Raw genomic sequence first — 115,343 nt, forward strand, 5'->3', positions numbered from 1 at the left:
GGGCACCGATCAGGTCGTACTGCCGGCCCTCCGTGGTGAGCGTCAGGGACACCGCCCGGGCCAGCACCGAACGGACGTGCTCGGCGCTGCTCGGTACCGGTCCCGGTGCCGGGACGTGGGGAGCGCTCATGGGGAACCTCCAATTAGGTAAGCCTTGCCTAACCTAGTGGAGTCAGTTGTCCCCGTCCAGCCGCCGCACGCGCTCCGCGTCGCACGTCCGGGGGCAGGTCAGGCATGCCTGAGCCGGCTCCAGCTTGTAGTAGAGGCAGCAGCCGAGCCGGGTGCGGGTGGGGTACCGCTGCCCCTTCCGGCCGCTCAGGACGCGGAAGTCGGCGCCGCCCGGGAACGGCGGGAGGCCGGTCGGGAGCAGCTCGGTCGCGGCCCGCACGGCCCACTCCTCCTCGCCGAGCATCCGCCCCAGGTACCAGATGCCGGAGACGAGGTCGTCGGCGACCATGCCCCACAGGGCGCGCGGCCCGCGCCGGACGTACGGGCCGGCGGCGGCCAGCAGGGGGCGTACGTGGTCGGCGACGGCGGACCGCAACTCCGCGCGCAGCGCCTCCTCGTGGCCGAGCACCCGTGCCTCCGGCAGGAGTGCCGCCGGGTCGTCCGGCAGGCAGGCGAAGCCGGACGTGGGGGTCACCTCGAAGGCGCCGGTCGCCGGGTCGAGCCGTACCTCGCGCGGGTGGACGCGCGGGACGCGCCGCTCCAGGTACCAGGCGCCGCTCATCAGCAGGCTGACCGACCAGAGGTAGTCGTGCAGTGCCCGGGAGGCGGCGACGTCCCGGCGGGGGGAGTGCCCGTGGCGGTCCCGGATGCGTGCGTCCTCGGCGTCGACGAAGGCGTCCAGCGCCGCCGGGCTCTCCGCCAGCTCCGCTCCGTCGACTTGCCCTCCGGGGGCCGGGCCCGGGGGTGCGACCCGTACATCGAGCGCCTCACAACAGGCCGCCAGGCGCAGGTAGGTGCTGGTGAGGGCGGCGGCCGTGCTCAGGGGCCGGCCGGGCGCGGCAGTCCCCGGTGCCATGGTCATCGGCGCTCCAGTGTGAAGGGAGGTAGGTAAGCCTAACCTTAACCAGAAGCCGACTGTCGATTGATCACCGGGCCATGTCCCGTGCGGTGGGCGGAAGTTGAACCCTTAGGGTTGCCTAACCTAGGCTGTCGCCGCCGATGTGGCGGAAACCGTCGGCCTCCCCACCTCTTCGACTCGGAAGGGGCCGCCGCCATGCGGTTGTACCTGCTCGCCCTCAACCCCACCGACTCGGTCACCGAAGGCTTCCTGCCGGCAGCGGCCCGGCTCGGCCTCGACGTCACCGTGCTCACCGACCAGCCCGAAGCCCACCGCCGCCGCCATCCCGGCATCGACATACGGGAGTGCGACGTACGCGACTTCCGCGCCGTCATCACCCGCATCGCGACCCACCACACGCCGGACGCGGTCTTCACCAACAGCGACCACCTCCAGACCCAGGCCGCCCTGGCCGCCGAGTACTTCGGGCTGCCGGGAAAGAGCTGGCGGGCCGCGCTGCGTACCAAGGACAAGGCCCACATGCGCCGCCATCTCGCCGCGACCGGCGCCGACACCGTGTGGGCCGCGGAACTTCCCGCGGAACTTCCCGCCGGACTCCCCGCCGGACTCCCCGCCGGACAGGACCTCGCGGCCCTGCTGTCCCGCCTCGACGTGCCCTTCCCGTGCGTGGTCAAACCCCGCGAGGGGGTGGCCAGTGAGGACGTGGTGCTGGTCGACAAGGCCGAGGACCTGCTGCCGCGCTGCCGGGAGATCCGGGCACGGCGGCCGCACGCGGCGCTGGTCGTCGAGGAGTACCTCGCCGGCGAGCTGTACACCCTGGAGACGCTCGGCGACGGCCGTGTCCGCCACGTGCTGGGCGGCTTCCACACCGAACTGTCCCCGCCGCCGTACTTCATCGAGGAACGCCTGACCTTCGTCCCGGCCCACTCCGAGCCGGTCGTCGCGCAGGTCCTCGCCCAGCTCGACGCCCTGGACGTCGGCTTCGGCGCCTGCCACACCGAGTTCGTGGTCCACGAGGGCCGCGCCCGCGTCATCGAGGTCAACTACCGTGCCATCGGCGACCAGTGCGACCTGCTCCTCGCCGAGCTTCTCGGCATCCCGCTCTTCGAGCACATCCTGCGTACGCACCTGGGGCAGCCGCTCCCGGCGGACCTCGGCGCCCGCACCGACGGCGCGGCCCGGCTCGAATACCCCTGCGCCCACAGCGCCGGCACGCTGACGGCCGCCCCCGCCGCGGCGGACGTGACCGTGGACGGCGTGGCCCTCACGTACCGGCCCCTGCGTGAGATCGGCGAGCGGCACGAGCTGTACCACACCAACCGCGACTTCCTCGGCGTGCTGCGGGCCACCGGCACCGACCAGAAGACCGTCGACCGCGTGGCCGCCGACTTCCTCGCCGCGCAGCGATGGGAGATCACCCCGTGAGCACCGCGACATCGTCCGCCGCGACCTCGTCCGACACCGCCGAGCGGGACCTGCTGCTCCGCGTGCTCGGCGCGCTGCTGCGGGAGGACGTCGTCGGCCTGCGCAGCCGCTCCACGCTCGTGGACAAGGAGGACGGCCGGTGGCTGCGGCTGCCCGCACCAGGTGAGGAGCGACTGCTGCTGCCGGTGGAGGAGGACGGGTTCCAGAGCGTGTACGCCGCCCGGCTGCCGCTGCTGGTACGGGAGCCGGACGGCGCCGAACTGACCGGCCACGACCAGGTGCTCGACGCCCTGCGGGCGCTCGCCCACCCGGACGACCGCGGCGGCTTCGACGCCTTCGCCGAGGAGTGCCGGCAGACCCTCGCGACCATGCGGCTGCACGCCCGTACCCACGAGGACGTCACCTGTGCCCTGACCGCCCGCCACGGCGCCGACCCCGCCCACTGGACCGGCCTCGCCGGCGGCCTGGCCCACGACACGCTCGCCGCCCGCCACGACCACTCCGTCTACCCGACCGCGCGGGGGCGCTCCGGGCTGGACGAGGACCAACTGCGCGCGTACGCACCGGAGTTCCACGCGCGCTTCGCGCTGCGCTGGCTCGCCGTGCCGCGCGAGGCCCTCACCGTGCGCGGCCCGCTCCCGGACCGCTGGCCCACGCCCGCGACGCTCGGCCTGCCGCGGCTCGTCCGCAGCCACCTCGCCCTGCCCGTCCACCCCCTCACGCTCGGCGCCCCGCTGCGCGAGGCCCTGCGCGCCACCGGCCTGGAGCGGGACGCGGTCCTCGCCGAGCGCCCGTACCTCGACGCCGTACCGACCCTCTCCATGCGCACGGTGGCACTCACCGCCGACCCCGCCCTCCACCTCAAACTGCCCCTCGCCACCGCCACCCTGGGCCTGCGCAACCGCCGGACCATCAAGCCCGGCACCCTCGTCGACGGCGCCGCCTGCCAGCGCCTGCTGGAGGCCGTGATCGCGCGCGAACCCCGCTTCCGCGACACCGTGCTGCACGCCGACGAGACGGTCCACGCCCACGCCGGGCACGAACTCCTCGCCGTGCTGTGCCGCCGCTTTCCGGCCGGGCTCGACGACACCGTCGTCGTCCCCATGGCGGGCCTGCTGAGCCGGGCGCCCGGAGGCCGCCTGCTGATCGACCACCTCGCCGACCGCTTCTACGGCGGCGACCCGGTCGCGCTGCTCGACGCCTGCCTCACCCTGCTCCTCGACTGGCAGACGACGCTCTTCGGCCACGGCATCGCGCTGGAGTCGCACCAGCAGAACACCTCGCTGGTACTGGACCGCCACGCGGGACGCACCCGGCTGCGCCTGCTGCTGAAGGACAACGACGGCCCGCGCGTCAACACCGCCCGCATGCGCGAGACCCTGGGCCCGGACGCCCCCGGCCCGGCCGCCTTCGACGACGCCCGTATCTTCGGCGACGACGACCGGGCCGTCACCGACCTGTTCACCACGATCACCGTCCACCTGTGCGCCGGTGCCTACGCCTTCGGGCTCGCCCGCCACGGCCGCGCCCCGCTCGGCACGCTGCTCGGGCTCGTACGCGACCGGCTGGCCGAGGCCGTGGAGCGGCTCGGCACCGCGCCGGGGGAGCCGGGCGCGGTGCTCCGCGCGCACGTGCTGGACGCGCCCGAACTGCCCGTCAAGGCCATGGTCACGGCCGGGACCCTGCTCACCAAGGAACGCTCGGGCGCGGCGGACATCAACAAGCACTACACCACCGGCCCCAACTACCTCCGCCCTCCTCGCTCTCTCCGCACTGGAGCCGCTTGATGCCTCCGCTGAACGACCCGCTCGGCACCGCCACCCTCCCCACCGCCGACGAGGCGGTGGCCCACACACTGCTCAACTGCCTTCTGCGCGAGGTGTCCGGCCCCGAGCGCCAGGCCGTCGTCGCCGGCGGCCACCTGCTGGTGCGCCTGCCCCGCCGGGGCGTGCTGCTGCGCGTCGCCCTGCGCCGTACGTCCCTGATCGGCGCACACCGGTTCACCGGGCCCGTGCGGGAACAGCGCGAAGGCGGCTGGGCGGAGGTCGGCTGGCGGCGCCTGGCCGCTTACGTACGGGACGAGCTGTCGCTGCGCACGGGGGTCCGCAACGAGGAGTTCCTGGATCAGATCGGCTCCAGTCACCGGGCCGTCTCCGCCGCCCTCGCGGCACGGTCGGGGCAGGGCCCCGCCCACGGTGGTGACGGGTGCGCCACCTACATCGCCTCCGAGCAGTCCCTGCTGTTCGGCCACCGCTTCCACCCCGCCCCCAAGGCCCGCTCCGGCGACACCGCCTCCTGGCGGTCGTACGCACCCGAGGCCGGGGCCTCCTTCCCGCTGCGCCACCTCGCCGTCCGCGAGCACCTGGTCGCCGAGGAGACCGCCGAGGGCGGCGCCACCGCCCCGCTCGACCGGCTGCGCCCCGACGTCCCCGCCGGCTACCGGCTGCTGCCCGCGCACCCGTGGCAGTACGAGATGCTGCGCGACCACCCCGCACTGCGCGCGGCCCTCCACCGGGGCGACGTCCTCGACCTGGGGCGCGGCGGGCGGCCGTTCGCCGCCACCGCCTCCGTGCGCACGCTCTACGACGGCGAGACGTTCCTGAAGTTCAGCCTCAACGTCCGCATCACCAACTGCCTGCGCAAGAACGCCCGTTACGAACTGTCGGGCGCGGTCGCCCTCACCAGGCTGCTGGAGCCGGTCCTCACCGACCTCGCCACCCGCTTCCCCGGCAGCGCCGTGCTGCGCGAACCGGCCTACCGCGCCCTCGCCCTGCCCGGCCCCGACGGCACCCCGGACCGCGCCCTGCTCGAAGGCTTCGGCGTGATCGTGCGGGAAGGGCTGGCCGCCCGGCTCATGCCCGGCACCACCCCGCTGCTCGCGGGCGCCGTCGCCGACGAGTACGCGACCGGCCCCGCCCACGTCTCCCGCCTCCTGGCCGGGGCGGGCCCGGAGACCGCCCTCGACTGGTGGGCGGCGTACCTCAGACTGCTCGTCCCGCCCGTCCTGGCCGCCTACTTCGACCACGGCCTGGTCCTGGAGCCGCACCTCCAGAACGTCCTCGTCTGCGTGGACGACGACGGCATGCCCGCCCAGGTCCTCTTCCGGGACCTGGAGGGCACCAAGCTCGTCCCGGAGCACCACGCGCGGGCCCTCGCCGCCCTGCCCGCCGAGGTCGCCGGTGCCCTGACGTACGACGCCGGGCGCGGCTGGGACCGCGTCGTGTACTGCCTGCTCGTCAACCACGTCGCCGAGATGCTCGCCGCCCTCGCCGACCTGCACCCGCACACCGAGCACGCCCTGTGGGACCGGGTCCGTGCCACCCTCCGGGCGTGCGCCGACCGGCACGACCGCCCGCCACGGCTCGCCGCCCTGCTCGCCGGCGCGCCGCTGCCCGCCAAGGCCAACCTGCTCACCCGCTGGGAGCGCAAGGCCGACCGCGAGGCCGGTTACGTACGCCTGCCCTCACCGCTCGCGGAGGACGTGCCGTCCACCGCCGACCCCGTCCGGAGCGCCGCCCGATGACCACTCCCACCGCCGCCGTACGCGACCGCGTCCTCGCCCTGTCCTCCGCCGAGCTGCCCGCCTACGTCTACGACCTGGCCGCCCTGCGCGAGCACGCGGCGGCCGTGCGGGCGGCCCTGCCCGGGGGCGTCGAGCTCCACTACGCGGCCAAGGCCAACCCGGAGCCGGAGATCCTGGCCGCGCTCGGCCCGTACGTGGACGGCTACGAGGTCTCCTCGGGCGGTGAGCTCGCGCACGTGGGCAAGGCGGTGCCGGCCCACCCGCTGGCCTTCGGCGGCCCGGGGAAGACCCCGGCCGAGATCGCGGCCGCGCTGGAGCGGGGCGTCGCCCGCTTCCACGTCGAGAGCACGCACGAGCTCCACATGCTGGCCGAGCTGGCGGCGCGCGCCGGACGGGCCGCGCCGGACGCCCGCGTGGCCGTCCTGCTCCGCTTCAACCTGCCCCTGTCGGAAGGCTCGCTGGCGGGCAGTTCGCTGGCGATGGGCGGCCGCCCGACGCCGTTCGGCCTCGACCCGTCCCACGCCGACGCGGCCGTCCGCCTGCTCACCGACGGCACCCACCCCCACCTCGAACTGCGCGGCGTCCACGCCCACCTGGCCAGCGGCCTCGGCGCGCCCGAACAGCTCGCGGTGGCCGAGTCCGTCGTGACCTGGGCCGCCGGCCTGGCCGCACGCCACCGCGTCCGCCTCGCGGAGGTCAACGTCGGCGGCGGCATGACGGTCGACTACGCGGACCCGCACCGCCGGTTCGACTGGACCGCGTACGGCGCGGGCCTCGCCCGCCTCGCCGCCGCGCACCCCGGCCTGACCCTCCGTATCGAGCCGGGCCGCGCCCTGACCGCGTACTGCGGCTGGTACGCCACCGAGGTCCTGGACGTGAAGCACAGCCACGGCGAGGAGTTCGCCGTGGTCCGCGGCGGCACCCACCACCTGCGCACCCCCGCGACCAAGGGGCACGACCAGCCCTGCTCGGTCCTGCCCGTGGACGCCTGGCCCCACCCCTGGCCGCGTCCCTCCGCCCGGCACGACCGGGTCACCCTCACCGGCCAGCTCTGCACCCCCAAGGACGTTCTCGCCCGGAATGTCCCGGCGCCCGGGCTGCGGGCCGGCGACCGGGTGGCGTTCGGCCTCGCGGGAGCCTACGCGTGGAACATCTCGCACCACGACTTCCTCATGCATCCCCGGCCGGGCTTCCACTTCCTGGGCCGCTGATGCCAAAGTTCTCCGGCCGCTGACGCGAAAGCGCCGCCGCGCGGACCGGGTGGTCCACGCGGCGGCGCCGACGTCAACGCTCAGGGGCGGCTGGTGAGGTATCCGCCCATCGCGGTGAAGTAGTCCGTCGCGGGCATCTCCTCGCCGTCCTCCGTGCGTATACGGGTGATGGCGAGGCCGTGGTTGCGGCCGGTCCGGGCGTCGGCCCCGGCGACGATCACCACGCCGTCGCCCTCGCGGTAGAAGATGCGGCCGGGCGTGCCGCCGTAGCGGCCCTCGGAGACGAACGCCGACAGGATCTCCAGGCGCTTGCCCTTGTGGAAGGTGAAGGCGCTCGGATACGGGGCGGACTGGGCGCGGACCAGGCGGTCGAGGTCCTCGGCGGGCCAGTTCCAGTCGATGCGGATGTCCTCGGCGGACCGCTTGTGGAAGAAGCTCGCCTGGGACCGGTCCTGCTTGGTGAAGTCGGTGCGCCCGGACGCGATGAGGTCGAGCGCGCCCGTGGTGACCGGCGCGATGAGGTCGACCGTCTTGTGGAACAGGTCGGTGGCCGTGTCCCTGGGACCGACGGCCACCGCCTTCTGGAGCACGATGTCACCGGCGTCGAGCTCGTCGTCCATCATGTGCGCGGTGACGCCGACTTCGCTCTCGCCGTTGATGAGGGCCCAGATCAGCGGGGAGAAGCCCGCGTACTTGGGCAGCAGCGAGTCGTGGACGTTGAGGGTGCCGTGGCGCGGCAGGTTGAAGATGCGCGGGGGAATCCACGTCCGCCAGTTGTTGGCCACGATGATGTCCGGCTCCGCCTCCTTGAGGAGGGTGAACAGCTCCTCGTCGTCGGGACGGTTCCGGATCACTACGGGCACGCCGTGCTCCGCGGCCAGGTCGGCGACCGAGTCGCTCCAGATCTTCTCGTAGGCGTGCTCGCTCTTGGGGTGCGTCACGACCATCACGACGTCGTGTTCGGAGTCCAGGAGGGCTTGCAGGGTGCGATGCCCCCAGGTCTGATAACCGAACATGACGACCCGCATGGGTTTCCTCCTCAGAGACGTGATGGACCGGGCCAAGTAAAGCAAGCCTTACCTAATGGCGCAACGAGGCCGAATTTTGGGAGGTGTTCGCCTCCATGAGCAATGACTTGTCCGTTTTGCCCCGTCGACAGAGCTCGCAGATCAGGTTAGCTTTACCTAAGTTCCGCTCGGCCGCCGCTCGTCGGTGTGCCCTGCTCCCGTTCCTTAACGCCTGACAAGCGGCCGTCCCGCACGATGGGAGTGACATGTCACAGGCTCTTCCTGACGACGCACCTCTGATCCACGACCTCATAGGAATCGGCTTCGGCCCGTCCAATGTGGCCATGGCGATCGCGCTCAGCGAGCACAACGCAAGCGTCGACAGGCAGGAGGCGGTCACTGCTCACTTCTTCGAGCGGCAACCGCGCTTCGGCTGGCACCGCGGCATGCTGATCGACGACGCCACCATGCAGGTGTCGTTCCTCAAGGACCTCGTGACGCTGCGCAATCCGGCGAGCGAGTACAGCTTCCTCTGCTACCTGAAGAGCAAGGGGCGGCTGATCGACTTCATCAACCACAAGAACCTCTTCCCGCTCCGGGTCGAGTTCCACGACTACTTCGAGTGGGCCGCCGCGAAGGTGGACGACATGGTGTCCTACGGGCACGAGGTCGTCGCCGTGCGGCCGGTCGTCCAGGACGGCGTCATCCAGTACGTGGACGTGACGGCCCGTTCGGGCTCGGAGACGGTCGTCCACCGCGCCCGCAACCTCGTGATCGGCACGGGTCTGCGGCCGCAGATGCCCGAGGGCATCGAGCGCACGGACCGGATCTGGCACAACTCCGACCTGCTGGCACGGGTGGAGGGCCTCAAGGACGCCGACCCGTCCCGCTTCATCGTGGTCGGCGCCGGCCAGAGCGCCGCCGAGAACGTCGCCTACCTGCACCGGCGCTTCCCCAACGCCGAGGTCTGCGCCGTGTTCTCCCGCTACGGCTACAGCCCCGCCGACGACAGCAGCTTCGCCAACCGCATCTTCGACCCGGAGGCGGTCGGTGAGTTCTACACCGCCCCGGAGGAGATCAAGCGCAAGCTGATCGGCTACCACGGCAACACCAACTACTCCGTGGTGGACATCGACCTCATCGACGACCTCTACCGCCAGGAGTACCAGGAGAAGGTCCTCGGTACCGAGCGGCTGCGGTTCCTCAAGGTGTCCCGGCTCACCGACGTCGTCGAGACCCCGGACAAGGTCCGCACCACGGTCGAGTCGCTGGTGACGGGTGAGAAGACCCCGCTGGACGCCGACGTGGTCGTCTACGCCACCGGATACCGGTCGGCCGACCCCCTCGGACTCCTCGGCGAGGTCGAGGCGTACTGCCGCCGCGACGACGAGGGCCGCGTCCGCGTCGAGCGCGACTACCGCATCACGACGGACCCCGAACTCCGCTGCGGCATCTACCTCCAGGGCGGCACCGAGCACACGCACGGCATCACGTCCTCGCTGCTGTCGAACACCGCGGTCCGGGTCGGCGAGATCCTCGACTCGATCCTCGACCGGGGCAAGGAGCCGGTCACCGGAGACCGGCGGGCCGCCGACGAGGTCGGTTCGTCCCTCTGATCAAGCCTCCCCCCACACTTCCGGCCGCCCGGTGGCCGTCTCACGCCGGGCGGCTGTGACGCGCACCGTGAAACCCCCGTGAAAGGAAACACCCGTGTCCATTGGTACACGCCCCGCGCTGGCGAGGATCGCCAGAACCATCCCCCGCGTGGCAGTCGCCGCCGTCGCCGCGCTGGCGCTGACCGCCTGTGGTGGTGGCGCCGGGAAGACCGACGCCAAGCCGTCCGACAAGGCCGCCGCGAAGTCGGCCGCCTTCCCGGTGACGGTCGAGCACAAGTACGGCAGCACGACCATCGAGTCGGAGCCCAAGAAGGTCGTCACCCTCGGCCTGTCCGACCAGGACGCGGTGCTGGCGCTGGGTGTCAAGCCGGTCGGCGCTGTGGACTGGTTCAAGGAGCAGCCGTACGGCAAGTGGCCGTGGACCAAGGAGCTGTGGGGCTCGACGCCGCCGCAGATCGTCGGTGAGCGCGACGAGTACAACATGGAGAAGATCGCGGCGCTCAAGCCCGATCTGATCATCGCCCAGTACTCGGGCATGAAGAAGGAGCAGTACGACACCCTCTCCAAGATCGCCAAGGTGGTCGCCCAGCCCAAGGGCGCCGAGGACTACCAGGCCTCCTGGCAGGTGATGACCCGCCAGATCGGCAAGGCGCTCGGCAAGAACGCCGAGACCGAGAAGCTGATCAGCGGCATCGACGCGCGCTTCAAGGCCGTCCGCGACAAGCACCCCGAGTGGAAGGGCAAGACCGTCGCCGTCGGCGAGCCCTTCGGCGGCAAGTACTCCGCGTTCTCGCCCAAGGACCCCAAGGTCGTCTTCCTGTCCGAGATGGGCTTCACCACCTCCAAGGCCTACCGGGACGCGCTGGGCAAGGAGAACATCGTCGAGCTCAGCTCCGAGCGCCTCGACGTCATGGAGGCCGACCGCACCGTCTGGCTGGGCACGCCGGAGTCGGAGAAGGCCGTGAAGGCCGACCCGCTCTACAAGAAGCTGAAGGTCCACCAGGAGAAGCGGGACGTCTTCCTCCCGTACAACGACCCGGACATCGGCGCGGCGCTCTCCTTCAACACCGTGCTGAGCATTCCCTACGCCATCGACGAGGTCGTGGCGAAGCTCGAGGCCGTCAAGTAGCCGACACGCCTGTCCGCGCCGCGGCCGGACCGTCCGTAGCCGCGCCTGCCCGGTGGTCCCCGCCACCGGGCAGGCGTCGCCGCTGCTGACCACCGACGCCACGCAACGACTCACCACAGACGCACAACCAGGGAAAGGCCATACGAACGATGTTTGACGCCGAGTCGGACCGGACATCCACCGCCGGGATACCCGTCACCGGTGGGCAATCCGGCATCTGGCTTGCCCAGCAGATCGAGCCGGACAGCTCGGCCTACAACATCGCGTTCTTCCTGACCCTGCGGGGCGACCTCGACCTCGACCGCCTGACCGCCTGCGTGCGGCAGGCCGTCGAGGAGGCGGAGTGCCTCCACGTGCGCATCAGCCCCGAGAACGGGCAGCCCCGCCAGACGCCCACGCGCCACCTCGTCGACGTGCCCCTCGTCGACCTGAGGGACGCGGCAGACCCCGACAGCGCCGCCGCCGACTGGGCGGAGGCCGACCGTGACCGGCCGGCCGACCTCGCGGGCGGTCCGCTGTATGCCCAGGCGCTCCTCCGCCTCGCGGACGACCGTGTCCTGTGGTACCAGCGCTACCACCACATCCTCGTCGACGGCATGGGCGTGGCGCTGATCACCCGCCGGGCCGGCGACCTCTACGGCGCCGAGCCGGGTGGCGAGCCCGCCGGTGACCCCGGCTGGTCGCTCGCCCCGCTGGTCGCCGCCGAGCGGGCCTACCGCGAGTCCGCGCGATTCCAGGAGGACCGCGCGTACTGGCTGGACCGGCTGGCCGACCGGCCGGAGCCCGTGCGCCTCGTCGAGCGCGCACCGGCACCCATGACGCGGCGCGTCCGGCGCACCGCCGAGCTGTCGCCCGAGCACACCGCCCGGCTGCGCGCCGCCGCGGCCGGTACGGGCGTGCGTCTTTCGCGCCTGCTCGTGGCGGCCGTCGCCGCCTACCTGCACCGGGTCACCGGCGAGCAGGACCTCGTCCTCGGCCTGCCCGTCACCGCCCGGCAGGACGCCGAGTCGATGGACGTCCCGGCCATGGTGTCCAACGTCCTCCCGCTGCGCGTCCCCGTCCGGGGCAGCATGAGCGGCGCCGAACTCGTGGACGCGGTGCGGCACGCGATCGCCGGGACCGTCGAGCACGGGCGCTACCGCGCCGAGGACCTGGCGCGGGACCTCGGGCTGGTCGACGGCATCGCCGAGCTGGTCGGCCCCACGGTCAACATCCTGCCCGGCGGGGAAGGGATACGTTTCGGCGACCACGAGGCCGACCTCAACCCCGTATGGCTCGGCCCCGTCAGCGACCTGGCGGTCAGCGTCATCGAGACCAGCGCCGGCCAGGCCCTGCGCGTCCACTTCGACGCCGACGCCGAGGTGTGCGACGAGCGGACGCTGCGCGACCACGAGCGCCGCTTCCTCATGCTGCTCGACGCCCTCGCCGAGGGGCTGGACCGCCCCCTCGCCCACATCGAACTGACCTCCGGCGCCGAGCGGGCCCAGCTCCTCGACGAGTTCGGCGTCGCCCCGTGCGAAGCGCCCGAACTGTCCTGGCCCGCCGCCTTCGAACGCCAGGTGCGCCGCTCGCCGGACGCCGTCGCGCTCGTCTGCGAGGAGCGGGAGCTGTCGTACGCGGAGCTCAACGCCGCCGCGAACCGGCTGGCCCGCCTGCTGATCGCGCGGGGCGTGGGCGCCGAGGACGTCGTCGCCGTGGCCGTCCCGCGCTCTCCCGAGCTGGTGGTCTCCCTCCTGGCCGTGATGAAGGCCGGCGCGGCGTACCTGCCACTGGACGCCGACCACCCCCAGGACCGCATCGCCTACATGCTGTCCGACGCCGGCGCGCGGACCGTCGTCACCACCCGCGACCTCGCCGGTGAACTGCCCGAGGCGCCCGGCGTCGCGCACATCCTCCTCGACGACCCGGCCGTCGCCGCCGAGTCCGCCGCGCTGGACGGCTCGGACCCCGGCCTGCCGATCGCGCTGGACCAGGCCGCGTACGTCATCTACACCTCCGGCTCCACCGGTCGCCCCAAGGGCGTGGTGGTCTCCCACGACGGCGTCGGCAGCCTGATCGCCACCGCCACCGAGCGGATCGGCATCGACGCCGGCAGCCGGGTCGTGCAGTTCGCCTCCGTCGGCTTCGACGTGACGGTCTGGGACCTGATCATGTCGCTGTGCGTCGGCGGCCGGATCATCGTCGTGCCCACCGAGCGCCGGGTCGCCGGGCCCGCCCTGACCGACTACATCGCGCGCCACCGCGCCACCCACATGATCCTGCCGCCGTCGCTCGTCTCGGCACTCCCGCAGGAGTGCGAGCTGCCCGACGGCGCGGTGCTCATCGTCGGCACCGAGGCCGTGCCCAGCGAGCTGATCGCCCGCTACGCCGGGCGGCTCCAGGTCGTGGTCGCGTACGGCCTCACCGAGGCGACCGTCAACTCCACCCTGTGGGTCGCCGACGCGGAGCGGCCGGGGCCCGCGCCCATCGGCGAGCCCGACCCCAACACCCGCGCCTACGTGCTCGACGCGGCGCTGCGCCCGGTCCCCGTGGGCGTCGAGGGCGAGCTGTACGTCGGCGGGCGCGGCCTGGCCCGCGGCTACCTCGGCCGGCCGGGGCTCACCTCCGAGCGGTTCGTCGCCGACCCGTTCGGCCCGTCGGGTGCCCGGATGTACCGCACCGGCGACCGGGTGCGCTGGAGCGCCGACGGCAACCTGGAGTTCCTCGGCCGCGCCGACGGCCAGCTCAAGATCCGCGGCCACCGCATCGAACCGGGTGAGATCGAGAGCGCGTTCATGGCCTGCCCGGGCATCTCCCAGGCCGCCGTGCTCCTCCGCGAGGACCACCGGGGCGTCAAGCGCCTCGCCGCCTACCTGGTCACCGACGACGGCGCGGACGCCGACGCCGCGGTGGCGGCGGCGCGTGCCCAGGTCTCGGAGGCCCTGCCCGACTACATGATGCCGTCGGCGCTGGTCCTCCTGGACGGCCCCCTGCCGCTGACGCCCAACGGCAAGCTGAACGCCCGGGCCCTGCCCGAGCCGCAGTGGACGGCCATGACCGGTGACGCCGCCCCGACGACACCCGCCGAGGCCGCTCTCGCCGCGCTGTTCGCCGAGGTCCTCGGCCTGCCCTCGGTGGGCGTCCACGACAGCTTCTTCGAGCTCGGCGGCGACAGCATCGTCGCCATCCAGCTCGTCAGCCGCGCCCGCGCGGCCGGGCTCGCGATCACGCCCCGCGACGTCTTCCGGCGCCGTACCGTCGCCGCGCTCGCGGCACTGGACCGCCCCGCGGGCGACGCGGTGGACGGCCCGCGGGCCGCCGCCGGTGACCTGCCCGCCCCCTTCTCGCTCGCCGGCCTCGGCGACGCCGAGCTGGCAGAGTGCGCGGCGGCCGTCCCCGGCCTCGTCGACGCCGTGCCGGCCACGCCGCTCCAGGAGGGCTTCTTCTTCCACGCCTCCGTCGACGAGGGCGGCGCCGACGGCTACGCGGTACAGGACACCGTCGAACTCTCCGGTGACGTGGACCCGGGCGCCCTTCAGGCCGCCGTCCAGTCCCTCCTGGACCGCCACCCGCTGCTGCGCGCCGCCTTCCACCAACTGCCGGACGGCCGGATCGTGCAGCTCATCGGGGAACGCGTCACCCTTCCCTGGCGCTTCGCCGACCTGTCCCGCGAGGACTCCGGCAGCCGCACGGCGGCCGCGGCGGACATCGCCGCCCAGGAGCGGGCGAAGGGCTTCGACCTCGCCGCCGCCCCGCTGCTGCGGGCCGCGCTGATCCGCCACGGTGCCGACCGGTCCCAGCTCGTGCTGACGCTGCATCACATCATCGTGGACGGCTGGTCGGTGTCGCTCCTCATGCGGGAGCTGCTGAACGGCTACCGGCCCGGAGCCCCGGCCGAGCGTCCCGAAGCCGACCCCGCCTACCGGGCGTACGCGGGCTGGCTCGCCGCCCGTGACCGCGACGGCGCGCTGGAGGCCTGGCGCGGTGCCCTGGCGGGGCTCGACGCGCCCGCCCGGCTCCCCGTGCGCGGCACGGACGCGGACGAGCCCCGCACCGGCACCGTCACCGTGGAGCTGTCCGCCTCGGACACCGCCGCCCTCACCGACCGGGCCCGCCGGCTCGGGCTGACGCTCGGCAGCGTCGCCCAGGGCGCCTTCGGGCTGCTGCTCGGCGATGTCACCGGCTCCCGCGACGTGGTCTTCGGCACCACCGTCTCGGGCCGCCAGGCCGCCGTCGAGGGCGTCGAGACGCTCGTCGGCCTGCTCATCAACACCCTCCCCGCGAGGCTGCGGTGGCGTCCGGAGCAGTCGCTGGCCGATGTCGTCGCCCGCTTCCAGGGCGAGCAGGCCGAGCTGCTCGACCACCAGCACGCCGGCCTCGCCGAGATCCAGCGCGCCATGGGGCGGGGCGAGCTGTTCGAGGCCCTGGTCGTCGTGGAGAACCTGCCCGACGCCGGTGAGCCGTCCGACCCCGCGGGCCTGGTCCGGATCACCGGCTCCCACATCCGCGACGCCGTCCACTACCCGCTGGCACTCACCGTCCTGCCCGGTGAACGGCTCCGGCTGCGCCTCGACCACGACCCGGCCCGGCTGGACCACGCCGCCGCCCGGCGGTTCGCCGGCCGGCTGCGCGCCGTGCTCGACCAGCTCGTCAGCGACCCCCTCCGCCCGGTCGCGCAACTCGCCCTGCGCACCGCCGACGAGGACCGCGCCGCCCTCGACCGGCTGACCGGCGGCGGGCACGCCCTGCCGGACGACACCGTGCACGGAGCCTTCACGCGACAGGCCCGCCGCACCCCGGACGCGACCGCGGTGGCCGACGAGACCGGGCGGACGACCTACGCCGAACTGGACGCGCGCGCCGAGGCACTGGCGCACCGGCTGCGCGCCCACGGCGTGACGCCCGAGTCGGTCGTCGCCGTGGCCGTCCCCCGCTCGGCCGAGACCCTGGTCGCCCTGCTCGGCGTGCTCAAGGCAGGCGCGGCCTACCTGCCGGTCGACGTCGACTACCCGGCCGACCGGGTGCGGTACATGTTCACCGACTCCGGCGCACGCACGGCCGTGGTCACCGAGGAATCCCTGGCCAGGCTGCCCGGGCTCGACGGGGTGACCCCCGTCGTCCTCGGTGCGGACACCACCGCCGCGCCGGACGCCCCCGCCACCGCGCCGGTCCACCCGGACAGCGCCGCGTACGTCATCTACACCTCGGGCTCCACCGGCCGGCCGAAGGGCGTCGTGGTCACCCACCGCGCCGTCACCGGCCAGCTCGCCTGGACCGCCGAGCGGTTCGGCTACGGCCCGGGCGAGCGGGTGCTGCACCAGTACTCGACCAGCTTCGACCCGTCCGTCCTGGAGATCTTCACCCCGCTGCTCACCGGCGGGACCGTCGTGGTCGCCCGGCCGGACGGTCACCGGGACCCGGCCTACCTCATCGAGCTGATCCGCCGCGAGCGGGTCACCAGCATCGACCTCGTGCCCTCCCTGTACGGCGCCCTGCTCGCGGAGGACGGGACGGGGGAGTGGTGGAGCACCCTGCGCCGCGCCTTCAGCGGTGGCGAGGCGCTGCCCGTGCCGCTCGCCCGGCGCTGGCGGGAGCGCACCGGAGTCCCGCTGTTCAACGTGTACGGCCCCACCGAGGCCGTCATCCAGGTCACCAGTTGGGAAGCGGGGTCCGCTCCGGAGGAGGGCGCGACCGTCCCCATCGGCAGCCCGGTGTGGAACACCCGCCTCTACGTCCTCGACCGCTGCCTCCGCCCCGTCGCGGAGGGCGAGCCGGGCGAGCTCTACATCGCGGGCGCGCAACTCGCCCGCGGCTATCACGGACGCACCGCGCTGACCGCCGAGCGGTTCGTCGCGGACCCGTTCGGCGCTCCGGGAGAGCGGATGTACCGCACCGGAGACATGGTCCAGTTCAACGGAGACGGTGTGCTCACCTACCTGGGGCGCACCGACCACCAAGTCAAGATCAGGGGTAACCGGGTGGAACTCGGTGAAATCGAAGCCCGGCTGCGCGAAGAGCCGGCCGTCGGCGACGTCGTGGTCGTGGCCCGCGACGACGAGCGCGGGATCAAGCAGCTCGTGGCGTACCTCGTGCCCGCCGCCGGCGCGGACCTGGACACCGAGGCCGTACGGGACGCCCTGACCGGCTCCCTGCCCGCACCCATGGTGCCCAGCCACTTCGTACGGCTGGAGGCACTGCCCCTCACCCCCGGCGGGAAGGTCGACCACAAGGCCCTCCCCGCCCCCGAGGTCCGCAGGCGGCAGGGCCGTACCACTCGTGAGGGCTACGAGCGGCAGCTCTGCGGCATCTTCGCCGACGTCCTGGGCATCGACGAGGTCGACGCGGACGAGGACTTCTTCGTCCTCGGCGGCGACAGCATCCTGTCCATGTCCGTCTCCAGCCGCGCCCGCCGGGCCGGCCTGGCGATCAGCCCGCGGGACGTCTTCGAGCAGCGCACCCCGGCGGCGCTGGCCGCCACCGTCACCGGCACCGGCGGTCCGGCCCCCGCTGCGGCCGCCGACTCCGACGGCGTCGGCGACGTACCGCTCCTGCCGATCGTCCACCAGCTCCGCGAGGACGGCGGCACGATCGACCGGTTCAACCTCTCGATGCTGCTCCAGGCGCCCGCCGGAGCGGACACCGGCACGCTCACGCGGGTCCTCCAGGCGGTCCTCGACCACCACGACGGCCTGCGGCTCACCCTCACCCGCATGGACCTCGGCCCCGCCATCCCCGCGCTCTGGTCGGCCCGGACGACGGCCGCGGGCTCGGTGGACGCCGCCACCCTGCTCCACCGCGTGGACGTGACCGCCCACGACGACGCCGCTCTGCGTGCGGCCGTCGCCGAGGAGTCCGACGCGGCCGCCGGCCGCCTCGACCCCGGCAACGGGGTGATGCTCCAGGCCGTCTGGTTCGACGCCGGCCCGGACCGGCCCGGCCGCCTGCTGCTGGTCGTCCACCACCTGGTCATCGACGGCGTGTCCTGGCGGGTCCTCCTCGGTGACCTCGCCGCCGCGTGGCAGGCCGTCACGGCCGGCGAGCGGCCCGCCCTGGAGCCGGTCCCCACCTCCCTGCGACGGTTCGCGCGGGACGTCGCCGAGCAGGCCACGTCGCCGCAGCGGCAGGCCGAACTGCCGTACTGGGCCACGACCCTGGCGCCCGGGGCGGAACTGCTGCCCGGCGCCACCCGTACCGGCACCACCGGCGCGGCACGGGAACACACCGTCACCCTGCCCGCCGAGGAGACCCGGGCGCTGCTGACCGCCGTGCCCGCCGCGGCCGGCGCCGACGTCACCGAGGTGCTGCTCACGGCGCTGCGGCTCGCCGTCACCCGCTGGCGCGCCGCACGCGGCGAGGACCCCGCCCCCGACGGTGACCTCCTGGTCGACCTGGAGCGGCACGGCCGTGACGGCACCGACGCCGACCTGTCGCGCACCGTGGGCTGGTTCACCAGCCTCCACCCGGTGCGCCTCCCGGCCGCCGCCGACCCGCTCGACGCGCTGAAGCAGGTCAAGGAATCCGTGCGCTCGGCACCGGACTCCGGCGCCGGATACGGCATGCTGCGCTACCTCAACCCGCAGCTCGCCCCGGTGTTCACCCAACTGTCCACCGCGCAGGTGCTGTTCAACTACTTCGGCCGCCTGCCCGCCGAGCAGACCCGCGACTGGGCGCCCGCCGTCGAGTCCGACGCCCTGCGCGTCGAGCCCGACGCCGACCTCGCCATGCCGTACCCGCTCCAGGTCAACGCCGTGTGCGCGGAGACCCCGCGGGGCCCCGAGCTGCGCGCCAACTGGACCTGGCCGGACGGCAACGCGCTGACCGAGGACGACGTCCACGCCCTCGCCCGCGCCTGGGCCGACGCCCTGCGCGACCTCGTCGCCCGCACCGGCACCCCCGGCGCCCGCCCCTCGCTCACCCCGTCGGACGTGCCGCTGCTCGCCCTCACCCAGGCCGACATCGACCTGATCGAGCGGGTCAGCCCGGCCCCGGTGGCCGACATCTGGCCGCTGTCGCCGCTCCAGGAAGGCATCCACTTCCACGCCAGCTACGACACCTCGGCGCTGGACGTCTACACCGCGCAGGACACCTTCGACTTCGACCACCGTCTCGACGCCGACCGGCTCCGCGCCGCCTGCGCCACGCTCCTGCGCCGCCACCCCAGCCTGTGCGCCGGCATCACCAGCGACGGACTGCCCGAGCCCGTCCAGTTCGTGTGCCCGGCCGGCGAACTGCCGGTGCCCCTCACCGAGGTCGACCTGACCGGGCTGGACGAGCGGGACCGGCAGGACCGGCTCGCCGAGATCTCCGAGAGCGACCGGCGGCGGCGGTTCGACCTGTCCGCGCCCCCGCTGTTCCGGCTCACCCTCATCCGGCTCACCGACACCACCGACCGGCTGATGCTCAGCCACCACCTGGTCGCGTGGGACGGCTGGTCCCAGTCCCTCTTCCTCGGCGAGCTGCTGGAGCTGTACGCGACGGGCGGCGACGACACCGGCCTGCCCGCCCCCGGCAGCTACCGCGACTACCTGGGCTGGCTCGCCGGCCAGGACGTGGACGCGGCCCGGGAGACCTGGCGGCGAGCCCTCGCCGGACTCGACGAGCCGACGCTCGTGGCCCGCGACCCCGGCGACGAGCCGACCATGCCGCGCCGCCGCACCCTCAGCCTCGGCCGCGCCCTCAGCGACCGGCTGCGCACGTCCGCCCGCGAACACGGTCTCACCATCAACGCCGTGCTCTCCGCCGCCTGGGCACTCGTCCTGTCCTCCACGGTGGGACGCGACGACGTGGTGTTCGGCGCGACGGTCGCCGGACGCCCCGCGGACGTGCCGGGCGTCGACACGACGATCGGCATGTTCCTCAACACCGTGCCCCAGCGGATCACCCTCGACCCCGCCGAGCCGGTCGGCGAACTGCTGCGCCGCATCCAGGCGGAGCGCGTCGCCCTCATGGACCACGAGTACCTGGGCCTCGCCGAGCTCCAGCGCGCGGGCGGTCACCCGACCCTCTTCGACACCCTGTACGTCCTCCAGAACTTCGCCGACGAGGGCGGCTTCCGGACGCTGACCGAGCGGCACGGCATCACCGGCGTGGGCAGCGTCGACGCCACCCACTACCCGATGACGCTGATCGTCAACCCGGCCGAGACCGTCCAGGTCAAGCTGGAGTACCGCCCCGACCTGGTCGGTGACGAGCAGGCCGAGGCCACCATCGGCCGCTTCGGCGCCCTCGTGGAACGCCTGATCGGCGACCTCTCCGCCCGCGTCGGCACCCTGGACCTCCTGCTGCCCGGCGAGCGCTCCGCGCTGCTGGCCGAGTGGGCGTCCAGCGACAACCCGGTCCCGAACGAGACCGTCGCCGACATGCTCGCCGCCCAGGTCGCCCGCACCCCCGACGCGGTGGCCCTGGTCTTCGGCGAGCGCGCCCTCACCTACGCGGAGCTCGACGCGCACATCAACCGGCTCGCCCGGCTGCTGCTCGCCCGAGGCGCCGGACCGGAGAAGGTCGTCGCCCTCGCGCTGCCGCGCTCCATCGAGATGGTCGTCGCGCTGTTCGCGGTGCTGCGCACCGGCGCCGCCTACCTGCCGCTCGACCTGGACCACCCCGCCGACCGGCTGCGTCTGATGGTCGAGGACACCGGGCCCCTGTGCCTGCTGTCCACGACCGCCGTCGCCCCGACGCTGCGGGGCCCCTCCGGCCCGCTCGCCACCGAACTCCTGCTGGACGACCCGGCCGTCACCGGGGAGCTCGCCGCCCTCCCGGACGGTGAGATCACCGACGCCGAGCGCCCCGCGTTCGCGCACGACGTGGCCGGCCGGCTGGAGCACCCGGCGTACGTCATCTACACCTCCGGCTCGACCGGCAAGCCCAAGGGCGTTGTCACCCCGTACCGGGGCCTGACGAACATGCAGCTCAACCACCAGAAGGAGATCTTCGACCCGGCCATCGCGTCGGCCGGCGGACGGCGCTTGCGCATCGCGCACACCGTCTCCTTCGCCTTCGACATGTCGTGGGAGGAGCTGCTCTGGCTCGTCGAGGGCCACGAGGTCCACGTCTGCGACGAGGAGCTGCGCCGCGACGCCGAGGCGCTGGTCGCCTACTGCGACCGGCACCGCGTCGACGTGGTCAATGTGACGCCCACGTACGCCCAACTGCTGATCGAGGAGGGCCTGCTCGACCAGGACGAAGCCTCCGGCAAGCACCGGCCCTGCCTGGTCCTGCTCGGTGGTGAGGCCGTCTCGGACACCGTGTGGACGCGCCTGCGCCGCACGGAGGGCTGTTACGGCTACAACCTGTACGGACCGACCGAGTACACGATCAACACCCTCGGCGGCTCCACCGCCGACAGCGCCACCCCCACGGTCGGCATGCCCATCCGCAACACCCGGGCCTACGTCCTCGACGCGATGCTGCGCCCGGTCCCGCCGGGCTGCCCCGGTGAGCTGTACATCGCCGGAACCGGCCTCGCCCGGGGGTACCACGACCGGCCCGGCCTGACCGCCGAGCGGTTCGTCGCCGACCCGTTCGGCGCCCCCGGTGAGCGGATGTACCGCACCGGTGACCTCGTACGGCAGCGTCCGGACGGCCTGATCGACTTCCTCGGCCGTACCGACGACCAGGTCAAGATCCGCGGCTACCGGATCGAACTGGGCGAGATCTCCACGGCCCTGGCCGCACACCCCGAGGTCGCGCACGCCGCGGTCGTCGTGGCGGAGACCGCCGGTACCAAGCGCCTCGTCGGCTACGTCGTACCCGAGGAAGGCGCCGAGCGGGGCGAGACGCTGGTCCAGAGCCTGCGCGAGCACCTGAAGGCCGGCCTGCCGGACTACATGGTCCCGGCCGCGCTGGTCGCGGTGGACACCCTGCCGCTGACCGTCAACGGCAAGCTCGACGTCAAGGCCCTGCCCGCGCCCGACTTCGCCGGGCCGAGCAGCAGCCGCCCGCCCCGCACGCCGCAGGAGGAGACGCTCTGCGCGCTCTTCGCCGAGGTGCTCGGCCTCGCCGAGGGCAGCGTCGGCATCGACAGCGACTTCTTCGAGCTGGGCGGCCACTCACTGCTGGCCACCAGGCTGATCAGCCGCGCCCGCACCGCGCTCAGGGCCGAGCTGGCCATCCGCGACCTCTTCGAGGCCCCGACCGTCGCCGAGCTGGTGGAGCGCGCGGCCGGCACGCACGCCGCCGAGCGTCCGGCGCTGACCGCCGGCGAGCGGCCCGACGAGCTGCCGCTGTCCCACGCCCAGCAGCGGCTGTGGGTCATCCAGCAGATCGAATGCACCTCGGCCGCGTACAACTTCCCGCTCGTGATGCGGCTGCGCGGCACGCTCGACGTGGACGCGTGGCGGGCGGCCCTGGCCGATGTGGCGGCCCGCCACGAGGCGCTGCGCACGGTCTTCACCGGGCGCGAGGGCCAGGCGTTCCAGCGGGTGCTCCCCGCCGAGCAGGCACGGCCCGAGGTGGAGTGCCTCCGCGCCGGTGAGGACGAGCTGGACGGGGTCATCGACGCCGCCGTCAACCGGCCGTTCGACCTCGCCACCGAACTGCCGCTGCGCGCGACCATCGTGGAGGTGGGACCGGAGGACCACGTCGTCGTCCTGCTGCTGCACCACATCACCACCGACGAGTGGTCGGACCGGCCGTTCCTCCGCGACCTGGCCACCGCCTACGCCGCCCGCAAGTCCGGCTCGGCGCCCGAGTGGGAGCCGCTGCCCGTCCAGTACGCCGACTACGCGCTGTGGCAGCAGCGCCTGCTCGGCGACCCGGCCGACGCGCAGAGCCTCGCCGCCCGGCAGTTGGAGTACTGGCGTACGACGCTCCAGGGCGCGCCCGAGGAGATCGAGCTGCCGACGGACCGGCCCCGGCCCGCCCGGCCGGCCTTCACCGGAGCCGAGCTCGACATCGAGTTCGACGCCACGTCCTACCAGGGCCTGAAGCGACTGGCCCGGGAGAGCGGCGCCAGCATGTTCATGGTGGTGCACGCGGCCGTCGCCGCACTGCTCCACCGCATGGGCGCCGGCACGGACATCCCGCTCGGCTCGCCCATCGCCGGGCGCGGCGAAGAGGCGCTGGACGAACTGGTCGGCTTCTTCGTCAACACGCTCGTGCTGCGCACCGACCTCACCGGCGACCCGAGCTTCACCGAGCTCCTGGCCCGGGTCCGCGACACCGACCTGGCCGCGTTCTCCCACGCGGACGTGCCGTTCGAGTCCGTCGTCGAGAAGCTCAACCCGACGCGCTCGCTGGCCCGCAACCCGCTCTTCCAGGTGATGGTCGGCTACCACAACCGCACCGGCGACGAGCTGGAGCTGCCCGGCCTCGGCGTCGAACACGTGCCGTTCCGCATCCGCTCGGCCAAGTTCGACCTCGTGTTCAGCTTCACCGAGCACGTGAACACGGCCGACGGGGACGAAGGCACGCTCGGCTGCCGGCTGGAGTTCGCCACCGAGCTGTTCGACCAGGAGACCGCCGAGCGCCTCGGCGACCGCCTGCGGCAGTTGGTCGCGGCGGTGGCGGCCGACCCCGAGCGGCCGGTGTCCCGCGTGGACGTCCTCGCCGCCGACGAGCGGCAGTTGGTCCTGGAGGGCTTCAACGCCACCGCCCGGGAGGTGGACGAGGCCACGCTGCCCGCCCTGTTCGCCCGGCGGGTCGCCGAGCGGCCCGACGCGGTGGCCGTCGTGGAGCGGTCCAGGTCGGTGACGTACGCCCAGCTCGACGCCAGGGCGGACCGGATCGCCCGGCTGCTGGCCGCGCGCGGGGTCGGCGCCGAGGGCGTGGTCGGCGTGGCCGTGCCCCGGTCGGTCGACATGGTCGCCACGGTGCTCGCCGCCCACAAGCTGGGTGCCGCGTTCCTGCCGCTGGACCTGGTCCACCCGGCCGACCGGCTCACGTACATGATCGAGGACTCCGGGGCCGCGCTCGTCGTCGGCACCGAGCCGGTGGCCGGGAAGATCCCGGACGTCGCGGGCGTCCCCGTGGTGCTGCTCGACGCTCCGGACATCGCGGCCGAACTGGACGGGCTGCCCGAGTCCCCGGTGGACGGATCGCCGGTGAGCCTGGACCAGGCCGCCTACGTGATCTACACCTCCGGCTCGACCGGCCGCCCCAAGGGCGTGGTCGTGCCGCACGAGGGCATCTCCAGCCTGGTCGCCACCGCGGTCGACCGCATGGGCCTGGAACCCGACAGCCGGGTGCTCCAGTTCGCCTCGATCGGCTTCGACGTCTTCGTCTTCGAACTGTCGATGGCGCTGTGCCACGGCGGACGGCTCGTCCTCATACCCGACGAGGCGCGTGTCGCCGGACCGGCGCTCACCGACTTCCTGGCGGACCAGCGGGTCACCCACATGATCCTGCCGCCCTCCCTGGTGTCGGCGCTGCCCGCGGGCTGCGAACTGCCCGAGGGCTCCACGATCCTGGTCGGTACGGAGACGGTGCCGCCGGACCTGTTCGAGCGGTTCGGCGCCACGGCCAACCTGATCTGCGCCTACGGGCTCACCGAGGCGACCGTCAACTCCACGCTGTGGCCCGCCTGGGAGCACGGCGGACGGCCCGGCGGCCGGGTCCCCATCGGCCGGCCCGACCCCAACACGCTCTGCTACGTGCTGGACGAGCGCCTCTGCCCCGTCCCGCCCGGCGTGGTCGGCGAGCTGTACGTGTCCGGACGCGGACTCGCCCGCGGTTACCTCGGCAAGGCCGGGCTGACCTCCGAGCGGTTCGTCGCCGACCCGTTCGGCCCGCCCGGCAGCCGCATGTACCGCACCGGTGACCGCGCCCGCTGGCGCCGGGACGGCAACCTCGACTTCCTCGGCCGGGTCGACACCCAGGTGAAGATCCGCGGCTTCCGCATCGAGCTGGGCGAGATCGAGGCGGCGCTCGCCGGTCACCCCGGGGTCAGCCAGGCCGCCGTGGTGCCGGACCGGGACGGCGACATCGTCCGGCTGGTCGGCTACGCCGTTCCCGAGGCCGGGGAGCTGGACCCGCAGGCGCTGCGCAACCACGTCGCCGGGCTCCTGCCCGAGTACATGGTGCCCGCCCTGGTGGTGCCGCTGGACGGCCCGCTGCCGCTGACCCCCAACGGCAAGCTGGACCGCAAGGCGCTGCCCGCACCCGACTGGTCCGGGATGACCGGCGACGCCCGCCCGGCCACCGAGACGCAGGCCCGCCTGGCGGAGCTGTTCGGCGAGATCCTGAAGCTGGAGAAGGTCGGCATCCACGACAACTTCTTCGCCCTGGGCGGCCACTCGATGGCCTCGATGCGGCTCCTCGGCCGCATCCGCTCCGAGTTCGGGGCCGAGCTGACCATCCGGGACGTCTTCGACGCCCAGACGGTCGCCGGTATCGCGGCCAAGCTCGACGGAGCGGCGGCCGCCCGGCCCGCGCTGCGCCCGGTGGAGCACCGCGAGGACGGTGCCGCGTCGCCGGTCGCCCCCGTACAGCGCTGGCAGTGGTCGTCGTACCGCAGGCACGCGGCCTTCGACCACGCGCTGGTGCTGCGCTCGCCCGGCGGGCTCGACGCCGACGCGCTGTCGGCCGCGCTGGGTGACGTGGTGGCACGGCACGAGCCGCTGCGCACGCTCTTCACCGAGCGGGACGGCGGGGTGTACCAGGAGGCCGCCGGGTTCCCGGCCCTGGAGGTGGAGCGGTGCGCCGACCTGGACGCCCGGCTCGCCGAACTCGCCGCCGGGGCCCCGGACCTGTCCGAGGAGCCGCCCCTGCGGGCGCGGCTGCTCACCGGGGCGGACGGCACCCAGGCGGTGCTGCTGACCATGCACTACCTCGCGGTGGACGAATGGTCCGTGGTGCCCCTGTTCCGCGACCTCACCACGGCGTACGCGGCCCGTACGGAAGGCCGGGCGCCCGAGTGGGAGCCGCTGCCGGTGACGTACGCCGACTACACGCACTGGGCGCACGAGGTCCTCGGCGACCTCGCCGACCCCGGCAGCCTGGGTGGGCGCCAGCTCGCGTACTGGCAGCAGACGCTGAAGGACATCCCGCTTGCACTGGCGCTGCCGACGGACCGGCCGCGTCCCACCGGGGCGGGGCTGCCCGGCCACGCCGGTGACTACGTCGGGTTCGTCCTCGACGAGCGGCTCCACGCGGATGTGGACAAGCTCGCCCAGGCGACCGGTACCAGCATGTTCATGGTGCTGCACTCGGCCCTGTCGGCCCTGCTCACCGCCCACGGCGCCGGCACGGACCTGCCGATCGGCACCATGGTCGCGGGCCGCGGCGACGACCAACTGGCCGATCTGGTCGGCTGCTTCGCCAACACCGTGGTGCTGCGCACCGACACCGCGGGCGACCCGACGTTCGCCGAGCTTCTGACCCGGGTACGGGAGACGACGCTCAGCGCGCTGGACCGCCAGGACGTCCCGTTCGACGAGGTCGTCCGGGCGACCGGGCTGCCCGCGGAGGGGCCGCAGGTCATGGTGATCCACCATGAGCAGGCGGACTTCGGCGCGCTGGAGGGCGGCATGGGTTCCTTCCACGCCGTACCGACCGGCTCGACGCGAGCGGAGCTGACCTTGAGCTTCTACGAGCCGCGCGGTGACGGCCCCGTCCACTGCGAGCTCATTCACGCCACCGACCTGCTCGGCGAGGCCAAGGCACGCCAACTCGCCGACGAACTTCAGGTGCTGCTGCGCAACGTGGCAGCCGACCCGGAACAGCCGCTCTCGGAGCTGTTCACCGTAATGTCCATGAGGAGTGACAACGCATGACGACCAACCCGTTCGAAGACCCGCAGGGCACCTTCCTGGTCCTGGCCAACGACGAGAACCAGCACTCGCTGTGGCCCTCCTTCGCCGAAGTACCGGCGGGGTGGCGGACCGTCTTCGGTGAGGACACCCGGGAAGCCTGCCTCTCCTACGTGGAGGCCAACTGGACCGACCTCCGCCCCGCGAGCCTGATCGCCCAGCAGGCCTGACGCCTCCGCCACACCAGTCGCCGCCCGTGGTGAGCCACCCGCTCACCACGGGCGGCGTCGTGCGTTCACCGCCCCGGTGTCCACCGCTACGGCCCGAGGCAACCCCCACCCCGGCCGGACGCGCCCCGACCGGCCCGTGCACCGGGCCCGGTACGCGCGCCCGCTGGGTCGTGCCCCGGCTGGTCGTTACCCGGCCGGCTGCTGGCCCGGCAGGACCGCGACCCGACCGGCCCGTGCACCGGGCCGGTCCCCGCGCCCGGTCGGCGCGTCCGGCGGCGTGTCGCGGGGGCCATGCCGGTGCCCGGCAGTGCGTGGCCCGCGCGTCCAACGGCGTGTTGCACCGCGCATGTCGGCTCGGCAGGAGCGGCGGCCCGGCGCGGAGGAACGCGTAAGGCCCCTGGGGGATCCCCCAGGGGCCTTACGCGTTGGTGACGGGTGTCAGGACGTGGCGCCGTCCGGCTGGCGGCGGCTGTCGGACCAGGCGGACCACAGGGCGGCGTAGCGGCCGCCCGCGGCCACCAGTTCCTCGTGGGTGCCGGTCTCGACGACGCGGCCCTGGTCGAGGACGACGACGCGGTCGGCGGTGGCGGCCTGGGGGAGGCGGTGGGCGACCATCAGGCCCGTTCGGCCTTCGAGCGCGCGCAGGGCGGCCGTCTCCAGGGTGCGGGCGCCCGCGCTGCCGGCGTCCGCGGTGGCCTCGTCGAGGATCGCGACCGGGGGATCGGCGAGGACGAGCCGGGCCAGGGCCAGTTGCTGGGCCTGGGTCACGGTGAGCCGGTGCCCGCCCTCGCCGACCACGGTGCCGAGGCCGTCGGGCAGCGCCTCCGCCCAGCCCAGGGCGTCGACCCGGGCGAGCGCGGCGCGCAGCTCCTCGTCGGTGGCGTCCGGCCGGGCCAGCCGCAGGTCCTCGGCCAGCGGACCGGCGAACACGTGGACTTCCTGGCTGATCAGCGTCACCGCCCGCCGGATGCCGTCGGGGCCGAGCTCCCGGCTGTCGACGCCGCCCAGGGAGATCGAGCCGCCGGACGGCTGGTGGACGCCCGCGATGAGCTTCGCCAGTGTCGTCTTGCCGGCCCCGCTGGCGCCGACCAGCGCGACCCGCTCCCCGGAGCGCACCTCCAGGTCGACGTCGCTCAGCACCTGGTGCCCGGAGACGTACGCGTGGCTCAGCGCGGTCACCTTCACCGAACCGTCCACCGGTGCGGCCGACCCGTCGGGCTCCCGCTCGGCCGGCAGGCTCGACACGCCGACCAGCCGGGCGAGGCTCGCGCCGGCCGACTGGGCCTCGTCGATCAGGAAGAGCGCGGCGTTGACGGGGTTGAACAGGCTGTGGAAGTACAGCGCCGCCGCGGTCGCCGTGCCGATGCTCACCGAACCGTTGTCGACCAGCAGGAAGCCGGTGACCAGGACTGCCGTCAGGCCGACGAACTCCGCGATGTTGAGCCGCGAGAAGAATCCCGAGTAGAGCCGGATGCCCTTCAGGGCGAGGCCGACGGCTTCCTGCGACCGCTGCTCCAGCAGCCCCGCGTGCCTGCCGTTCAGCCGGAACGCGCGAACGGTCCGTACGCCGCCGACGCTGTCGAGGAGCTGGTGCTGGAGGGCGCCGGTCGCCACCCGGTGCTCGGCGTACACGGGTGTGGAGCGGGGGATGTACCACCGCACGGTGAGCACGTGGATCGGCACGGCCAGCAGGACGGCGAGCAGGAAGCGCCAGTCCAGCACGGCGAGGCCGGTCAGCGTCAGGCCGATGGTGAGCAGGGCGCTGCTGAACTCGGGCAGCGCTTGGCGCACCGCCTTGGTGATCAGCGTGACATCACCGGTCACCCGGGACGTCAGGTCGCCCGAACCGGCCTTCTCGACGCGTTCGAGTGGCAGCCGCAGCGCCCGCTCGATGAACCGCTCGCGGAGGCTCGCGAGGATGCTCTCGCCGAGCCGGGCGACGAGGGAGCTGCCGATCGCGGTGCCCACGCCCCTGCCGATGGCGACGGCGATGAGCAGGACCATCGGCAGCGTCAGCGAGCCGGGGCCGCGCCGGTCGATCACCAGGTCGACGATGCGGCCGAGCAGCGGGGCGGTCAGCATGCCGATGCCGGTGCCGATGAGGAGCACGGTCACGGCCGAGACCGCCAGGAGCCGGTGGCGGCGCAGCAGCTCGCCCACGACGGCGAGGGTCTGGGCGCCGGTGGCGATCGGCAGGAGCTCGCGGTCCGGGCCGGCGGCCCGTGTGCTGGTTCCGCTCATCGGTTCCGGTCCTCCATTGTTCGCACGGTTGCCGTGCACGCCTTCGTCGTTCACTGCCGCGTCCGTGGCCGCCGTCATGCCAGTACCACCGAGCGGTACGCCTCGTCGGCGGCGACGAGGTCCGGATGGCGGCCGTCCGCGCTCACGGTGCCGCCGTCGAGGACCACGACGCGGTCCGTCACGGCGAGCAGGGCGGGACTGGTGGTCACCAGGATCGTGGTGCGGTCCCGGCGCAGCTCCCGCAGGCGGGCCGCGATCCGTGACTCGGTGACCGTGTCGACGGCGGTGGTCGGGTCGTGGACGACCAGGACCGGGGGATCGCCCGCCAGGGCCCGGGCCAGCGCGACGCGCTGGCGCTGTCCGCCGGACAGGGACCGGCCGCGCTCGGTGAGCATGGTGTCCACGCCCTCGGGCAGGGCACGCGCGACGTCGTCCGCCGCGGAGGCGGACAGCGCCGGTTCGATGTCCACCGTGTCGCCGTCCGTCCCGGCCAGGACGTTGTCCCGCAGGCTGCTTTCGAACAGGTCGGCGTCGTGGTGGGCGACCAGGATCGCGCCGCGCACGGCGTCGGGGTCGAGGGAGGCGAGGGATACGCCGTCGAGCTCGATCTCGCCCTCCGCGGGGTCGAGTTCCCGGCCCAGGCACAGCAGCAGGTCGGTCGCGGCGGCCGGGTCCTTGGTGACGACGCCGACGAAGTCGCCGGGCTCGATGTCGAGGTCGACGCCGTGCAGCGCGCCGTGCGTGACCCCGCGCAGCCTGAGCCGCCCGGCGACCGGCTGGGCCGGCGTGGCCGAGCCCGCCGGTACGGCGGAGGGCGACGCGAGGACCTCCGCGATCCGGCCGGCCGAGGCGCGGCCCTGGGCGAACTCGGCGCTCACGTAGGTGAGGAGCTGGAAGGGGCCGAGCAGGAACTGCGCGAGCCCCACGGCCGCCACCAGGTCGCCGACGCTGATGGAGCCGCGGATCGCCAGGTGCGCGCCGACCAGCCCGATGACGGCGATGAAGATGCCGGTCAGACAGAGCACCGCGCCGGCGTGCCAGGCCCGGCTCCGGGCGGCACGCAGCGCCGCCGCCAGCGAGTCCTGACTGGTCTGCCGGTAGCGGGACACGGCTGCCGGTTCGGCGCCGATGCCCTTGAGGACCCGCAGGCCCGCGACGAGGTCGGCGGCGACGCCGGAGGCGTGCGCGGCGTGCTCCTGCTCGACCTCGCTGCGCCGCTCCAGGGGCCGGCTGATCCGGTGGCCCAGCCACAGCAGGGGCGGCACACCGAGCAGGATGAGGAGGCCCAGCGGTACCGAGATCCGCAGCAGGGTCACCGCGCTGATCGCCAGTCCGGCGACCGCCGACACGGCGTACGGCAGCGCGGCCGCGACCGCGCCGACCCGCTTGGCGTCGCCGGTGGCGATGGAGGTCAGCGCGCCGGGCAGCCGGCCCGCGTCCGCTCCGCCGCGCGGGTGGAGCACCCTGGTGCCGAGTTCGAGGCGTATCCGGTGGGCGGCGTGTTCGCTGGCCCCGTCCGTGATCCGGGCCGAGGTCCGGTAGCAGTTGGACAGGACGAAGAAGAGTGCGGCGAGCACCAGCAGCCAGCGCAGGAGCGCGCCGGAGGAACCGGTCGCCACCGCTTCGTCGATGATGACGCCGATGACGACGGGGACCATCGCCTCGCATACTTGGTGCGTCATGCCGAGGAGCGATGCCCCGGCGATGCGGCGACGCTGGCTCCCGATCGCCCTCCGGAGGACGTGGCCCCCCGTCGGTCCTCCTTCGAGCATGCGGTACCTCCGCGAAGATGGTTGGATGGTTAGGTAAGGCTACTCTAATCAGGGGTGGCGCCAAGCTTCCCGTCCGCCCAGTGGGCAGCTCTGCCGCCCGCTCTCGTACTGGCGGAAAACGCACGGCCGTTGACCCTGTGTCGCGGGTTCGGTTAGGCTCGCCTAAGTCAGCCTTTCTTGTGTGTACATAACATTTATGCGCGCTGCGCGATCTGCCGCCGGGGGGTAATTCTTGTTGTCGGTCGAGGACCGGACGGCATCCGAGAGGGGTGCCGACGATCCAGCCGCGCCTTCGACGCGCCGCACCGCGGTGGCGGCGCTGCGGGGCGCGGGGCTCCTCGTGGGCCTGGGCGCGCTGCTCCTGATCGCGTTGCTGAGCGTGTGGGTGGGAACCAGGGACATCCCGTTCACCTCGACGTGGAGCGTGCTGTGGCAGCCCGACGGGTCGGAAGCCTCGGTCATCATCCACGACTACCGGATACCCCGGACCCTGCTGGGCCTCCTGGTCGGCTTGGGGCTGGGCCTCTCGGGCGCCCTCATGCAGGCGCTGACCCGCAACCCCCTCGCCGATCCCGGCCTGCTCGGCGTGAGCCTGGGCGCCTCGACCGGTGTGGTGGTGGCCATGGCGTTCCTCGGCGTGGGCTCGGCACTGGGCTATGTGTGGTTCGCCTTCCTCGGCGCGGCGATCGCGTCCTTCGTGGTCTACCTGCTGGGCTCCTCGGGGCGGACGCTGGCGACCCCCGACCGGCTGGTCGTCGCGGGAGCGGCGGTCACGGCCGTGCTCTACGCCTTCAACTCGGCGGTGATGCTGCTCAATCCGAGGGCCTTCGACCAGTTCCGGTTCTGGACGGTGGGCGCCCTCGCCGGCCGTAACTACGACGTCGTGTACGTCGTCCTGCCCTTCGTCGTCATCGGTCTGGTGATCGCCCTGGCGCTCGCCCCGTCGCTGAACGCCCTCGCCATGGGCGACCAGATGGGCCGCGCCTTGGGCGTCAACGTCGGCCGGACGCGGGTGCTCGGCGCCGTCGCCGTGATGCTGCTGTGCGGCGCCGCCACCGCCGCGGCGGGACCGATCACGTTCGTCGGCCTCGTCGTGCCGCACATGGCCCGGTTCATCGTGGGCCCCGACCAGCGCTGGGTGATGGCGTACTCCATGCTGATCGCGCCGATCCTGCTGGTCGGCGCGGACACCCTCGGCCGGGTGCTCGGCGCGCCCGGCGAGGTCCAGGTCGGCATCGTCACCGCGTTCATCGGCGCACCGCTGTTCATCGCGCTGTGCCGCCGCCGTCAACTGGCGATGCTGTGAACACCGTACGGGAGGCCAGGACCTCCGCGACCCAGGCGACCGACAAGGTGAACGATTCCGTGGACGTCCCCAAGCCCCGCGTGGTGAGCGGCCTCGTCGTCCGTACCCGGACGGGCCGGCTGTCCCTGCGGGTCCAGGGCCGCGCCCTGGCCGTGACGGCGGCACTGCTGGTCGCGCTCATCGCGGTCATGGGCATCACCCTGACCACCGGGGACTTCGAGCTGTCCGTCACGGAGGTGCTCCAGGCGCTGGCCGGCAACGGGTCGGGCGGCGCGGACTTCATCGTCAACACCCTGCGCATGCCACGGCTCGTGACCGCGCTGTGCGTCGGCGCGGCGCTGGCGGTCAGCGGGGCCATCCTCCAGAGCCTGACCCGCAACCCGCTCGGCAGTCCCGACATCATCGGCTTCACCAACGGGTCGGCGACCGGAGCGCTGCTCGTCATCGTCGTGCTCCACGGCAGCATGACGCAGATCGCGATCGGGGCCCTGATCGGCGGGCTGGCCACCGCCGCCCTGGTCTACCTGCTGGTGTTCGGCACCGGAATGCACGGGTTCCGGCTCGTCGTCATGGGCATCGGTGTGAGCGCCCTGCTGCTCGCCGTCAACTCCTACCTCATCACCCGGGCGAGCTGGCAGGAGGCGCTGGAGGCCCAGGCGTGGCTGATCGGCAGTCTGAACAGCCGGGGCTGGGACCACGCCGCCGCCATCGGCATCGCGGTCGCGGTGCTGCTCCCGCTCGCCTTCGGGCTCGCCCGCCGGCTCTCCATGGTGGAGATGGGCGACGACACCGCGATGGCGCTCGGCGTCAACGTGCCGCGCACCCGGATGGCGCTGCTCTTCATCAGCGTCGCACTGGCCTCGTTCGCCACCGCGGTGACCGGCCCGATCTGGTTCGTCGCGCTGGCCGCCCCGCAGCTCGCCCGCAAGCTGATCAGGTCCTCCGGCCCCGGGCTCGTCCCGGCCGCCCTCATGGGCGCCCTGCTGCTGGCCGGGAGCGATCTCGCGGTGCAGCGCACCTTCTCACCCGCTCTCCTTCCGGTGGGCACGGCGACCGGCACCATCGGTGGGTTGTACCTCATCTGGCTGCTGGTCACGGAATCGCGAAGGAGCCGCGCATGACAGCGACGATCCCCCCGACCGCCCGGCTGCGCGCCGAGGACCTGACACTCTGTTACGAGCAGCGGACCGTGGCCACCTCCCTCGGGGTCGTCATCCCGGACCACTCCTTCACGGTGATCATCGGCCCCAACGCGTGCGGCAAGTCCACCCTGCTCAAGGCGCTGGCCCGGATGCTGCGGCCCAAGGCCGGCGAGGTGTACCTCGACGGGGCCGCCATCTCCTCGTACCGCTCCCGCGAAGTCGCGCGCAGGCTCGGTCTGCTCCCGCAGTCGTCGACCGCGCCCGGTGGCATCACCGTGGGGGACCTGGTGGCCCGCGGCCGCTATCCGCACCAGCGGATGCTGAAGCAGTGGTCCGCCGAGGACGAGACCGCCGTCGTCGAGGCGATGCGGCAGACCGGCGTACTGGAACTGGCCGACCGGCCCGTCGACGACCTCTCCGGCGGCCAGCGGCAACGCGTCTGGCTGGCCATGGTGCTGGCGCAGGAGACGCCCATCCTGCTGCTCGACGAACCGACCACCTACCTCGACATCGCCCACCAGATCGAGGTGCTGAACCTGTGCGCCGATCTGCACGAGCGCAAGGGCCACACCATCGTCGCGGTCCTGCACGACCTCAACCAGGCGTGCCGGTACGCCACCCACCTGGTGGTGCTGAAGCCCGGCGGCGTCATCGCCGCCGAGGGCGACCCGGCGACGGTGATGACCGCCGAGCTGGTCGAGGACGTGTTCGGGCTGCCCTGCCGGATCATCGACGACCCCGAGACCGGCACGCCGCTGATGGTGCCCACCGCCCGCAAGCGCCCCGCCATGGCCGGCGACGCCGCCCTGGCGGAAACCCCCTAGGGACGGACCGCCCATGCTCTGCACACGGCTGACGAACGCGAACATCGTCACCATGGACCCCGCCCACCCCGTCGCCCACGACCTGGGCATCTGGCGTGGCCGGATCGTGGGCCTGGACGACGCGGTGACCTCGCTGCCCGCGCGCGAGGTGATCGACCTCCAGGGCGCCACCGTGCTCCCCGGGTTCATCGACAGCCATGTGCACCTGGCCTGGACCGGCCTGAAGGCGAGTACGCCCAGCGTCGCACCCTGCACACGGGTCGAGGACGTACTCGCCGTCGTGGAGGAGGCCGTCGCCCGCAAGAGCTCGCCCGGCGCCTGGGTGGACGTCGCCGGGTACGACCAGCGGGGCCTGGGGCGCCACCTGACCGCCGCCGAGCTCGACAAGGTGAGCCACGGGCACAAGGTGTTCCTGATGCACGATTCCGGACACGGCTGCGTCGTCAACAGCGCCGTGCTGGACCTGCTGCCCGCCGAAGTCCCCCACGAGAACGGCTTCCTCGCCGAGAGCTCCATGACCGCCGCCCGGCGGCTGCGGCTGCCGTACTCCCAGGCCGAACTCGCGGACGCCATCGAGCGGGCCGGCCGGGAATGTCTCAGGGAAGGCGTCACCGCCTGCGCCGAAGCGGGCATCGGGGGCGGCCTGCTGGGCCACAGCCCCGTCGAGCTCGGCGCCTACCAACTCCTCCGCGACCAGGGCCGGCTGCCCCTGCGGGTGCAGCTCATGGCGGCCGGCGACACGCTGGGCCCCGTCGCCGCGCACGAGTCGGACGGCATCCCGCGCGCTCTGGACCTCGGCCTGCGCACCGGGTTCGGCGACGACTGGCTCTCCATGGGCGCGCTCAAGATCTACACCGACGGCGGCATGATGGCCCGTACCGCCGCACTCACCAGGCCGTACCACGGGATGGAGCACACCGGGCAGTTCCAGGACGACCCGGAGCGCATCGCGGACACCATCGTGGACGGCCACCTCGCCGGCTGGCAGCTCGCCGTCCACGCCATCGGCGACCGCGCGGCCGACCTCGCCCTGGACGCCCTGGAGCGGGCGCAGCGCGTCCGGCCGCGTCCGGAGGCCCGGCACCGCGTCGAGCACGCCGGCCTGATCCGGCCCGACCAGCTCCCGCGCTTCGCACGGCTCGGCGTGGCGGCGGTCGTCCAGCCCAACTTCCTGCGCTACTTCGGCGACGACTACGCCGCGATCATGGGCGAGGAGCGGGCCCCCTGGCTGTACCGGGGGAGGGGCTTCCTGGACCACGGCGTCACCCTGGTGGGCAGCTCCGACCGTCCCGTCACGGACGGCTCACCGCTGCGGGCCGTCCAGTTCATGGTCGAGCGGGCCTCCGAGTCGGGGCAGGTGATCGGCCCGGACGAGGGCGTCACCGTCGACGAGGCCCTGCGCGCGTACACCGTCGCCGGCGCCTTCGCCTGCCACTGGGACGACAGCGCGGGCACGCTCGCCCCGGGCAGGCGTGCCGACCTGGTGGTGCTGGGGGACGACCCGCGACGCGTCAGCACGTCACGCATCGGTGACATCGAAGTGGTGTCGACGTTCGTCGACGGCCGGAAGACCGAGGAGTCAGCACGATGAGCCTGATCAGTGTGGAGACCGACGCCATCGAGGACCACGCCGACCTGTGGCGGGCGCCGTCGCTCCCGTACCGCTGGGTCATCTGGAACACCACCGAGGGCCCGACGGTCTTCGACCGGGACATCAACTGCCCCGTGTACGTGGACGACGAGGCCACCCTGCGCGAGGTCGTGCGTCGCATGCGCGCGGCAGGAGTGCCCGAGAGCGACGACTACCCGGGCCGGCCCTGCGCGTAGCGCGCACATGTGCCGGGCGTACTCGCGTCAAAGGCCGGGCCGCGCGTTTGGCAAGTCCGTTAGGTAAGGCTAGCCTTAGTGGCGTCTGGTGTCCCAGGTGCCGCGAGGGCCGGCACTCTTCCCGCGACGCGGTGGGACCGAAGGAAGGGACCCCCTTGATCACGGCCACCCCGCGCCTCGGCACCCTGCCGGCCCGCACCGCCCCGCACACCCCGCTCTCCGTACGATCGGCGCACGCCGGGGACGCCGCCGCTCTGGAGGCCCTGTCGCGGCCGTTCGTCCGCTCCGGCGCCCTGCGGGAGCGGCCCCGCTCCCTCTACGCCGCGGACGCGGCCGACTTCCTGGTCGTGGACGGCCCCGACGGCACCCTCGACGGCTGTCTGGGCCTGCGCGTCCACCGAGCCGACCCGGCCGGCGGCCGGGGGCCCACGGGCGTCCTCTACAACTTCTGCGTCGCACCGCACCGGCAGGGCCGCGGGGTGGGCCAACTGCTCATGCGCGCGGCGCTGGCCAGGGCGACCGCCCAGTCGCTGTACGCGCTGTTCACCGCGACGACCGGTGGCGGCGACCTCTTCCTGCGGCACGGCTTCGCACCCGCCAGCGCGCGCCTCGCACCCGCCGCCTGGGCCAACTCCCTGGACCCCCGCCGCAATTCGTGGGTGCTCGCCCGCGTGCTCTGAACCTGTGGCGCGCCCACACGCGCGAGGGGCCGGCCCGGAAACCGACTTCCGGACCAGCCCCTCTTTTCCGTGACGTACGCTCCGTCCGCTCAGGCTTTTCCGTGACGTACGCTCCGTCCGCTCAGGCGTCGAGAATGCCCGGCAACGCCTCCAGCAGGGCGTCCGCCTCCGCCTCGCCGACCGTCAGCGCCGGCGCCAGCCGCAGTGTCGTGGGGCCCGCGGCGTTGACGAGGAAGCCCGCGTCCTGCGCCGCCTTCTGGACGCTCGGGGCGACCGGTTCGGCGAGGACCACACCGAGCAGCAGGCCGGCGCCCCGCACCTCCCGCACGATCGGATGCTTCAGCTCCTCGATGCCGCGCCGCAACCGCTCGCCCACCCGCGTGACATGGGCGAGCAGCCCCTCCGCCTCGATGGTGTCGAGAACGGCGATACCGGCGGCGCAGGCCACCGGGTTCCCGCCGAAGGTGGAGCCGTGCTGCCCCGGCGTCAGCAGGCCGGCCGCCGCGCCGAACGCCACCGTGGCGCCGATCGGCAGGCCGCCTCCCAGCCCCTTGGCGAGGGCCACCACATCGGGGTCGACGCCCTCCACCGCCTGGTGGGCGAACCAGCGACCGGTGCGGCCGATGCCGGTCTGCACCTCGTCCAGCACCAGCAGCGTGCCGGTGGCCCGGGTGATCTCACGGGCCGCCCGCAAGTACCCCTCGGGCGCCGGGATCACACCGGCCTCCCCCTGCACGGGCTCGATGAAGACGGCCGCGGTCTCCTCCGTGACCGCCGCCCGCAGCGCCGCCACGTCGCCGAAGGGCACGTGGGTCACCTCGCCGGGCAGCGGCAGGAACGGCTCGCGCTTCGCGGGCTGCCCGGTCAGGGCGAGCGCCCCCATCGTCCGGCCGTGGAAACCGCCCTGGGCCGCCACCAGACGGGGCCGTCCGGTCCGACGGGCGATCTTGAACGCGGCCTCGATCGCCTCCGCCCCGGAGTTCGCGAAGAAGACGTGCCCTTGTCTTCCCAGCAGCCGCAGCAGCCGCTCCGCCAGGGCGACCGGAGGCTCGGCGACGTACAGGTTGGAGACATGACCGAGCCGGGCGACCTGCGCGCTCACCGCCGACACCACCGCCGGGTGGGCGTGCCCCAGCGTGTTCACGGCGATCCCGCCGGTGAAGTCGAGGTACGCGCGCCCGGTCTCGTCCCAGACGGTGCTGCCCTCGCCCTTGACGAGAGCCAGCGGGGGAGTGCCGTAGTTGTCCATCATCACGGCACGCCAGCGTTCGGTGAGCCCCTCGCCGCGGTCGGCGGTCATGCGTGGTCCTCCTCGGGGTCCGGCACCACGGTGGTGCCGGAGTGCTCGTCGGCGAAGACGCCCCGTACGACGGAGTGGGGCACCCGGCCGTCCAGGACGTGCGCCATGCGCACACCCGACTGGACGGCCCGCAGGCACCCCTCCATCTTGGGGAGCATCCCGCTCGCCAGTTCCGGCAGCAGCTTCTCCAGCTCACCGGCCGTCAGGTGCTCGATCACCTCGGGACTGTGCGGCCAGTTCGCGTACAGTCCCTCGACGTCGGTCAGCATCACCAGCTTCTCCGCGCCGAGGGCCACCGCCAGCGCGGACGCCGCCAGATCGGCGTTGATGTTGTAGACCTGCCCGTCGGCGCCCCGCGCCACGGGAGACACCACCGGGATGCGCCCCTGGTCCAGCAGGGCCCGCACGGTGTCCGGGTTCACCTCGACGATCTCGCCGACCAGCCCGATGTCCACCGGCTCGCCGTCCACCCAGGCCACCCGCTTCACGGCCGTCATGGTGTGCGCGTCCTCGCCCGTCATCCCCACCGCGAACGGCCCGTGACGGTTGATGAGTCCCACCAGCTCCCGCTGGACCTGACCCGTCAGCACCATCCGGACCACGTCCATGACCTCCGGAGTGGTCACCCGCAGTCCCGCCTCGAAGCGGACCTCCAGATCCAGCCGGTCGAGCAACGCGCTGATCTGCGGTCCGCCGCCGTGCACCACGACCGGGTGCACCCCGGCCCGCCACAGCTCCACCACATCCCGCGCGAACGCCCGCTTCAGGTCCTCGTCGACCATGGCGTTGCCGCCGAACTTGATCACGACCGTGCGGCCCCGGAACTCCTCCAGCCGCGACACCTCCGCGCTCATGAGCTGTACGCGCTGTTCTCGTGGACGTACTCGGCGGTCAGGTCATTGGTCCAGATCACCGCCGACGCGTCACCGGAGCGCAGATCGACCGTGATCCTGATCCGGCGTCCCGACAGATCCACCTTGTCGCGCGACTCGCCCGCCGCGCCGTCCCGGCACACCCAGACGCCGTTGATGGCCACGTCCAGGCGGTCGGGGTCGAACACGGCGTCCGTCGTACCGATCGCCGACAGCACCCTGCCCCAGTTCGGGTCCTCCCCGTGCAGCGCGCACTTGAGCAGGTTGTTCCTGGCCACGGAGCGGCCCACCGTCACGGCGTCCCCCTCCGACGCCGCGCCGACGACCTCCACCTCGATCTCCTTCGAGGCGCCCTCCGCGTCCGCGGTCAACTGCCGTGCCAGGTCCAGGCACACCGTGTGCACCGCCCCGGCGAAGTCGGCCGCGTCCGGCGTCACCCCCGAAGCCCCCGACGCGAGCAGCAGCACCGTGTCGTTCGTGGACATGCAGCCGTCCGAGTCCACCCGGTCGAAGGTCGTACGGACCGCCTGCCGCAGCGTGGCGTCGAGGGCGGGCGCGCTCACGTCCGCGTCCGTCGTCAGCACCACCAGCATGGTGGCCAGTCCGGGCGCGAGCATGCCCGCGCCCTTCGCCATGCCGCCCACCGTCCAGCCGCCGGGGCCGGAGGCCACCGCCGTCTTGTGCACCGAGTCCGTCGTCTTGATCGCGACGGCCGCGTCCTCGCCCCCCTCGGGCGACAGCCGGGCCGCGGCGGCGCCGATGCCCGCCGTGACCTTGTCCATCGGCAGCAGCACACCGATGAGCCCGGTGGAGCACACCGCGGTCTCGTACGGGTCCACTCCCAGCTCCCGCGCCGTACGCTCGGCCATCAGCCGGGCGTCGACGGCGCCCGCCTGGCCCGTACACGCGTTGGCGCCGCCCGAGTTGAGGACGACGGCGGAGATCCGGCCGTCGGCCAGCGCGCGCCGGGACCAGCGGACCGGTGCCGCCTGGACCCGGTTGGAGGTGAACACCCCGGCCGCCGCGCGCGACGGGCCACGGTTCACCACCAGGGCGAGGTCGGGGTCACCGGACTCCTTGATCCCGGCGGCCACACCGCTCGCGAGGAATCCCTGTGCAGCGGTCACGCTCACTGTGCTTCTCCGTTCGCTTCTCCGCCCGCGCAGCGCAGAGGCGCGGGCATCGTCGTCGACTGCAGACCGGCGGCTGCGCGTGCGTCGCTCACGGAGCCACTCCATTCGTGGGCAGGCCCAGCCCTTCCGGCAGGCCCAGGGCGACATTCATGCTCTGCACCGCGCCACCCGCGGTGCCCTTCGTCAGGTTGTCGATCGCGCTCACGGCGATCAGGCGGCCGGCGTGCTCGTCCACCGTCACCTGCACCTGCGCGGTGTTCGCCCCGAGTACGGCGGCGGTCGACGGCCACTGGCCGGGCGGCAGCAGCCGTACGAACGGCTCGTCGGCGTAGGCCGCTTCGTACGCCGCCCGCACCTCGCGCGCACCGGTGGCTCCCGGACGAACGCGCGCCGAGCAGGTGGCGAGGATGCCACGGGCCATCGGCGCCAGGGTGGGCGTGAAGGACACCGTCACCCGCTCGCCCGCCACCCGTGACAGGTTCTGCGCCACCTCGGGCGTGTGCCGGTGGCCGCCGCCGACTCCGTACGGGCTCATCGCGCCCATCACCTCGGAGCCCAGCAGATGCGGCTTGGCCGCACGTCCCGCCCCCGAGGCGCCGCTCGCCGCGACGATCACCGCCTCCGGCTCCACCAGGCCCGCGGCGAAGGCCGGGTACAGCGCCAGGGTCACCGCGGTCGGGTAGCAGCCGGGTACGGCCACCCGGGTCGCGCCCTTCAGCTCCTCACGCGCGCCGGGGAGTTCGGGAAGCCCGTAGGGCCAGGTCCCGGCGTGGGCCGAACCGTAGAAGCGCTCCCAGTCCGCCGCGTCGCGCAGCCGGAAGTCCGCGCCGCAGTCCACGATCAGGGTCTCCGGTGCCAACCGCTCGGCGAGCGCCGCCGACTGCCCGTGCGGCAGGGCCAGGAACACCACGTCGTGCCCGCGCAACGCCGCCGCCGAGGTCTCCACGAGGACCCGGTCCGCGAGGGCGGCCAGGTGCGGCTGCACCTCCCCGAGCGTGCGGCCCGCGCTGCTGTGCGCGGCGACCGCGCCGATCTCCACCTCGGGGTGCGCCACCAGCAGGCGGAGGATCTCCCCGCCGGCATAGCCGCTCGCTCCGGCCACCGCGGCCCGTACCGTCATGTTCGTCGTCTCTCTTCGTGCTTGCCTGCTCGGCCTGATGTGTCGATGTGCCGTCACGCCTGGTGTGTCGACCTGCCGATCAGGAGGTCGCGCAGCAGTCCGTCGGTGGTGCACACCACGCCGCTGCGCGCGGCCCACCGCAGTGCCATCGTGTGTTCCTCGGCGGAGAAGTCGGCCACCGCGTCGGCGACGACGAAGGGTTGTATGTCGTGCATGAAGGCGTCCGCGGCGGTCAGCAGGACGCCGAGGTGCGCGTACACGCCACAGACGATGAGCTGATCCCGGTTCTCGGACCTCAGCAGTCTGCCGAGGTGGCTGCGGAGGAAGGCGTTCTGGCGCACATTGGCCAGCAGATGTTCACCGGGCCGTGGGGTGAGGGGCGCGACGATCTCGGCGGCGTCCGGCTCGTCGCCTATCCCGGGACCCCAGACGTCCGCCAGCAGCCCGCGCCGGCCGGGCTCCTGCCCGGCCGGTTCGGCGCTGAAGACCACCGGCATCCCCAGGGTGCGCGCGAGTTCGCGGAGGGCGGCGATGTTGTCGACGAGCTCCACCACGGGCGAGCGGCCCGCCGGAAACGCCCGGACGAAGTGGTTCTGCATGTCGTGGACCAGCAGCGCGGCCCGTGCCGGGTCGATGGTCCAGGGGACGGAGGAGGGAGGGATCGCGGAGCGATCGGGCATGGGATAGGCCCCGATGACCGGCAAGCCCATGGGTTCTCCTCCCCTGACGAATCCTGAACTTAGCTTAGCCTAACCTTATCGCGATCAGGCCGCGCGCCAGTAACCCAGGGCGTGCAGCCGTTCTTTGGGGACGCCGAGTTGCTTGCGCACGTACGAGGCGAGGGCCCGGGTGGTGGCGGTGTCGCAGGCGATCCAGACGTAGGAGCCGTCGTCCAGGAGGCCGGGGAGGGTGGACCGTACCGTCTCGATCAGCCGGGCGCCGTTGTCGTGGCGCGGTATGAGGTGCACCTCGTGATGTGCGGCGTCGCACCGCAGCGGCAGGTCCGCGTCCGAGGGGTGCGGCACCTCGAACCAGATCGTGGCGGGCGTCAGCGGCATGGAGTCCAGGAGCGAGTTGATGGCGGGCAGCGAGGCCGGGTCGCCCACCACCAGGAGCCGTGACGGCAGCGGGTCGGGCACGGAGAAGCCGGTCCCCTGGACGGTCGCCTCGATCGTGTCACCCGGCCGCGCGGTACGCGCCCAGTCGCTCGCGCGGCCTTCGTGCAGCGCGAACTCCAGGCTGAACGTCCCGCCGGCCGGGTCCGGGTCCACCACCGTGTACGCGCGCTGGTGCGGCTTGCCCGCGTGGTCGAACCAGAGCCGCACCCACATGGTGGGGTGCGTCCCGATCGCGGCGAGCATGCCGCCGTCGGTGAGGCGCAGCCTGCGGTACCGGTCGGCCACTTCCTCGGTGGACCGCACGGTGAACGTGAAGTCCTTGCCGCGCATCAACCTGAGGACCACGCCCTCCCAGCCATGCCCCACGGCGGTCTCCCTCTCCCGAACGAGTCTACGGTTAGGTCAGCCTAACCTAAGCTCCATCGATGTGGTGGCGGGGGCGCCGGTCGGCGGACGTGGTGGTGGGCGTCAGCCGGCGGCGTCGTCCGGGCGGGCGCTGCGGAATGTGCGCCGGTAGGCGTCCGGAGGGACGCCCACCGTGCGGTTGAAGTGGCGGCGCAGGGTCGTGGCGGTGCCCATGCCGGTGGCGGCGGCGATCGCGTCGATGGTGTCGTCGGTGGTTTCGAGCAGCTCCTGGGCCCGCTGGATGCGCTGGGTCAGCAGCCAGCGCAGGGGTGTGGTGCCGGTGATGGCGGTGAAGTGGCGGGCCAGGTTGCGGGAGCTCATGTTCGCCCGGCGGGCCAACTGCTCCACGGTGAGCGGCTGGTCGAGGCGCCGCATGGCCCAGGACAGCAGGTCGGCGAGGGAGTGGTCGCGGGGTTCGGGCAGCGGGGTGGCGACGAACTGGGCCTGGCCGCCGGCCCGGTGCGGCGGCACGACCAGGCGGCGGGCCACCTGGTTGGCGACGGCCGAGCCGTGGTCGAGGCGGACCAGGTGCAGGCACAGGTCCATGGCGGCGGCCTTGCCGGCGGAGGTGAGGACACGGCCGTTGTCGACGTAGAGGACGTCCGCGTCGACCCGCACCCGCGGGTACCTGGCGGCCAGTTGCGCGGCGTGCATCCAGTGCGTGGTGGCCCGCTGCCCGTCCAGCAGCCCGGCCGCGGCCAGCAGGAACGCGCCCGTGCACAGGGACGCCACCCGGGCGCCCGCCTCGTAGGCGGCGCGTACGGCGTCGACCAGCTCGGCGGGCGGGTCCTCGTCGGGGTCGGCGCACGCGGGGACGATCACCGTGTCGGCGCGTACCAGGTGGTCGAGTCCGTGGTCCGGTTCCAGATGGAACCGGTCACCGACCGGCACGCTGGCCGGGCCGCAGACGGTGAACTCGTACCAGGGATCGACGAGGTCGGAGCGGTCGACACCGAACACGTCGCAGGCGGTGGCGAGTTCGAAGTGCGGTACGCCGGCCGTGACGGCCAGTGCGACTGTCCTCATGTCCGAAAGTGTACGAGTGGTGTCATTGCCGCCACTCACGGCCCGCTGCCCGGTGCGAGAACGATGGCCCCAGTGGATCATTCGCGTACGACAAGGGGAATGTGATGGGCTCGACTCGGGCGGTGGCGGTCTTCGGTGCATACGGGCACACCGGGCGCTTCGTGGTGGCGGCGTTGCTGGAGCGGGGCCTGACCCCGATACTCGCCGGGCGCGACAGCGGCAGGCTCCGCTCGCTCGCGGCGTCGTTCCCCGGCCCGGAAGTGCGGGTGGCGTCGGTGGACGACGCGGTGTCGCTCGATCGCGCGCTGGCCGGCGCCGCGGCCGTGATCAACTGCGCCGGTCCCTTCGCCGCGACGACCGCGCCGGTCGTGGAGGCGGCGCTGCGGGCACGGATCCCCTACGTCGATGTCGCGGCGGAGGTGGAAGCGGTGGCCGACACGTTCGCCCACTTCGACGAGCGGGTCCGCGAAGCGGGGCTCCTCGTCGTCCCGGCCGTGGCGTTCTACGGCGGCCTGGGCGACCTGCTGGTCACCGCGGCGATGGGCGCCTGGACGCACGCCGACGAGGTGTTCCTCGCCTATGCGCTGAACAGTTGGCACCCCACGGCCGGTACCCGGAAGTCCAGCCAGGTCTCCCGGGCCCGGCGCGGCAGCCGGCGCCTCGTCTTCGTGGACGGCCGCCTGGAACTCCGTACCGACCAGGCGCCCACCGGCCGGTGGTCCTTCCCCGCACCGGTCGGCGAGCGCGCCGTGCTGGGGGAGTTCATCACCGCGGACAGTGTGACCATCCCGCGCCACCTGAAGACCTCGGCCATCCACTCCTGCATGACGGTCGAGGCCGTCAGGGACGTACTGGCTCCGGACGCCACGCCGCCCGTGCCGGTCGACGAGCGCGGGCGCTCCGCCCAGACCTTCCTCGTCGACGTCGTCGTGCGCTCCGGCGCCGAACAGCGCCGTGCCGTGGCCCGCGGCCAGGACATCTACGCGATCAGCGCCCCCCTCGCCGTCGAAGCGGTCACCCGAATCCTCGACGGACAGGTCGAGGAAACGGGGGTCGTCACAGCGGGAGAGATCTTCGACGCGCCGGACTTCCTGCGCTCGCTCTCCCCGCACCTGTCGTTCGAACCGGGCCCGGCTGAATCACACCGAGCGGGTGACCACGGCCAGCAGGTATGACGACTCGACCTCCACGCCCGACCCCGGGGTCCTGTTCCACTCGGTGAAGAGCGCCGCCAGGTCGTGGTGCAGGGCCTGCCATGCGCCGGACGCCTCCAGGCGGCGCCGTTCGGCCTGGAGGTGACCGGCCGTGCGTACCCAGAACTCGGCCGCCTCGATGGGCGAAGCGAATGCGAGCCGTACGTGGTCGGTGGACGTGGCGATCTCGGTCGCCCCGCCGGCCTCCGGTGCGGCGAACCACTCGCGCACCTTGTCCGCGTCGCCCCAGTGGGTGGGAGGCCCGGCGTCAGGGGGAGGCGGAGGCAGGTACCGGCCCATGGCGCGACTGGCGGCGGCCATGAAGCCGTCCGGCGTCCAGGCGGCCGAGACGATCCGTCCGCCCGGTGCGCAGTGTTCCACCATGGAGGCCGCGGCACGGCGCGGGTCCGGTGCGTACATGGCGCCGAAGACGGACACCACCCGGTCGTGGACGCCGGTGAGCCGGTCGGCGGATGCCTCCTGCCAGGTGACCGGGAGACCTTCCTCGCGGGCCCGCCGGGCCGCGACGGCGAGGAGTTCGGGCGTGGGGTCCGTGCCGGTCGCGACCGCGCCGAGGCGCGCCGCCGCCAGCGCGGCGTTGCCGGTGCCGCAGCCGACGTCCAGCAGGGTCGTCCCCGGCGCGACCCCGGCGGCGGCGATGACGCGGTCGGCCACGGGAACCAGGCGCCGCGCCATGGCGGGATAGTCGCCGGCCGCCCAGGTGGAGGCGGCGCGGGTCGCGGAGCTTGTGGGGCTTGCGGAGGGTACGGAGGTCTCGGACACAGTGGCGCTCTCTCTCGTCGGCGGCTGTCCGACACCAAGGTCCTATGCTCTGAAGGGCTTTCGGCGGTACAAGAACTGGACTGGAGGAGAGCGGTGCGGCGGGGGATCGAGTACTGCCCGGTGACGGCCGGGGTCGAAGCCGTCGGTGACCGGTGGACGCTGCTCGTGCTGCGTGAACTGCTGCTCGGCTCATGCCGGTTCAACGACATCCACCGCGGCCTGCCGGGCATCAGCCGTACCCTGCTCTCCGCGCGGCTGCGCCGCATGGAGTCGCGAGGGCTCCTCACCCGCACGCTCGACGACGACGACCGTCCCGCGTACCGGCTGACCGAGTCCGGGGCACAGCTCGAACCGCTCGTGTGGCAGCTCGGCGACTGGGCACGACGCTGGTGCTTCGGCGACCCGGAGCCCGAACAGCTCGACATCGGCCGGCTGTTGTGGCGCCTGCGCCAGTACGTGCGCCCGGCCAGCCTGCCCGGGCGGCGGGTGGTGGTGGAGTTCGCCCCACGTGGTGAGCCCGGGGAGCGCGCCTGGCTGGTGCTGGCGCGCGGGGATGTCAGCGCATGTCGTCAGCACCCCGGGTACGACGTCGACCTGTGGGTCACCGGTGATCTCGGCGAGATGCACCGGGTCGTGGCCGCGACCACCACCCTCCGGGCCGCCACCCGCGCGGGCCTCATCCGGCTCGACGGGGACCCCGGCATGGTGGCCGCGTTTCCCGACTGGTTCGCGTGGCGAACGCCGTCCGGCCCGGGCGTGTGGTGAAAGTGCGGGGCACAGCCGTACGACGAGGACTGCCCGGCAAACGGCCGGTCAGCGCACCAGCAGATCGATCACGCCCGTCAGGTCCTCCTCGCCGCTGCCCTCGGCCAAGCGGCGGCGCATCAGCTCGAAGTAGGGGTTGAGCAGCTCCGGGCTGACGCCCTGCTGCTCGGCGGTGCTCAGGAAGGTCGGCGTCCCGGCCACCTGCATGGCGAGATTGGAGACGACCCCCTTGGTGTAGTCGCCGCTGCGCAATTGGTCGGCGGTCTGGTGAACCGCCGGGGCCATCGCGACGAGCCAGTCGGCGAGCAGCGGGGCCAGCGACGCGGGGTCGATGTCCTCCTTGCGGATCAGGGCGAAGGCGTGCGCCGCCCCGGCGAACATCCCGTACATGGCGCTCAGCAGGGCCACGTCGTGCAGGGCCGCGAAGCCCGCGTCCTCGCCGACGTAGGTGGTGCCGGCCGGGACGCCCAGCGTCTCCCGGTGCCGCTCGAACAGCTCCCGCGAGCCGCTGTAGAAGACGTAGCCGCCGGCCTCCGGGACACCGATCATCGGAGGGACGGCCATGATCCCGCCGTCCAGGTAGCGGGCGCCGCGCTCGCGGGCCCACTCGGCGCGGGCGCGGGCCTGGGCGGGGGTGCTGGTGGTCAGGTTGACCAGGTCCTTGCCGGCGAGCTCGGTGCCGGCCAGCGCCTCGCCGACCGAGGCGTCGTCCAGGAGACAGACGACGACCAGGGTGCTCGCCGCGACGGCCTCGGCGGCGCTGTCCGCGACCCGCGCGCCCTCGGCGGAGAGCGCCTCGGCGCGGGCGGGGGTGCGGTTCCAGACGGTGAGCGGGTGGCCGGCGGCGAGCCAGGTACGGGCCAGCGCGGTGCCCATCGCGCCGAGGCCCAGCAGCGTGACGGAGGTCTTCTCAACAGTGTTCTGTGCCATGCCGATTAGGCTGGTCGCAGGCCCGGAGGTGATCAAGTACGCACTTCGGAGTGGGTGGTTACCCCGGGGTGAGCGAGCACGTCAGGAGGGCGGGGGCATGACGACGCTGAACCGGCCGGGCACACCGGAGGGACACGTCTGCGGGATCGACACCGCGATGGAGGTGATCGGCGGCAAGTGGAAGGTGCTGATCCTCTGGGCGCTCCACGAGCACCCCCACCGCCGCTTCGGCGAGCTGCGCCGGCTGGTTCCGGGGATCACCGAGAAGGTGCTCGCCTCCCACCTGCGTGAGATGGAAGCGGACGGCGTGGTGCACCGCGTCTCCTACGACGAGGTGCCGCCACGCGTCGAGTACTCGCTGACCGAGGACGGCAGGCGCCTCAACGACGCGCTGGAGCCGCTGGCCGCCTGGGGACGCGAGCGGACGCGGACGGGCTGACCGGCCGTCCGCGCGATCACCGTCACATGTCCTTCGCACCCGCCTTGATCGCTGCGCGGATCCGGGGGTAGGTGCCGCAGCGGCAGATGTTGCGGATGCCGTCGAGGTCGTCCTCGGTCACCTCGCGGCCCTCCTCCGCGAGTCGGTGGACCAGCGCCACGGCGGCCATTATCTGGCCGGGCTGGCAGTAGCCGCACTGGGCCACGTCCTGGTCCAGCCACGCCCGCTGCATCGGGTGCAGCTCCGCGCCCACCGTGGCCGGCAGCCCTTCGATGGTGGTGACCTCGTCGGTGGGCCGCAGGTCCTTGACCGGCACCGCGCAGGGGTTGACGGCCTTGCCGTTGAGGTGGCTCGTACACGCCTTGCAGACGTTGATGCCGCAGCCGTACTTCGGTCCGGTCACGCCCAGGATGTCGCGCAGCACCCACAACAGCCGGACGTCGTCGGCGACGTCCACGGTGACCTGCTCGCCGTTGAGGCGGAAAGTGTGTTCCGGCACGGGATCTCCAAGCTTTCAGCGGACGTGGTCCAGGCCGTCGGTAGGGGACTGGGGGATGGGCGGAACGGTCGGTTTGGGGGCGAAGGACAGCGTGCCGTGGTTGATCGGGTAACTGGTCGGCATGGTTCCCGTGGCGCGGCCGTAGGCGCAGGCGACGGCGGCCATGGACGCGGCGACGCCCAGCTCCCCGGCGCCCCCCGGTTTCCCGGTGGTGGCCGGCATGACGATGACCTCCACCTCGGGCGGTGTGTTCCACTGCCGGGTGTAGAAGTAGTTGTCCCAGCTCGCTTCGAGGAAGTACCCGTCACGCAGGTGGAGACTGGAGGTGAGCGTCAGGGCGATGCCGTCCATGAGGCAGCCCATCATCTGCGCCTCCAGACCGCGCGGGTTGACGGCGAGACCGACGTCCACGGCGACGACGGCCCTGGTGACGCGCGGTCCGGCCACGCCGTCGCGGATGGGGCGGTTGACGGTCCCGGGCCGGCAGTCGATCTCCACCAGCACCGCGCTGACGGCGTGGTACTCGGAGTGGAACGCGATGCCCTGCGCCGTGCCGGCCGGCATCGACCGGCCCCAGTCCCCGGCCTCGGCGGCCTTCTCCAGAACCGCCCTGGCGCGATCGTCGCGGAGGAACTCGCGGCGGAACCGGAAGGGGTCCTTGCCCATCTTCCCGGCCAGCCGGTCGACGATGAGTTCCCGGGCACAGGTGACGTCGGGGGAGTAGACGTTGCGCATGCTGCCCGTGTTGAAGCCCTTGTCGGTCTCGCTCAGGAGCCGGCTGTTGACGCCGAAGTCGTACGGCATCGACTGGGAGAGCTGGAAGAACGTCTGGGAGAAACCGATGTCGCCCACGGGCAGTCGCGCGGCCATGGCGGTGAGGATCTCGCCGAGACCGTGGCCGAGGTCGGTGGAGACGCTGGTGTGCCGCTGCTGGTAGCCGAGGACGGTGTCACCGGCGTAGGCGACGCGTACGCGCGAGGTGGCCATGGGATGGGTACGCCCCTGACGGGAGTCGTCGGCGCGGTGCCACATCAGTTTGACGGGTTTGCCGATCCGCTGGGAGATCTCGGCGGCTTCCAGGGCGGCGTCGAAGAAGAGCTTGCGCCCGAAGGAGCCCCCGCCCTCGGTGACGTGGACGGTGACCGCGCGGGGCGGCAGCCCCAGCTTGGCGGCGATGGTCTGCTGGGCGACGATCGGTGACTTCAGGGACGACCAGATCTCGGCGCGGTCGGGCCGCACGTCGGCTATCGCGCAGTTGGGTTCCAGCGCGCTGTTGCTGCGGAAGTGGAAGGTGAACCTCCCTTCCACGCTCGGCGTCAGCGGCGGTAGACCGAGGGGGAGTTCGGCGGCCCGCAGCTCCTTCAGCACGGACTCGTCGGACTTTCCTTCCGCGGTACCGGGCTTCCACGACACTCGCAGGGCGCGTACGGCGTCGATGCACTGGCCGAACGTTTCCGCGCGGACCGCAACGCCGGTGGAGATCACCGCCACATCGGTGACGCCCGGCATGGCGCGGACCTCGTCGAGGTTGGCCACCGGGCCCACCTTGCCGTTGATGGTCGGCGGACGGCACACCATGGTCGGTTTGGCGCCGGGGACGTCGAGGTCCATGGTGAACTTCTTGCGTCCGGTGACGGCGGCGAGCGCGTCGACGCGGTTGTGCGGCCGCCCGATGACGGTGAACCTCTCGCGCGGTTTGAGCTCCACGGACACCCGTTGCGTCCGGATGCTCGCGGCCTTCTCGGACAGTGCGCCGATGCCGATGCTCCGGCCCGTGGGAGCGGTGATGACTCCGGCTTTCAGGGTGAGGTCGGTGACGGCCGTACCGAGTTCGGCGGCCGCGGCCTGGAGCAGCCGGCCCCGGGCGACGGCGGCGGCGACCCGGATCGGGGTGTAGGTGGAGATGGTGGTGTTCGATCCGCCGGTGAGCTGGTTGAACACCAGCTCCGGTCGAGCGTCGGCCAGCGTGACCCGCACCTGCCGCAACGGTACGTCCATCTCCTCGGCGATGAGCATGGCCGTCGACGTGGTGATGCCCTGGCCGACCTCGGCCCGTGGCAACGCGAACGACACGGTGCCGTCCCTGTTGACCTCGACCGTGATCAGGTGCGAGGTCGGCAGAGCCGCCGCGGTCATCACGTCGTTGAGGTCGACCAGTTCCGTGATCTCCGGTGAGGGAATGGCCGCCCCGGCCCTCGGCGCCGGCCCCAGCTCGGCGGCCGTCACCAGGGTCGGAGCCGCCAGCACGTACCCGAGGAACCGCCGCCTCGCCAGGGGGCGCGCACCGGACCCGGGCCGACCGGACCCGGGCCGACCGGTCTCGGCCCGACCGGACTCGGGCCGACCGGACTCCGGCTGAGGCGCATGTTCAGTACCGGTCATACTTCCCTCTCGGCAGTTCGGTCCGGGGCGTACACGTGCCAGGAGACTCACCAGGACGGTGAGGGTTCAATCGCCGTGAGCCCGGCATCGTTCAGAACGGCCGGTTGGCGTCGGGGATCTCCAGGTCGATGGGCCGTCCTTCCGACAGGAAGAGCAGGACGAACCTGCGGATGGCCTCCTCCACGGTCCAGGCGGCCTCCGGGACCAGCGGCAGGGGGATCAGGCCCTCGCGGAACGCCACCAGCAGCGGCCAGGCGGCGCCGATCAGCGGTTGCCAGAACGGCTCCCGGTCCAGACCGATCAGGTCGCCGATCCGGTCACCCACCGTGTACCTGGAGAACGCGTTGATCAGGGGCCGGGTGAGCCCGGCGTCGAGCTCGGCGACGATGTCGAGGAGTACGTCGGCCAGCTCGGCGCCCTCGGCGGTGTGGCCCAGAGCGGGGTCCAGGACCTGCCTGGACTGGGCGTTGGCCTCGTCCCAGGAGGCGGGGATGTACTCGTCCAGGACGCCGAGCATGTGCGCGGTCACCTGCCACACGTGCAGGAAGCCGTCCGACTCGGCGCGGGAGACCGGGACCTTCCAGTCGAGCAGTTTGCGCATGACGAACGTCGGCAGGCTGTGCCAGGTGACCATCATGTCGGCCTGGCTGATCGGGATCGTCTGGCCGCCGCTGGTCTGCGACCAGCCGGGTGACTTCGGCAGCAGGTGGCGCACGGCCGCGTGCACCAGCCGGGTCTTCACCGCCGTCACGATCATCGAACCCTGCGGCCGGTAGGCGTCCAGGTCACCGACGTCGTACCCGAGCTTGGCCGTCTTGGCGACCCGGTCCTTCATGTCGGCGCCGCCCTTGGAGTAGTAGACGGCGCGCGCCTCCCTGGGGATGGCGGTACTCATCAGGCCGCTGCCCAGCCCGTACAGGGCACCGGTGTAGATGCCCTTCTTCTTGGTGAACGCGGCCGCGGCGTCGAGCTTGCGCTGGTCCGCCCAGGAGGGCAGCCGGCGCGCCCCTTCCATGAAGTCCCGCAGATCCCCCGGCAGTCCGCTCGGCAGCGGCTGGTCGTTGCGGGTCCAGGTCCGCAGCAGTTGATTGACCCTGGGTACGTCGCTCCGGTCGATGACGGCGGCGAGGAGCGGGTCGGCCTCCTCGTCCCACACCCACTCCGGGTCCCTCCCCGCTCCCGAGCCGGCCACCGAGCCGCTCGGCGACCAGGTCCACGGTGACCGTGCCCGGGCCGGCGACGCCATGCCCAGGGCGCCGAGCGCTCCCAGCGCTCCGCCCGCGATCAGCATCTTGCGCCTGCTGAGTTCGTCCATGGTGTGAACTCCTCCGGTGGCGTTCGCTTCAAGAGGGACGGTTGGTGTCGGGGATCTCGATCTGCGTGCCCCGGCCCTTGGTGAGGTAGAACATGATGTACTGGCGGGCCGCCTCGTCGATCGTCCAGGCGAGCGGCGGCACCAGCGGCAGTGGGATCAGCTTCTCCCGGAAGGCCACCAGTTTCGGCCAGGCGGTGGCGATGGCCTTCTCCCAGAACGGCTCGCGGGGGATGCCGTCCCAGTCGGCGACCTGGTCGCCGACCAGGTACCGGGCGAGCGCGTTGACGAGGGGCCGGTCGATGCCGCCGGGGCTCGTCTGCTCGGCGAGCTGGCCCAGCAGGATGTCGGTGAGTTCGACGCCCTCGGGGGTGGGGCCCAGGACCGGGTCCAGGATCTGCTTGGACTGGGCGTCGGCCTCGTCCCAGGTGGCGGGGATGTACTCGTCCCTGATGCCCAGCATGTGCGCGGTCACCTGCCACAGGTGCAGGTAGGCCGCCGAATCGGCGGCGGTGATCGGGACCTTCCAGTCGAGCAGTTGGCGCATGGTGTAGGTGGGCAGGCTGTGCCAGGTGACCATCATGTCCGCCTGGCTGATCGGGATCGTCTGGCCGCCGCTGGTGTGGGACCAGCCGGGTGACTTCGGCAGCAGGTGGCGCACGGCCGCGTGCACCAGCCGCGTCTTGACGGCCTCCACGACGACTTTCCCGTCGGGCCGGTACGCGTTGAGGTCCCCGATGGCGAACCCCAGCCTGCTCGTCTTGGCGACCCGGTCCTCCATGTCGGCGCCGCCCTTGGAGTAGTAGACGGCGCGCGCCTCCCTGGGGATGGCGGTGCTGAGCATGCCGCCGCCCACTCCGTTGAGGAGATTGAGGTAGATGCCCCTCGTCTCGTTGAAATCGGCCGCGATGTCGAGCTTGCGGCGGTCCGCCCAGGGCGGCAGCCGGCGCGCCCTCTCCATGAAGTCCCGCAGGTCGTGCGGCAGACCGTCCGGCAGCGGCTGGTCGTTGCGGGTCCAGGTCCGCAGCAGTTGATTGACCCTGGGTACGTCGCCCCGGTCGATGGCGGCGGCGAGGAGCGGGTCGGCCTCCTCGTCCCAGACCCACTGCGGGTCCCTCCCCGCACCCGAGCCGGCCACCGACCCGCTCGGCGACCAGGTCCACAGTGACCGTGCCTGGGCCGGCGCCGCCGCGCTCAGTGCCCCGAGCGCGCCCAGAGCTCCGCCTGCGAGCAGCATCTTGCGCCTGCTGAGTTCGTCCATCGCTGCGAACTCCTCCCGAATCACGACGTTTCGCGGTTCTGCGGTCTCCGATTTGGTACGGTGAAACGCTCCGCGTATCTGTGTATCCCCAGCGGAGCACAGACGAGACATGAACGCCAGAGGCTTCACAGAATCAGGGAGGCGACCGTGGAATCCCCGTCGCTGCTGGAACTCGCGTTCACCGAGGCCGCCGAAGGCGCCGACCAGGACGACGAGACGACCACGCGTCTGCTCGACGCCGCGTACGAGCAGTTCTGCCGCATGGGCATCAAGCGGTCCACCATGGCGGACGTGGCGCGGCTCGCGGGTGTTTCCCGGATCACCGTCTACCGCCGGTTCACCTCCAAGGACGTGCTGGTCGAGCACGTCGTACGGCGTGAGTTCCGGCGGTACTTCGACCGGTTCATCCTCGACATCCAGGACGCCGAGAGCGTCGCGGACCGGGTCGTCCTGGGCTTCGTGAGCTCGCTCAGGGCCATCCGGCATAACCCTCTGATCGGTGGGCTGATGGCCGTCGAACCGGACGCCGTCGTGCTGTCCATGACCGGCGACGGGGGCCGGACGCTGGCCGCCGTACGGCAGTTCCTCGCGGGCAGGCTCCGCCGGGAGCAGCACGCGGGCACGGTCTCCGCCGACGTGGACGTGGACGTCGTGGCCGAGATGATGGTCCGGGTCTCCGCGTCCTTCCTGGTCGTCCCCAGCCAGGTCATCGACGTCGACGACGAGGAGCAGATGCGCGCGGTGGCCCGGCGGTTCCTCGTCCCTATGCTCGGGCCGCCGCCCCCCGGTCACGCGTAGCCCTCGCCCTTCCGGGCCCTGGCCACCAGCGAAGCGGGCGGCTCGAACCGTTCCCCGTACCGGTCGGCCAGCTCCCTGGCGCGGCCGACGAAGCCGGACGGCCCGCCCGGGTATCCGTTGACGTACTGGAGGACGCCGCCGGTCCACACGGGGAAACCGATGCCCAGGATGGAGCCGACGTTGGCGTCGGGCACCGACCGCAGCACGCCTTCGTCGAGGCAGCGCACCGCGTCGAGCGCCTCCGCGAAGAGCATCCGCTCCTTCATGTCCTCGAACGGGATCTCACGTCCCGCCACCGTGAAGTGCTCGTACAGGCCCGGCCACAGCCCGGTGCGGCTGCCGTCCGCCGCGTACGCGTAGAAGCCGGCGCCCGAGGAGCGACCACGGCGGGCCAAGTCGTCGATCATGCGGTCCATGACCGCCTCCGAACCGTGCGGGCGCCACTGCCCGCCCCCGGCGAGCACCGCCGCCCTGGCCCGCTCACGGATCGAGCGGGGCAGGGTCAGTGTCAGCTCGTCCAGCAGCCGCAGCGGCGGCGCCGGATAGCCGGCCTGGGAACCGGCCTGCTCGACCGATGCGGGGTGCAGGCCCTCGCCGACCATCGCCACCGCCTCGTCCAGGCGCTTGGCGATCACCCGGCTGGTGAAGAAACCCCGGCCGTCGTTGACCACGATGGGCGTCTTGCCGATCTGCCGCGCGATGTCGACCGCCTTCGCCACCGTGTGCGCGCCGGTCCTCTCGCCGGTGACGATCTCCAGCAGCGGCATCCTGTCGACCGGGGAGAAGAAGTGCAGGCCGATGAAGTCCTCCGGGCGCGCCAGGCCTTCGGCCAGCCCCGTGACCGGCAGCGTGGAGGTGCTGGTCCCCAGCACCGCGTCCGCCGCGACGAGGTCCCCGGCCTCGCCGAGGACCCGGTGCTTGAGCGCCGGGTCCTCGAAGACCGCCTCGATCACCAGGTCGCAGCCCGCGAGGCCGGCGCGATCGGCGGTCGGTGTGATCCGCGCGAGGACCCCGTCGGCCTCCTCCCGGGACGTCCGGCCGCGCGCCACGGCATGGGCGAGCAGTTGCGCCGAGTGCCGCTTGCCTCGGGCCGCCACGTCGTACGAGACGTCCTTGAGGACGACCCGCAGGCCGGCCCGGGCGCAGCAGTACGCGATCCCCGCGCCCATCATGCCCGCGCCCAGCACGGCCACCCTCCGCGCGGTGTGGCGGGGGTACCCGGCCGGGCGGCTGCCGCCGGAGCGGATGTGCTGCATGTCGTGGAAGAACGCGCGCATCATGTTCTTCGCGACCTGGCCCGTCATCAGCTCGACGAGGTAACCCGTCTCGATCTTCTGCCCGGCATCGAAGCCGGTCTGCGCGCTCTCGACGGCGGCGGCGAGGACGTTGCGCGGCGCCGGCATGTTCGCGCCCTTCAGCCGCTCGCGGAGGGTGGCCGCGTACACCGGGAGGCGCGCCGCGACCTTCGGGTGCGAGGGGGCGCCGCCGGGCATCCGGTAGCCCTCGGCGTCCCACGGCTGCACGGCCCCCGGGTTGGCCAGGACCCACTCCCGCGCCTTGGCCGTCAACTCCTCCGGACTCCGGGCCAGTTCGTGCACCAGCCCCTTGGCGAGCGCCTCCGCCGGCCGGTACCGCCGGCCCTCCAGCAGTACGTCCGTCAGCGCGCCCTCCAGTCCCAGGAGCCGGACCGTCCGGCTGACCCCGCCGCACCCGGGGAGCAGCCCCAGCGTCACCTCGGGCAGGCCGATGCGGCTGTCCGGGATGTCCAGCGCCACACGGTGGTGGCAGGCGAGCGCGATCTCGTACCCGCCGCCGAGCGCCGTGCCGTTCATCGCGGCGGCCACGGGCCTGCCCAGCGTCTCCAGCCGGCGTAACTGGGACTTCAGGACCGTGCACACCTCGCTCAGCGCGGCGGCGTCCTCCGGCCGCGCCCCGCTCATGAAGCCGACGTCACCGCCGGCGAAGAAGCTCGTCTTGGCGGACGTGAGCACGACACCGGTGATGCCCTCCCGCTCGGCTTCGAGCCGGGCGACGGTGGCCTCCATCGAGTCCACGTACGTCCGGTTCATGGTGTTGACCGGCTGATCCGGGTCGTCCATGGTCAGCACGACGACCCCGTCGGAGCCCTGCTCCCAACGGATCATGTTCTTCTCCGGCATGGGAACCGCCTTCCTTTCCCGGCTGCGGACGCGCTGCCCGTCCACGACGGTCGGGCAGCTATTGGCGGCCTGTCAATAGCGTGGAGGTACCGGCATCTCCCTTGCGCGGTACGGAAGGCAGCCCTGGCTCGGCGTCTGAACAGGCCCTGGCGCACAGCCCATTGACACTCCGACAACAACGGGTCCACGGTGGGACCGCTCGACGAGTCCGGTTCGCCGAACGGTTCGCAAAGCGGTCCGCCGAACGGTCCGCCGAACGGTCCGCGATGGAGGGAGACCGCCGTGGCCACAGCAGAGCAGCCGTACCAGCCCGCCGAAGGGCTGACCATCACCGGGCTGCTGCGCCGCAACGCCCAGCAGTTCGCCGACCGTCCCGCGCTCACCACCGGCATCGGGCCGGACGCGCGGACACTGTCCTGGTCGCGGCTGCGCGCCGAGGTCGCAGCCCTCGCCCGCGGCCTCGCCGCACTCGGGCTGGGCCGGGGTGACCGGATGCTCATCGCGATGTCCAAGCGGGCCGAGCACTGGGTCGCCGACCTGGCCGCGATCCACCTCGGCGCGCTGCCGTGCAGCACGTACGACACGCTGAGCACCGAGCAGATCGGCTTCGTCGCCCGGCACAGCGCGGCCACCGTCCTCGTCCTGGAGGGCGAGGAACAGATGCGCCGCTGGCAGCCCGTCCTGGACGAACTGCCACACCTCCGCGCCGTCGTCGTCCTCGACCCGGGCGCCGCCCCGGCCGGGGACCCGCGCTTCGTCGGCTACGCCGCCCTGTGCGGCGCGGTACCGCCCGACGACACCGCGTTCGAGGCGCTCACGGACGCGGCCACCCCCGACCAGCCGCTGACCGTGGTGTACACCTCGGGAACCACCGGCGACCCCAAGGGCGTGGTGCTCTCCCACCGCAACGTCATCCACGAATCCCTGATGCAGGACCACCTCGTCTCCGTCCCGGAGCATCCGCGCTCGGTGGCGTACCTGCCGATGGCGCACATCGCCGAGCGGGTGCTCGGCATCTACATGCCGGTCTGCAACGCCGGGCACGTCACCATCTGCCCGGACCCCGCGCAGCTCCTGCCCACGCTCCTCGCGGTGCGCCCGCACGGGTTCTTCGGCGTCCCCCGGGTGTGGGAGAAGCTCGCCGCCGGCTTGCGGGCGAGGCTCGCCACGCTTCCCGGGGAGCACGCCGCGGCGGTGGACCAGGCCCGCGGCATCGCGCTCGAAGTGTTCCGTCTGCGCTCCGCCGGCAAGGACGTACCGGCGGACCTCGCCGCACCGCTGGAGCAGCTCGACGAGCAGGTACTGCGGCCCATCCGGGCCGCCGTCGGGCTCGACGACTGCCACCGGGCGTTCAGCGGAGCGGCGCCGATCCCCACCACGGTGCTGGAGTTCCTGGCGAGCGTGGGACTGCCCGTGTACGAGGTGTGGGGCCTGAGCGAGACCACCGGGGCGGCCACGGTCAGCACCCCCGAGGTGTTCGCCCTCGGCGCGGTCGGGCGCCCGGGCCCCGGCGTCGAGGTCAGGGCCGCCGCCGACGGCGAGCTGTTCGTCCGCGGGCCCGTCGTCTTCCCCGGCTACCTCCGCGCCGACGGCGGCATCGAGCCCGCGACCGACCCGGACGGCTGGCTGCCCACGGGCGACATCGGCACCATCGACCAGCGGGGCATCGTCGCCATCACGGACCGCAAGAAGGACATCATCATCACCGACGGGGGCAAGAACATCGCCCCGACGAGGATCGAGTCCCTGCTCCGGGCGCACCCGCTCATCGCCCACGCCGTCGCGATCGGCGACCGCCGCAGGTACGTCACCGCGCTGCTGGTGCTGGACGAGGAGACCGCCCCGATGTGGGCGAAGGCCAACGGAATCGCCACCACCGACCCCGGCGGGCTGTCGCGCCACCCCGAGGTGCTCGCCGCCCTCGACAAGGCGGTCGCGGAGGCGAACGCGGTGCTCTCCCGCGCCGAGCAGGTGAAGAAGTACCGCGTCCTCGCCGGGCCCTGGACCGCCGAGTCAGGGGAACTGACGCCGAAACTGAGCCTGCGGCGCAAGGCCGTCGAAAAGCTGCACGCCGCGACGATCGAGTCGATGTACACCCAGGCGCACACCTAGGTCCGTCATCGGCACCGGAACGACGAGAGGGATGACGGCATGAGTGGCCCGGGCCAGGCAGCACAGCGACGCAGGATGGAACCGGACGCCCGGCGCGCCGAGATCCTCAGCGCCGCCCGCAGGCTCTTCGGGGCGCACGGCTACTCCACGGTGTCCACATCGGACATCGCGGCCGAGGCCGGTGCCGCACGCGCACTGATCAACCACTACTTCGGTGGCAAGCGGCAGCTCTACCTGGAGGTGGTGCGGCAGATGATGGTCGTACCGGCCTCCGTTTCCGAGCGGCTGCCCCCGACCACGCCCGAGGAGCGGCTGTCCATCTGCGTCGACCGGTGGCTCGAAGTCGTGGAACGCAACCGGGAGATGTGGCTGTCCGCGATCGGGCTGGAAGCCCTCGGCAACGACCCGGAGATCGACCGGATCATGCTGGAGGCCGACGAGATCGCGACCGACCGCGTCCTCGAGGCCGCGATGATGGCCGACGTCACCGAGGGGCGGGAGAAGCTGCGGGCGATGATCCGCGCCCACAGCGGCATGCTCAAGGCCGCCTCCAGGGAATGGCTGGTGCGCTCCACGCTCAGCCGCAGCGACCTGCACGTGATGCTGACCCGCACCGTGCTCCACCTCGTGAACACGGTCTTCCCCGCCGTACGGGACGACGTGGACGACGTGGACGACGTACGCGACAACCGCTGACGGGTTCAAGGAGGAACGCACCTCATGCCCCGAGTCCTCAACGACGAACGCCGCGACCTGGTCAAGGCGATAGGCGACTTCTGCCGCCGCGAGTGCGGCACCAAGGAACAGCGGGACAAGCTCACTGCGAACGGCCAGGAGCCGCACAACCAGAGGCTCTACGAGAAGATGGCCGGCCTGGGCTGGCTCGGCATCGCGCTCCCCGAGCAGTACGGCGGCGCGGGCCTGGGCATGACGGACCTGTGCCTGTTCCTGGAGGAGACCTCCTACGGGCTCGCGCCGATCAGCGGTTTCGGGACCACGGTCATCGCGGCGGCGGCGTACCAGAAGTTCGGCACCGAGGAGCAGAAGCGCGTCGTACTCGAAGGCGTGGTCAAGGGCCGGGTCGAGGCCATCTCGATGTCCGAGCCCGGTGCCGGGTCGGACGTCGGCGCGCTGACCTGCCGCGCGGAGCGCGCCGGCGGCGGCTATGTGATCAACGGCCAGAAGACCTGGTGCTCCAACGCGCACTTCGCCGACCACATCCTGCTCATCGCCCGTACGTCGCAGGAGGAGTCGAAGCACCGGGGGCTCACCCAGTTCATGGTGCCCACCGACGCCGGGGGCCTGGAGATCAGGGGCATCGACACGATGGGCGGCCGGGAGGTCAACGACCTGTACTTCACGGACTGCTTCGTGCCGGACTCGGCGGTCGTCGGCACGCCCGGGCAGGCGTGGCCGCAGTTGATGGCCGGGCTGAACCTGGAGCGGATGATCCTCGCCGCGCTGATGCTGGGCATCGCCCGGCGCGCGTTCGACGACACGCTCGCCTACGTACGGCAGCGGGAGCAGTTCGGCCGGCCGATCGGCTCCTTCCAGGCGCTCAAGCACCGTATCGCGGACATGGCCACCGACCTGGAGTGCGCCCGGCTGCTGCTGGACGACGTCGCCGCCGCCATCGACGCCGAGCCCGGCCGGGTGTTCGCCCGCGAGGCCTCCATGGCCAAGCTCAAGTGCACCGAGCTCGCCAAGCACGTGGCGCTGGAGGGCATGCAGATGATGGGCGGCTACGGGTACGCCACGGAGTACGGCATGGAGGCCCTGCTGCGCTCCGCCGTCGTGTCCACGGTGTACGGCGGGACGAGCGAGATCCAGCGGGACATCATCGGCAGGACGTACGGCCTGTAGGCGGGCGGTCGGCCGCGACGCGGCGGGCTCACCGGTCCCGTCATTGACCAGAAGAGGGCGGCCTGATCGAGACGTTGTGGAAATGCGGCCCGTCCCCCAGGATCGGTCCGCATGAGCCGTGTCTACGACGACGAACGCCTGGCCGGTGCCTACGAGCACGGCAACGAGATGCCCGAGCGGTCACTGCGGGCCTGGGTGGGGTTGTTCGCCTCCCACGTGGGCCGCCCGTCACCCTCGATTCTCGAAGTCGGCGCCGGTACGGGCATGTTCTCCGCCGCGATGGCGCGCTGGATCGAAGGGGCCGACGTCCTCGCCGTGGACGCCTCCGAAGCGATGCTGGCCGAAGCCCGTCGCCACCATCCGCACCCCTCGGTGCGGTACGTCTCCGGTACCGCGGACGCCCTGCCCGCACCCACGGACGCCTTCGACCTGGCCCTGCTCTCCCGGGTGATCCACCACCTCCCCGACCGGGCCGCAGCGGCACGCGAACTGGCTCGCGTGCTGCGCGTGGGCGGGAAGGTGATCGTCCGGACCACGTTCAGGGAACGGCTCGACGCCCTGGTCTACGACTACTGGCCGCAGTTGCGCGGCATCGACGAGCGGCGCTTCCCGGGCAGGCAGGAGGTCATCGACGACTTCCTGACCGCCGGCTTCGCCCTGGAGGAGGTCACCTCCCTCGCCCAACCGGTGACCGCCGGCCTGCGCGACTTCCACACCCGGCTCGCCGCCCGCCCGCAGTCGAAGTTCACCCATCTCACCGCCGCCCAGTTCGAGGACGGCCTCCAACGCCTGGCCGCCGCGGCCAGGACCGAGCCGAGCCCGCCGCTGCCGGTGCTCGAACGCTATGACGTGGCGGTCTTCTCCCACTGACGCGCCGTGACGGGTGCGGGAGCGCTTCAGTCGTGCACCGGGCGGTCGCTGACGCGGTGGTCCGCGAGGTTGAGCGCTTCGTCGACGAGGCGGCGCAGGTGGCCGTCGTGCAGGGCGTAGATCACCCGGCGGCCCTCCTTGCGTGTGGTGACCAGTCCGGCGAGTCGCAGCCGGGCCAGGTGCTGGCTGACGGCGGGGCGCGCCGCGCCGCACCTCTCGGTCAGGGTGCTGACGTCGGCCTCGGCGCCGGACAGGGCGTGCAGGAGTGTGAGGCGTGTGCGGTCGCCGAGCAGGGCCAGGACCTCGGCGGCGAGCGTGAACTGCTCCTCGCCCGGGTCTCGCGGGTGCGCATCGTGCGCAGGTGATAGGTGCATGCGTGCGCTCATACGCACATAATGGTTCCGTGGGCCGTGCGGTGTCCACCTTCATGCCGGAAGGGGATTGAGTGTGAGCGACCACCACCACGATCACGGTCATGCGCGTGCCCATGCGCATGGGCACGGCCATTGGCGCCGCCGGCTCGGGCACCTGCTCGCACCGCATTCGCACGAGTCCGCCGACAAGGTCGACACGGCGCTGGAGTCCTCCGTACGCGGCATGCGGGCGCTCTGGGTCTCGCTCGCCGTTCTGGGGGCGACCGCCGTCGCGCAGGCCGTGGTCGTCGTACTGTCCGGTTCCGTCGCCCTGCTGGGCGACACCGTGCACAACGCCGCCGACGCCTTGACCGCGGTGCCGCTCGGTGTCGCCTTCGTCCTGGGCCGCCGTGCGGCGACGCGCCGTTTCACCTACGGCTACGGGCGGGCGGAGGACCTCGCCGGGATCGTGATCGTCCTGACCATCGCCGCCTCGGCGGGCTTCGCCGCGTGGAGCGCGGTCGACCGGCTGCTCCATCCGCGCGACATGAGCCACATTCCCGTGGTCGCCCTCGCGGCCGTCATCGGGTTCATCGGCAACGAGTGGGTGGCGCGCTACCGCATGCGCGTCGGCCGGGCGATCGGCTCCGCCGCGCTCGTCGCCGACGGCCTGCACGCCCGCACCGACGGGTTCACCTCCCTCGCGGTGCTGCTGAGCGCCGGGGGCGCGGCCCTGGGGTGGCGACTGGCCGACCCCGTCGTGGGCCTGCTGATCACGCTGGCGATCCTGCTGGTGCTGCGCGACGCGGCCCGGGAGGTCTTCCGCCGGGTCATGGACGCGGTCGACCCGGCGCTGATCGACCGCGCCGAGGGTGCGCTGCTCGACGTCGACGGCGTACGGGACGTCGGCGAGCTGCGGCTGCGGTGGATCGGGCATCGCCTGCGCGGCGAGGTGGCGGTCGTCGTGGACGGCGACATGACGGTACGTCAGGCACATGACGTCGCCGTGGCCGCCGAACACGCCCTGCTGCACGCCGTGCCGAAGCTGACCGCCGTACTGGTGCACGCCGACCCGGCACCGGTAGCCGGCACCCCCGACCCGCACCACGCGCTCGCGCACCACGTGGCTCCCGGACGCTGAGCGGCTCCTGCGGCGCGGGCGACGGGAACCACAGCCCCGTCTCCGTGCTGTCGGGCGCCAAGGCCCGGGCGGGCCCCAGGACGCCCCGGGCGACGTGGGGGAGTGGCCCGGGGCGTCCCGGCCGGCCGCGGGGTGGGTCAGCGGTCGTCGTCGAGTTCCTGGTGCATCTGGGGCTGGTCGTCCTGGTCGTGGGTGAGTGCGTACCGTGCGACGTCGTTGAAGTGCTTGGAGGCGATGCCGACGACCTTCTCGTAGGGGTTGACGCCTACGGTCTGCTTGGCGCCGCCGCCCAGGAGGCCGCTGCCGATGCCGCTGACGAGCTTGTGTCCCTCGGCGAGGGGCTTGCCGGCGATGTCGAGGGGGTTCTTGGGGACGCCGGCCATGTCGGCGTACTTGTCGGTGAGCCCCACGCGGGTCACCGCGATGTAGGCGTCACTGACCCCGGGGCCCATCAGGTCCCGGTAGAAGTCGACGGCCTTTTTGGTCATGAACACACCGTCGTCGGTCTTCTTCCACTCCTTGTCCCGCTCCTGGTTCCACAGGCGCTCGACTTCGTCGGCGTCCTTGGGCAGCAGCCACTTCTCGGGGGTGCCGAGGTAGTGGTTGACGTAGTGCCAGGCACACATGAAGCCGTGGGCGTCGTCTTTCGAGACGTGGATGCCGAGGTTCCTCATGGCCTGGAGGACCTGGGTGCTGAAGACGCAGGCGGCGCCGGTGGTGTACTTCTGGGAGACCGGCTCGCCCCACTTGGCGTAGTCCCACTCGCCGCTCTTCTTGTGCAACTGCCGCACCGACGCGTGGACCATGCGCACCTTGGTCACGGTCGCCTTCAGCGTTCCGTCACGCAGGGCGCCCTCGTTGCCCATGTCGATGAACAGCCGTGAGGACTGGGCGAGGCGCCTGCCCGGGCCCTTGACGCCGCCCAGGCGTCCGGTGGAGCGCAGCGTGAACGCCCCGGTGGGGGAGAGGTAGGTGCCGATCAGGCCGACGGTGCCCTGGAGCATGGACGCTTCTCCGTGGTGGTTCTCGAAGAAGCCCTCCGCCGCCTTGATGTCCGCCTCGCTCCAGCCCGGCGGTTCCTTCTCGGCCTGCTTCAGGAACTGGGCGAGCCGCTCGGGCAGCCGCGAGTAGTCCTGCTTGGGGCCCAGGGTGCTGATGGTGCGGAACAGGCCGTTGACCCCGTCGACCTCCCGGTTGTCGATCAGGTCGGACACCAGCTCGTCGGCGGCCGGGTCCCCGGCCTTGCTCGCGGCCTCCATCTCGGCCGCGATGTTCGTGGTCGTCAATGCCACAGTGACGCTCCGTCCTCGTTGGTCAGTGGTATGGGGCCGCTGGTCCCCGGCCCTCGGCCCGGCTGTCGGGCAAGATCACCGTTCGCGATCTTTCCGTTGCCAGGACGGGCCCGCGATGCCCCATCAGGGGTACGTGGAAGTGCGCCCGGCGCACGAAGGGGGCGCGTTCCGCCGCGCCGCGGTCGTGACGCCGGGCCCCCCGGGGCGCCGGGCCGGGCCCCGGGAGCCCGGCCCGGCGTAGCAACCGCACCGCACCATCACGGGGCGTGGTGGTCCACCGCCGTCCCGGCCCGTTCGGCGGGCTCCTCGGGGAGGAACGTCACCTGGGGCGCACCGGTGCGCGGATGGACGGCCACCTCGCCCCGCACGCCGTACACCTCGGCCAGCAGCCGCGCGGTGAGCACCTCGGCGGGCGGGCCGGACGCGTGGACCTCGCCGTCGCACAGGACGTAGAGGCGGTCGCAGTAGTAGGCGGCGAGGTTCAGGTCATGGAGCGCCACCAGGACCGTCGCCGGGAGCCGCCGCAGGAGACCGAGCACCTCCAACTGGTGCCGGACGTCCAGGTGGTTGGTCGGTTCGTCGAGCACCAGCAGCGCGGGCCGCTGGGCCAGGGCGCGGGCGATGAGCACCCGCTGGCGTTCGCCGCCCGAAAGGCGGCCGAAGGACCGGTCGGCGAGGCCGGCCGCGTCCACCGAGGCGAGGGCCGCCGCGATGAACCGGGCGTCCTCGGCGGTGTCGCCGTCCAGCAGCCGCTTGTGCGGCGTACGGCCCATGGCGACGACCTCCCGCACGGTCAGGTCGAAGTCCGCGCCCGACTCCTGCACCACCGCGGCCAGCGTACGGGCCAGCCGCCGCACCGGCAGCGACCAGGCGTCGGCCCCGTCCACCCGTACGCACCCGGAATCGGGGCGCAGGACGCGGTAAACGGCGCGCAGCAGACTGGACTTGCCGCTGCCGTTGGGACCCACCAGGCCGATCACCTCACCGGGCCGGGCGGTCAGGGACACGTCCCGTACGAGACGGCGCGCTCCGGCGCTGAGCGTGACGCCCTCGACGGTCAGCTCGGTCGCGGTCATCCCACACCTCCGCCGGTGTCCCGCCGGGCGTCCCGGTGCATCAGCCACAGGAAGAACGGCCCGCCGCACAGCGCCGTCAGGACACCGACGGGGATCTCCATCGGCGCGGCGACCGTACGGGCGGCGATGTCGGCCCAGACGAGGAACACCGCCCCGGCCAGCGCGGCCGTCGGCAGCACCCGGCGGTGGTCCCCGCCGACGAAGAGCCGCACGATGTGCGGCAGCATCAGGCCGACGAAGCCGATCGGCCCGGCCGCCGCCACCAGCACGCCGGTGACCAGCGACAGCAGGACGAACATCCGGGCCCGGAACCGCGCCACGTCCAGCCCCATCGTCGTGGCCGCCTCCTCGCCCGCCAGCAGCAGGTTCAGCGAGCGCGCCTGCACCAGCAGGACACCGATGCCGGCCAGCAGGGCGGCGGCCGGCAGCCACAGCGTGCCCCACTGGACGCCGCCCAGGCCGCCGAGCGTCCAGGCGAGCACGGCACGCGCCTCGTTGCCCCGGTCGGAGGTGAGCAGCAGCAGGTCCATCACGGCCGTGAGCACCGCCGCGACGGCCACGCCCGACAGCACGAGCCGCACCGAGGTGATACGGCCGCCTGCGCGCGCCGTGCTGTACACGAGCAGCAGCGTGAGCAGCGCCCCGGCGAACGCGGCCACCGACAGCGACACCGGCCCGAACAGGCTCACCCCGAAGACGATCACCACGACGGCACCCAGCGACGCGCCCGACGACACACCCAGCAGGTACGGCTCCGCGAGCGGGTTGCGCACCAGCGCCTGCATGGCGGTGCCCACCACCGCGAGCCCGGCGCCCGTCACCGCCCCGAGGAGCACACGCGGCGCCCTCACGTCCAGGACGATCGTCTCGCGCGCCCGGGACCACACCGGCTCCGACCAGTCGGCGCCCAGCGCGTGCGTCACGATGCCCCACACCTCGCCGGGCGGTACGTGGACCGAACCGATGGCCATGCCCGCCGTGACCGACGCCAGGAGCAGGACGCCGAGGACGGCAAGGGTCACGGCGAAGGCGGGTTCGCTCCGCCGCTGCGGGCGGCCGGTGGGCGCGGGACCGGTCGTGGCCTTCGCCGGGCCCGTCACCGGAACCTCTCCGGGTGCAGTGCGCGCGCCAGGTCCTCGACCGCGTACGGCGGCCGTACGCCGACCAGGGTCGCGGTCAGCGGCAGCACCACGAACCGCTTGTTCTTCACGGCCGGGACGTCCGCGAGGGCCGGCTGCGAGAGCAGGAACTTCTTCTTCCGCTCCACGTTGTCGGCGCCCGCGTAGTCGTAGATGGCGATCACCTCGGGCTTGCGGGCCACGACCTGCTCCCAGGAGGCGTCCCCGAAGACCTCGTCGAGGTCGTCGAAGACGTTCCGGCCGCCGGCCAGCCGGATGATCTCGGTGCCCAGGCTCTTGCCGCCCGCCGTGAACGCCGACTTGTCGCCGCTGTCGTACACGAACACGGGCACGGCGGGCGCGCCCTTCACCGCCTCGGTGGTCCTGGCGATACGTCCCTGGAGGTCGGCGACGAGCCGGTCGGCGCGGTCCCGCACGCCGAAGACCGAGCCGATGGTGCGGATCTCGTCGTAGGTGTCCTGCATGGACACCCGCTTCTTCCCGCAGTACTCGCGGTTGAGGTAGGTGTCGATGCCCGCGTCGGCGAACGCCTTGCGGGAGCGGCCCTCGTTCTCGGCGAACGCGCTGCCGTAGCCGCCGTAGACGAAGTCCGGCCCGGCCTCCAGGACCTTCTCGAAGGACGGTTCCTTCTCCGCCAGCTCCGGGATGGCCTCGAAGTCCTTCCGGAACTGGGGCAGGACGGCAGAGTCGGGGAAGGCGGTGCCGACCATCCGGTCCTTCAGCCCCAGTGCCAGCATCAGTTCGGCCGGGTGCTGGTGGATGGTGACCACCCGGGAGGGCGGCTTGTCGTACGTCGTGCGGGTGCCGCAATTGTCGATGGTGACCGGGAAGCCCTGCCCGGACGGCGCGGTGGCCTTCCGGTCGTCGGCTGCCCGCTCGGGGCCGCCGCAGCCGGCCAGCAGGGTCGCCGACAGGGCGACGGCCAGCGCCACGGCGCGCCCGGCGCGGCGGCGCGGGCGGGCGGGGGAGAAAAGGGAACGGGGGAACAAATGGGGACGGGGCGTGCCGTCGTACACGTAAAGCCTCCTGGGGAGTCCGCGCTCCTCGGAACGGGCCCGCGACAGGCCAGTGTCCTGACTCCCGGATCGACGTTCCCCCGGCCTTCCCGCGCGTGGTGCGCAGTGGCCTTCTCGAAGGGTTCCACTCCCCGGTCACAGTGGCGGGACCGTGCCGGAATCGCACCGGCTTCCTGTCTCCCGTCGCGGTGATGACCAGGCGATACTACGTGGCCGGTGACACCGGGCGGACCTGGTGTGCGGCGCGGTGCTTCTGCCATCCTGCCTTCGACCCCACGACCGAGAGGACGGTGGCACCCGTGTGCCCGCGCGTGTGTGACGGATCGTCGCCGGACGGCGGTCCCAGCCCCGACGTCCTCGCACGGGTCCGAGCCGTCGGCCCCTACTTCGCCGTGGCGTGGGGGCCCCGCGCCGACGCCGCACGCTTCCGGCCGCTCACCGACCTGTACACGGACCGGGACGGGGCGCTGGACGCGTACGTGGCGGCGGTCGGCCGGCGGCTCGGCACCGGGCAGCGGCTCGGGGCCGGGCAGCGGCGGGTCGCCGCCTCGACCCTGCACATCGGGACGGCCGCCCGGCTGTGGTCGGTCGCCCTGGCCACCGCCGCGCTCACCGGGCGCGCGCCCGACCTCGCGCCCGACCGCCTGTGGTGGCGCCCGGCCGAGTCCGGCCCGATCGACCTGTGGCTGCCGGAGGTGTCCTGGGTGGCGGGTGACGACCTGCCCCTGGCCCTGCACGGGACCGTCGTCGTACGCAACCTGCTGCCGCTGGGCGACGCGCTGCGGGAGCACTCCGCGCTGTCCCCGCACGTGTTGCGGGGCAACGCCGCCTCCGCGCTCATCGGCGCCGTCCGGGTGCTCACCGCCCATGCCCCCGAGGCACCCTACCCCCCGCTGCCGCTGGTCACCGCCCTGCTGGCACGCGAACCGCTCGCCAGCGCCGGCGCCTTCACCGCCAGGCCGCTGACGTACCGGCGCCGTAGCTGCTGCCTCTACTACCGCGTGCCCGGAGCCGGTTACTGCGCCGAGTGCGTCCTCAACCCGGCCGGTACGCCCCGTTGAGGTAGTGCTCACCGATGTCGCGGAGCCGGTGAGCCGTGGAGCGGTCGGCCGTCAGGACGCGGGCGTTGCGCCAGAACCGGTCGAGGCCGGGGGCGTCGGCGAGTTCCGGCACCCGCGTGGTGATGTGCAGGGCGGCCTCGGCCGTGACCGTCTCGGCCGTGGCGACGAGGGCGGCGACGTCGGCGGGCTCGTCCGCGTCGATGTGCGGTCCCGCCTCCAGGGCGCCGGCCATCGCCGCCGTCGCCCGTTCGACGACGGCCGCGGCGGTCCGGGCCGCCGAGGCCAGTTCCCCGAACGCGAGGAGGACGTCCGGGCCGGTGGCGGGCAGCCGGCCACCGGGGCAGGCGTCACGCGCCTCGGAGAGGGCGCCTTCGGCGATGCCCAGGCCGACGTGGCACAGGGCGAGCCGCAGCGCGGGGGCGGCGAGCGCGGTGAAGGGCGCGGTCGACTCCTCGTCGTACGGCCGGGGGCCGAGGACCTGCGCGGGCGCGACGGCCACCCGGTCGAAGGCCACGCGGCCCGCGCCTGCGACCCGCTGGCCGAGCCGGTCCCGGGCGGGTTCGACGGACACTCCGGGACGGCCGGACGGCACCCGTACGACCAGGACGTCACCCGTCACGGCGCACAGGGCGTCCACGACGAACCGGTCGGCGACGGTCACGGCCGTGTCCACGGCCCGCCGGCCGTTGAGCAGGTACCCGGAGTGGAGCGGGGTCAGGGTGAGGTCCGGGACGCCGCCGTCCGGGGCGGCGGTGCGCACGCCGCCGGCCCACAGCAACTGGTCGCGCGCGGTGTCCCGTTCGAGAGCGGCGGCGCGGTGGGCCGTGGCGTAGAAGCGTCCGCTCCAGGCGTGCACGTAGTGGCGGGCGAGCAACTCGCCCACGGAGCTGTCCGCCGTGGCGATCTCGTGCACGACGGCGCAGCCGGTGCGCCAGTCGACGCCGTGCGTACGGCCCGGTGGCACGAGGGCCGCCAGGAGCCCGGCCTCGCGCAGCCGGGCCACCTCGTCGACGGGCGGCCTGCCGGCCCGGTCCCGGGCGATCGCGTCGGCGGCCAGGTCCTCCGCGACGTCCCGCGCGATGCGCAGGGGTGTGTCACGCCCCTGGGCCCGGGCGGTCGCCGTCCCGAGCGCGGCGGCCGTCACTTGACCTGGGCGGGGACGCCGGCCACGGTCGCCGAGGGCTGTGCCGACTGGCGGCGGTGTTCCTTGAAGGAGTACGCCAGAGCCGCCGCCCAGAGCAGGTAGATGAGGGCGTAGACCGCCCACTGGGCGGCGTCGCCGGCGCCGAGCCAGTCGCTGCGCAGCAGCGTCCGGACGTTGGTGAGGACGATCAGGCCGCCGACCGCCGACCCGAGGATGCGCGGCGGCACGTGGCGTACCAGCCATGCGGCGATGGGCGCGGCGATCAGGCCGCCGACCAGCAGGGCGACGGCCCACGAGTAGTCGATGCCCTGCGATCCGAGGCCCACGAGGAAACCGATGCTCGCGGCGACGGCGACCAGGAACTCGCTGGTGTCGATGGAGCCGATGACCTTACGCGGCTCCAGGCGTCCGCTGGCCAGGATCGCGGGGGTGCCGACCGGGCCCCAGCCGCCGCCACCGGTGGCGTCGAGGAAACCGGCGACGACCCCGAGCGGGGAGAGGAACCGCTTGCGCAGCGGCTTGCCCAGGTTGCCGGTGGGCAGGCCCAGGAAGGTGAAGCGGCCGAGCACGTAGAGGCCGAGGCCCAGCAGGATCAGGGCCATGACCGGCTTGGCGACGTCGGTGGAGAGGCTGGAGAGGACGGTCGCCCCGGCGAACGCCCCGGCCGCGCCCGGAATGCCGATCTTCGCGACGACCCGCCAGTCCACGTTGCCGAACCGCCAGTGGGCGGCGCCCGAGGCGAGGGTCGTGCCGATCTCGGCGAGGTGCACCGTGGCGGAGGCGGCGGCGGGGTTCGTACCCACCGCCAGCAGCAGGGTGGTGGAGGTGACGCCGTAGGCCATGCCCAGGCTCCCGTCCACGAGTTGGGCACCGAGCCCGGCAAGTGCCAACACGATCAACGTCTTCACGGCCACCTCGCAGATCGATCCCTAGTTTCCCTATCGGGTTGGTAGGGATAGTGGCCGCCGAAAGCCCCCTCGGCAAGGGCCTGTTCACAAGATGGACAGAAGTGGCTCGTATGGTGAGACGCGCTCAGGGGTTGGCCCAGGCGGCGGGGTCCTCCACCAGCGAGTGCACACCTTCGGGGAGGTGACCGGACGCCACGTCCGCCAGCGACACCCCTTCGAGGATGCGCCGGACGTTCGCCCGCAGGGCGATCCACAGCGGGAGCAGGGACTCCGCGGGCCCGTTGTAGGACAGCTCGGGCGGCCGCACACCCCGTACGGAGACCAGAGGGCCGTCCACCGCGCGCACGACGTCGGCGACGCTGATCTCGCCGGCCGGCCGGGCCAGCCGGTAACCGCCGTTGGCGCCCCGCTGGCTGATGACCAGACCGCCCCGCCGCATGTCGTTCAGGATGCTTTCGAGGAACTTGTGCGGGATCTCCTGCGCCTCCGCGATGGCCTCCGCCTTCAGCGGCCCGCCCCGTTCACCGGCGAGCAGCAGCGCGGCCCGCACCGCATAGTCCGCCCTGGCTGAGATCCGCATGGGGGCATTATCCCGTACGCGCACGCCGCAGCACGTTCGAGGTGGCACGAAAGGCGCCGGGATTGGCTCACGGGCATAGAGCCGTGCCCGCCCGGCGGGTGACATGCTCGCTGCCGGCCCGAACACACCCGGACCGGGAAAGGAAGACATGTCACTCACGCCTTCGAGACACACCACGGTCTCGACAACGGTGATCGCCGCCCTCGTGGCGGCGTTATGCATGGCCCTTGGCAGCATGGCACCATCTGCCGGGGCCGCACCCACGCAACACACCGCCCCCGCCCCCGTCCCCGCCCCCGCAAAAGCCGCCGTCGCAGCGCCCGACCTGGGCGAGATCACGCTCACCTCCGCCGGCAACGGCCGCAACCTGGACGTCCAGAACGGCAACACGGGCAACGGCGTCTTCATCGTCACCAACTCCGCGCCGGGCCACCACCAGTCGTGGCGCATCGCCGCCACGGGCGCGGACGCGTCCTTCACCATCGTCAACAACACGACGGGCAAGTGCGTCGACGCGGGTCTGCCCCTCCGGCAGCAGCCCTGCGACGGCCGCGCCAGTGAGAACTGGTACTTCCAGCCCGTCACCGGCGCCGGAACCTTCATGATCCGCCACAAGGCCACCAACACCTGCCTCGACGTCGTCCAGAACGCCCAGTACAACGACGCGTGGACCCAGACCTACCGCTGCAACGGCACCAAGGCCCAGCAGTGGAGCGTGCCGCCGGCGGCTCGTGAGGCGGCCTGGAACATGGCCGTCGACCACGCCGCCGCGCGCTGCGCCAAGGACGTCTCCACCTGCTTCTGGACCAAGGGCGTCCAGGCCCCCGCCGCGCCGCTGCCGAAGGTGTGCGTGTCACCCGTCTGGTACAACGGCACCTCCGCGCCGGTGCCGTGGACCTTCTCCCTCACCACCAGGACCGGCTGGTCCTCCACGATCGGCTTCACCCTGTCCTCCTCCCTGTCGGCAGGCACCGCGCCCGCCCTCCAGGCGCAGATCGGCAGTACGGTGACCGGCTCGGTCACCCTCAACCTCGGCCAGGACCTGGGCAACAGCCTGACCGTGACCGTTCCTCCCCGGCAGTACGGCTGGGTGGCGTTGTCGGAACTGGCCACGAAGGTCACCGGCACCTGGACGTTCGACGCGCAGGGCTTCGCCTGGAACGCCCAGGACACCATCACCGTGCCGCTGAAGAACGACGACAACGGCGGCGCCAGCGTGTACGCGGCCCGGACCGCCGAACAGTTCACCGGCTGCGACGCGTAGCGGCGTCACCGCCACCGCCGGGCACACCGCCGTCAGGCGGCTTCCGTGGACGCTCGGGCGGCTTCGCCCTCACCTCACCGGCGCGGGGAGCGTGTCCTGCGGTGGCGGGTCGTCGTTGCGGCAGTGGAAGTCGTGGCCGCAGCCGGGACCAGGTGCCCGCCCACACAGGAGTGGTCGATGCCCATCCACCGCCGGGAAGTTCTGGGGCTCGCGGGCCGGGGGACGCTGGCCGGTCTGGGGGCGGCGGTGCTGGGCGGTGCCGGGAGCCGCGCCTTCGCCGCCGCCGCCTCGCGCACGCACTTCCGGGCCCTGGTGATCGGCTCGGGGTTCGGCGGCTCGGTCGCCGCGCTGCGGCTGGGGCGGGCCGGGGTGGACACCCTGGTGGTGGAGCGCGGCCGCGAGTGGCCCGTCGCTCCGCGACGGCACGTCTTCGGATCGATGAACGGCGTCACCGACACGATGTTCTGGTTCCGCCGCACGACGCGCTGGCCGGCGCTGCTGCCCACACCGGTCCGGCCCGCCCCCGGGGTCATGGAGGTGTCCGAGGAACGCGGCCTCGACATCGCCTGCGGGGCGGGCGTCGGCGGCGGCTCCATCGTCTACACCGGCGTCACGGTGGCCCCGCCGCGCCGGTACTTCGAACGGCTCTATCCGTCCGGGCTGCGCTACGAGGAGTTCGCCCGTACCTGGTTCCCCAAGGTCCGCCGCATGCTGGGCGCTTCGGCGATGCCGGGGGACGTCTACCGGTCCATGCCCTTCACCCACTCCCGGCTGTGGGACCAGCACCTGGCCGGCGCGGGCGCCCGGACCTTCCCGCTGGACTCGACGTTCGACTGGGACGTGATCCGGCGGGAACTGGCGCACGCCGCCCCGCTCTCGGCGACCGTCGGCGAGTCCGACTTCGGCTGCGGCAACGGCGCCAAGAGGTCACTGACCCGCAGTTACCTCCCCGCCGCCCTCGCCACCGGCAACGTACAGCTCCGGCCCCTGCACGAGGTGCGGTCCATCGGCCGGCGGCCCGACGGGCGGTTCTCGGTGGAGGTCCGGCGGCTCACGACCGGTGGGGCCGTGCTCGGCACCACCGAGTTCACGTGCGGCATGCTGTTCGTCGCCGCCGGCACGCTGAACACCAACCGGCTCCTGGTGGCGGCGCGCGACCGCGGCGACCTCGCCGACCTGCCCGAGTCGCTGGGCACCGGCTTCGGCGACAACGGCGACCAGGCCACCGCACGCTCCCAGCCGCTGCGCTTCCACGGCGGCTCCCAGGGCTCACCCTGCGCGTCCGGCGCCTTCTTCCCCGACGAGTTCGACCTGCCGCTGCTGGCGGAGAGCTGGGTCCTGCCCGCCTACCACGCGCTCCCGGCCTCCGTCACCTTCAGCGTGACCGTCGACACCGACAACCGCGGAACCTTCCGCTACGACCCGCGCAGCCGCCGGGTGTCGCTGGCCGACTGGACGGCCGGGAAGTCCGCGGCGGCGGCGAGGTCGGCACTGGAGCTCAGCGACCGCGTCATCGCGGCCAACCCCGGCATGCTCCCCGTCACCGTCAAGACGCACCCCTTCACCGGGCACCCCCTGGGCGGCTGCGTCATCGGCAGCACCACCGACGTCGCAGGCCGGGTCCACGGCGTCAGGGGCCTCTACGTCCTCGACGGATCACTGATCCCCGGCAACGCCGGCGGCGCGAACCCCTCCCTCACCATCGCCGCCCTCGCCGAACGCGCCATGGCCGAGATCGTCTCCATGGCGGGGTGAACCCCAGGACCTCAGGACGTGCGGGGCCGTACCGGAGACGGTAGACACGTGCCTGTGCAGACGTTCCTGCCGTTCCCGTGGTTCGCCGAGAGCGCCGAGGTGCTCGACCCGCGCCGCCTGGGCAAACAGCGGGTCGAGGCGCTCCAGGTGCTGCGCGGGCTGACCGTGCCGGGCTACGCGTGGCGGCGGCATCCGGCCGTACGGATGTGGACCGGGTACGAGGAGGCGCTGGTCCGCTACGGGCTGGAGGTCTGCGGGGTGTGGACCGCGAAGGGGCACCGCGACACCTGCGCCGCCTCCCTGCTCGCCGGGTTCCACGCCCTCCGGCCCTCAGCGCCCGTGCGCCGGCAGGAGGAGCTGGCCGAGGACGGTGAGCTGCCGCCCTGGCTGGGCGACGCGGACTTCCACCGCAGCCACCGGTCGGCCCTGCTGCGCAAGGACCCGGGCTTCTACGCGGACCGCTTCACCGACGTCCCGGCGGACCTGCCCTACGTATGGCCCGGTTCCGACCGCGACGGGGGGCGGCACGGGCCCGCCCAGGACGGCTGACACCCCGGACGTGGCGCGATTTCGGCTTGTGCCATACTCAGCCGCGCTCCAAGCACTTTCGCAGTCGGGGGATCATCGTTGAGATTCGAGCTTGCCGTCCTCGGCATGTTGCTGGTCACAGGCCCGGGCGGCGCCGGATGAATGGCATAGCGCTGACGACCCCGTACCTGGACACCGACGCGGACCAACTGTCGTTCGTGCTCGGACGCCCCGCCCGCGACGCGCTCGCCGTCCGCGACCTGACGGTCGGCGGGCTCGATGTGCAGCTCAGGCTCCTGGGCGCCTCCCACCAGGTCTTCGCCGGTCCGGTCCGGGAGACCGTCGCCTGCCTGCCGGGCGTCGAGGGCGGCCTGCCGGACACGGCGGCCCAGGACTTCGACGGCTGGCACTACCGCTTCGGCGCCCACGTCGAGCGCTTCGGCGCCCAGGAGTTCAGCGCACGGGTGGCGCGCATACGCGACCGGTCCGAGGACCACCCCCGGGCGCTGTACGGGGTCTTCCCCGGCTCCCCGGAAGCGGTCACCGCACTGATCGTCGAGCGGGAGAGCGCCGGTCTGAGCTGGCGCACCTGGCACACCTACCCGCAGAGCCGCCAGATCGTGGCGACGCACACCCGGCTGGAGGCCCGATGAAGACCGCTCGACGCATCAGCGCGATGCTCCTCGCCACGGTGGCGCTCGCCGCCTGTTCCAGCGAACCGGACGACGACGGCAACGACGTACCGTCCGCCTGGATCCGCGGCGAGTACTCCTCCAGCGGCTTGAACTACATCGACAGGACCGACCCGGCGTCGAAGGTCGCCGAGGAGATCGACGGCAACACCTCGGCCGTCGACCGCCTCAGCGACGGCGACAAGGAGTTCCTCCGCTACCGCGACGACATCGTCGCGATCAGCCCGCACAGCAGCGGCAGGGGCAGCCTGATCGAGATCGACGACTACCGCAGCGGGTACCACCGCTGGCGCACCCACCTGGGCTCCTCGTGGCCGGACCCGGACAGCGCCTCGTTCCGCGGCGGCGGCCCCGGTTCCGGGAAGTGACCGGCCGGGCCCGCACCCCCTGATTCCCCCCTTCGTTCTCCCCTTCCGAACTCCTCGACGACGTCCCCGAAAGGCACACCGTGGCAGAGATCTTCGAGTCGGCAGGCACCGCCCTGCTCTACGGCCTCGTCGGCTTCGTCGTGATGGCGGTCGGCTTCATCGCACTCGACCTCGTCACCCCCGGCAAGCTCGTCCATGTCGTGTGGACCGAGCGCAACCGGGGCGCCGCCGTCCTCCTCGCCGGCCAGACCATCGCCATCGGCCTGGTCATCGAGCAGTCCATCCGGGCCAGCGAATCCGAGCAGGGCCTCTCCCAGGGCCTCTTCAGCACCCTGCTGTACGGCCTCGCCGGCGTCGCCGTGATGACGCTGATCTCCGTCATCGTCGGCCTGCTGACCCCCGGCCGCCTGGGCCACGCCGTGCTCGACGACAACGGCACCAGCCCCCACCCCGCCGCCTGGGTCCAGGCGGCCATGTACCTCGGCACGGCCTTCATGGTCGGCGCCGCGGTCTCCTGAACCACCCACCATGAGCACCACCCTCCAGGACCGCACCGCTCCGGCCGCCGCCACCCGGCCGCCGAGGACATACGCACGCGGAACACGCTTCCTGCTGCTGCTCGCGGTGTTCGTCTGCGCGGCCTGCGGCCTGGTCTACGAACTGGCGCTGACGGCGCTGGGCAGTTACCTCATCGGCAACTCCGTGATGCAGACCTCCGTGGTCATCTCCGTCATGGTCTTCGCCATGGGCATCGGTTCCCTGGCCGCCAAGCCCCTGCAACGGCGCGCGGTCGGTTCCTTCGCCCTCGTCGAGATCCTGCTCGCGCTCGTTGGCGGCCTGTCGGTGCTCATCCTGTACGTGGCGTTCGCCTGGCTGCGCCTCTACATGCCGGCCATGGTGGTGGTCTCGTTCGTCGTCGGCCTCCTCGTCGGAGCCGAGATTCCGCTGCTGATGACGCTGCTTCAGCGGATCCGGCGGCAGGAGGCCGGCAGCGCCGTGGCCGACATGTTCGCCGCGGACTACGTCGGCGCGCTGGTCGGCGGCCTGTGCTTCCCGCTGCTGCTCCTGCCCGCCTTCGGCCAGCTCAAGGGCGCCCTGGTGGTGGGCGCGGTCAACGCCGTGGCCGGGGTCGTCGTCGTCCTGTGGATCTTCCGCCGCGAGACCCGCCCGGTCGTGCGGAACGCGCTGCTGGCCGGCGCGGCCGCCACCCTCGCCGTACTGGCCACGGTGTACGTCCTGGCCGACGACATCGAGGTCACGGCCCGTCAGCAGCTCTACCGCGACCCGATCGTCCACGCCGAGACCACCCCGTACCAGGACATCGTCGTCACCCGCTCCACGGCCTTCACCGGGCAGCCCGACACCCGGCTGTTCCTCAACGGCGACCTCCAGTTCTCCTCCGTCGACGAGTACCGCTACCACGAGGCGCTCGTCCACCCCGCCCTGTCGGGGAAGCGCTCCTCCGTCCTGATCCTGGGCGGCGGCGACGCGCTGGCCCTCCGGGAGGTGCTGCGCTACGACGACGTCGACGAGGTGACCCTGGTCGACCTCGACCCGGCGATGACCCGGCTGGCCCGCACCTTCGCCCCGCTGCTCGACCTCAACGACCACGCGCTGTCCGACCCCCGGGTCACCGTCGTCCACGCCGACGCCTTCACCTGGCTGCGGGACGCCACCCGGCGCTATGACACGGTCCTCATCGACTTCCCGGACCCCGACACCGCCGCTCTGGCCAAGCTCTACAGCGTGGAGTTCTACCACCTGCTCGGCCGGGTCCTGACCCCCGACAGCCGCGTAATGGTGCAGGGCGGTTCGCCCTTCTTCGCGCCCAAGTCGTACTGGTCCATCGCCGCCACGATCCGCGAGGCCGGTTACGCGACCACCCCGTACCAGATCGACGTCCCCAGCTTCGGCAACTGGGGCTTCATCCTCGCCACCCCCGGCGCCGACGGCCCGCCGCCCGCGCTGCGGCTGGCGGCCGACGCCCCGCCGCTGCGCTTCCTCGACGACGACGTCCTCGCCGCCGCCACCGTCTTCCCGGTCGACCGGCGCCCGCAGGACGTACGCGCGAGCACGCTGCTGGACCCGGCCGTCCTGGAGTACACCCGCCACGAATGGCAGAACTACTGACCGGGCACGTCACGGCACATGCGGGGATAATCCGTCGTAGGGCAGGTCCTACCGCAGGGAGTGCCAGTGATCCGTGTTCTTCTCGTCGAGGAAAACGGGCTGCTGCGCGGGGCGCTCGCCGCCGTCCTGACCCACGAGGACGACATGGAGGTCGTCGCGGAGTCCGGCGGGAACGGGCACATCCTCGCCAGAGCGCTCTCGTACCGCCCCGACGTGGTCGTCATCGACGTCGACGCGCACCAGGACCAGGCGCTGGCCACGGCGGGTGAACTGTGCGAGCGGCTGCCCGAGTGCCGGACGCTGCTGGTGGCGGGGGCACCGACCCTGGAGCGACTGCGCCGGGTGCTGTCCCTGCGGCCGCCCGGCCTCATCGGGAAGGACGGCCCACCGGACCGGCTCGTCGAGGGCATCCGCAAGGTGGTCGGGGGACAGCGCTACATCGACCCGGACCTGGCCCTGCAAGTGCTCGACGCCGTCGAGAACCCCCTGACGCCGCGTGAGCGGGAGGTCCTGCGGCTCGCGGCAGAGGGCACCCCGGGCACGGAGATCGCCGACCGGCTGTCGCTGTCCGTGGGCACGGTGCGCAACCACCTGTCGGCGATCACCCGCAAGATCGGAGCGCGGAACCGGATCGACGCGATCCGGATCGCCCGGGAGTCGGGCTGGCTGTGACCTCCCAGTGCCCGACCAGGTCACGGTAGAGCGCCGAGCCCGCCATCAGCTCCTCGTGCGTACCCAGGGAGGCCCGCGCACCGTCCAGCACCAGGACACGGTCCGCCCGCAGCGCCGAACTGATCCGGTGCGCGCACACGACCAGCGTCCCCGGACGCCGCGCGAACGCCTCCTCCGCGCGCGCCTCGGCCGCCGGGTCGAGATGGCACGTCGCCTCGTCCAGCAGGACCAGCCCGGCGGCCGGCAGATAGGCGCGCACCAGGGCGACGAGCTGCCGCTCACCGGCCGACAGCTCCTGCGGCTCGGCGGGCGCGTCGTACCCGCCCAGGCGCTCCACCAGCGGCCGGGCGCCCACCGCGTCCACCGCCGCGTCCACCGCCGCCCGGGCGGCACCGGGCTCCAGGTACGTGAGGTTCTCCCAGAGCGTCCCGGCGAACACGTACGCCTCCTGCGGGATCAGCACCCGGTGCCGCGCGAGCCCGTCACCGGCCAGGCTCATGGCCGGTACGCCGCCCAGCCGGACCTGCCCGGCGGCCGGTTCCAGCACGCCCGCCACCAGCGCGGCGAACGTCGACTTCCCCGCCCCGCTGGGCCCCACGACGGCCAGGTGCTCGCCCGGCCGCAGCACCAGGTCCAGCCGGTCGATCACCGGCTCGGCGGACCGGGCGTACCCGAACGTCACCCCGTCCAGCTCCACGCCCACCCCCACGCCGGAGCCGTGCGGCGCGGCGGCGGCCGTCGAGCGCTCCGGCGCCTCGGGCGCCTCCGGCCCGGGTGGTGCGGCGGCCCCGCTCACCTCCGCGATGCGGCCGACGGTGACCAGCAGCCACAGCCCGCTGCCGCCGACGCCCTGGACGAGGCCCTGCAACGCGGGCTGGAGGCCCTGCGTCACATACGTCACCGCGCCCAGCACCGCGCCCGTGGTCACGCCGCGCTGCACCAGCCATGGCGCCCCGGCCAGGAGCAGGACCAGGGGCAGCCAGCCGCCGACGCCCAGCGACGCGGTGCGCAGCGCCGTCGCCCGGGCCAGCGCCCGGGTGGCCCGGGCCGTCGCGTCGATCCGCTCACCCGTCCGCTCCCGTACGAGATCCTCGGCACCGCACGCCACCACGTCCCGCAGCCCGCCGGTCACCGAGCCGACGCTCTCGGCCATGCGCTCGTCGGCCAGCACCACCGCCCGCTGGCGCGCGGCCAGCGCCCGCAGCGCCGCGGCGAACAGCCCGAGGCCCGCGAGCAGCGGCGGCAGCACGAACAACAGCAGCGCGGGGTCCAGCGTGGCCAGGCCCAGCAGCACGCCCACCGCCGTGACCACGAACCCCTGCACGAACATGACGACCGCGCCGTACGCCTCCCGGGCGATCTCCACGTGCTCGGTCAGCCGCGCCACCCCGGCGGTATCGGCCGGCCGCCCCACCCGGGCGGAGCCGTGCAGCGTGCCCGAGGCCACGAGCGTGACCAGCTCGTCGCGGAGCGGCTCGACGACGGCGCACAGCCCGAGCGTGGCGTGATGGGTCGCCCACGCGCCCAGCACGATGGCCGCCGCCAGCACCCCCAGCCAGGCCAGCCCGGTCCCGGTCCGGCCGGCGAGGAAGCCGTCGTCCACGGCGCGGGCGACCGCCCAGCCGGAGAGGAAGGCGGGCACGCCCTGGACCAGCGACCACCCGGTGAGCCGTACGAACGCCCCGCGCCGCCTGCGCAGCGACGCCAGCAGCAGCCCGCCAGCCCGGCCGGTCACGTCCCGCCCCCGGCCGCCGCACCGGCCCCCGCACGCCGCCCCCCGGCGCCCGCGTCCGCCACCGGCGGCTGGAACGCGGCCCGGTACGCCGGGTCGGCCCACAGCTCGTCGTGCGTGCCCAGCCCGCGTACGCCGCCCCCGTCGAGCCAGACGACGAGGTCCGCCCGGGCGGCCGTGGAGGCCCGGTGCGTGACCACCAGGCGGGTGCGGCCCGCCAGGGCGCCCGTGCCGGTCAGCACCCGGCTGATGTGGTGCTCCGTCACGGTGTCCAGGCTCGCGGCCACGTCGTCCAGCACCAGCACCCGCCCCGCCTGGAGGAACGCCCGCGCCAGCCCCACCCGCTGCACCTCGCCACCGGAGACCGGGGCGTCGGCGAGCCGGGTCCCGTAGCCCTGGGGCATCCGCCGGATGAACGCGTCCGCCCGCGCCGCCGCCGCCTGCCGGGCCACCTCCTCCGCACCGGCGCCCCTGGCCCCGAAAGCGATGGCGTCCCCGAACGTCTCACCCAGCAGCACGGGCCGTTCGAAGCCGTACGCCACCGCCCGCCGCAGCGCCGGCCGGTCGAGCCGCCGCAGCGGCACGCCGTCCAGCAGCACCTCGCCCTCGTCCGGGTCGGCGAGCCGCCCCGCCAGCGCGGCCAGCACGGACTTGCCCGATCCGGAGCGCCCGGCGACCGCGACCAGCGCCCCGCCGGGAACGGTCAGCCACACGTCCTCCAGGACGGCCTCCCCGCCCGCCCCGCGTACCGTGACGGCCCGGAACTCCAGTCGCCCCGGCCCGTCCGGCACGCTCTCGCGCCCGTACGGCACCGGGGGCTCGGTAAGCACCTCGCAGACGCGGCTCGCGGTCGCCCGGGCGAGGGCCAGCCGGCTCGCCGACGTCACCAGGGCGCCGATGCCGGTGGCCAGGGCCACGTACTCGCCGGCCGCCAGGACCTGGCCCGGGGTGATCCGCCCGCGCGCCAGCTCCAGGCCCGCGACCGCGAGCACGGCGACCTCCAGCAGAGGGATGGCCAGCGCCTCCCGCGACGAGACCCGCGCGAGGGCCCGCCACATCCCCGTCCCGTGCCGGCTCAGCTCCGGCAGCGGACCGAGCACGCGCCGCACCTCGCGGTCCACGGTGCCGGCCGCGGTGATGGTGCGGATACCGGCCAGGGCGTCGACGAGCCGGGCGGCCACCCGGCCCTGCGCGTCGAAGTAGCGCTCGTTGATGTCGGAGGCGTCACGGACGAAGGTGCGCACCAGGGACAGTACGACGGGCAGCCCCACCACGAAGGTGAGGCACAGCCAGGGGTCGATCAGCGCCAGCGCGACGACCGCGCCGAGCGGGGGCACCAGGTCCATGACCGCCCAGACGAGGGTCGATGCCACCTGCCCGGTCCGGGCCGTGTTGCCGACCAGCCGGCTCACCAGGTCCCCGGGCGTGAAACGGCGCGTGGCACGGGCGCCCAGGCCCAGGACGTCGCGCAGCAGCGTGTGGCGCAGCCAGGCCACGGACCGGGCCTCGGCAAGCTTGCCCGCGAGGTCGTCGGCGATGTCGCACACCATGAGCAGGGCGATCGCCGCGATGCTCAGCGACAGCCACAGAGCGGTGTCGCCGCCGCTGAGCACGGCGTCGAGCGCCCGCCCCATGAGGGCCGGGAGCACCGTGTAGACACCGGCGAGCAGCAGCGCTGTCGCCAGCATGACGGCGACCCAGGGCCCTCCCCGCCGCGCTGCCCTCAGCAGCAGGCGGTCCGCGCCGCGTCGGTCCATGGGCGTCTCCCGTTGCACGCGCGTACACACATGAGTGGGGCGGGGACGCCGAGGGCGTCCTCGCCCCGGTGGTGGTTCAGCAAAGCAACAGACTGAGCCTGCTGCTGCCGCCGCCGCAGTGCTTGCTGGCGCCGCTCCTCCTGGGCTTGCCGTAGTGGCTGGTTTCCATGCCCTGCAGGTCGAGGATCGTCATGTTGTCTCACCTCCGTTCTGCTACTCCGTGGGGACGGGGACTTTCATGGCTTTGGGGCCGCTCAAGGAACGGCAGGTGCACGGGGTCGTCGTGGAGCGCGGCGCCGAGCGCGAGCAGCACCCCGGCGCTGCCGGTGGCCAGGTCCAGGGAGAGCCGCAGCAACTGCTCGCCCGGGAACATCAGCCGGCCGCGGCGCTCGACCGCGTACCGCGCCAGTCGGCGTATCTGGTCGGCGACGACCGGGTCGCGTCCGGCGGCCGTGCCGGGCGGGTGGGCGCGGCTGAGGTGGAGGATCATGCCGGCCAGGCCGTCGAAGAGGCCCGGCTCCATGTAGAAGCCGCCCTCGGCCGCCCGCCGGATCGCGGCCGAAGCCTCGGCGAAGGCGTCGTCGTGGCGGCGGGCGAGGTAGTCGTCGAGGACGAGGCCGATGCCCACGCTGCCGTCGGCGAGGTACGGCATCGTCCGCCAGCCCTCGTTGACCTCAAGCTCGCCCTCCTCGCGCTGGAGGCACCGGCGCAGGTCCTGCCGGAGGGCCGTCGCGGCGAGGTCGAGCAGCACCGGCTCACCGGTGCGGTCGTACCAGCGGAGGAAGAGCAGCGCGGGCCCCGCCGAGCCGCGCAGCAGGCCGGCGTAGGGCCCGTCCCCGCCGCTGATCTCCGGTACGGAGTCCACCTCGCCGAGCCGGGACGCCACGGCGTCCACCGCCTGCACGGCCGCGTCGTGCAGGGCCGGGTCGCCGGTGGCCGACGCGAAGTGGAGCAGGTTCAGGCCGATGCCCGAGAGGCCGCCCTTGAGGTCGAGGCCCAGTTCCTGCCAGCGTTCGCCCGCGCAGATGTCGAGCACTTTCAGCGCCTCGTGCCGGTGACCGAGGTGGTCGAGTACGTACGCGACGCCGTGCAAGCCGTCGTAGAACCCGAGCCGGATGCCCGGCTCGGGGCGCAGGGCCCGACGGATCAGCCACTCCTCGTGCGCGGGCCGGCGGCCGGCGCCGGTCACGTCGAGCGCGTACAGCACCCCGGCCGCACCGTATGCCACGCCCAGCCCGCCGCCCGGCGTCTCGAACTGCTCGATGTCGCCGGGGAAGAGCCGGTCGTCCCGCTCGGGCGTGGCGGCCGCGAGGATGGCCCCGGCCAGCGACGCACGGGCCTCCGCCCAGCCGTCGCGGTCCGGCCGCAGTCGCGGCTCCGGGCCGGCCGGAACCCCGGCGTCACCCGTGAGGGTGCGCACCGCGTCGTCGAAGTAGGCGCGGGGGACCGGGAAGGTGCGCGCCGCTTCGGCCGCGAGCTGTCCCGCCTTGCCGGGATCCAGTGGGAACAGGCCGGTCAGCGGCATGAAGAGGAAGAGTTTGAGGCAGGCGAGGGCGTAGTCGTCGATGGCGGGGCCGCGCCGTTCACGCGGTGCGATGAAGCCATCGGCGCCGAGAACCTGGCGCCGTGCCTCCGCCGCGTCCGTCGCGCCCTCGAAGTCGATCAGCACCACGCGCCCGTCGGGGCGGACCAGGATGTTCGACGGCTGGAGGTCTCCGACGACCACGCCACGGTCATGGATCGCGGCGACGGCCCGCTCCACCCGCTCGCACAGGCCCGTCGCCCAGGCGGCGTGCTCGGCCAGCGCCGTCTCCCCGGCCCGACGCCCGACGAGGGGGTACCGGTCGACGAACAGGTGCTCCAGCTCCATGCCGTCGACGTACTCCTCGACCAGGAAGTGGTGTCCGGCCCGTACGAAGTGGTCGTGCAGGGCCGGTACGCAGTCGAGGCCGCGAAGCCGCTCCAGGGTCTCCTTCTCGTTGATCAGCCTGGCGACCGCGTCACGGCCGTCGGCCGTCAAACCCGCGTACGGCCGGGCCTCCTTCAGTACCACGCGCTGTCCGGTGCGCAGGTCCTCGCCGGCGTAGAGGCCGCCGCCGTTCGAGAAGTGCAAGGCGCTGTCGAAGCGGTACGGCAGGTCGGCGAGCGCGGCCCCGTCGCCGCCCCGCGCCGCCAGGTGCGGGGCCAGGAAGGCGGGCAGCTCGACCCAGTCGGGCACCTGGAAGGTCGGTCCCCGGACGTCCGGTACCAGCCGGCCCTCGCCGTCCTCGATCGCGAGCTCCACCTCTCCGTCGGGGGAGACGCAGTACCGCTCGCCGAAGGCGCCGTACCGGACGTACAGCGGCCCTTCGCCCCAGCGCAGATCGCTGAGGATGTACGGCCCGTGGCGACCGGCGAGTACCGGGCCCAGTTCGGTGAGCACGCGCTCCAGCGCGGCCTCGTCGGCCGGGTAGATCGTCACGAACTTCCCGCTCGACCCGCGGTGCGCGTACTTGGCGTTGGCGAGCAGGAGTATGTCCTTGCTGGGCAGGAACTTGAAGGCGATCCCGCGCGGGACGCAGTAGTCCCAGACGTCGGTGAGGATCTGCGCCGCGTCGTCGAGGCACGCGGACACGTGGATCTTCCAGCCCTGGAGGGGGAGGCGCACGTCGTCGGGGCGGAGGACGACCCAGTCGTCGACCTCGGAGCGCCGCCAGGTGTCGGGAGCCGGACACTCGGCCTGCGCGAACGCGGTGTCACCGCCACGGGCGCGGTCCGGTGTGTCGTAGAAGTCCGCGTCCATCAGGCAGTAGGCCTCGTAGCGCTTGTCCACCTGTTCCTCCCGTCCCGGGGACCTCGTCGGCCCCTGAACGGTCCGTGCCGATGCCGCTGTGGCACCGCCTCAGCAGCGACGATTGCAGAGTTGCGCTCCCGGGAACACCACCCCGTGTCACCCGATGGGCGTGAATAACGCACGGCTGGGCCGTGACAGGAACAGGTCCCTCTGCAACACCCCGCCCCCGCACCGGAGATGCCCGTTGGTCGGCCGAAGTGCGGGCATTGGAGCGGGAGTTGGGCGTCAGCGCACGGTGGACGGCTCGGGTACGTCATGGGGTGGACCGCCCGGACCGGCGGGCTCCGTCGCGCGGCGGAAGCAGGTCGCGACCGGCGACTGACGTGCTCGGGGCGGGAGTTGAGCAGGATCGGGCGTGGCGGAGGGAGGCCCTTCCCCTCCGGCGCTTCGGTTCGATCCGAATGTTCCTCGATCCGGAATGGAGTTCCACCGTGTCCCGATTCACCCTGCCCGACCGTGCCGTCACGTTCCTCGCCGCGACCGCCATGGTGGCGGCCACTGCGGGGATCGCCTCCGCGTCTACGGCACCCCCGTCCCGGGTCGACGAGGCCGCGCGGGCCACCCCGCCCTCCGGGGCCCTCACCTCCAGCCTCAGGGGCTGGGGCCGCATGGACTACCCCGTGCCCGGCCATGACATCCAGGTCACCGTCGACGCCCGTGCCACCTTCAAGGGCGTGGGCTGGTCCCAGCCCGACAAGGCCTGGGGCACCTTCCGCATCCTCCACCGGGAGCGCGCCGCCGCGGGCGAGCCCGAGAAGGTCAACTGGGGCGACTTCGAGGTCGACTGCCTGACCACCGGCGGCCCCACCGCTACCGTGACCGGGCGCATCGTGCGCACCGGGGGCAACGTCGGCGGCTGGGACGACTATCTGAAGCGGCGCATCCGCATGGGCGTCAGCTTCTACGTGGGGGACGGCAAGGGGGGCGGTCCCAGCCGTATCGGTATCTCGGGAGGCACCGAGGAGAACGAGCCGTTGCTGAGCAGGTGCATGGCGCCGGCCGCCGACTCGAAGGTGATCAAGGGTGGCTACGGGCTCACGGACAAGGCCACGGTTCGCTGAGGATGCGCGGATCACGTCCCGCCGGGCCGCTGGCAGGTCGGGCACGGTTCGTCATGGCCGTGGGCGTCGACCACGGTGCCCCACTCGCCGCAGACGTGGCAGTCGCGGGCGCGGGTGAGGTCGATGTGGGGTGCCGGGGTGGGAGTGGTCGGGTCGGCTTCGTGGGCCATTCGGTGGAACTCCTCGTAATGCGCGGTATGACCAATATGTCATCGCTTGCATGAATATGCAACGGGTTCGCGCAGCCCCCGCAGAAGGAACCAGCCCACCCCCGGCAGCAGGATCAGCGGGGCGAGGGCCACCTGCAAGGACGTCGCGTCGGCGACCGCGCCGATCAGCGGGCTCGCCACCCCGCCGACGCTGACCGTCAGCCCCAGCGTGACGCCACCGGCGGTGCCGACGTGCCGGGGCAGGTAGTCCTGGCCGAGGGTGACCTGCAAGGAGAACGGCACGTACAGGCCGACCGACGTCAGGGCGACGAACACGTACAGCACCGGGCCGGGGACCAGGACGACGCCGGCCACGGCCGGGACGGTCAGGGCGTAGGACCACCGGACGACGGGAAGGCGGCCGAACCGGGTGGCGAGGTGCCCGCCCACCACGGCGCCGACCGCGCCGCCGACGTACAGGACGAACAGCGCGACCGTGCCGGCCAAGTCCCCGCCGCCGGTGCGCCGGGCCGCGTACAGCGAGACGAACGCGCTCAGGCCGACGAAGACGACCGAGCGGCACACGACGGCCCCGGAGAGCCCGGCGAACGAGGCCCAGTCGTCCCGGCCGCCTCCCGCCGGGCCCGAGCCGGAGGCGGCCGCCGTCCCGGTCCCGCGCGGCGGCATCGACCGCAGCGCGGCCACGCACAGCGCCGCGCCGGCCAGCCCCGGGACGACCAGCAGCGGCGAGGCGCGCAGGCCCCCCGTGGCGACGACGGCGGAGACCAGCAGCGGCGCGGTGGCGAACCCGAGGTTGCCGCCGAGGGAGAACCAGCCCATCGCGGTGTGGCTGCCGCGACCGGCCGCCCTCGCCACCCGCGCGGCCTCCGGGTGGAACGCGGCGACACCGATCCCCGACAGCGCGACCAGCGCCAGCGTCGGGGCGTACGAGCCGGTGACCCCGGCCAGGGCGACGCCGACCCCGCTGACCAGGGCGCTCACCGGCAGCAGCGGGCGCATGGCCCACCGGTCGGTGAGCGCCCCGAACAGCGGCTGCACCACCGACGACAGCAGCGAGGCGGCCAGGACGACACCGGACGCGGCGGCGTAGGTGTAGGCGCGCTCGGCGACGAAGAACGGCACGAGCGCGGCGACGGAGCCCTGGTAGACGTCCACGCAGGCATGCCCGAGGGCCAGCAGCGTGACGGGGCGGGAGCGAGAGGTCCTGGTGATCGGCACCCGGCCATCGTCGCCACGGCACCGCATGGCGCGCTTCCGATAAATTGCCAATCCATGCCGGAAATCCGCCACACCCCCGAGGCCCCCACCCGCAGCCAGGCGCTCGCGCCGGGAGAGCGCATCGACGCTCACCACCACGACGACCACCAGATCGTCTACGCGGGCTCCGGCGTCCTCGCCGTCACCACCGACGCCGGCACCTGGTTCGCCCCCGGCACCCGCGCCATCTGGGTGCCCGCCGGATGCGTCCACGCCCACCGCGCCCACGGCCACCTCGACCTGCACCTGCTGGGCCTGCCCGCCGGCACCAACCCCCTCGGCCTGTCCGCCCCGACCGTCCTCGCCGTCAGCCCCCTGCTGCGCGAACTGATCCTCGCCCTCACCCGGGGCCCCCACGAAGACACCCCCGAGCGGCGGCGGCTGCGCGCGGTCCTCCTGGACCAACTGCGCGCCTCGCCCCAGCAGCCCGTCCACCTGCCCACCCCGGCCGACCCCCGCCTCAGGGCCGTGTGCGAGCTGCTGCACCGCGACCCGGCCGACGCCCGCACCCTGGCGTCGCTGGGCGCCGCCACCGGAGCCGGTGAACGCACCCTCAGCCGCCTGTTCCGCCAGGAGCTGGGCATGACCTTCCCGCAGTGGCGCACCCAACTGCGCCTGTACCACGCCTTGCGCATGCTGGCCGACGGCGAGGCGGTGACCACCGTCGCCCACCGCTGCGGCTGGTCCTCCACCAGCGCCTTCATCGACGTCTTCCGCCGCGCCTTCGGCCACACCCCCGGCACCCACGGCCGCCGTACCTGAGCTCGTGGGTGCCGGGGACGCGGGTCAGACGTTGGGCACCTTCAGCTTGTCCCAGCTCGCCTTGCCCGGGATGCCGTCGGCGTCGCTGCCCGTGTAGCCGAGCTTGCGCTGCCAGGCGGCGTACGACTTGCGGTCCGCCTCGCTCCACTCGGGCCCGGGGCCGACCTCGTACCGTCCGCAGCCCTCCGCCACCAGCCGCTTGCCCATGGCCGTGATGACCGGGCTGCGCCGGCCCGGCGCGAAGTACGCGGCGCCGGGGAACGGCTCGTAGGACGCCGGGGGCTTCGGCGCGGGCGGCTTCGCCGGGCCGTCCGGCTTCCCGCCGAGCCGCTGTCTGATCCGGCCCCGCATCGAGTCCATGGTGAACCCGCGCGGGTCGATCTTCCCCGGCTGCCACTCCTTGTGCCCGATCACCGAGCGGTCCGACCAGCCGTGCGCCCGGCAGATCGCGGCCGCCGCCTTCTCGATCGCCTCCAGTTGGGCGGCCGGCCAGGGGTCGCTGCCGTTGCCGAGGTTGACGCACTCGAAGCCGTAGAAGTACCGGTTGCCGTCGGTGTTGGCCTCGTTGTCGGCGGGCAGCGGCGCACGCTCGTCGATCACCGCGCGGAGGACCTCGTCGTCGCCGAGCCCCGCGTGGTTGGCCCGGCCGTTGCCGACCAGGTGGACCGAGCCGTCCTTGGCGATCACCCCGTGGCACAGCGGCCCGGGCAGGCTGGAGTGGCCGTTGTAGCAGATGTTCACGGAGTTCTGGGTGCCCGAGGTGACGGTGTGGTGGATCATCACCCCGTGCACCGGTCCCCACGGGCCCTTGTGGTTGCGGTTGTGGGTCCGCCAGTTGCGGTGCTCAACGACCTCAAGGCCCTCGTCACGAAGGACCTTGAGCAGTTGGGAGGCGGACAGCGGAGTTGCCATCGTGGTGCTCCTTTTCCCGGTTCGGACGCGCCATCAGTTGATGTGCGTCAGTTCTCGGCCTGTTGGGATGAATCGGCCGTCTCGGCGGCCCTGGCCTGCGCCTCGGCCTCGGCCTCCGCCGCCAGTTCCTCCTCCTTCGCCGGCGGGACCGGAACGGAGAGCGGCCCGAACGCCAGGCGCAGATCGGATATCGAGCCCTCGCCGAACACCCAGGCGAGCGGCGCGTAGTGGACCTGGATGCCGCCCGGGGCCTGGAGCAGCGGCCGGCGGGCCGCGTCCGTGGGCCACTCCACGTCACCCGTCGCCGTCCGCGCGGCGACGGTCCAGAAGTCGCCCGAGCGGTAGGTCCGGCCCGGCTCGAAGTACACCTCGACGCCGTCCTCCAGCGGCAGCCAGCGGCCCTCCTCGATCCGCAGCGCCCCGCCCCGGGGCTTCGGCGCGCCCTGGTGCGGACGGCCGCCCGGGGCGCGGTGGTCCCAGCGCCGCAGGAACGGGTGGAGTTCGGGGCGGCGCCCCACCGACGGGTCGGGCTCCGCCGACAGCCGCACCCGCCGCCCCGGCAGGTCGACCTCCTCGACCCGCAGCAGCGGCAGCGGCTCACCACGGCTGACGTAGGCGGTGTCGGTGAACTCGACCCAGTCGCCGACGTTCAGGTCGAGCTTGTCGTCACTGCCCAGCGAGGCCAGCTCCGCCCACGTACCGTCGAGCCCGTCGACCGCGAAGGTCAGCGAGCCGTTCTCCCGGGACCACTTGAACGTGGCGCTCTCCGCCGTCCCGCCCTCGTGGACCTCCACCCGGTAGAGCTGGTTCTCCGGGCCCCGGTAACGGGCGTCCGGCCGGACCAGGCACGGGTCCTCGTCCGCGCGGTCGGGGCGCCGGCTGCGGGCCGCCAGCCGTGAGGTGGGGGTCTGCGCGGCCGCCCAGGCGGCGAAGGCCTCGCGGATCTGGTCCTTGTCCCGCTGGTCCGCCACCTCCAGCCGGTCACCCGGCAGCGCCAGCACCTGCCAGACGACCTTCAGGCGGGCCGCCGTGTCCGGCATCGCGGAACCCAGCGCCACCTCGCGCAGCAGCGGGTCCTCGGCCGCGGTGACCGACCGCTCCCACACCTTCAGGTACGCCAGGTACGGGAACTGTGCGGGCAGCCGGTCGCCGGGCCGCTCGGGGTCCCGGTACCCGTCGGGCTGGTCCCAGTACGTCCAGGTGTCCGGCGGCGCCGGGGTCGCCGGGGCCTGGTCGCCCTTGTCGCCCTCGTCCGCGGCCGCCTGCCCGTCGTCGTCGACCGGCGTGCCGGGCCGGGGGCGCGTCGCGTCCAGGGCGATGCCGTCCACGTAATAGCGGCCGGGCCCGATGGTCAGCTCGTCCAGCTCCTGGCCACGGCCCTTGAAGTCGATCTTGAAACCGGTCGCTCCGAGCGGGCCGCCGTACCGGCCGATGAGGTCGGCGGCGATGGTACGGGCCTGGGCCAACTGGATCGCGGCCTGCTCATTGGCGTCCGCGTCGAGCTGGACCCGGCCCTGCTGGGCTATCACCGCCGAGTAGTGCCGGTCCGGCCGGAAGGTGACGCGGGAGAGGTCTGCGTGCATGGGAAGGGGTCCCCCTAGAAGTCCGTGGTTCCGAAGTCGTATGGGTGTGCGGGGTGGTCAGGTCACGGTGATGACCCCGGCGTCCGTGCCGGCCGGCGTGTACTCGGCCAGCCGCGCCCGCAGGCTGTCCAGGCGCTGCGGCTGGTACAGGTCGTGGAAGGCGCCCATCTCCGAGCCGTCCTCCGCGCCCCGCCCGATCTCCTCCGGGCAGTTGCCGGCCAGTTGCGCGTAGGCCGGGGTGCCGTACCGCTCGCCGGTGAACAGCGGGCGCACCAGCGGCGCGTGCTCGCGGCCCGCGAGGTCCGGCTGGCAGCGGTACCGGCGCGGGGTGCGCGAGCCGGGCGGCACGTACGAGAACCGCAGGCAGCCGACGCCCCGGCGGGCCACGTGCATCCGCCCGGTGAAGACGCTGTTCTCGGCGATCTCCACCGCGTGGGTGTGGACCTCTCCGATCACGGTGGTGCGGTGCGCGTGCAGGACGGCGTGCGCGTGGCGGCAGTCCGGGGCGGACAGGGCGGCCCGCTCGTGGCCGGTGGCGTCCAGGACGCTGTCACGGATGTGGATGTCCAGCGGGTCGTGGCCCACCTCGTCGCCGATCACCTCGATCGTGCCCAGGACGCTCCGCTCGATCGCGACGCACGCCGTGGTCCGGTCGAGCACCAGGCTCGCCTCCTCCGGGGAGTGCGGGTCGCACTCCGGCTCCAGCGACCAGCCCGGCACCAGCGTGCAGTGCCGCAGCACCACCGCGCCCACCGGACCGGTGACATTCAGCCCGCGCCCGGTGATCAGCAGCCCGTCCAGCACGATCCGGGGCGCGTCACCGGCGCATTCCTCCTGCGCCCGGATGTTGAGCGCGTCGGGCCGGTTGCTGTACCAGTCGAGCAGCCGGATCACCGGCCGCGTGCCCTCCGCCGCCCGCAACTGGAGCCGGTCGCCCGGGTCCAGGTCGAAGTCCAACTGCTCCTGGTAGGCGCCGCTGTGCGTGATCTCGATGACCCCGTCCGGGCCGCAGCGCCCCGCCCGCCGGTCACCGCGCCAGTCCCCGTACGCGTCCATGATCCGCTGGTACGCCTGTCCGGGACCGACCCGGTAGACCTTCGCGCCCGCCGGCGTCTCCCGCTCGCGCGGGTACTCGCCACCGCCCATGTCGTCGGAGAACGCGTAGTGGTAGGTGACCCACACGCCCTGCCGCGGCGCGGTGCGCGACCCGAACGCGATCCGGCCGAGCACCGGATCGACCGCCACCTGCCCGCGCTTGGGGCGGTAGCGCCAGTCCGACAGGTCCGCCACCACCAGGTCCGACATGGGCACCGGCTCGTCCTGCCCGTCGCGCCAGACGGTGAACGACTTGCCCGGCCCGTAGTAGTCCGCGAGCCGGTCGGCGAGCTGCCTGCGGCTGATGTACGCCGGTACGGTGTCGATGGTGGCTGGGGGTCCCCCCACCGGAGGTAGGGGGAGCGTGGCGGACGGCTCCGGCACCGGCTTCGTCACTAGCGGGCTGTCGTTGCCCAGGATCGAGAACGTGTACAGGCTGCGGGCCCGGTCGACGCAGTACGCGGGCGCCCGGGTCACGTGGTACGGCTTGAGCCGCCACACGAACAGCCCCACCCCGGCCGGGGAGTACCCGCCCTGCCTCCGGGCCGACCCGGCCCGCCGCACGTCCACCGACCGCGCGACCGCGCCGAACGGCCCGCCCGCCAGGTCCAGCGCCGCACCCTCGCGCACATCGGCGAGCCGGCCGCGCTCCAGGCGCCGCGCGTTCCCGGCCGGTGTGCCCGGCCCGTACAGCTTCACCGGCTGGTGGGCGGCGAGCAGCCTGGAGAACTCCACCGCCCGCGACGGCCACCCGGCCACCGACCCGGCCAGCTCCTCCAGCAGCGCCAGGCTGCCCTTGCGCCGCCGGTTGGCGACCGTGGCGGCCACGTCCCGGCGCGGGGCCAGGGCCTCCGCCAGCCGGGCGCGCGAGTCGCCGTCCTTGCCCGCCAGCCCCCGCGCCTGGACCCGCTCGTACCCGGGCAGCGGGGTGTAGCCGACGAGGTCGCCCAGGTACGGCAGCACCCACGGGGCCGCCGTCTCCACGAACCAGTCCTCGTAGTTCTGCGCGACCCCCTCGCGCACCAGGTCGACCTGCTCGGCGATCACCGCGAGCAGTGCGCGCAGCGGTTCGCCGGCCTCGGCGTCGCGCAGCCGGTGCCACTGCGGGAGCAGCTCCATCAGCCCGTCCGGTTCCCTGTTGCTCGGGCTCATGCGGTGACCTCCGTCAGGATCAGCGTGTCCGCGACGTGCGGGGACAGCAGGGCGAGCTGGGCCGGGCGGATGCCGCGGAACACGCACACCGACCGCCCCTTCTCCAGTCGCCGGGTATCGGTGATGTCCGGGTTCAGCCGCAGCAGTCCCGCCAGTGGCAGGCCGTACCGGGCGGCGACGGACGTGAGGGTCTCCCCGTCCTCGGCGGTGACGCGGTGCACGTCCTCGTCGTACCGGGCGAGCCTCGCCGGGACCGTGGTGCGCGGCTCGGCGAGCGACCCGGCGAGCCCCGCCAGTTCCTCCGGCGTGACCGACGCGGGCACCCCGGTGAACACGTCCACGTCCACGTACTCCACGCCCGGCACCGTGTGCGCCGCCGCCAGCACCTCCGAGAGCCGGGCCGGCGCCCCCAACTCCCGCTGTCCCGCGCCGAAGTGGCGCAGCAGCGTCCGCCGCAGCCGGGGCTCCACGACCCGCCAGGTGTGGTCGCGCGCCACCTTCACCCGCGCCGACAGCAGCAACAGCACCAGCTCCCGCACGTCCACCCGCACCGGCAGGCGGGAGTCGCCGTACTGGGCGAGCGAGGACCGCAGCGCGCGCAGCACCTCCGAGCCGGGGCCGATCGCGATGTCGTCCACGCCCGCGACCGTCACGTGCAGCACCCGGCGCCGCCCGTCGAACACCTCGCGCGCCGCCGCCCGGCCGATGCCCGCCCGCGAGCGCGCGAAGTCCTCGTAGTCCTTCACCGACACCAGCCGGTCGAGCGCCGAGACGGCGAGCGGGATGGTGCGCCGCGTCAGCCCGGGGCCGTCCGCGTCCGCCCCGCCCGTCGCGGGCTGCGGGTTCGTCACGGCGGTGACACCCAGCGGCCGGGAGACCGCCTGGGTGATGCGGTCCGCCGCGACGTTGGCGGCCCGCCCGGTGCCGAAGCGGTACCGGGCGCGGACGTTCTCGTGGCCGGTGGGCAGCCGGGAGCCGTGCACGCCGTCGCCGAACGTCACGGTCGTACGCCCGTCCCCGGCCGTCCCCGTGACGTACACGCGCTCGGTGGGCCCGCGCCCGGCCAGGCTGTCCACCTCGTGCCACAGCAGCCCGTCGACCCGTACCTCCAGCGTGGGCGTGGCGCCCAGGGGGTTGTCGGCGGGCAGCCAGGTCAGCGGTGACTGCCAGAGCGTGAACGTCTGATGGGTACGGCTCGCGTCACCGCTGCCGATCGGCTCGTCGCGGCTCTCACCGTGCGTCGCCGGGACGACATTGCCCTGGACGCGCACGGTGTCACGCCGGTAGCGGTGGGCCAGGTCGGCGGTGAGCGTCAGTCTGGTGTGGACGTGGTCGCCCGGCAGGTGCGGGTCGCGGTGCTGCTCCACGGCCGCGATCACGGCGAGTTCCGTGCCGCGCACCCCGGACGTGCCGGGAACGTCGGTGCGCTCGCCCGACACGATCAGATGGCGGCCCGGCCGCAACCCGTCGTACAGCTCGGCCAGTTCGATGTCGTTGCCGTGCACGTCCTCGCCCAGTGGCTCGTCGGCCGGGCGCAGCGCCTCCCCGCCCGCGTGCACGGTGGCGTCGCGGATGGTGGACAGCAGCACGTCGTGCTCGTCCAGCCACGGATCGGCGAGCGTCAGCTCGGTGCCACGGCCGGTGATGCCGAAGTTGGTGTACGCGGCCGTACGCACGGCCGTCACCCGCGTCGTCACGAACGCGAGCTTCCGGTCGCCCGGGATGCCTCCCTGGGAGACCTCGACGCCCTTGCGGGGGCGCTCGATCGCGACCCAGCTCCCGACCGTGATCCCCTCGTGCACCGAGTCCAGCGGCAGGACGTGGCGGTCGGCCCGCTCCGGCACGGTCGCGAGGCCGATCTCCACGTTCGTCGGCTCGCTGCCGGCCGTGTACCGCACGGTCACCTCCAGCCCGCCGTGCGTGACCTGCCGGTGCTCACCGGGGCGCAGCAGCCAGCTCAGCGGTTCGCCGTTGTGCACGACCACATGGACGCGGCCGTCCTCGGCGGGGCGGGAGACGAACAGTTGCCGGTCCGGCAGGCCGTCCATGAACTGGGCGGTCACGCCCGGCTCCTGGGAGTCGGCGGGGCGGCGGGTCAGCCAGCTCAGGTCGTGGTCCGGCCCCACCCGGGTCTGCAACCACACCTGGCCGGGCCCCAGCGGGAACGTCTTCTCGGCGGGCAGGTTCTCCGACGTCTGGACGGACGAACCGGTCTCGACGTGCTGGAACTCGGCCCGCACCGGCACCCGGCCCGCCGTGTCGAACACCACCCGCATCGTCGTCAGGGCCGAACCGCCGAGCGGCCAGTCCGTCTGCCGGATCACCCTCCCGCGCTCGTCCTGCACCGGCTTGAGCGGCGCCGTCGCACCGAACGGCGCCGCCGTCACGCGCATCGCCTGGAGCTCACGCAGCAGCGGGGCCGTCACCGGAGCGGCATGGCGCCACGCCGCGTACAGCCCCTCCGCCACGCGCGGATCGAGCGCGGACAGCACCTGCGCGCCCAGGTCCGATCCGGGTGCGAACAACCGCTGCGCCGTGGGCGCCTGGGCCCTCGCCGGGGGTTTCACCTCGCGGGTGCGCAGCGCCGGCAGAACGGCCCCGAGGGCCCGCATGGCCGCGTGACCAGGAGTTCCTTCCGGCTCGGGCACCGGCTGCGAGGGCTCCAGGTCCGCCGCCCGCTCGCGCAGCTCGCCGACCACGGCCTCCAACCGCTCGAACCAGGCCGCGACCTCCTCGTACGGCGCGGCGATCGCCTGCGCCTCGGCCAGCCGCTCGTGCGGGTCCGCGAGGCGCCGGGCGAACCGCGCCGGGCTCGTGATGCCCTCCAGGTCGGCGCGCAGCGGCGCCAGCACCTGCTCGTCGAACGTCTCGATGAGCATGCTGACGGGACGCGGATTGGGGTTGTCCGGGGTCGGCTCCCCGTCCTCCACGTCGAACGGGTCCTCCGTGATCCACCGGCGCAGTTCGGCCACCAGCTCGGTCAGCGACGGCGGTGCCGACCGCGGCAGCCCGATCGCCGTCACGTCCTCGTCCCGGTCGACCCGGACGCGGGCCACCGGCAGCAGCACAGGCTCCGCACCGGCGAAGACGAACAGCAGCCTGTCACCGGTCCGCAGCGACGTGCCCGTACCGGACACGTATATCTCCGACCGCTCGCGCAGGTCCTCCGGCGTGAGCAGGCCCGGCCGCCGCCGGCGCACGGCCAGCTCGTTCCACGCCCAGCGGGCCGTCAGGTCCTCGCTCGTCTCGAAGGTCTGCGACTCCTCGCCGGCGGACGCGGGCACGCTGTTGCTGCGCGACCCGCGTGGGATCAGCACCTCCGTGTCCCCGTCCCGCGGATCACGGTCCAGGGTGTACGCCAGGTGCGTGTCGGCCGCGACACCGGGCCGTGCCCGGTGCCCCACGAGCCGCCCCAGCAGAGCCAGCGACCGGTGCTCGTTCGCCGTGCGCAGGTACCCCTCGTCGGCGATCCGCTCGGAGTGGAAGGTGAGCAGGTCGCCCACCACCGCCCAGGCGTCCAGCAGCGCGATCGCCGGGTCGTCGGGCGTACGGACGGTCAGCCCCCGTAGCGCCGGGTAGGCGGGCGAGGCGAGCCGGTCCAGCATGGCCGCCAGGAACGAGCCGTACTCACCGACCCGGTAGTCCAGGGCCGTGCGCCCCGGCGGGTTGTACAGGGCCTTCGGCGCATGGCGCTCGTCGTGCCCACCGCAGCCGCAGCCGCAGTGCCGGGAGCCGCTCATCGGGCACCTCCGCCCAGCTCGATCGACAGTCGGCCCAGCTCGGGCCGGTCGGGGTCGTTGTCGCAACGCGCGATCTCCAGCGGGCCGAGCCGCAGCACGCCTGCCTCCAGTGCCGTGTCGTCCGGTTCGTGGAAAAGCCGGGCCAGCCGGGTCACCCGGACGCTCCGCACGCCCTGGACGGCCGCCGCCACGGCCACCAGCCGGCTCAGCCGCACCGGTTCGCCGAAGGTCAGCGCGTCGGGGTGGAAGAGCCCGAGCCGCCCACCGGCCAGCCGGCGGCTGCCCAGGACCCGGTACAGCTCGGCCAGGATCTGCCCGTGCTGGTGGCCCGGCGCCGCGCACACCGTCAGCGCGACGTCCAGCGGCACGTGCCGGGCCGGGCCGACGACCAGGTCGTGACCGATCCGGCGGTAGCGCTCCAGGGCGTACGCCACGGAGTCCAGCAGCTCGGGCGACGGGTCGCCGCTGCCCAGCGCGTCGACGGCCACGTGCGCCTCCCGCACACTGCCCGTCCAGCGGATCTCGGCGGCCGCCCGCTGCACGCCGGGCACCTGGGCGGCCAGCGCCGCGTAGTCCTCGGCCGTGACGGCGCGCAGGCGCGTGCGCCTCAGGTCGAGCGGCGCCAACTGACGTACCTGCTCGACCGGTTCGGGCTCCGTGCCGCCGACGGCGGGCAGCGGGTTGCGCACGCCCGCCACCGGCATCGGCGCCCCGGTGTCGGAGTCCTCCGGATCGCGGCACAGGACGAGGTGGTTGATGGCCTCCGCGCCGACGTTGCCGGCCGTCCCGCCACCGAGCCGGTAACGCAGCTCCAGCCGCGCCCCGGGACGGGGCCGGGCACCGTGCCGTCCGTCGCCGAAGCGCAGCGCGATCCGCCCGTCGTCCTCCAGCTCACCGACGACGTGCCGGTCACGCGGGCCGCTGCCCAGCAGGTCGCGCCTCGGCGTCCAGACCTCGTCGCCCTCCTGGCCTTCCGCGAGGGTCACGGCGGGCAGCGCGGCCCGCGGGTCCTGGACGAGCGCGGCGGCGGGCCCCCGCAGCACCGGCTCGTCCGGGTGCAGCCCGGCCGCGTACCGGGGGCCCCACGTGTGGGCGACCTCCCAGGCGATCGACCCGTCCAGCACCGCCCCGGCACGCGCCCGGGCGGTCAGCACCTCCAGGCGGCGCACCTTGGCGGCGAGCAGCCGTTCGCTGCGGTGCAGCAGCTCGCGCAGCGCCCGCACCGGGTGCCGGCGCAGCTCGAGGCGCTCCAGCACCCGCAGCCCGAACAGCACGGTCAGCTCGGCGATCTCGGGCTCGGCCAGCCCGTCGCAGTCGCGGGCGCTGCGCCACAGCTCGACCAGCCGCGCCCGCACCGCGCCCGGGATCGCGGCCAGCCGGTCCGCCTGCCCGGCCGAGACGTGGCCGGGCTCCGGGAACGGCACCGACTGGACGACGGGGGAGCGGGGCAGCACCGGCCGGAAGCGGGGCTCGATGCCCGGGTGGACCACCTGCGCCAGCAGCGTCTCGAGCGCCTCGGCCTGCGCGTACGCCGTGCCGGGGACGACCTTCGCGCGGCGCCGCCCGGCCAGCTCCAGACCGATGCCGGCACGGCCGGTCGCGTCCTCACCGACCACGGTGAACAGCTCCCGCACCTGATCGGCGGTCAGCAGCCGCCCGCCACGCGTCTGCCGGAGCCGAGCGGTGATCAGGGCGGCCGTGGCGTTGCCGTTGTCGGGGTCCCAGCAGCCGAAGCCCGACGGGTCGCACGACCCGAGGACGGCCGGCGCGGGCGGCACGGTGACCGTGTCGGCCGTACCGCCGCAGAAGGTGAGCGAGCGGCCGTGGTCGACCAGGACGACGTTGCCGCGCGCCACGCTCACGTCCTCGACGGGCTCGCAGTCCGGGCCGCCCCGGGTGGTGAGGCAGACCGGGAAGGCGAGCGCGTCCTCCGCCGCCCACGTCACCTCCAGCACCGGCTGGTCGCACAACCGGTCCACGGCCGGGGTGACGGAGGTGAGGCGTACGGCCTGCCGGTGCGCCGGGTCGGCGTCGCCGGGCGTCCCGGACCGGGCGCCCCGCACCTCCTCGATCAGCAGCAGGTCGCCCGGCTCCAGCGCCAGGGCCCGCCGCGAGCACTCCTCGTCCGTCCACCCGTCCCGCAGCGTCGCGGACGTGGCCCCCTTGGGCAGCGCGCACACCTCGCCGCCCCAGGTCCAGAAGCGGATGGTGTTGTGCGCGGGGCGCAGCACCAGCGGCTCGTGCGCCACGACCGGTTCGAACACCTCCACCGAGCCGCGTTCCTCCAGCACCGCGAGGTCCCGGTCGTCGATGACGGTGCCCATCTCCGGCCGGTCGCGCGGCCCGAGCCGCCGCACGTCCACGGCGGCGAACCGGAACGTGCCGGGCGGCAGCGTCAGCTCCCGTACCGTTTCGACGGTGACGAACGCGCGGGCGTTGACGCCGTCGTGCATCGGGTAGTCGATGAGCCGCACGTGCCGGCGTACGGACACCCGGCGGCGGGCGGTGTCGAGGTACGCCTCGGTGGCCACCGCGTCCTGCTGGTAGCCGATCCGGTCGGCGGTGTGGGCGAGCAGCTCGACCAGCGTCGTGCCCAGGTCGGCGGCGTTGCGTTCCACCCAGTCGGGGGCCGTCAGCGCCAGCCGGTCCAGGATCAGCGTGCGGATCGTGTCGTAGTCGCGTGCCGTGTAGTCGATGACGGGCGCGGTGGGGAACACGGGCGGCCGGCCCGGCTGCTCGTCCACGCAGTCGAAGGGCGCCGGGCAGTCGGCACGGAAGGTGAACTCGGCCGAGTGGTACCGCTGGTCGAAGCCCGGGAACGGCTCGGTGCCCGGACGCCCGTACGGATCGGTGTCCACGACCGACAGGCGGTAGCGGGAGAGGTCGCCGGTCCGGTCGAGCGTGACGAGCAGCCGGTCGTCGAGCTCCGGGTCCTCCTCGCGTTCGACGCACACCTCGACGGCCTCGATGCCGGTGATCCGGCGACCGCCGTCGACGCGGATGTTCTCCGGGCAGAGTCCCTCGGGGGCCTTGCCGAGGAACGTCACCGTCAGGGTCAGCCCGTCGTCGCCGACCTCGACCGCGTCCACGCCACCCAGCCGCGCGGCGCGCACCCGGGCGCGCCTGTCGTGTGCGACCGTTCCGCTCATACGGCGCCCCTCCCCTCGAACACCTCGTCGCGCCGGCTCCCGGTGGAGCGCACCACATAGCGCAGGTACACCCGGACCACGTTGTCCTCGCTCACCACGGCCAGGTCCTCCACCTCGATCAGGTCGCCCAGCCAGCGCTGGAGCGAGGCCTGCACCGACAGCTCCAGGGCGGAGGCAAGCTCCGGGCTGTTCGGCGTGAACACCAGGTCCAGCAGCCCGCAGCCGAAGTCGGGCCGCATCACGCGCTCCCCGGGGCTGGTGAACAGCAACTGCTCGACGAGGTCCCGCACATGCTCGTCGTACTCCGCGTGCGCCGTCCGGCCCCGGGCGTCGACCCGGAAGGGGAAGGCGATGTCGGTACGTACGCTCCTCATCGCGACGACACCCCCCGGCCCGCCGGGGTGACGACCGGCGGCCCCTGCGGGACGAGCGCGGCGCTGAAGCACAGCGCGCTCGTGGTGTCGAGCAGCACCGGCGAACCGTCGATCAGCACCCCGTCGCCGGCAGGCGTCCAGCGGACCGTGGCACATGGGTGCGGCACGCCGTCGACGGTGTGCGGGCAGCCGCTGACGGTGAAGACGTCGGCGGCGGTGGGCACGGGATGGCCGTCGATCCGCACCGCGGACGACGGGGACGCGGCGGCCGGGACGACCCGGCCGCCGTGCGGGCAGCCGATCGCCGAGCCGCCGTTCACAAGATTCCCGGACAACACGATTCTCCCCGTTTCCTGACTATGGCTTCTTGGGCACGATCAACCGGCCCTCGTTGATGTTGACTTCGCTGCCGGTCAGCACGATCGACGCGCCCTGGCCATTGGCGACGGTCACGCCCTTCTCGTCGATCTGCACGTACGCCCCCGTGGCGGCCTGGAGGCGGATCCCGGTGCCGCCGGGCACGTCTCCCATCACCAATTTGTGCTGGTCGGACGTCTGGATCACCACGTTCTGGTGCGCCGGCGGGCCCGCCAGCGCGTCCGGGGGCAGCTCCGACTCGTGCCCGTACCAGCACCCCGTCCAGATGGGGTAGCTGGGGTCCCCCTGCTCGAACTCCACCCACACGCCGGCGCCCTCGGCCGGAACCGCGTACTGCCCGGACTGGCGCCCGGTGAACGGCAGGCAGGGCAAGGCCCATGTGGACGGCTCGTCACCCAGCACGTCCGGCACTTTGACGGTGACGCGGCCGATCCTGAGCGGATCCCGGTTGCTCACCACCTGGCCCCGGAACTTGCCGAGAAACCGGTTGTTCGGTCCTGCAGCCATGCAGAGTTCTCCTGGTCCTTACGGTCGCACGGTGGCGCTGCGGGCGATCAGTCCCTCACGTGAGAGCGTGAAGTTCTGCTGGTACGAGCCGGGCCTGATGTTGTGGGTGACGGACTTGACGTAGTAGTCGCCGTCGTACGCCCGGCCGGCGCCGCGCACTCCGACGAGCTCACGCGGCTGGAGCACGTATCCGTGCCGGTTGACGTCCAGTGACCCCGATCCGGAGACCGCGTCGGCGGACGTCGCGGCCCGGGCCAGCAGCTCGGCCTGGGCCTGCTCCGGGGCCCTCTTCGCGGTACCGGACAGCGTCTTCCGCTTGAGGGCGGGCGTGGGGCGCTTGCCGAGCGGCGGGCGCAGGGGATTGATGTCGGGCTGCGGCAGCAACCGGGAGTCCCGTGTCCGGGGGTCCTGCCAGCGCGCCTGTGGCTCCTCGCGTGCCGTCCCGTCGTAGGCGAACGTCAGTTGGTCGACGGTGGAGTTGACGTCCATGTTGACGTTGAGCGCGTGCTGCCGCCGGCCCAGCCGGCGCTCGGGCCCCCAGTAGGCGAAGGACTCCTCGTGCCCGGGTCCGGGCTCCAGGTAGAAGGTGTAGCCGTTCGCCCGGGCGAGATCGGTCACGTACTGGAGATCGGTCCCGGTCTGGTATTCGACGCGGAGTTGCTCGCGTGGTGGCTGATGGACGTGCTCCGGAACGACGCGCGGACGGATGCCGTAGTCCGCGTACCTGCCGATGATCCTTCTCACCCGTTCGGAGGGAGGCAGGTTCGGGTAGCGATCGGTCCGCTCCTCCAGATCCATGAGGAGGGTCAGGTCCTCGCCGGTGACGGTGAGGGTGGTCTGGCCGGGGACGTTGCTCACCCCCACCTCCTGCCGCACGATGAGCCCGTCGAGGATCACGGTCGACGTCCCCTTGATCGAGGTCGTGACGATGACCCGGGTCCGGGGGTCGAAGAACCCCTCGGGCAGCAGCCGGTCGGTGATCAGCCCTCGTTTGGTGAGGTCGAACGCCAACTGGAACCCGCTCCGTTCCCCGGCGGTCATGGTGATCTGCGCGGACAGCAGAGCCTCCGCGACCTCGGCGGGGACGGGCCGGGTGAGCCTGGGGCCCATGTGCAGGGTCAGCCGGACCGGCCCGCCCCCGACGGGCGTCTCATCAGCCATGGAACCCGCCCGCCCGGGGTATCCGGATCTCCCGTCCCGGCTCCCCGGTCAGCTCCCGCGGATCGAGTACGGGATTGGCGTCGGCGATCTGCCACCACTGCCCCGGATCGCCGAAGTACCGCTGCCCGAGGTGGTCCGGGCGCTCACCGCTGCTGACGGTGTGCGGCGCGGTGTCCCCGCCTTCCTCGTCGGCCGGCAGCGGCGGCAGTAACCGCCGCTTGGTGTACCGCACCTCGGTCCCGTCGGGCATGTGGTGCACCCCGATCTCCGCGTCGTGGTACCGGCTGGTGCGGGAGTAGGGGTGCGACCCGGGAATCGCGTCCAGCTCGCTCTCGTAGGGCTCGCTCACGCCTACAACCCCCGTCCAAGTCCCAGTTCGGCCAGCCGCCCACCGCGCGCGGCGGCGGCCAGCCGCTCCTTCTGCGCCAGATGCGCCAGATACAGGTCGGCCCCGCGATGCCCGGCCGGCAGATCGCTGACGCTGAGCACCTTCATGCCGATGCCGAGGCTCGCCCTGATCGGATTGAGATCGACGTCGAACGCCGACTCATTGATCGACAACTCGGTGAGCCGCACGGGCATCACGCGCTTGCTGCCCCAGGTGAACAGCGTCAGCGGCACCTCGATCGGGCTGATCTCGATGGCCCCCTTCTTCGTCAGCCGCGACGCCTCCCGCAACTGCGCGGTGGTGGGGTGCACCAGCATCTCCAGCGTCGCCAACTGCGGATGGATCCCCTCGGGCGCGGCCACCTCGAACTGATCGGTCGCGTCGATCTCCGCCGTGAACTTCCACGTCTCCTCGGCGGGCCCCTTCAGCCGCAGCGCCTCGTTCCGGTCCCCTCCACTACCGCCTCCGCCGGCGTCCCCGGACCCTCCGGCGGCCTGCGGGGCGAGGGACCGCTCCAGGGTGTCGGGGTTGAACTGCAGCACGATCACCCGCTGGGGTGTGCCGCGCTCGGGGTCGACGACGACGATGCCGGAGCGGATGGGCTTGGGTATGTCGGCGTAGCGGGTCACAGGCGGGCCTCCAGTCGCTGAAGCAGGTCGGTGTAGTCCCAATCGGGAAAGAGGTCGGGAAATACGTCCAGCATGCTTGTCAGCCGGTTCCGCACATCGGCGAAGTCGGGGTGTCGCAAGGACACCTCATCGGTGAACAGGTACTGCCAGCCGAGGACGCCTTTCGTCAGCGCGACTTGTCGAACGTACTGCGGATAGGTGAGATCAAGGCGCACGTACTGCTTGTCCCATCCCTCTGCCCGGTTCAGGTCCATGTCGTAGTACCAAATCTCCAGCGGTTCGACGTGGGGCTGGATGCGAATTGCTGCCAGCTGGCCGGTCGCGGCGATAGGGGTGTCATCGATGACGCGGAACTCGGCGAAGAGCTGACGCTCCGCATCGCTCGAACCTGGCCAGGCCAGCTCCGGAGGGCTCTGGAGGACCGCTGTGAAGAGATCCGTGATGCGGAACTCCCCGTGCAGTTCAGGCAATCCCGACGACCCATCCGTGCGCCATCGGTTGGCCAATTCCGAGATCCGCGGAGTGTTCCGGCAGAGGGCGCGGTCGAGAACGACACCCTGCCAGTCCGGGAGGTAACTGAAAAGGGCTGGCGGCTCCTCGAAGATTTCCCCCAGGTCGCCCGTCTTTGCCCGGTCCACCGAGAGGTGCGGAGTCTCCATGACCTCCTGCTGTGCTCGGAGGAGCTGCTCTTCGATCTCCGTAGGTTGACGCATGCCTGTGGTTCTCCGCTCGGCCCGTGATGGTCAGTACTCAAGGTGCTGCTCTTGTTCCGCGACGCTCAGGGCGATCATCCCGGCGGTGAAGTCCGAGATCCTGTTCTTTCGTTTGTCCGGCAAGTCGTGAAGGCGCTTTGCCAGTTCCACGGTGTTCTTGGGCGGAGCGGCCGCCGGGCTCCCGTCGCCCTCCTTCGTGCGCGCGTCGATGATGGCGTCGGCGAACGACGGGCTGATGTTGAGCATTCTCACCAGGCGGCGCTGACTGTCGCGGTTCACGAAGACCTTGCTCGTGCGTCCCCTGGGCTGCGGCGGTTTTTCCAGAGGACCCACGGAGAAGGCGAGACGGCCACGACCCACAGGCACCTTCTCGTTCCACTTGTTCGACTGGCGATCGTGCTTGTACGTGCCCCACTCGGCGGAGATGGTGTTGGGAAAGCCCTTCACGGGTCCCGTGTGATAGGTGAGGTCGATCTTGTACCAAACCATCCTCAGCCCGTCGGCCCTGGAAGGGTCATTCCGCCGCATCTCCTTTTCGGGGAAGACCTCGATCCCATGCTTGAACGTGGGGTTGTTGACCGTGTTTCTCGCCGGCACGAGGTTGGATCCGCGAGCCGGACCCCCCAGCTTCTCGGTGAGCAGGTGCATGCGCACCCACCGGGTGCTGGCAACAGTGTTCAGGTCGTACTTGTTGAGGTGCCGGAACCCTATGGGCTCCTGCAACTGCGCCTTGTGCGACTTCTCTCCCCTTGCTTCGGCATACAACCTGTTCAGGTACTCGGCCTTGAAGTTCCCGGCGAGCCGGTTATCTGCAAAATTCGGTACGCGAGGGGCCGGCAGGTCGGGATCCGGTTGGTTCTCCAGGTAGTCCGTCTGCTCGACGCTGGCCTCGTCCGCGGCTTCCGTGTAGCCCGGCGTCGCTGTGGCCTGCGGGTTGAGACTGGCCACGACCCTGAAGTCCGGGTAGCCCTGCCTCTCCAGTGCGGTGAGCCGGTACCAGCGTTGCATCGTGGCGAGCATGCGCTGATGAACGGGGCGCGAAAGGCCCTTCGCCAGCCGGCCTCGGAGCAGCGGGCGAATACGCGCCACGATCTTGGCGAGCCGGTCCGCCTTTGAATCCTTGGACTTCTCCTTCTTCGTGCGTAGATTCTGCTGCCTCTGCTTGAGATCCATGCGCCGCTTCTTGTCGTCGCGCATACGGTCGCGCTTCTTCTTGAAGAAGTCCCGGATCTTCTTGCCGCTCTTCTTCAGCGCCTGCCCGACCTTGCTCTTGCGCAGCTTCTTCCCGAGCGTCTTGCCCGCGTTGCGGATCTTCTTCAGGGCCGACTTGACCTTGCCCTTGATCTTGTCGAGGGCCTTGCCCAGTGGGGACTTGGGCTTGCGCGGCTTCTGGCGTTTGGGGGCCTCGACCTCTTTCTTCTTCTTCGGCGCCGGGTCGGGGGACTTGTCCTTGCGGAGGTCGGGGGCCCGGTCGGGGCGGGACTCCGGGCGGGACTCGGGGCGTTGGCGGTCGCGCTGGGCCTCCGATTCCTCGCGGCGACGGTCCCGTTCCCGGTCCGGGGTGCGGCTCGTCGGGCGGTCGGTGACCGTGTCCTTGGAGGGCCGGTTCGCGGAGGGCCCCCGGTCCGTCGGCGTGGAGCGGTTCTTGGGGACCCGGGGGCCCCTCGGCTTGGCCGGGAGCGGGGGCCGGCGCAGGGCCTCCTGGGCGCTGCGTACCGCGCCGCGCGCCTTGTTGACCGCGTCGCCCGCCGCCTCCTTCGCGCCCTTGCCGGTCTTCTTCAGGCCCCTCATGATCTTCTCGGCCATCGCCTTGAGGCGCTTGCCCACGCCCTTGGTCGCACCCGTGAGGCGGATCATCAGGAAGTTGGCGATGAAGTCCAGCAGCGCCACGATCCCCGCCGCGACCGCCTCCGCGAAGAGGCACGCCGCCGGGCCCGCCTTGACCGCCTTGAGGTAGGCCCAGAACTTGCTGAAGGCCGACAGGATGGAGCTGAGGCTCTGCCACGCCGCCATCAGGCCCTGAACGATCGTCAGGATCGCGCCCGCCGCCGGCACCAGCATCGAGACGACCTTCTCGATCACGATCGACGCGATCATCATCGGCAGCGACGCGATGATCGCGTCCCACGCCATCTTCCCGATCTGCTTGACCGAGACGCAGCCCTTCACCAGGACGTCGATCACGGCCTTGCCAAGCCCGAGGATGCCCTCGACCTTCGTGTCGAACCACCGCTTGACGCCCGTCTTGATCGCGCCCCACAGGTGGTCCTGGATACCGGTCTTCGCCGAACTGCCCGCCTTGCCCAGCCAGCCGCCCGGGTCCGGCGCGATGTCCGCCACCAGCGCCGCGAACTTGCCCAGCGCCTCGATCGCCGCCTGCGCGAACTTGATCGCGCCCAGGATCACCGCCTGGTACGCCTTGATGACGGCCTTCAGGCCCGCTTCCAGGACGTCGAGCAGCTTGTTCAGGCCCGCCGCCAGCGCGTCCAGCAGCGCGTTCACGGCCTTCTTCAGGCCGTCCGCCAGTCGGTTGACCGCCGCGATCGCCTTGTCGCGCAGCCCCTCGATCGCCTTGCGGAACTTGTCCCGCAGCTCCGGGAAGGCCGCCAGCAGTACGTCACCGATCGCGATCAGCGCGTCCGCCAGCACATTGATCGCCTTGATGGCGAGGTCACGTACGAAGTCGATGGCCTTGTTGGCCCACTCCTTGAACGTGTCGATGATCGAGTTGACCGCCTTGCGCGCGGCGTCGAAGACCTTGGTGACCGCGTCCAGGATCGCGTTGAAGGCGCTCTTCACCTTGTCGGCGACCCAGCCGAGGAAGCCGCCCGAAGGCTTGTTCTCCTCCTTCTTCTTCTCGGCCTCCTTCTCCGCCTTCTCCCGCTCGGAGTCGATCCGCTCGTTGTCCTTGTTCTTGCGGTCCTCGACCTCCTTGTCCTTGTCGTCGCGGGCCTTGACGATCTCCTTGTTCTTGGCGGTGTGCTCCTTCTCGGAGTTCTTGTCCGCCTCCTCGATCTTCGTGTCCTGCTCGGCACGCCAGTTCTCGCGCTCGCGCCGCGCCTCCTCGGCGGCCCGGCCCCGCTCCGAGGTCTGCTTCGCCGCGTTCTGGGCGACCTCGCGGTCGATCTCGGTCTGCTTCTCCCGCTTGGCCTGCTGCTCGCCCTGCTGGTGCTCCTTCTCCTTGGCGGCCAGATCGCCCTGCGCCTGCCCCGCCGCACCCTGGATCTCGCCGCCGCGCTCCTGTTTGGCGACGGCCCCGACGCCGGGCTTGGGCGCCGCCGACCTCGCCAGGGCGCCGCCCTTGCCGCCCGCGCGGCCCGCCGCCCTGCCGACGAGCTGCTCGCGCGGCGCGTCGGGGAAGATCTGGTCCTCGCCCAGCGGCTTCGCCGCGTCCTGACGCCCGGTGTCCTGGAGCTCGGACTGCTTCTCCTTCAGCGCCCTGGCCTGGTCGTCCGTACGCTTCGGATCGCTCGCGCCCTCCAGCCGGATCTTGGGCGCCGGGCCGACCGTCTTGTTGCGCAGCTCAGGGTCGACCGTCGGCACCGCGTCGGCGGCCGCGTCGACGCTCTTGGCGTCCTCGGGGCTCAGCTCCTTGCCCGCCGCCGGCACCGGAGGCGGCGGAGTGCTGTCCGTGGGCTTCTGCCCCTGCGCCTTCTCGCTGCCCTTCGCCCGCTGCTTCTCGCCCTGCTCCTCGGGTCCGATCCGCTCGACCTTGCCCGTCACCTGTGCCGCCGGCGGCGCCGCCTCGGGCGGACCCGACATGGTGCGCGGGGCGCCCGAAGGACGCTCCCGCTTCGGCGGACTGGCGTCCAGCCGCCGCTGCTCCTCGCCCACCTTGCGGTCCGCCGCCCGGTCCACCCCGGGCATCGCGGCCGCCGCCTGATCCGGCGCCAGTTTGCTGACCGTACCGATGGCGGCCTTCGGGTCCTGCCCCGAGACGTCCGGCGGCTCCTGCTGCTTCTCCTCCGGGGCCGCCTCGCCGCCACCGCCACCGCCGCAGCTCCCGCCGCCCTCGTCCTTCTCCGCCGCGGGCTCCGGCGGCGCACAGCCGCCGCCGTCCTTCTCCAGCGACGCGTCCGGCCGCGCCTTGGCACCCTCCGGTGCGGGAGCGCCCAACCGCCCCGGCGCGTCCGCCTGTTCGGCGGCCGGGCTCACCGCCGCCCGCGTCACCGAGGGCGCCCCGCCCGGACCGGTCGCGGCGCTCGGTCCCGACGTACCGCCGCTGCCGCCGACCACGCCGCTCGGCGCGGCGCCAGGACCGCTCTCCCTGGGGACCTGGCTCCGGGGCGCGGACCCCTCGTGGTCGCCCCGCTCCGAGTCGGCGACCCGCCGCGCGGCGGGGGAGGGGCGGCGGTCCTCGACCGAGCTGCGCTCGCCCCGCGCACCCGCCGGCGGCGCGACCGGCGACGACCCGGGGTCCGAGCCCGCCGCCCCCGCCGGCTTGTCCGCCGCCGCCCCCTGCGGCAGCCCCTTCGCCGCCTGCTGCTCCTGGCGTTCCTGCCGCTCCTTGCGCTCCTGCTCCTGGTCCGCCGCCCCACGCGCGTCCGGGGAATCGTCGTCCGCGTCCGCACCCTCGCGCCCGTCCTCCGGGCCGCGCTGCGCCGCCTCCTGCTCCTGCTCCGGATCGCGCTGTTCCGCCTCCGGTTCCGGCTGCTGCCGCCCGTCCGTCTCCGGGTCGGGACCGACCTCCTGCTCCACCGGCTTCTCCGGCTGGAGGTCCTTCTCGGCCCGGTCCCCGGCCTCGGCCGCGGGCCCGCCCTCCGGCTGCGGGGCCTCGCCCTCGACCGGCCCCACCTCCGCGCCCGGAGGCTTGGCCTCCGCCTCCGGGGCGTCCTCGTCCTCTTCCTCCTCCGCGTCGTTCTCCCGCTGCTGCTGGACCTGTTCGGCCTTGGTCGGCGGGGGAGCGGGGAAGGTGGGCATGGCGGCGTCCGGGTTGTCCGCGGTCGGCACGGACGACACGTCCAGGTCGGTCGCCGGCAGGTGGTCCTCGGGCTTCAGCTCGGCCTCGGCCCCGCCCGCCCCCGGCGTACGGGCCGCGTCCTCGCCGCCGATCTCCCTGTCCGCGCCCGGCTCCAGGCCGAGCGGCTTCTCCGCCTCCAGCGGCTCGCCCTCGTCCTCGTCCTTCTCGTGCAGGCCGTGCTCGGACAGCGCGCTGTCCCGCTGTTCCGCCCGCTCGTCGACCTTTTCCGGGCGTACGGGACCGGGCTGAGCCTTCGCCTTGGGGTCGACGTCCTCACGCTTGGCGCCGTTCGCGGGCTTCGTCGCGTCGTCCTTGCGCTTGCGCTTGTCCGCTCCGGGGGCGTTGGCCTGTTCGGGGTCCCGCTCCTCACGGTCCCGCTGGGCCCTGCGTTCCTCCTTGGCCTGCTCGGCGCCCTCCTGGCGCTGCTCCGCCCGCTCGTCGGCGGCCTCGTCGACGCGCTGCCGGTCCTGGTCCTGCTTCTCCTGCTCCTGCCGCTGCTCCTGCTCCGCCCGCTCCCTGGACCGCGCGCGCTCGTCCTCCTGCTCCTCGCGCCGGGCCGCCTCCTGGTCCTCGGCCGCCGCGTCGGCGCGCGCCCTGCTCCGCTCGCCGCCCTGCCGTTCGTCCCGCGCCCTGGCGTCCCGCCGCTCCTCGCGGGCGTCCTCGGCCCGCTTGTCACCGGACGCCCGGTCGCCCTCCTCCGCGCGCCGCCACCGGGCGCGCTCGACACCCAGCTCCTCGAACAGGTCGATCTCCGGGCCGGGCACCTCGGCGGGGCCGAGCTCGACCGGCCCGACCGCCGACTCCTCGGCGAGGTCCAGCAGCCGGTCGTACTCGTTCGACAGCAGCCGCACTTCCAGCCGGTCGAGCACCGAGTCCTGCAAGCCCGGTGACATCCGCGCCAGTTGCAGCCGGACCCGTCCCGACAGGTCGGCCGGGTCGCCGCGCAGTGAGCGCAGCACGCCGTTCGCGAGCCGGTCCACCAGGGTCGCCGGGTCCAGCTCCTCCATGCGCCGGCGGTCGGCGTCCACGGTGGCGTACCGCAGCCAGCCCGGGGTCTCCTGGCCCGGCTCGACGTCCGGCGCGTGGCCCTCTCGTACGAGGTCCTGGGCCGCCGACTCCGCCTCGCGCTCCACCGCCTGCTGCGGCAGGCTCACCGCGCCCGGGTCGCGCCCCGCGCGTAACGCTCCCAGCCCGTGCGGGCTCTGCACCGTGTGCAGCAGCTCGTGCGCCAGCAGCCGCTGACCGTCCGCCGTCCCCGGCCGGTAGGCGCCCTCCCGGAAGAAGATGTCCCGGCCGACCGCGACCGCGTCCGCGCCCAGCATGTCCGTCAGCGCGTCCGCGTCCCGGTCGGTGTGCAGCCGGACCTGGCCGAAGTCGTACCCGAGCCGCTCCTCCAGCTCCCGACGCACGCCCAGGTCCAGCGGCTGACCGGCCCCGCTGACGATGTTCTTCGGCTCCGGCACGCGGGAAGTGGCCCGCTCCTTGCGCTTGCGGCGCCGTTCCTTCTGCGCCGCCGCCCTGGTGTCCTCCGCGCGAGAGGTGCTCATCGCGGCTCACCCCGCCCCGACAGCCCCGCGTGCACCGCACGCGCCAGCGCCTCGCCCAGCCGCCCCGGCGACGTCGTCGCGGGCAGCGGCGGCAGCCCGGACAGGGCGTCCAGCGCCCGGCCGCCGTCCGCCGCGAGCGGCACGCCCCGCTCCCGTACGAGCCGGGCCAGCTCCGCCTGGAACGCGGCCGACACCCGGTCCGGGTCAAGCCGCCCGAAACCGTCGAGCACCAGCTCGCCGATGTCGACGCGTACCGTGCGCGGTGACTCGTTCAGACCCATCCGTGGACCTCCGACGGCGTCAAGGAGCGGTCCAGCTTCAGATATTCGGTACGCGCCGCCTCCAGCATGTGCCGCATCCCCAGCCGCTCGCCCTCCTCGGCGGCGAGGAACGCGCCCGACAGCGCGATGTTGCGGATCGAGCCGCCCGCCACGGTCAGCCGGGCCAGCAGCGCCGGGTCGATGTCCTTCATCGGGGCGCGCGACGGCAGCACCCGCCGCCAGATCTCGGCGCGTTCGCCCTCGCCGGGGAAGGGGAAGTCGACGACGAACCGGATACGGCGCATGAAGGCCGTGTCCAGCGCCTGCTTCATGTTGGTGGTGAGGACCGCGAGGCCCCGGTACGCCTCCATCCGCATCAGCAGGTAGCTGACTTCGAGGTTCGCGTACCGGTCGTGGCTGTCCTTGACCTCGCTGCGCTTGCCGAACAGCGCGTCCGCCTCGTCGAACAGCAGGAGCGCGCCGCCGCGTTCGGCGGCGTCGAAGACCTTGCGCAGGTTCTTCTCGGTCTCGCCGATGTACTTGCTGACCACCTGGGACAGGTCGATGACGAACAGATCCAGCCCCAGCTCCCTCGCCATCACCTCGGCGGCCAGGGTCTTGCCCGTGCCCGAGCCGCCCGCGAAGAGCGCCGTGACGCCGAGCCCGCGGCGCAGCGTGGCCGCGAAGCCCCACTCCTGGTACACCGTGGGGCGCTGCCGCACATGGGCGACGATCTCGCGCAGCACCCGCACCTGACGCTCCGGCAGCACCAGGTCGCCCCAGCCCGCCTGCGGCTCGATCCGCCGGCCCAGCTCGTCCATGCCAAGCCGCGCCTCGGTGAGCCCGGCCCGCCAGGCCAGCTCGCGCGCGTCCAGCTCGTCCTCGCCGGGCAGGTCCCGTACCACCGCCGCGCCCGCCGAGCGGATCAGGTGCGGCGGCAGCGCGAACTGCTCGACGAGATCCCGCAGGTCCTCCTCGGACACCTCCGGTACGTCGCGGAGGGCGTCCGCCCACAGACCGAGCCGCTCGTCGGTGTCGAGCGCCGGTACGCCCACCCGTTCGCCGCGTGACCGCGCGGTCGGCCGGGGATCGGCACTGGACACGACGAGGGGCACGGCGGCGCTCTCGATGAACGCGTCCGTCGCGGCGGCCTGGTCCCGGTCCAGGTCCCCGACCTCCACCAGCAGCGCGGCGGGCAGCAGGATCGCCTCGCGCTGCCACAGCCGGGCCAGCCGGTCGCGCTCGGCCGGGTCGGTGGGGATGTCGTCGGCGGCCATCGCGTACAGGCCGAGCCCGGAACGCCGGGCGGCCGCGGCGGCGATGTCGGCGCGCGACCGGGGGTCGCCGCCGACCAGTTCGACGCGGAGCGGTGCGTCCTGCCCGGCCGGGTCACCCCAGGCGGCCGCGACCCGGTCCGCCGCCACGTCGTACGAGGCGGGCAGCGACTCCGGCACGGCCGCCCGCCGCAGCAGCCCGTGCAGCCGGGCGTCCAGATAGGGCGCGCCCGCCAGGAAGTGCAGGATGCGTTCGTCGAGCCGCAGCCGGGACGTGGTCAGCCGGGTCTCGTCGTCCAGTTCGACGAGCCGCCACCGGCGCAGCGGCCCGACGGGCGTCAGCGCGCTCCAGTGCGGCTCGGCGAGCGCGGCGAGGGCGAGCGCGAAGGTCGGATGCGCCCGCTCGGGATCACCACAGGCGGCGGCGCACCGGCTCCCGGCGGTGGGGTCCAGCTCGGCGGCGGCGGTCAGCAGGACGACGTCCCGCTCGAACGGCGTGAGCCCGAAGCACGTCACCAGCGCGTCGAGCGTGCCGGGCCCGGGGGCGGGGGCCGCCGCGGTCGTGACCTGCCCGGCCGGCTCCCGGCGCGCGGGACGCTTCCCGGCCGCGTCACCCCCGGGCGCCGCGCCGGTACGGCGGTCAACGGGACCGCCCGCCGCGCCGGAGCTCCGGTCACCGGATTCCGGTGCGCCGCGTCCCGCGTGCCGCGCACGTGCCGCGTGAGCGTCCACCCGGGCGAGGACCGCTGCGACGGCCGCCGCCAGCGCCCGGCCGTCCGCGCCCGTGCCTTCGCCGTACGTGCTGCCCATGCCCTCACCCGCCCCCGTGTCGCGCACCGTGCCTCAGCCCTCCTTGGTCGGGGCTTTACGGGAACGCGCCGGAGCGGAACGCTTGGTGGCGGCCCGCTTCTTGGCGGGAGCGGCGGGCGCGGCAGGCGCTGCGGGGTCCTCCGAAGGAGCGTCGTTCGAAGGGGCGTCGTTCGAAGGAGCACCGGCCTCCGGCACCTCCGCACCCGGCGGCACCGGCGCACCCGGCGCGCCGAACGGCAGCACCCGTACCGTCCGCTGCTCCACCGGCTTCGCCGGGACCGGAACCTCGCGGCCGTCGATCAGCACCAGCGACGCCTGGTACGCCACCGACAGGGTGTACGGCGTCTGGTGGAGCATCCCCCACAGCTTGGACGTCTCGTCGACGTCCATCACGGTCGGCGTGAACCGCACCTTCTGCTCCGACCGCACAAGGTCGCTGCCGGCCAGGTACGGGCGCTGCGCGGCGAGTTCGATGAGCTCCTTGGGCAGCACCGGTATCTCGTGCAGGGTCCGCACCACGCAGCCGATCAGCCGCTGGCCGACCAGCTCGGCCTCCTCCCCGTACGCGCTGATCAGGTAGTGCAGGTCCAGCGCCGCCGCCGGGCGCTTGATCAGCGTGCCGTCCGAGGAGCGCGTGGGCAGGTCGTAGTGGCGCATCGAGGCGTTCGGGGTGACCTGGTAGAGGAAGACGTTGATGGTCGGCTCGACGGGCGGCTCGGCCGGGGGCTTACGGGTCTCGACCTTCACCGCGATGTCCATCTCGGGCGAGAGGTTGTTCCCGATCAGCAGCGCCAGGGCCTGGGTGACCGTCGCGACGGCAAGTGCGTTGCTCATGACCTCAGTTCCTCTTCTCGCCGCGCGTCAGGTAGTCGTCCAGGGTGAGCGCGGGCGCGCGCCGTCCCGTGGGACCGGGGCGGTCGCCACCCGGGCGGGGCGCGCCGGGTGGCGGGGCCGCGCTCACTTCGAGGCGGCCGATCTGTACGTGGACGACGCGCTCCGCCGCCCGGGGCGCGCGCCGCCCGACGCCGCCCAGACCCGCGCCCCGGGCCGCCGCCGTGTCGGTGTCGCGCGGCCGCGCGGGCGCCACCGCCCCGGCCGGGGGCGCGGGCGCCACGGTGGGTGCGGCCGCGCCGGGGGCCATCGCCCGGGGCGCGCCGTGCGGGCCGGGCGCCGGCCCCGTACGCCGTGCCGTGCGCGGCACCCGCGGCGCGCCGGCCGCCACCGGGCGCGGCACCGGCCCGGTGTCCGCCGCGGGCCGCAGCAGCGGGCCGGTGCCGGACACCCGGTGAGCAGCGGACCGGTCCTGCTCGCCGCCTGGCCGGGCCGTTTCCCGCACCACGGTGTGCCGGTCGCGCACCACCTCGCGCTCGTGGCGGATCAGCTCCGCCGGCCCGAAGGCCGGTCCGGGCGCCGACGGCAGCAGCGGCGCGGGCTCGTCCGGCTCGGGCGGAGCCGTACGCAGCGCCTCGGCCCGTTCGAACGGTCCCGGCAGCCGGGGCCGCACCCGCGCCACGCCCCCGGCACGGCCCTCCGCCCCGGGCACCGGTGTGTACCGGGCGAGCAGCCGGTCGAAGTAGTCGGGCTCAGGCATCCGCGCACAGCTCCAGGTAGTAACGGCGCCGCAGCGGGCTGAGCGCCAGGATCTCCGGCTCGCTCCACCCGTAGGCGGTGGCGAGCAGATGGACGTCGAGCAGCAGGTCCCGCGCCCAGTTGTCGAGTTCGGCCCACAGGTAGGAGGTGATGTCCAGCTCGGCCGGGGTGGCCTCGCCGCACTCGGGGCACGCCACGTCCAGCGTGACGTCGGCCACCGGGTCGGCTTCCCCGGCCGCCTCGGCGAGCCGCCGCTCCACGTGCGGGGGCAGCAGTTCGCCGAGCCGCTCCGGGGCGACGGCCCGGCCGCCCCGTTCCGCCGACACCGTGCACCGCGCCAGCAGCGCACGGCGCGCGTGAGCGGGATCGGGAGCTCCGCCCGCCGCCGCGAGGTCGGCGACGGTGGGCAGCCGGAACTCGACCACCCACTCGCCCTCCTCCACCCGCAGCGGCCCGCCCGCCGCCGAGCGCGACGCCCGTGCGCCGAGCGCCGTCGCGTCGAGCTCGAACTCCATCGCCTCGCCGCACGACGCGCACTCGACGCGCACCTGCATGCGCTCGCCGAACAGGGCCCGGCGCAAGGCGTACAGGTCCGCCTCCCGCTCGCCGACCGGCATCGACAGCAACTCGTCGGTGCCGGCCCCGGGGCGGGCCGCCCGGTGCAGCAGCAGGGAACGTCCCCAGGCGGGCTGCGCCAGTCCGGCCTCCCAGGTGGCGAGCAGCTCGGCGGGCCCCGCCGGCACCCCGGCTCCCGCCGGCACCCCGGCTCTCGTTGGCATCCCGGCTGCCGCCGGCCCAGCCGCACGCGTCATCCCTCAGCCCTCCGGTGCGCCGGTTCCGTTCAGGCCGGATGGGTGAACGAGGGCTCGACCGGTTCCTCCACCTCGTAGTCCCGCTCCCAGCCCTCGCATTCGAGCTTGACGCTCTGGATGGCGACGGCGTTCGCGTTGGCGTCGAGCTCGCCGAGCACCTGGTACTCGCTCACCCACGCCCGGTACAGCTTGTGCGAGACGGCCACCTGCCCGGCCTCGTTGAGGACCTGGATGATGATGTCCTTGCGGAAGTCCCGCAGCGAGACCTCAGAGCCGAGGCCGGCACCGACCTGCCACACCTTGTTGGCCCAGCGGTCGAATTCCGGGTCGTGGGTGACACCGCGCTCCAGGGTCACGCCCTCGAATTCGGAACGGCCCGGCGATTTGCGCGGCGAGCTGGGATCGCCGCCGTGGCGGTGTTTGACCACTTCGGTGGTCCGCTTCAGAGGACTGATCTTGCTGATGCCCGCGACCGTCCGACCGTCCCAGAGGACCAGGAACTTGAAATTCTTGTACGGGTCGAAGCGATGGGCGTTTATCCGGAACTCAGCCATCGGATTCCTTCGTGATCCTTTTCCTTGGCGACGAGGGGGCGACGAGTGTTACGAGAGGTCGAACTGCCCGGCGACCTGCTGGATCCTCACGATGACGAA

The 115,343-nt window shown here is 73.0% G+C and carries 87 protein-coding genes and 1 riboswitch (2 of these 88 cut by a window edge); of the genes, 34 read left to right on the forward strand and 53 right to left on the reverse strand.

The genetic code is table 11. From position 1 onward, the window contains the following. Both AB0J57_RS06135 and AB0J57_RS06140 read right to left on the reverse strand, forming a co-directional pair. Positions 1-130, reverse strand: partial view of a DUF2470 domain-containing protein gene (locus AB0J57_RS06135; RefSeq protein WP_366126786.1) — the start only. The gene continues 593 nt to the left of window position 1, outside the view; the window shows 130 of its 723 coding nt (coding positions 1-130); it begins with the start codon at positions 128-130; its stop codon lies beyond the left edge, outside the window. Positions 131-172: 42 nt separating this feature from the next. Then, positions 173-1,030, reverse strand: coding sequence for a (2Fe-2S)-binding protein (locus AB0J57_RS06140; RefSeq protein ID WP_366126787.1), 858 nt, complete (start codon positions 1,028-1,030; stop codon positions 173-175). Positions 1,031-1,222: 192 nt separating this feature from the next. Between AB0J57_RS06140 and AB0J57_RS06145 the strand changes: the two genes are divergently transcribed. The 4 genes from AB0J57_RS06145 to AB0J57_RS06160 are packed head-to-tail and all read left to right on the forward strand — an operon-like array spanning position 1,223 to position 7,186. Further along, positions 1,223-2,452 (forward strand): ATP-grasp domain-containing protein, encoded by a 1,230-nt coding sequence (locus AB0J57_RS06145; RefSeq protein WP_366126788.1) that lies wholly within the window; start codon positions 1,223-1,225, stop codon positions 2,450-2,452. Next, positions 2,449-4,239, forward strand: a complete 1,791-nt coding sequence (locus AB0J57_RS06150) for an IucA/IucC family protein (protein WP_366126789.1) — start codon at positions 2,449-2,451, stop codon at positions 4,237-4,239. The genes AB0J57_RS06145 and AB0J57_RS06150 overlap by 4 nt, the downstream gene beginning before the upstream one ends. Continuing rightward, positions 4,239-5,975, forward strand: coding sequence for an IucA/IucC family protein (locus AB0J57_RS06155; RefSeq protein WP_366126790.1), 1,737 nt, complete (start codon positions 4,239-4,241; stop codon positions 5,973-5,975). Before AB0J57_RS06150 ends, AB0J57_RS06155 begins: the two co-directional genes overlap by 1 nt. After that, complete coding sequence (locus AB0J57_RS06160) at positions 5,972-7,186, forward strand: type III PLP-dependent enzyme (RefSeq protein WP_366126791.1); 1,215 nt, start codon at positions 5,972-5,974, stop codon at positions 7,184-7,186. The genes AB0J57_RS06155 and AB0J57_RS06160 overlap by 4 nt, the downstream gene beginning before the upstream one ends. A gap of 80 nt (positions 7,187-7,266) precedes the next feature. Here AB0J57_RS06160 and AB0J57_RS06165 read toward each other — a convergent pair whose 3' ends face one another. Further along, the gene (locus AB0J57_RS06165; RefSeq protein WP_366126792.1) at positions 7,267-8,214 is read right to left on the reverse strand and encodes a methionyl-tRNA formyltransferase; all 948 of its coding nucleotides are present in this window, start codon (positions 8,212-8,214) and stop codon (positions 7,267-7,269) included. A gap of 245 nt (positions 8,215-8,459) precedes the next feature. Between AB0J57_RS06165 and AB0J57_RS06170 the strand changes: the two genes are divergently transcribed. The 4 genes from AB0J57_RS06170 to AB0J57_RS06185 all read left to right on the forward strand — a co-directional run bounded on the left by AB0J57_RS06170 (position 8,460) and on the right by AB0J57_RS06185 (position 26,833). Next, positions 8,460-9,809 (forward strand): lysine N(6)-hydroxylase/L-ornithine N(5)-oxygenase family protein, encoded by a 1,350-nt coding sequence (locus tag AB0J57_RS06170; protein ID WP_366126793.1) that lies wholly within the window; start codon positions 8,460-8,462, stop codon positions 9,807-9,809. 94 nt (positions 9,810-9,903) lie between these two features. Beyond that, entirely contained in the window at positions 9,904-10,938 is a 1,035-nt protein-coding gene (locus AB0J57_RS06175) for an iron-siderophore ABC transporter substrate-binding protein (protein ID WP_366126794.1), read from the forward strand. A 149-nt stretch (positions 10,939-11,087) separates the two neighbouring features. Next, positions 11,088-26,627: an amino acid adenylation domain-containing protein gene (locus AB0J57_RS06180; RefSeq protein ID WP_366126795.1), complete on the forward strand. Its 15,540-nt coding sequence runs from the start codon at positions 11,088-11,090 to the stop codon at positions 26,625-26,627. Then, positions 26,624-26,833, forward strand: a complete 210-nt coding sequence (locus AB0J57_RS06185) for an MbtH family protein (protein ID WP_366126796.1) — start codon at positions 26,624-26,626, stop codon at positions 26,831-26,833. Before AB0J57_RS06180 ends, AB0J57_RS06185 begins: the two co-directional genes overlap by 4 nt. Before the next feature lie 438 nt (positions 26,834-27,271). On the opposite strand, the gene AB0J57_RS06190 is transcribed toward AB0J57_RS06185, so the two are convergent. Together AB0J57_RS06190 and AB0J57_RS06195 are read right to left on the reverse strand one after the other, a co-directional pair. Continuing rightward, a complete protein-coding gene (locus AB0J57_RS06190) occupies positions 27,272-29,074 on the reverse strand; it encodes an ABC transporter ATP-binding protein (RefSeq protein WP_366126797.1) in 1,803 nt (600 codons plus the stop codon). Positions 29,075-29,148: 74 nt separating this feature from the next. Further along, positions 29,149-30,846, reverse strand: coding sequence for an ABC transporter ATP-binding protein (locus AB0J57_RS06195; protein ID WP_366126798.1), 1,698 nt, complete (start codon positions 30,844-30,846; stop codon positions 29,149-29,151). Positions 30,847-31,081: 235 nt separating this feature from the next. Here AB0J57_RS06195 and AB0J57_RS06200 point away from each other — a divergent pair, with 235 nt between their 5' ends. The 6 genes from AB0J57_RS06200 (at position 31,082) to AB0J57_RS06225 (ending at position 36,625) form a co-directional block, all read left to right on the forward strand. Further along, a complete protein-coding gene (locus tag AB0J57_RS06200) occupies positions 31,082-32,152 on the forward strand; it encodes an iron chelate uptake ABC transporter family permease subunit (protein WP_366126799.1) in 1,071 nt (356 codons plus the stop codon). Beyond that, positions 32,149-33,273, forward strand: coding sequence for an iron chelate uptake ABC transporter family permease subunit (locus tag AB0J57_RS06205; RefSeq protein WP_366126800.1), 1,125 nt, complete (start codon positions 32,149-32,151; stop codon positions 33,271-33,273). Before AB0J57_RS06200 ends, AB0J57_RS06205 begins: the two co-directional genes overlap by 4 nt. Continuing rightward, positions 33,270-34,118, forward strand: coding sequence for an ABC transporter ATP-binding protein (locus tag AB0J57_RS06210; RefSeq protein WP_366126801.1), 849 nt, complete (start codon positions 33,270-33,272; stop codon positions 34,116-34,118). The genes AB0J57_RS06205 and AB0J57_RS06210 overlap by 4 nt, the downstream gene beginning before the upstream one ends. A 13-nt stretch (positions 34,119-34,131) precedes the next feature. Next, positions 34,132-35,709, forward strand: coding sequence for an amidohydrolase (locus tag AB0J57_RS06215; protein WP_366126802.1), 1,578 nt, complete (start codon positions 34,132-34,134; stop codon positions 35,707-35,709). After that, entirely contained in the window at positions 35,706-35,945 is a 240-nt protein-coding gene (locus AB0J57_RS06220) for a hypothetical protein (RefSeq protein WP_366126803.1), read from the forward strand. The genes AB0J57_RS06215 and AB0J57_RS06220 overlap by 4 nt, the downstream gene beginning before the upstream one ends. A gap of 185 nt (positions 35,946-36,130) precedes the next feature. Further along, positions 36,131-36,625 carry a GNAT family N-acetyltransferase gene (locus AB0J57_RS06225; protein ID WP_366127163.1) on the forward strand — a complete coding sequence of 165 codons (495 nt, stop codon included), beginning with the start codon at positions 36,131-36,133 and terminating at the stop codon, positions 36,623-36,625. A 121-nt stretch (positions 36,626-36,746) separates the two neighbouring features. On the opposite strand, the gene AB0J57_RS06230 is transcribed toward AB0J57_RS06225, so the two are convergent. The 7 genes from AB0J57_RS06230 to AB0J57_RS06260 all read right to left on the reverse strand — a co-directional run bounded on the left by AB0J57_RS06230 (position 36,747) and on the right by AB0J57_RS06260 (position 43,599). Continuing rightward, positions 36,747-37,925, reverse strand: a complete 1,179-nt coding sequence (locus AB0J57_RS06230; RefSeq protein ID WP_366126804.1) for an acetylornithine transaminase — start codon at positions 37,923-37,925, stop codon at positions 36,747-36,749. Further along, positions 37,922-38,779, reverse strand: coding sequence for an acetylglutamate kinase (argB, locus tag AB0J57_RS06235; RefSeq protein ID WP_366126805.1), 858 nt, complete (start codon positions 38,777-38,779; stop codon positions 37,922-37,924). Before argB ends, AB0J57_RS06230 begins: the two co-directional genes overlap by 4 nt. Further along, positions 38,776-39,930: a bifunctional glutamate N-acetyltransferase/amino-acid acetyltransferase ArgJ gene (argJ, locus tag AB0J57_RS06240; protein ID WP_366126806.1), complete on the reverse strand. Its 1,155-nt coding sequence runs from the start codon at positions 39,928-39,930 to the stop codon at positions 38,776-38,778. Before argJ ends, argB begins: the two co-directional genes overlap by 4 nt. Positions 39,931-40,018: 88 nt before the next feature. After that, positions 40,019-41,050 carry an N-acetyl-gamma-glutamyl-phosphate reductase gene (gene argC, locus AB0J57_RS06245; RefSeq protein WP_366126808.1) on the reverse strand — a complete coding sequence of 344 codons (1,032 nt, stop codon included), beginning with the start codon at positions 41,048-41,050 and terminating at the stop codon, positions 40,019-40,021. A gap of 53 nt (positions 41,051-41,103) precedes the next feature. Then, the gene (locus AB0J57_RS06250) at positions 41,104-41,760 is read right to left on the reverse strand and encodes an isochorismatase family protein (protein ID WP_366126809.1); all 657 of its coding nucleotides are present in this window, start codon (positions 41,758-41,760) and stop codon (positions 41,104-41,106) included. Positions 41,761-41,814: 54 nt separating this feature from the next. Beyond that, positions 41,815-42,534, reverse strand: coding sequence for a siderophore-interacting protein (locus tag AB0J57_RS06255; protein ID WP_366126810.1), 720 nt, complete (start codon positions 42,532-42,534; stop codon positions 41,815-41,817). A 102-nt stretch (positions 42,535-42,636) separates the two neighbouring features. Next, positions 42,637-43,599 (reverse strand): helix-turn-helix domain-containing protein, encoded by a 963-nt coding sequence (locus AB0J57_RS06260; RefSeq protein WP_366126811.1) that lies wholly within the window; start codon positions 43,597-43,599, stop codon positions 42,637-42,639. A gap of 104 nt (positions 43,600-43,703) precedes the next feature. Here AB0J57_RS06260 and AB0J57_RS06265 point away from each other — a divergent pair, with 104 nt between their 5' ends. Continuing rightward, positions 43,704-44,774, forward strand: coding sequence for a saccharopine dehydrogenase NADP-binding domain-containing protein (locus AB0J57_RS06265; RefSeq protein ID WP_366126812.1), 1,071 nt, complete (start codon positions 43,704-43,706; stop codon positions 44,772-44,774). On the opposite strand, the gene AB0J57_RS06270 is transcribed toward AB0J57_RS06265, so the two are convergent. Beyond that, positions 44,739-45,575: a class I SAM-dependent methyltransferase gene (locus AB0J57_RS06270; RefSeq protein ID WP_366126813.1), complete on the reverse strand. Its 837-nt coding sequence runs from the start codon at positions 45,573-45,575 to the stop codon at positions 44,739-44,741. The genes AB0J57_RS06265 and AB0J57_RS06270 overlap by 36 nt on opposite strands. 93 nt (positions 45,576-45,668) lie before the next feature. Between AB0J57_RS06270 and AB0J57_RS06275 the strand changes: the two genes are divergently transcribed. Continuing rightward, positions 45,669-46,340 (forward strand): helix-turn-helix domain-containing protein, encoded by a 672-nt coding sequence (locus tag AB0J57_RS06275; RefSeq protein WP_366126814.1) that lies wholly within the window; start codon positions 45,669-45,671, stop codon positions 46,338-46,340. Positions 46,341-46,388: 48 nt separating this feature from the next. On the opposite strand, the gene AB0J57_RS06280 is transcribed toward AB0J57_RS06275, so the two are convergent. Further along, positions 46,389-47,270, reverse strand: a complete 882-nt coding sequence (locus AB0J57_RS06280) for an NAD(P)-binding domain-containing protein (protein WP_366126815.1) — start codon at positions 47,268-47,270, stop codon at positions 46,389-46,391. Positions 47,271-47,367: 97 nt separating this feature from the next. Here AB0J57_RS06280 and AB0J57_RS06285 point away from each other — a divergent pair, with 97 nt between their 5' ends. Then, positions 47,368-47,709, forward strand: coding sequence for a helix-turn-helix domain-containing protein (locus AB0J57_RS06285; RefSeq protein WP_366126816.1), 342 nt, complete (start codon positions 47,368-47,370; stop codon positions 47,707-47,709). A 22-nt stretch (positions 47,710-47,731) separates the two neighbouring features. Here the strand turns inward: AB0J57_RS06285 and AB0J57_RS06290 are convergent, their stop codons facing one another. The 4 genes from AB0J57_RS06290 to AB0J57_RS06305 form a co-directional block, all read right to left on the reverse strand. Continuing rightward, positions 47,732-48,208: a (2Fe-2S)-binding protein gene (locus AB0J57_RS06290; RefSeq protein ID WP_366126817.1), complete on the reverse strand. Its 477-nt coding sequence runs from the start codon at positions 48,206-48,208 to the stop codon at positions 47,732-47,734. A 15-nt stretch (positions 48,209-48,223) separates the two neighbouring features. Further along, positions 48,224-50,455 carry a molybdopterin cofactor-binding domain-containing protein gene (locus AB0J57_RS06295; protein WP_366126818.1) on the reverse strand — a complete coding sequence of 744 codons (2,232 nt, stop codon included), beginning with the start codon at positions 50,453-50,455 and terminating at the stop codon, positions 48,224-48,226. A gap of 226 nt (positions 50,456-50,681) precedes the next feature. Next, positions 50,682-51,905 carry an oxygenase MpaB family protein gene (locus AB0J57_RS06300; protein ID WP_366126819.1) on the reverse strand — a complete coding sequence of 408 codons (1,224 nt, stop codon included), beginning with the start codon at positions 51,903-51,905 and terminating at the stop codon, positions 50,682-50,684. A gap of 28 nt (positions 51,906-51,933) precedes the next feature. Continuing rightward, positions 51,934-53,163: an oxygenase MpaB family protein gene (locus AB0J57_RS06305; protein WP_366126820.1), complete on the reverse strand. Its 1,230-nt coding sequence runs from the start codon at positions 53,161-53,163 to the stop codon at positions 51,934-51,936. Positions 53,164-53,310: 147 nt separating this feature from the next. Here AB0J57_RS06305 and AB0J57_RS06310 point away from each other — a divergent pair, with 147 nt between their 5' ends. Continuing rightward, entirely contained in the window at positions 53,311-53,961 is a 651-nt protein-coding gene (locus tag AB0J57_RS06310) for a helix-turn-helix domain-containing protein (RefSeq protein ID WP_366126821.1), read from the forward strand. On the opposite strand, the gene AB0J57_RS06315 is transcribed toward AB0J57_RS06310, so the two are convergent. Beyond that, positions 53,952-56,120, reverse strand: a complete 2,169-nt coding sequence (locus AB0J57_RS06315; RefSeq protein WP_366126822.1) for a 3-hydroxyacyl-CoA dehydrogenase NAD-binding domain-containing protein — start codon at positions 56,118-56,120, stop codon at positions 53,952-53,954. The genes AB0J57_RS06310 and AB0J57_RS06315 overlap by 10 nt on opposite strands. Positions 56,121-56,402: 282 nt before the next feature. Here AB0J57_RS06315 and AB0J57_RS06320 point away from each other — a divergent pair, with 282 nt between their 5' ends. The 4 genes from AB0J57_RS06320 to AB0J57_RS06335 all read left to right on the forward strand — a co-directional run bounded on the left by AB0J57_RS06320 (position 56,403) and on the right by AB0J57_RS06335 (position 60,965). Next, a complete protein-coding gene (locus tag AB0J57_RS06320) occupies positions 56,403-58,232 on the forward strand; it encodes an AMP-dependent synthetase/ligase (protein WP_366126823.1) in 1,830 nt (609 codons plus the stop codon). A gap of 75 nt (positions 58,233-58,307) precedes the next feature. Next, positions 58,308-58,928: a helix-turn-helix domain-containing protein gene (locus AB0J57_RS06325; RefSeq protein WP_366126824.1), complete on the forward strand. Its 621-nt coding sequence runs from the start codon at positions 58,308-58,310 to the stop codon at positions 58,926-58,928. Positions 58,929-58,952: 24 nt separating this feature from the next. After that, positions 58,953-60,095, forward strand: coding sequence for an acyl-CoA dehydrogenase family protein (locus AB0J57_RS06330; RefSeq protein ID WP_366126825.1), 1,143 nt, complete (start codon positions 58,953-58,955; stop codon positions 60,093-60,095). Between the two features lie 111 nt (positions 60,096-60,206). Beyond that, positions 60,207-60,965 carry a methyltransferase domain-containing protein gene (locus AB0J57_RS06335; RefSeq protein WP_366126826.1) on the forward strand — a complete coding sequence of 253 codons (759 nt, stop codon included), beginning with the start codon at positions 60,207-60,209 and terminating at the stop codon, positions 60,963-60,965. Positions 60,966-60,991: 26 nt separating this feature from the next. Here AB0J57_RS06335 and AB0J57_RS06340 read toward each other — a convergent pair whose 3' ends face one another. Further along, positions 60,992-61,351 carry a metalloregulator ArsR/SmtB family transcription factor gene (locus AB0J57_RS06340; RefSeq protein WP_366126827.1) on the reverse strand — a complete coding sequence of 120 codons (360 nt, stop codon included), beginning with the start codon at positions 61,349-61,351 and terminating at the stop codon, positions 60,992-60,994. Positions 61,352-61,412: 61 nt separating this feature from the next. Between AB0J57_RS06340 and AB0J57_RS06345 the strand changes: the two genes are divergently transcribed. After that, entirely contained in the window at positions 61,413-62,459 is a 1,047-nt protein-coding gene (locus tag AB0J57_RS06345) for a cation diffusion facilitator family transporter (RefSeq protein ID WP_366126828.1), read from the forward strand. A 137-nt stretch (positions 62,460-62,596) separates the two neighbouring features. Here the strand turns inward: AB0J57_RS06345 and AB0J57_RS06350 are convergent, their stop codons facing one another. From AB0J57_RS06350 to AB0J57_RS06365, 4 genes are all read right to left on the reverse strand, one after another. After that, the gene (locus AB0J57_RS06350) at positions 62,597-63,751 is read right to left on the reverse strand and encodes an oxygenase MpaB family protein (protein WP_366126829.1); all 1,155 of its coding nucleotides are present in this window, start codon (positions 63,749-63,751) and stop codon (positions 62,597-62,599) included. A gap of 257 nt (positions 63,752-64,008) precedes the next feature. Beyond that, positions 64,009-64,827 carry an ABC transporter ATP-binding protein gene (locus AB0J57_RS06355; protein ID WP_366126830.1) on the reverse strand — a complete coding sequence of 273 codons (819 nt, stop codon included), beginning with the start codon at positions 64,825-64,827 and terminating at the stop codon, positions 64,009-64,011. Then, positions 64,824-65,927, reverse strand: coding sequence for an iron ABC transporter permease (locus AB0J57_RS06360; protein WP_366126831.1), 1,104 nt, complete (start codon positions 65,925-65,927; stop codon positions 64,824-64,826). The genes AB0J57_RS06355 and AB0J57_RS06360 overlap by 4 nt, the downstream gene beginning before the upstream one ends. After that, positions 65,924-66,982 (reverse strand): ABC transporter substrate-binding protein, encoded by a 1,059-nt coding sequence (locus AB0J57_RS06365; protein ID WP_366126832.1) that lies wholly within the window; start codon positions 66,980-66,982, stop codon positions 65,924-65,926. The genes AB0J57_RS06360 and AB0J57_RS06365 overlap by 4 nt, the downstream gene beginning before the upstream one ends. 29 nt (positions 66,983-67,011) lie before the next feature. Further along, positions 67,012-67,197: riboswitch (cobalamin riboswitch) on the reverse strand. Here AB0J57_RS06365 and AB0J57_RS06370 point away from each other — a divergent pair. After that, complete coding sequence (locus AB0J57_RS06370) at positions 67,174-68,043, forward strand: (2Fe-2S)-binding protein (protein ID WP_366126833.1); 870 nt, start codon at positions 67,174-67,176, stop codon at positions 68,041-68,043. (Overlaps the previous riboswitch by 24 nt.) Here the strand turns inward: AB0J57_RS06370 and AB0J57_RS06375 are convergent. The 3 genes from AB0J57_RS06375 to AB0J57_RS06385 form a co-directional block, all read right to left on the reverse strand. Then, entirely contained in the window at positions 68,018-69,187 is a 1,170-nt protein-coding gene (locus AB0J57_RS06375) for an acyl-CoA dehydrogenase (RefSeq protein WP_366126834.1), read from the reverse strand. The genes AB0J57_RS06370 and AB0J57_RS06375 overlap by 26 nt on opposite strands. After that, positions 69,184-70,095, reverse strand: a complete 912-nt coding sequence (locus AB0J57_RS06380; protein WP_366126835.1) for a sulfite exporter TauE/SafE family protein — start codon at positions 70,093-70,095, stop codon at positions 69,184-69,186. Before AB0J57_RS06380 ends, AB0J57_RS06375 begins: the two co-directional genes overlap by 4 nt. A 124-nt stretch (positions 70,096-70,219) precedes the next feature. Next, entirely contained in the window at positions 70,220-70,675 is a 456-nt protein-coding gene (locus tag AB0J57_RS06385) for an Rrf2 family transcriptional regulator (RefSeq protein ID WP_366126836.1), read from the reverse strand. Between the two features lie 235 nt (positions 70,676-70,910). On the opposite strand from AB0J57_RS06385, the gene AB0J57_RS06390 reads away from it, so the two are divergent. The 8 genes from AB0J57_RS06390 to AB0J57_RS06425 all read left to right on the forward strand — a co-directional run bounded on the left by AB0J57_RS06390 (position 70,911) and on the right by AB0J57_RS06425 (position 78,084). After that, on the forward strand, positions 70,911-71,939 hold the full coding sequence (locus AB0J57_RS06390) for an RICIN domain-containing protein (protein ID WP_366126837.1): 1,029 nt from the start codon (positions 70,911-70,913) through the stop codon (positions 71,937-71,939). Positions 71,940-72,116: 177 nt separating this feature from the next. Further along, a complete protein-coding gene (locus AB0J57_RS06395; RefSeq protein WP_366126838.1) occupies positions 72,117-73,694 on the forward strand; it encodes a GMC oxidoreductase in 1,578 nt (525 codons plus the stop codon). A 54-nt stretch (positions 73,695-73,748) separates the two neighbouring features. Next, the gene (locus tag AB0J57_RS06400; protein ID WP_366127164.1) at positions 73,749-74,243 is read left to right on the forward strand and encodes an MSMEG_6728 family protein; all 495 of its coding nucleotides are present in this window, start codon (positions 73,749-73,751) and stop codon (positions 74,241-74,243) included. A 137-nt stretch (positions 74,244-74,380) separates the two neighbouring features. Beyond that, entirely contained in the window at positions 74,381-74,875 is a 495-nt protein-coding gene (locus AB0J57_RS06405; RefSeq protein ID WP_366126839.1) for a DUF2617 family protein, read from the forward strand. Next, positions 74,872-75,282, forward strand: coding sequence for a DUF4247 domain-containing protein (locus AB0J57_RS06410; protein ID WP_366126840.1), 411 nt, complete (start codon positions 74,872-74,874; stop codon positions 75,280-75,282). Before AB0J57_RS06405 ends, AB0J57_RS06410 begins: the two co-directional genes overlap by 4 nt. A gap of 80 nt (positions 75,283-75,362) precedes the next feature. Further along, a complete protein-coding gene (locus AB0J57_RS06415) occupies positions 75,363-75,800 on the forward strand; it encodes a DUF350 domain-containing protein (RefSeq protein ID WP_366126841.1) in 438 nt (145 codons plus the stop codon). A gap of 10 nt (positions 75,801-75,810) precedes the next feature. After that, positions 75,811-77,412 carry a polyamine aminopropyltransferase gene (locus AB0J57_RS06420; protein ID WP_366126842.1) on the forward strand — a complete coding sequence of 534 codons (1,602 nt, stop codon included), beginning with the start codon at positions 75,811-75,813 and terminating at the stop codon, positions 77,410-77,412. Positions 77,413-77,478: 66 nt separating this feature from the next. Beyond that, complete coding sequence (locus AB0J57_RS06425; protein ID WP_366126843.1) at positions 77,479-78,084, forward strand: response regulator transcription factor; 606 nt, start codon at positions 77,479-77,481, stop codon at positions 78,082-78,084. Here the strand turns inward: AB0J57_RS06425 and AB0J57_RS06430 are convergent. From AB0J57_RS06430 to lanKC, 4 genes are all read right to left on the reverse strand, one after another. After that, on the reverse strand, positions 78,014-79,819 hold the full coding sequence (locus AB0J57_RS06430; protein ID WP_366126844.1) for an ABC transporter ATP-binding protein: 1,806 nt from the start codon (positions 79,817-79,819) through the stop codon (positions 78,014-78,016). The two genes, AB0J57_RS06425 and AB0J57_RS06430, sit on opposite strands and share 71 nt — an antisense overlap. Continuing rightward, positions 79,816-81,573 carry an ABC transporter ATP-binding protein gene (locus AB0J57_RS06435; protein WP_366126845.1) on the reverse strand — a complete coding sequence of 586 codons (1,758 nt, stop codon included), beginning with the start codon at positions 81,571-81,573 and terminating at the stop codon, positions 79,816-79,818. The genes AB0J57_RS06430 and AB0J57_RS06435 overlap by 4 nt, the downstream gene beginning before the upstream one ends. Positions 81,574-81,649: 76 nt before the next feature. Next, a complete protein-coding gene (locus AB0J57_RS06440) occupies positions 81,650-81,766 on the reverse strand; it encodes a SapB/AmfS family lanthipeptide (protein ID WP_366126846.1) in 117 nt (38 codons plus the stop codon). Positions 81,767-81,772: 6 nt separating this feature from the next. Further along, the gene (lanKC, locus tag AB0J57_RS06445) at positions 81,773-84,385 is read right to left on the reverse strand and encodes a class III lanthionine synthetase LanKC (RefSeq protein ID WP_366126847.1); all 2,613 of its coding nucleotides are present in this window, start codon (positions 84,383-84,385) and stop codon (positions 81,773-81,775) included. A 452-nt stretch (positions 84,386-84,837) separates the two neighbouring features. Between lanKC and AB0J57_RS06450 the strand changes: the two genes are divergently transcribed. Further along, entirely contained in the window at positions 84,838-85,467 is a 630-nt protein-coding gene (locus tag AB0J57_RS06450; protein ID WP_366126848.1) for a hypothetical protein, read from the forward strand. A gap of 11 nt (positions 85,468-85,478) precedes the next feature. On the opposite strand, the gene AB0J57_RS06455 is transcribed toward AB0J57_RS06450, so the two are convergent. Then, positions 85,479-85,637: a hypothetical protein gene (locus AB0J57_RS06455; RefSeq protein WP_366126849.1), complete on the reverse strand. Its 159-nt coding sequence runs from the start codon at positions 85,635-85,637 to the stop codon at positions 85,479-85,481. A 39-nt stretch (positions 85,638-85,676) separates the two neighbouring features. Further along, complete coding sequence (locus AB0J57_RS06460; RefSeq protein WP_366126850.1) at positions 85,677-86,855, reverse strand: MFS transporter; 1,179 nt, start codon at positions 86,853-86,855, stop codon at positions 85,677-85,679. Between the two features lie 54 nt (positions 86,856-86,909). Here AB0J57_RS06460 and AB0J57_RS06465 point away from each other — a divergent pair, with 54 nt between their 5' ends. Then, positions 86,910-87,656 (forward strand): helix-turn-helix transcriptional regulator, encoded by a 747-nt coding sequence (locus tag AB0J57_RS06465; RefSeq protein WP_366126851.1) that lies wholly within the window; start codon positions 86,910-86,912, stop codon positions 87,654-87,656. Positions 87,657-87,680: 24 nt separating this feature from the next. Here AB0J57_RS06465 and AB0J57_RS06470 read toward each other — a convergent pair whose 3' ends face one another. The 20 genes from AB0J57_RS06470 to AB0J57_RS06565 form a co-directional block, all read right to left on the reverse strand. After that, positions 87,681-88,568 carry a peptidoglycan-binding protein gene (locus tag AB0J57_RS06470; RefSeq protein WP_366126852.1) on the reverse strand — a complete coding sequence of 296 codons (888 nt, stop codon included), beginning with the start codon at positions 88,566-88,568 and terminating at the stop codon, positions 87,681-87,683. A gap of 47 nt (positions 88,569-88,615) precedes the next feature. Next, the gene (locus tag AB0J57_RS06475) at positions 88,616-90,151 is read right to left on the reverse strand and encodes a DUF6519 domain-containing protein (RefSeq protein WP_366126853.1); all 1,536 of its coding nucleotides are present in this window, start codon (positions 90,149-90,151) and stop codon (positions 88,616-88,618) included. A 57-nt stretch (positions 90,152-90,208) separates the two neighbouring features. Next, positions 90,209-92,398: a hypothetical protein gene (locus AB0J57_RS06480; RefSeq protein WP_366126854.1), complete on the reverse strand. Its 2,190-nt coding sequence runs from the start codon at positions 92,396-92,398 to the stop codon at positions 90,209-90,211. Continuing rightward, complete coding sequence (locus AB0J57_RS06485; protein ID WP_366126855.1) at positions 92,395-96,138, reverse strand: putative baseplate assembly protein; 3,744 nt, start codon at positions 96,136-96,138, stop codon at positions 92,395-92,397. The genes AB0J57_RS06480 and AB0J57_RS06485 overlap by 4 nt, the downstream gene beginning before the upstream one ends. Then, on the reverse strand, positions 96,135-99,287 hold the full coding sequence (locus tag AB0J57_RS06490) for a putative baseplate assembly protein (RefSeq protein WP_366126856.1): 3,153 nt from the start codon (positions 99,285-99,287) through the stop codon (positions 96,135-96,137). The genes AB0J57_RS06485 and AB0J57_RS06490 overlap by 4 nt, the downstream gene beginning before the upstream one ends. Continuing rightward, positions 99,284-99,661, reverse strand: coding sequence for a GPW/gp25 family protein (locus tag AB0J57_RS06495; RefSeq protein WP_366126857.1), 378 nt, complete (start codon positions 99,659-99,661; stop codon positions 99,284-99,286). The genes AB0J57_RS06490 and AB0J57_RS06495 overlap by 4 nt, the downstream gene beginning before the upstream one ends. Then, a complete protein-coding gene (locus AB0J57_RS06500) occupies positions 99,658-99,999 on the reverse strand; it encodes a hypothetical protein (RefSeq protein ID WP_366126858.1) in 342 nt (113 codons plus the stop codon). The genes AB0J57_RS06495 and AB0J57_RS06500 overlap by 4 nt, the downstream gene beginning before the upstream one ends. Positions 100,000-100,018: 19 nt before the next feature. Beyond that, a complete protein-coding gene (locus AB0J57_RS06505) occupies positions 100,019-100,546 on the reverse strand; it encodes a phage baseplate assembly protein V (RefSeq protein ID WP_366126859.1) in 528 nt (175 codons plus the stop codon). 18 nt (positions 100,547-100,564) lie between these two features. After that, positions 100,565-101,707 carry a hypothetical protein gene (locus tag AB0J57_RS06510; protein ID WP_366126860.1) on the reverse strand — a complete coding sequence of 381 codons (1,143 nt, stop codon included), beginning with the start codon at positions 101,705-101,707 and terminating at the stop codon, positions 100,565-100,567. Beyond that, positions 101,700-102,056 (reverse strand): hypothetical protein, encoded by a 357-nt coding sequence (locus AB0J57_RS06515; protein WP_366126861.1) that lies wholly within the window; start codon positions 102,054-102,056, stop codon positions 101,700-101,702. The genes AB0J57_RS06510 and AB0J57_RS06515 overlap by 8 nt, the downstream gene beginning before the upstream one ends. Before the next feature lie 2 nt (positions 102,057-102,058). After that, positions 102,059-102,724: a hypothetical protein gene (locus AB0J57_RS06520; RefSeq protein ID WP_366126863.1), complete on the reverse strand. Its 666-nt coding sequence runs from the start codon at positions 102,722-102,724 to the stop codon at positions 102,059-102,061. Further along, positions 102,721-103,383, reverse strand: coding sequence for a hypothetical protein (locus AB0J57_RS06525; RefSeq protein ID WP_366126864.1), 663 nt, complete (start codon positions 103,381-103,383; stop codon positions 102,721-102,723). Before AB0J57_RS06525 ends, AB0J57_RS06520 begins: the two co-directional genes overlap by 4 nt. A gap of 84 nt (positions 103,384-103,467) precedes the next feature. Beyond that, positions 103,468-109,944, reverse strand: coding sequence for a DUF4157 domain-containing protein (locus AB0J57_RS06530; RefSeq protein WP_366126866.1), 6,477 nt, complete (start codon positions 109,942-109,944; stop codon positions 103,468-103,470). Continuing rightward, positions 109,941-110,225 (reverse strand): hypothetical protein, encoded by a 285-nt coding sequence (locus tag AB0J57_RS06535; RefSeq protein ID WP_366126868.1) that lies wholly within the window; start codon positions 110,223-110,225, stop codon positions 109,941-109,943. Before AB0J57_RS06535 ends, AB0J57_RS06530 begins: the two co-directional genes overlap by 4 nt. Then, entirely contained in the window at positions 110,216-112,288 is a 2,073-nt protein-coding gene (locus tag AB0J57_RS06540) for an AAA family ATPase (RefSeq protein WP_366127165.1), read from the reverse strand. Before AB0J57_RS06540 ends, AB0J57_RS06535 begins: the two co-directional genes overlap by 10 nt. Before the next feature lie 33 nt (positions 112,289-112,321). Continuing rightward, complete coding sequence (locus tag AB0J57_RS06545) at positions 112,322-113,122, reverse strand: DUF4255 domain-containing protein (protein WP_366126869.1); 801 nt, start codon at positions 113,120-113,122, stop codon at positions 112,322-112,324. A 4-nt stretch (positions 113,123-113,126) separates the two neighbouring features. Further along, positions 113,127-113,879: a hypothetical protein gene (locus tag AB0J57_RS06550; RefSeq protein ID WP_366126870.1), complete on the reverse strand. Its 753-nt coding sequence runs from the start codon at positions 113,877-113,879 to the stop codon at positions 113,127-113,129. Further along, entirely contained in the window at positions 113,872-114,639 is a 768-nt protein-coding gene (locus tag AB0J57_RS06555) for a hypothetical protein (protein WP_366126871.1), read from the reverse strand. Before AB0J57_RS06555 ends, AB0J57_RS06550 begins: the two co-directional genes overlap by 8 nt. A gap of 80 nt (positions 114,640-114,719) precedes the next feature. Next, complete coding sequence (locus AB0J57_RS06560) at positions 114,720-115,244, reverse strand: phage tail protein (RefSeq protein WP_351570284.1); 525 nt, start codon at positions 115,242-115,244, stop codon at positions 114,720-114,722. 48 nt (positions 115,245-115,292) lie between these two features. Then, positions 115,293-115,343: the 3' end of a phage tail sheath C-terminal domain-containing protein gene (locus AB0J57_RS06565; protein WP_366126872.1), read on the reverse strand. 1,800 nt of this gene lie beyond the right edge of the window; the window shows 51 of its 1,851 coding nt (coding positions 1,801-1,851); the start codon falls outside the window, past its right edge; it ends in the stop codon at positions 115,293-115,295.

It is taken from the genome of Streptomyces sp. NPDC049837, from assembly GCF_040674455.1.
Lineage (GTDB): Bacteria > Actinomycetota > Actinomycetes > Streptomycetales > Streptomycetaceae > Streptomyces.

Excerpts from the sequence above, each read along its gene's own strand:
- AB0J57_RS06140 (WP_366126787.1), bottom strand. The coding sequence starts at position 1,030 with ATGACCATGGCACCGGGGACTGCCGCGCCCGGCCGGCCCCTGAGCACG.
- AB0J57_RS06145 (WP_366126788.1), top strand. The coding sequence starts at position 1,223 with ATGCGGTTGTACCTGCTCGCCCTCAACCCCACCGACTCGGTCACCGAA.
- AB0J57_RS06155 (WP_366126790.1), top strand. The coding sequence starts at position 4,239 with ATGCCTCCGCTGAACGACCCGCTCGGCACCGCCACCCTCCCCACCGCC.
- AB0J57_RS06160 (WP_366126791.1), top strand. The coding sequence starts at position 5,972 with ATGACCACTCCCACCGCCGCCGTACGCGACCGCGTCCTCGCCCTGTCC.
- AB0J57_RS06165 (WP_366126792.1), bottom strand. The coding sequence starts at position 8,214 with ATGCGGGTCGTCATGTTCGGTTATCAGACCTGGGGGCATCGCACCCTG.
- AB0J57_RS06170 (WP_366126793.1), top strand. The coding sequence starts at position 8,460 with ATGTCACAGGCTCTTCCTGACGACGCACCTCTGATCCACGACCTCATA.
- AB0J57_RS06180 (WP_366126795.1), top strand. The coding sequence starts at position 11,088 with ATGTTTGACGCCGAGTCGGACCGGACATCCACCGCCGGGATACCCGTC.
- AB0J57_RS06185 (WP_366126796.1), top strand. The coding sequence starts at position 26,624 with ATGACGACCAACCCGTTCGAAGACCCGCAGGGCACCTTCCTGGTCCTG.
- AB0J57_RS06190 (WP_366126797.1), bottom strand. The coding sequence starts at position 29,074 with ATGAGCGGAACCAGCACACGGGCCGCCGGCCCGGACCGCGAGCTCCTG.
- AB0J57_RS06195 (WP_366126798.1), bottom strand. The coding sequence starts at position 30,846 with ATGCTCGAAGGAGGACCGACGGGGGGCCACGTCCTCCGGAGGGCGATC.
- AB0J57_RS06210 (WP_366126801.1), top strand. The coding sequence starts at position 33,270 with ATGACAGCGACGATCCCCCCGACCGCCCGGCTGCGCGCCGAGGACCTG.
- AB0J57_RS06215 (WP_366126802.1), top strand. The coding sequence starts at position 34,132 with ATGCTCTGCACACGGCTGACGAACGCGAACATCGTCACCATGGACCCC.
- AB0J57_RS06220 (WP_366126803.1), top strand. The coding sequence starts at position 35,706 with ATGAGCCTGATCAGTGTGGAGACCGACGCCATCGAGGACCACGCCGAC.
- AB0J57_RS06230 (WP_366126804.1), bottom strand. The coding sequence starts at position 37,925 with ATGACCGCCGACCGCGGCGAGGGGCTCACCGAACGCTGGCGTGCCGTG.
- argB (WP_366126805.1), bottom strand. The coding sequence starts at position 38,779 with ATGAGCGCGGAGGTGTCGCGGCTGGAGGAGTTCCGGGGCCGCACGGTC.
- argC (WP_366126808.1), bottom strand. The coding sequence starts at position 41,050 with ATGACGGTACGGGCCGCGGTGGCCGGAGCGAGCGGCTATGCCGGCGGG.
- AB0J57_RS06250 (WP_366126809.1), bottom strand. The coding sequence starts at position 41,760 with ATGGGCTTGCCGGTCATCGGGGCCTATCCCATGCCCGATCGCTCCGCG.
- AB0J57_RS06260 (WP_366126811.1), bottom strand. The coding sequence starts at position 43,599 with ATGAGGACAGTCGCACTGGCCGTCACGGCCGGCGTACCGCACTTCGAA.
- AB0J57_RS06265 (WP_366126812.1), top strand. The coding sequence starts at position 43,704 with ATGGGCTCGACTCGGGCGGTGGCGGTCTTCGGTGCATACGGGCACACC.
- AB0J57_RS06280 (WP_366126815.1), bottom strand. The coding sequence starts at position 47,270 with ATGGCACAGAACACTGTTGAGAAGACCTCCGTCACGCTGCTGGGCCTC.
- AB0J57_RS06285 (WP_366126816.1), top strand. The coding sequence starts at position 47,368 with ATGACGACGCTGAACCGGCCGGGCACACCGGAGGGACACGTCTGCGGG.
- AB0J57_RS06300 (WP_366126819.1), bottom strand. The coding sequence starts at position 51,905 with ATGGACGAACTCAGCAGGCGCAAGATGCTGATCGCGGGCGGAGCGCTG.
- AB0J57_RS06305 (WP_366126820.1), bottom strand. The coding sequence starts at position 53,163 with ATGGACGAACTCAGCAGGCGCAAGATGCTGCTCGCAGGCGGAGCTCTG.
- AB0J57_RS06315 (WP_366126822.1), bottom strand. The coding sequence starts at position 56,120 with ATGCCGGAGAAGAACATGATCCGTTGGGAGCAGGGCTCCGACGGGGTC.
- AB0J57_RS06325 (WP_366126824.1), top strand. The coding sequence starts at position 58,308 with ATGGAACCGGACGCCCGGCGCGCCGAGATCCTCAGCGCCGCCCGCAGG.
- AB0J57_RS06330 (WP_366126825.1), top strand. The coding sequence starts at position 58,953 with ATGCCCCGAGTCCTCAACGACGAACGCCGCGACCTGGTCAAGGCGATA.
- AB0J57_RS06335 (WP_366126826.1), top strand. The coding sequence starts at position 60,207 with ATGAGCCGTGTCTACGACGACGAACGCCTGGCCGGTGCCTACGAGCAC.
- AB0J57_RS06340 (WP_366126827.1), bottom strand. The coding sequence starts at position 61,351 with ATGAGCGCACGCATGCACCTATCACCTGCGCACGATGCGCACCCGCGA.
- AB0J57_RS06355 (WP_366126830.1), bottom strand. The coding sequence starts at position 64,827 with ATGACCGCGACCGAGCTGACCGTCGAGGGCGTCACGCTCAGCGCCGGA.
- AB0J57_RS06370 (WP_366126833.1), top strand. The coding sequence starts at position 67,174 with ATGACCAGGCGATACTACGTGGCCGGTGACACCGGGCGGACCTGGTGT.
- AB0J57_RS06385 (WP_366126836.1), bottom strand. The coding sequence starts at position 70,675 with ATGCGGATCTCAGCCAGGGCGGACTATGCGGTGCGGGCCGCGCTGCTG.
- AB0J57_RS06390 (WP_366126837.1), top strand. The coding sequence starts at position 70,911 with ATGGCACCATCTGCCGGGGCCGCACCCACGCAACACACCGCCCCCGCC.
- AB0J57_RS06395 (WP_366126838.1), top strand. The coding sequence starts at position 72,117 with ATGCCCATCCACCGCCGGGAAGTTCTGGGGCTCGCGGGCCGGGGGACG.
- AB0J57_RS06405 (WP_366126839.1), top strand. The coding sequence starts at position 74,381 with ATGAATGGCATAGCGCTGACGACCCCGTACCTGGACACCGACGCGGAC.
- AB0J57_RS06410 (WP_366126840.1), top strand. The coding sequence starts at position 74,872 with ATGAAGACCGCTCGACGCATCAGCGCGATGCTCCTCGCCACGGTGGCG.
- AB0J57_RS06420 (WP_366126842.1), top strand. The coding sequence starts at position 75,811 with ATGAGCACCACCCTCCAGGACCGCACCGCTCCGGCCGCCGCCACCCGG.
- AB0J57_RS06435 (WP_366126845.1), bottom strand. The coding sequence starts at position 81,573 with ATGGACCGACGCGGCGCGGACCGCCTGCTGCTGAGGGCAGCGCGGCGG.
- AB0J57_RS06440 (WP_366126846.1), bottom strand. The coding sequence starts at position 81,766 with ATGACGATCCTCGACCTGCAGGGCATGGAAACCAGCCACTACGGCAAG.
- AB0J57_RS06455 (WP_366126849.1), bottom strand. The coding sequence starts at position 85,637 with ATGGCCCACGAAGCCGACCCGACCACTCCCACCCCGGCACCCCACATC.
- AB0J57_RS06465 (WP_366126851.1), top strand. The coding sequence starts at position 86,910 with ATGCCGGAAATCCGCCACACCCCCGAGGCCCCCACCCGCAGCCAGGCG.
- AB0J57_RS06470 (WP_366126852.1), bottom strand. The coding sequence starts at position 88,568 with ATGGCAACTCCGCTGTCCGCCTCCCAACTGCTCAAGGTCCTTCGTGAC.
- AB0J57_RS06475 (WP_366126853.1), bottom strand. The coding sequence starts at position 90,151 with ATGCACGCAGACCTCTCCCGCGTCACCTTCCGGCCGGACCGGCACTAC.
- AB0J57_RS06480 (WP_366126854.1), bottom strand. The coding sequence starts at position 92,398 with ATGAGCCCGAGCAACAGGGAACCGGACGGGCTGATGGAGCTGCTCCCG.
- AB0J57_RS06485 (WP_366126855.1), bottom strand. The coding sequence starts at position 96,138 with ATGAGCGGCTCCCGGCACTGCGGCTGCGGCTGCGGTGGGCACGACGAG.
- AB0J57_RS06490 (WP_366126856.1), bottom strand. The coding sequence starts at position 99,287 with ATGAGCGGAACGGTCGCACACGACAGGCGCGCCCGGGTGCGCGCCGCG.
- AB0J57_RS06495 (WP_366126857.1), bottom strand. The coding sequence starts at position 99,661 with ATGAGGAGCGTACGTACCGACATCGCCTTCCCCTTCCGGGTCGACGCC.
- AB0J57_RS06505 (WP_366126859.1), bottom strand. The coding sequence starts at position 100,546 with ATGGCTGCAGGACCGAACAACCGGTTTCTCGGCAAGTTCCGGGGCCAG.
- AB0J57_RS06510 (WP_366126860.1), bottom strand. The coding sequence starts at position 101,707 with ATGGCTGATGAGACGCCCGTCGGGGGCGGGCCGGTCCGGCTGACCCTG.
- AB0J57_RS06525 (WP_366126864.1), bottom strand. The coding sequence starts at position 103,383 with ATGGAGACTCCGCACCTCTCGGTGGACCGGGCAAAGACGGGCGACCTG.
- AB0J57_RS06530 (WP_366126866.1), bottom strand. The coding sequence starts at position 109,944 with ATGAGCACCTCTCGCGCGGAGGACACCAGGGCGGCGGCGCAGAAGGAA.
- AB0J57_RS06535 (WP_366126868.1), bottom strand. The coding sequence starts at position 110,225 with ATGGGTCTGAACGAGTCACCGCGCACGGTACGCGTCGACATCGGCGAG.
- AB0J57_RS06540 (WP_366127165.1), bottom strand. The coding sequence starts at position 112,288 with ATGGGCAGCACGTACGGCGAAGGCACGGGCGCGGACGGCCGGGCGCTG.
- AB0J57_RS06545 (WP_366126869.1), bottom strand. The coding sequence starts at position 113,122 with ATGAGCAACGCACTTGCCGTCGCGACGGTCACCCAGGCCCTGGCGCTG.
- AB0J57_RS06550 (WP_366126870.1), bottom strand. The coding sequence starts at position 113,879 with ATGCCTGAGCCCGACTACTTCGACCGGCTGCTCGCCCGGTACACACCG.
- AB0J57_RS06560 (WP_351570284.1), bottom strand. The coding sequence starts at position 115,244 with ATGGCTGAGTTCCGGATAAACGCCCATCGCTTCGACCCGTACAAGAAT.